76 protein-coding genes, 5 pseudogenes and 1 CRISPR repeat array are annotated in these 92,905 nt (G+C 61.3%); of the genes and pseudogenes, 37 read left to right on the top strand and 44 right to left on the bottom strand.

The features are described 5' to 3' along the window. Positions 1-254: pseudogene (locus ACM6UT_RS19790) on the top strand (carbamate kinase); the annotation flags it as partial. A gap of 389 nt (positions 255-643) precedes the next feature. Then, entirely contained in the window at positions 644-1,381 is a 738-nt protein-coding gene (locus ACM6UT_RS19785) for an SDR family oxidoreductase (RefSeq protein WP_416799065.1), read from the top strand. On the opposite strand, the gene ACM6UT_RS19780 is transcribed toward ACM6UT_RS19785, so the two are convergent. The 5 genes from ACM6UT_RS19780 to ACM6UT_RS19760 form a co-directional block, all read right to left on the bottom strand. Continuing rightward, positions 1,344-2,267 (bottom strand): LysR family transcriptional regulator, encoded by a 924-nt coding sequence (locus ACM6UT_RS19780; protein WP_416799064.1) that lies wholly within the window; start codon positions 2,265-2,267, stop codon positions 1,344-1,346. The two genes, ACM6UT_RS19785 and ACM6UT_RS19780, sit on opposite strands and share 38 nt — an antisense overlap. A gap of 187 nt (positions 2,268-2,454) precedes the next feature. Further along, complete coding sequence (locus tag ACM6UT_RS19775; protein WP_416799067.1) at positions 2,455-3,042, bottom strand: class I SAM-dependent methyltransferase; 588 nt, start codon at positions 3,040-3,042, stop codon at positions 2,455-2,457. A gap of 119 nt (positions 3,043-3,161) precedes the next feature. Beyond that, complete coding sequence (locus ACM6UT_RS19770) at positions 3,162-3,935, bottom strand: DUF2066 domain-containing protein (RefSeq protein WP_416799063.1); 774 nt, start codon at positions 3,933-3,935, stop codon at positions 3,162-3,164. Positions 3,936-4,094: 159 nt separating this feature from the next. Further along, positions 4,095-4,943: an EamA family transporter gene (locus ACM6UT_RS19765; protein ID WP_416799062.1), complete on the bottom strand. Its 849-nt coding sequence runs from the start codon at positions 4,941-4,943 to the stop codon at positions 4,095-4,097. Then, a complete protein-coding gene (locus ACM6UT_RS19760) occupies positions 4,940-5,554 on the bottom strand; it encodes a nitroreductase family protein (RefSeq protein ID WP_416799061.1) in 615 nt (204 codons plus the stop codon). Before ACM6UT_RS19760 ends, ACM6UT_RS19765 begins: the two co-directional genes overlap by 4 nt. Positions 5,555-5,658: 104 nt before the next feature. Between ACM6UT_RS19760 and ACM6UT_RS19755 the strand changes: the two genes are divergently transcribed. Both ACM6UT_RS19755 and ACM6UT_RS19750 read left to right on the top strand, forming a co-directional pair. Next, positions 5,659-6,564 carry a LysR family transcriptional regulator gene (locus ACM6UT_RS19755; RefSeq protein ID WP_416799060.1) on the top strand — a complete coding sequence of 302 codons (906 nt, stop codon included), beginning with the start codon at positions 5,659-5,661 and terminating at the stop codon, positions 6,562-6,564. A 1,029-nt stretch (positions 6,565-7,593) separates the two neighbouring features. Continuing rightward, entirely contained in the window at positions 7,594-7,827 is a 234-nt protein-coding gene (locus tag ACM6UT_RS19750) for a hypothetical protein (RefSeq protein WP_416799059.1), read from the top strand. A gap of 376 nt (positions 7,828-8,203) precedes the next feature. On the opposite strand, the gene ACM6UT_RS19745 is transcribed toward ACM6UT_RS19750, so the two are convergent. Beyond that, positions 8,204-8,740 carry an SRPBCC family protein gene (locus ACM6UT_RS19745; protein WP_416799058.1) on the bottom strand — a complete coding sequence of 179 codons (537 nt, stop codon included), beginning with the start codon at positions 8,738-8,740 and terminating at the stop codon, positions 8,204-8,206. Next, positions 8,724-9,083, bottom strand: coding sequence for an ArsR/SmtB family transcription factor (locus tag ACM6UT_RS19740; protein WP_416799057.1), 360 nt, complete (start codon positions 9,081-9,083; stop codon positions 8,724-8,726). Before ACM6UT_RS19740 ends, ACM6UT_RS19745 begins: the two co-directional genes overlap by 17 nt. An 84-nt stretch (positions 9,084-9,167) precedes the next feature. On the opposite strand from ACM6UT_RS19740, the pseudogene ACM6UT_RS19735 reads away from it, so the two are divergent. The 3 genes and pseudogenes from ACM6UT_RS19735 to ACM6UT_RS19725 form a co-directional block, all read left to right on the top strand. Continuing rightward, positions 9,168-9,853 (top strand): annotated as a pseudogene (locus ACM6UT_RS19735) (IS256 family transposase); the annotation flags it as partial. Positions 9,854-10,035: 182 nt separating this feature from the next. After that, positions 10,036-10,347, top strand: coding sequence for an ArsR/SmtB family transcription factor (locus ACM6UT_RS19730; protein ID WP_416799056.1), 312 nt, complete (start codon positions 10,036-10,038; stop codon positions 10,345-10,347). Continuing rightward, entirely contained in the window at positions 10,344-10,742 is a 399-nt protein-coding gene (locus ACM6UT_RS19725; protein WP_416799055.1) for an SRPBCC family protein, read from the top strand. The genes ACM6UT_RS19730 and ACM6UT_RS19725 overlap by 4 nt, the downstream gene beginning before the upstream one ends. 140 nt (positions 10,743-10,882) lie before the next feature. On the opposite strand, the gene ACM6UT_RS19720 is transcribed toward ACM6UT_RS19725, so the two are convergent. The 3 genes from ACM6UT_RS19720 to ACM6UT_RS19710 form a co-directional block, all read right to left on the bottom strand. Further along, a complete protein-coding gene (locus tag ACM6UT_RS19720; protein ID WP_416799054.1) occupies positions 10,883-11,851 on the bottom strand; it encodes a hypothetical protein in 969 nt (322 codons plus the stop codon). 256 nt (positions 11,852-12,107) lie between these two features. Further along, positions 12,108-12,623 (bottom strand): GNAT family N-acetyltransferase, encoded by a 516-nt coding sequence (locus ACM6UT_RS19715; protein ID WP_416799053.1) that lies wholly within the window; start codon positions 12,621-12,623, stop codon positions 12,108-12,110. A gap of 11 nt (positions 12,624-12,634) precedes the next feature. After that, the gene (locus ACM6UT_RS19710; RefSeq protein WP_416799052.1) at positions 12,635-13,264 is read right to left on the bottom strand and encodes a CGNR zinc finger domain-containing protein; all 630 of its coding nucleotides are present in this window, start codon (positions 13,262-13,264) and stop codon (positions 12,635-12,637) included. A gap of 190 nt (positions 13,265-13,454) precedes the next feature. Between ACM6UT_RS19710 and ACM6UT_RS19705 the strand changes: the two genes are divergently transcribed. Together ACM6UT_RS19705 and ACM6UT_RS19700 are read left to right on the top strand one after the other, a co-directional pair. Beyond that, positions 13,455-14,429 carry an arginase family protein gene (locus ACM6UT_RS19705; RefSeq protein ID WP_416799051.1) on the top strand — a complete coding sequence of 325 codons (975 nt, stop codon included), beginning with the start codon at positions 13,455-13,457 and terminating at the stop codon, positions 14,427-14,429. 30 nt (positions 14,430-14,459) lie between these two features. Continuing rightward, positions 14,460-15,008, top strand: coding sequence for a hypothetical protein (locus tag ACM6UT_RS19700; RefSeq protein WP_416799050.1), 549 nt, complete (start codon positions 14,460-14,462; stop codon positions 15,006-15,008). 182 nt (positions 15,009-15,190) lie between these two features. Here the strand turns inward: ACM6UT_RS19700 and ACM6UT_RS19695 are convergent, their stop codons facing one another. Then, on the bottom strand, positions 15,191-15,952 hold the full coding sequence (locus ACM6UT_RS19695; protein ID WP_416799049.1) for a helix-turn-helix transcriptional regulator: 762 nt from the start codon (positions 15,950-15,952) through the stop codon (positions 15,191-15,193). A 107-nt stretch (positions 15,953-16,059) separates the two neighbouring features. Here ACM6UT_RS19695 and ACM6UT_RS19690 point away from each other — a divergent pair, with 107 nt between their 5' ends. Next, positions 16,060-16,596 (top strand): peroxiredoxin-like family protein, encoded by a 537-nt coding sequence (locus ACM6UT_RS19690; RefSeq protein WP_416799048.1) that lies wholly within the window; start codon positions 16,060-16,062, stop codon positions 16,594-16,596. A gap of 165 nt (positions 16,597-16,761) precedes the next feature. Here ACM6UT_RS19690 and ACM6UT_RS19685 read toward each other — a convergent pair whose 3' ends face one another. From ACM6UT_RS19685 to ACM6UT_RS19675, 3 genes are all read right to left on the bottom strand, one after another. Then, positions 16,762-16,989 carry a SelT/SelW/SelH family protein gene (locus tag ACM6UT_RS19685; protein WP_416799047.1) on the bottom strand — a complete coding sequence of 76 codons (228 nt, stop codon included), beginning with the start codon at positions 16,987-16,989 and terminating at the stop codon, positions 16,762-16,764. Positions 16,990-17,033: 44 nt separating this feature from the next. Then, positions 17,034-17,924 (bottom strand): haloalkane dehalogenase, encoded by an 891-nt coding sequence (locus ACM6UT_RS19680; protein WP_416799046.1) that lies wholly within the window; start codon positions 17,922-17,924, stop codon positions 17,034-17,036. Between the two features lie 358 nt (positions 17,925-18,282). After that, on the bottom strand, positions 18,283-18,873 hold the full coding sequence (locus ACM6UT_RS19675) for a TetR/AcrR family transcriptional regulator (RefSeq protein ID WP_416799045.1): 591 nt from the start codon (positions 18,871-18,873) through the stop codon (positions 18,283-18,285). A gap of 416 nt (positions 18,874-19,289) precedes the next feature. Here ACM6UT_RS19675 and ACM6UT_RS19670 point away from each other — a divergent pair, with 416 nt between their 5' ends. The 3 genes from ACM6UT_RS19670 (at position 19,290) to ACM6UT_RS19660 (ending at position 20,901) form a co-directional block, all read left to right on the top strand. After that, positions 19,290-19,610 carry a DMT family transporter gene (locus ACM6UT_RS19670; RefSeq protein ID WP_416799044.1) on the top strand — a complete coding sequence of 107 codons (321 nt, stop codon included), beginning with the start codon at positions 19,290-19,292 and terminating at the stop codon, positions 19,608-19,610. A 41-nt stretch (positions 19,611-19,651) separates the two neighbouring features. Further along, positions 19,652-20,020, top strand: coding sequence for a DMT family transporter (locus ACM6UT_RS19665; protein ID WP_416799043.1), 369 nt, complete (start codon positions 19,652-19,654; stop codon positions 20,018-20,020). 458 nt (positions 20,021-20,478) lie between these two features. Beyond that, positions 20,479-20,901 (top strand): MarR family winged helix-turn-helix transcriptional regulator, encoded by a 423-nt coding sequence (locus ACM6UT_RS19660; protein ID WP_416799042.1) that lies wholly within the window; start codon positions 20,479-20,481, stop codon positions 20,899-20,901. Positions 20,902-21,107: 206 nt separating this feature from the next. On the opposite strand, the gene ACM6UT_RS19655 is transcribed toward ACM6UT_RS19660, so the two are convergent. From ACM6UT_RS19655 to ACM6UT_RS19645, 3 genes are all read right to left on the bottom strand, one after another. Next, positions 21,108-21,443: a hypothetical protein gene (locus tag ACM6UT_RS19655; RefSeq protein ID WP_416799041.1), complete on the bottom strand. Its 336-nt coding sequence runs from the start codon at positions 21,441-21,443 to the stop codon at positions 21,108-21,110. A 62-nt stretch (positions 21,444-21,505) separates the two neighbouring features. Continuing rightward, a complete protein-coding gene (locus tag ACM6UT_RS19650; protein ID WP_416799040.1) occupies positions 21,506-21,895 on the bottom strand; it encodes a hypothetical protein in 390 nt (129 codons plus the stop codon). 231 nt (positions 21,896-22,126) lie between these two features. After that, positions 22,127-23,035 carry a LysR family transcriptional regulator gene (locus tag ACM6UT_RS19645; RefSeq protein ID WP_416799039.1) on the bottom strand — a complete coding sequence of 303 codons (909 nt, stop codon included), beginning with the start codon at positions 23,033-23,035 and terminating at the stop codon, positions 22,127-22,129. A 128-nt stretch (positions 23,036-23,163) separates the two neighbouring features. Here ACM6UT_RS19645 and ACM6UT_RS19640 point away from each other — a divergent pair, with 128 nt between their 5' ends. Continuing rightward, positions 23,164-23,847 carry a type 1 glutamine amidotransferase domain-containing protein gene (locus tag ACM6UT_RS19640; RefSeq protein ID WP_416799038.1) on the top strand — a complete coding sequence of 228 codons (684 nt, stop codon included), beginning with the start codon at positions 23,164-23,166 and terminating at the stop codon, positions 23,845-23,847. Between the two features lie 1,159 nt (positions 23,848-25,006). On the opposite strand, the gene ACM6UT_RS19635 is transcribed toward ACM6UT_RS19640, so the two are convergent. From ACM6UT_RS19635 to ACM6UT_RS19615, 5 genes are all read right to left on the bottom strand, one after another. Next, positions 25,007-26,539 (bottom strand): malonate--CoA ligase, encoded by a 1,533-nt coding sequence (locus ACM6UT_RS19635; RefSeq protein WP_416799037.1) that lies wholly within the window; start codon positions 26,537-26,539, stop codon positions 25,007-25,009. Then, positions 26,536-27,969 (bottom strand): malonyl-CoA decarboxylase, encoded by a 1,434-nt coding sequence (locus ACM6UT_RS19630; RefSeq protein ID WP_416799036.1) that lies wholly within the window; start codon positions 27,967-27,969, stop codon positions 26,536-26,538. Before ACM6UT_RS19630 ends, ACM6UT_RS19635 begins: the two co-directional genes overlap by 4 nt. Next, positions 27,966-29,282 (bottom strand): TRAP transporter large permease, encoded by a 1,317-nt coding sequence (locus ACM6UT_RS19625; protein WP_416799035.1) that lies wholly within the window; start codon positions 29,280-29,282, stop codon positions 27,966-27,968. Before ACM6UT_RS19625 ends, ACM6UT_RS19630 begins: the two co-directional genes overlap by 4 nt. After that, on the bottom strand, positions 29,279-29,842 hold the full coding sequence (locus ACM6UT_RS19620) for a TRAP transporter small permease subunit (RefSeq protein WP_416799034.1): 564 nt from the start codon (positions 29,840-29,842) through the stop codon (positions 29,279-29,281). Before ACM6UT_RS19620 ends, ACM6UT_RS19625 begins: the two co-directional genes overlap by 4 nt. A 62-nt stretch (positions 29,843-29,904) precedes the next feature. Further along, positions 29,905-30,909: a TRAP transporter substrate-binding protein gene (locus ACM6UT_RS19615; protein ID WP_416799033.1), complete on the bottom strand. Its 1,005-nt coding sequence runs from the start codon at positions 30,907-30,909 to the stop codon at positions 29,905-29,907. A 125-nt stretch (positions 30,910-31,034) separates the two neighbouring features. Here ACM6UT_RS19615 and ACM6UT_RS19610 point away from each other — a divergent pair, with 125 nt between their 5' ends. Continuing rightward, the gene (locus ACM6UT_RS19610) at positions 31,035-31,709 is read left to right on the top strand and encodes a GntR family transcriptional regulator (RefSeq protein WP_416799032.1); all 675 of its coding nucleotides are present in this window, start codon (positions 31,035-31,037) and stop codon (positions 31,707-31,709) included. 46 nt (positions 31,710-31,755) lie between these two features. Here ACM6UT_RS19610 and ACM6UT_RS19605 read toward each other — a convergent pair whose 3' ends face one another. Together ACM6UT_RS19605 and ACM6UT_RS23495 are read right to left on the bottom strand one after the other, a co-directional pair. Then, positions 31,756-31,977, bottom strand: a complete 222-nt coding sequence (locus tag ACM6UT_RS19605; protein ID WP_416799031.1) for a F0F1 ATP synthase subunit gamma — start codon at positions 31,975-31,977, stop codon at positions 31,756-31,758. Between the two features lie 44 nt (positions 31,978-32,021). Then, a pseudogene (locus ACM6UT_RS23495) lies at positions 32,022-32,153 on the bottom strand (IS110 family transposase); the annotation flags it as partial. A gap of 91 nt (positions 32,154-32,244) precedes the next feature. Here ACM6UT_RS23495 and ACM6UT_RS19600 point away from each other — a divergent pair. From ACM6UT_RS19600 to ACM6UT_RS19565, 8 genes and pseudogenes are all read left to right on the top strand, one after another. Then, positions 32,245-34,785, top strand: coding sequence for a cation-translocating P-type ATPase (locus ACM6UT_RS19600; RefSeq protein ID WP_416799030.1), 2,541 nt, complete (start codon positions 32,245-32,247; stop codon positions 34,783-34,785). 94 nt (positions 34,786-34,879) lie between these two features. Beyond that, complete coding sequence (locus tag ACM6UT_RS19595; RefSeq protein WP_416799029.1) at positions 34,880-36,949, top strand: O-linked N-acetylglucosamine transferase, SPINDLY family protein; 2,070 nt, start codon at positions 34,880-34,882, stop codon at positions 36,947-36,949. After that, entirely contained in the window at positions 36,946-38,196 is a 1,251-nt protein-coding gene (locus ACM6UT_RS19590; protein WP_416799028.1) for a UDP-galactopyranose/dTDP-fucopyranose mutase family protein, read from the top strand. Before ACM6UT_RS19595 ends, ACM6UT_RS19590 begins: the two co-directional genes overlap by 4 nt. Before the next feature lie 292 nt (positions 38,197-38,488). Further along, positions 38,489-44,752, top strand: a complete 6,264-nt coding sequence (locus ACM6UT_RS19585; RefSeq protein ID WP_416799027.1) for a beta strand repeat-containing protein — start codon at positions 38,489-38,491, stop codon at positions 44,750-44,752. 135 nt (positions 44,753-44,887) lie between these two features. Beyond that, the gene (locus ACM6UT_RS19580; protein WP_416799068.1) at positions 44,888-45,169 is read left to right on the top strand and encodes a hypothetical protein; all 282 of its coding nucleotides are present in this window, start codon (positions 44,888-44,890) and stop codon (positions 45,167-45,169) included. 256 nt (positions 45,170-45,425) lie between these two features. Continuing rightward, positions 45,426-45,832 (top strand): annotated as a pseudogene (locus ACM6UT_RS19575) (MaoC/PaaZ C-terminal domain-containing protein); the annotation flags it as partial. A 685-nt stretch (positions 45,833-46,517) separates the two neighbouring features. Further along, positions 46,518-47,483, top strand: coding sequence for a Gfo/Idh/MocA family protein (locus tag ACM6UT_RS19570; RefSeq protein WP_416799026.1), 966 nt, complete (start codon positions 46,518-46,520; stop codon positions 47,481-47,483). 1 nt (position 47,484) lies between these two features. Beyond that, complete coding sequence (locus ACM6UT_RS19565; RefSeq protein ID WP_416799025.1) at positions 47,485-48,474, top strand: Gfo/Idh/MocA family protein; 990 nt, start codon at positions 47,485-47,487, stop codon at positions 48,472-48,474. A 132-nt stretch (positions 48,475-48,606) separates the two neighbouring features. Here the strand turns inward: ACM6UT_RS19565 and nagA are convergent, their stop codons facing one another. The 9 genes from nagA to ACM6UT_RS19520 all read right to left on the bottom strand — a co-directional run bounded on the left by nagA (position 48,607) and on the right by ACM6UT_RS19520 (position 57,950). Further along, complete coding sequence (gene nagA / locus ACM6UT_RS19560) at positions 48,607-49,737, bottom strand: N-acetylglucosamine-6-phosphate deacetylase (protein WP_416799024.1); 1,131 nt, start codon at positions 49,735-49,737, stop codon at positions 48,607-48,609. Beyond that, complete coding sequence (locus ACM6UT_RS19555) at positions 49,737-50,768, bottom strand: SIS domain-containing protein (protein ID WP_416799023.1); 1,032 nt, start codon at positions 50,766-50,768, stop codon at positions 49,737-49,739. Before ACM6UT_RS19555 ends, nagA begins: the two co-directional genes overlap by 1 nt. A gap of 22 nt (positions 50,769-50,790) precedes the next feature. Continuing rightward, positions 50,791-51,750 (bottom strand): ABC transporter ATP-binding protein, encoded by a 960-nt coding sequence (locus ACM6UT_RS19550; RefSeq protein WP_416799022.1) that lies wholly within the window; start codon positions 51,748-51,750, stop codon positions 50,791-50,793. Beyond that, complete coding sequence (locus tag ACM6UT_RS19545; RefSeq protein ID WP_416799021.1) at positions 51,747-52,763, bottom strand: ABC transporter ATP-binding protein; 1,017 nt, start codon at positions 52,761-52,763, stop codon at positions 51,747-51,749. The genes ACM6UT_RS19550 and ACM6UT_RS19545 overlap by 4 nt, the downstream gene beginning before the upstream one ends. Before the next feature lie 10 nt (positions 52,764-52,773). Next, positions 52,774-53,691 carry a dihydrodipicolinate synthase family protein gene (locus tag ACM6UT_RS19540; RefSeq protein ID WP_416799020.1) on the bottom strand — a complete coding sequence of 306 codons (918 nt, stop codon included), beginning with the start codon at positions 53,689-53,691 and terminating at the stop codon, positions 52,774-52,776. Between the two features lie 20 nt (positions 53,692-53,711). After that, positions 53,712-54,620, bottom strand: coding sequence for an ABC transporter permease (locus ACM6UT_RS19535; RefSeq protein WP_416799019.1), 909 nt, complete (start codon positions 54,618-54,620; stop codon positions 53,712-53,714). Next, the gene (locus ACM6UT_RS19530; RefSeq protein WP_416799018.1) at positions 54,586-55,545 is read right to left on the bottom strand and encodes an ABC transporter permease; all 960 of its coding nucleotides are present in this window, start codon (positions 55,543-55,545) and stop codon (positions 54,586-54,588) included. The genes ACM6UT_RS19535 and ACM6UT_RS19530 overlap by 35 nt, the downstream gene beginning before the upstream one ends. A 90-nt stretch (positions 55,546-55,635) precedes the next feature. Next, positions 55,636-57,222, bottom strand: coding sequence for an ABC transporter substrate-binding protein (locus ACM6UT_RS19525; protein WP_416799017.1), 1,587 nt, complete (start codon positions 57,220-57,222; stop codon positions 55,636-55,638). Continuing rightward, positions 57,219-57,950: a FadR/GntR family transcriptional regulator gene (locus ACM6UT_RS19520; protein ID WP_416799016.1), complete on the bottom strand. Its 732-nt coding sequence runs from the start codon at positions 57,948-57,950 to the stop codon at positions 57,219-57,221. Before ACM6UT_RS19520 ends, ACM6UT_RS19525 begins: the two co-directional genes overlap by 4 nt. A 241-nt stretch (positions 57,951-58,191) precedes the next feature. On the opposite strand from ACM6UT_RS19520, the gene ACM6UT_RS19515 reads away from it, so the two are divergent. Together ACM6UT_RS19515 and ACM6UT_RS19510 are read left to right on the top strand one after the other, a co-directional pair. After that, on the top strand, positions 58,192-59,727 hold the full coding sequence (locus ACM6UT_RS19515; RefSeq protein ID WP_416799015.1) for a putative N-acetylmannosamine-6-phosphate 2-epimerase: 1,536 nt from the start codon (positions 58,192-58,194) through the stop codon (positions 59,725-59,727). A 69-nt stretch (positions 59,728-59,796) separates the two neighbouring features. Then, positions 59,797-60,954, top strand: coding sequence for an N-acetylneuraminate epimerase (locus tag ACM6UT_RS19510; protein WP_465245564.1), 1,158 nt, complete (start codon positions 59,797-59,799; stop codon positions 60,952-60,954). Between the two features lie 1,076 nt (positions 60,955-62,030). Here ACM6UT_RS19510 and ACM6UT_RS19505 read toward each other — a convergent pair. The 6 genes from ACM6UT_RS19505 to ACM6UT_RS19480 form a co-directional block, all read right to left on the bottom strand. After that, the gene (locus ACM6UT_RS19505) at positions 62,031-63,107 is read right to left on the bottom strand and encodes an ABC transporter ATP-binding protein (protein ID WP_416799014.1); all 1,077 of its coding nucleotides are present in this window, start codon (positions 63,105-63,107) and stop codon (positions 62,031-62,033) included. Further along, positions 63,104-64,033, bottom strand: coding sequence for a PfkB family carbohydrate kinase (locus tag ACM6UT_RS19500; protein ID WP_416799013.1), 930 nt, complete (start codon positions 64,031-64,033; stop codon positions 63,104-63,106). Before ACM6UT_RS19500 ends, ACM6UT_RS19505 begins: the two co-directional genes overlap by 4 nt. Beyond that, positions 64,034-65,053 (bottom strand): SIS domain-containing protein, encoded by a 1,020-nt coding sequence (locus ACM6UT_RS19495; RefSeq protein WP_416799012.1) that lies wholly within the window; start codon positions 65,051-65,053, stop codon positions 64,034-64,036. It lies immediately after the preceding gene. Then, entirely contained in the window at positions 65,050-65,895 is an 846-nt protein-coding gene (locus ACM6UT_RS19490; protein ID WP_416799011.1) for a carbohydrate ABC transporter permease, read from the bottom strand. Before ACM6UT_RS19490 ends, ACM6UT_RS19495 begins: the two co-directional genes overlap by 4 nt. Next, positions 65,895-66,779, bottom strand: coding sequence for a carbohydrate ABC transporter permease (locus tag ACM6UT_RS19485; protein WP_416799010.1), 885 nt, complete (start codon positions 66,777-66,779; stop codon positions 65,895-65,897). Before ACM6UT_RS19485 ends, ACM6UT_RS19490 begins: the two co-directional genes overlap by 1 nt. Positions 66,780-66,856: 77 nt before the next feature. Continuing rightward, positions 66,857-68,095, bottom strand: a complete 1,239-nt coding sequence (locus ACM6UT_RS19480) for an extracellular solute-binding protein (protein ID WP_416799009.1) — start codon at positions 68,093-68,095, stop codon at positions 66,857-66,859. A gap of 211 nt (positions 68,096-68,306) precedes the next feature. On the opposite strand from ACM6UT_RS19480, the gene ACM6UT_RS19475 reads away from it, so the two are divergent. Together ACM6UT_RS19475 and ACM6UT_RS19470 are read left to right on the top strand one after the other, a co-directional pair. After that, the gene (locus ACM6UT_RS19475) at positions 68,307-69,515 is read left to right on the top strand and encodes an ROK family transcriptional regulator (protein ID WP_416799008.1); all 1,209 of its coding nucleotides are present in this window, start codon (positions 68,307-68,309) and stop codon (positions 69,513-69,515) included. Positions 69,516-69,953: 438 nt separating this feature from the next. Then, entirely contained in the window at positions 69,954-70,862 is a 909-nt protein-coding gene (locus ACM6UT_RS19470; protein ID WP_416799007.1) for a nucleotidyltransferase and HEPN domain-containing protein, read from the top strand. A gap of 435 nt (positions 70,863-71,297) precedes the next feature. Here ACM6UT_RS19470 and ACM6UT_RS19465 read toward each other — a convergent pair whose 3' ends face one another. Together ACM6UT_RS19465 and ACM6UT_RS19460 are read right to left on the bottom strand one after the other, a co-directional pair. After that, positions 71,298-71,552: a type II toxin-antitoxin system prevent-host-death family antitoxin gene (locus ACM6UT_RS19465; protein ID WP_416799006.1), complete on the bottom strand. Its 255-nt coding sequence runs from the start codon at positions 71,550-71,552 to the stop codon at positions 71,298-71,300. Between the two features lie 294 nt (positions 71,553-71,846). Further along, positions 71,847-71,957: pseudogene (locus tag ACM6UT_RS19460) on the bottom strand (helix-turn-helix domain-containing protein); the annotation flags it as partial. A 176-nt stretch (positions 71,958-72,133) separates the two neighbouring features. Between ACM6UT_RS19460 and cas3 the strand changes: the two are divergent. The 7 genes from cas3 to cas2 are packed head-to-tail and all read left to right on the top strand — an operon-like array spanning position 72,134 to position 79,841. Further along, positions 72,134-74,380 carry a CRISPR-associated helicase Cas3' gene (gene cas3 / locus ACM6UT_RS19455; RefSeq protein WP_416799005.1) on the top strand — a complete coding sequence of 749 codons (2,247 nt, stop codon included), beginning with the start codon at positions 72,134-72,136 and terminating at the stop codon, positions 74,378-74,380. 43 nt (positions 74,381-74,423) lie between these two features. Further along, positions 74,424-75,122 carry a type I-C CRISPR-associated protein Cas5c gene (gene cas5c, locus ACM6UT_RS19450; RefSeq protein WP_416799004.1) on the top strand — a complete coding sequence of 233 codons (699 nt, stop codon included), beginning with the start codon at positions 74,424-74,426 and terminating at the stop codon, positions 75,120-75,122. Beyond that, positions 75,119-76,882, top strand: coding sequence for a type I-C CRISPR-associated protein Cas8c/Csd1 (gene cas8c, locus ACM6UT_RS19445; protein ID WP_416799003.1), 1,764 nt, complete (start codon positions 75,119-75,121; stop codon positions 76,880-76,882). The genes cas5c and cas8c overlap by 4 nt, the downstream gene beginning before the upstream one ends. Continuing rightward, positions 76,879-77,829 carry a type I-C CRISPR-associated protein Cas7/Csd2 gene (gene cas7c / locus ACM6UT_RS19440; protein WP_416799002.1) on the top strand — a complete coding sequence of 317 codons (951 nt, stop codon included), beginning with the start codon at positions 76,879-76,881 and terminating at the stop codon, positions 77,827-77,829. The genes cas8c and cas7c overlap by 4 nt, the downstream gene beginning before the upstream one ends. Before the next feature lie 24 nt (positions 77,830-77,853). Further along, positions 77,854-78,507 carry a CRISPR-associated protein Cas4 gene (gene cas4 / locus ACM6UT_RS19435; protein WP_416799001.1) on the top strand — a complete coding sequence of 218 codons (654 nt, stop codon included), beginning with the start codon at positions 77,854-77,856 and terminating at the stop codon, positions 78,505-78,507. Continuing rightward, on the top strand, positions 78,504-79,538 hold the full coding sequence (gene cas1c, locus ACM6UT_RS19430) for a type I-C CRISPR-associated endonuclease Cas1c (protein ID WP_416799000.1): 1,035 nt from the start codon (positions 78,504-78,506) through the stop codon (positions 79,536-79,538). Before cas4 ends, cas1c begins: the two co-directional genes overlap by 4 nt. A 12-nt stretch (positions 79,539-79,550) precedes the next feature. Beyond that, a complete protein-coding gene (gene cas2 / locus ACM6UT_RS19425; protein WP_416798999.1) occupies positions 79,551-79,841 on the top strand; it encodes a CRISPR-associated endonuclease Cas2 in 291 nt (96 codons plus the stop codon). Between the two features lie 286 nt (positions 79,842-80,127). Continuing rightward, a CRISPR array of direct repeats spans positions 80,128-86,707; the repeat unit is 32 nt; unit sequence GTCGCCTCCCTCGCGGAGGCGTGGATCGAAAC. A gap of 409 nt (positions 86,708-87,116) precedes the next feature. Here cas2 and ACM6UT_RS19420 read toward each other — a convergent pair. Continuing rightward, a complete protein-coding gene (locus tag ACM6UT_RS19420; protein WP_416798998.1) occupies positions 87,117-87,812 on the bottom strand; it encodes a nucleotidyl transferase AbiEii/AbiGii toxin family protein in 696 nt (231 codons plus the stop codon). A 155-nt stretch (positions 87,813-87,967) separates the two neighbouring features. Continuing rightward, a complete protein-coding gene (locus ACM6UT_RS19415; protein WP_416798997.1) occupies positions 87,968-89,035 on the bottom strand; it encodes a type IV toxin-antitoxin system AbiEi family antitoxin in 1,068 nt (355 codons plus the stop codon). A gap of 498 nt (positions 89,036-89,533) precedes the next feature. Between ACM6UT_RS19415 and ACM6UT_RS19410 the strand changes: the two genes are divergently transcribed. The 3 genes from ACM6UT_RS19410 to ACM6UT_RS19400 all read left to right on the top strand — a co-directional run bounded on the left by ACM6UT_RS19410 (position 89,534) and on the right by ACM6UT_RS19400 (position 92,678). After that, positions 89,534-91,039: an ATP-binding protein gene (locus ACM6UT_RS19410; protein WP_416798996.1), complete on the top strand. Its 1,506-nt coding sequence runs from the start codon at positions 89,534-89,536 to the stop codon at positions 91,037-91,039. 372 nt (positions 91,040-91,411) lie between these two features. Continuing rightward, entirely contained in the window at positions 91,412-91,894 is a 483-nt protein-coding gene (locus ACM6UT_RS19405) for a helix-turn-helix domain-containing protein (protein WP_416798995.1), read from the top strand. Between the two features lie 88 nt (positions 91,895-91,982). Further along, the gene (locus ACM6UT_RS19400; RefSeq protein WP_416798994.1) at positions 91,983-92,678 is read left to right on the top strand and encodes a hypothetical protein; all 696 of its coding nucleotides are present in this window, start codon (positions 91,983-91,985) and stop codon (positions 92,676-92,678) included. On the opposite strand, the gene ACM6UT_RS19395 is transcribed toward ACM6UT_RS19400, so the two are convergent. Beyond that, positions 92,642-92,905: hypothetical protein (locus ACM6UT_RS19395; protein ID WP_416798993.1), on the bottom strand; the 264-nt coding region annotated here is incomplete at its 5' end. The two genes, ACM6UT_RS19400 and ACM6UT_RS19395, sit on opposite strands and share 37 nt — an antisense overlap.

Below are 92,905 nucleotides of genomic sequence, written 5' to 3'. Positions count from 1 at the left end.
TGTTGTTGCTGACCGATGTGGACGCGGTCTACCGCGGCTTTGGCAGCGCGAGCGCCGAGCCGATTGTCCATATGTCCCCGGACGAAGCCCGCGCCTTTGGCGCGCCCGCAGGCTCAATGGGCCCGAAGATCTTCGCTGCCGGTGATTTCGCCGACACCGGCGGCTTCACCGGAATTGGCCGGCTGGAGGATGCCATCGCCATCCTGGACGGTCGCGCCGGCACGCGGATCGACAAGGCCATAGGGGCAATTTGATCCGTCGGTCCGGCGATGATCTGGAGTCAAGCGTTGGATCCCGATCGCCCCTGCGGTTTGCCTGGTATGAAAGCCAAGCTCGCGAGGGCGACGGTAAGCAGTGAGCAGGCAACGGCGCAAAGCCACGCCGTCTTCACTCGATTGGAAAGTCGTCCGGAAACAGGCACAATCACAGTCACTGCCGCCGGGATCTGCTATTCGAGGTTCTTCGGTCGTCAGACCGCAAGCGACGTCGCGTTAGGCGCATCACGCAAAACCTCGTCGGAGCCGACACATTCGGAGTCATGACCGCGCTGTCATCGGAGAATCCGAAGGCATGATCGGATACTTCCGTTTTCCTTGCCGCACGGCACAAGGCATCTGCTCTCCGTCGAAAACGGGAGATGCACATGACAGATACCAGGATCGAAGGCGCGGAAATCGTTATCGTTGGCGGGAGCTCCGGCATGGGATTGGCGCTTGCGCGGCGGCTGCTTTCCGAGGGAGCGCATGTCACCATCGCGAGTCGTACAGCGGCGAAGCTTGAAGCCGCCCGCGAGGCGCTCGACGACCATCCGGCATTGCGTACCGCAGTCCTTGATCTGACACGCGAAGGTGAGGTTGCCGCCTTCTTCGCCGATCATCCTCGGCTCGATCATATCGTCAGCACGGCGGCCGATATTGATGGGGCTTATCAGCTGTTGCCGGATCTCCAGATATCCGCGGCGCAGCGGGTGGTGGAAAGCAAGTTCTACGGGCCATTGCTGCTTGCCAAACACGGTGCAGCTCGTCTGCCGCCCTCAGGCTCGATCACTTATACATCGGGGGTGGCGGCCTACCGGCCTGCAGCGCGCGGCTCGGTCGTCGCAGCCGTGAACGCCGCACTAGAGGGGCTGGTGCGAGCTCTTGCCGTGGAACTCGCGCCCCTTCGCATCAATGCCGTCTCGCCAGGATGGGTAGCAACCCCTATCTGGAAATTTGTCGCGGGCGATGCCGCGAAGGCGAGGCTTGGCGAGATGGCCGAACGCCTGCCGGTCGGTCGGGTCGGCCAGCCCGAAGACATTGCCGATGCGATCCGCTTCCTGATCGGTAACGGTTTTGCCACCGGTACTATTCTTCACGTCGAAGGCGGACATCGGCTGGTCTGACCGGTCGCAACTCGCTTTGCGCTGCTGTGAGCAGCAGCGAAAGCGCCGGTGGTTGTATTCGCCGCCGGCGCCAGACCATGATCAGCGAAGCCGTCGGTACCTTGCCCGGCCAGGGCAGTTCGCAGATGTCGTTGTGTTTCGCGTAGGCGCCGATCGCAAGACGTGGCACCAGGCCGTAGCCCGCGCGGGCCGCGACAAGCCTGATGATCGTCGCGATGCTGTCGACCTCGGTCGCTACCCGTGGTGCTTCAACGCCCGCGTCGGCAAAGGCGGCATCGAAGAGGCGGCGGTAGACACAGCCGTCCTGGGTTGCGATGAAGGGCAACTGGTTCAGGTCGGCGAGGGTTGCGGAGCACGGAGCATCGGCGTTGCCGCCCGAAATGAGCGCAAGCGGTTCGTGCGATACCAGACGGGTGACGAAGCGCCCGTCTTGCTGGCCGCGATCGAAGGTGATCGCGAGGTCGATCGAACTGTCGTCCAGCCAGCGCTGCAGTTCGGCGCTGCCGCCGATCCGCAGTGTCAGGCCGATCTCAGGATGTGCCTCCCGGAAGCGCAGGAGAAAGGCTGCGAGTTTTTCGGCCGCGATGGTTTCAAGCGTCCCGATCGCAAGGGTCCGCTCGCTCTGACAGGCAGCGGCGCGGACGGCAATATGTGCCTCGTCGTTCAGCGCCAAAATCTCCTCCGCATAGGTCTTCATCGCCTGCCCGGCCGGCGTCAGCGTCACGCCATGGCGACTGCGCTCTAGGAGCTGGACGCCCAGCTCCTGCTCGAGAGACTGCATCTGGTCGCTCAAGCTCGACTGGGCAAGGTTCGCTTCCGCGGCGGCCCGAGTGACATTGCCGAGTCGTGCGACGATGAGGAAGGTTTTCAACTGTCGTGGGTTCACTTCAAGCCTCCGCGCTCACAGTCCCGCGATCGTCCATGTATCACATCGCGGCGGTTTGAGCTGCGGTTCGAGCGCAGTTACCGCTGCTCCAAGCGATGTGCGTGGACAAATGGGAGGTGGAAGGGAGTTTATCTTTAGCGTGGTTGAGACACGCGGAAAGCGCCTCCGTCAAAGTAGCGCTTGCCCATCACGGGTTGGGCGCGTCACGCTCAAACAGGAAGACGGAATTGGTACTGCCCTGGTCGAGCGTCAACGTGGAAAAATCCGGGCCGGGATATTCGGCGAGAAGTCTGAGCCGCGACCTTGGCAGATAAGCCCGGCAGGGATCGCCGATCAGGGAGAGCACGCCCGAAGCCAGGCATCGGTCAAGAAAAGCCGTGATCCTCGCGGCAAGCACTTCGTCATAGAAGAGATCGCCGACCAGCACGATATCGAAGTCGAGCAGGGGCTCGGTCGAAAGATCGCCGAGCCGAGTCTCGACCGAGACTGCGTTGGCCTCGGCGTTGAGTTCGATCGCGACCATTGCATAGGGATCGACGTCAGCCGAGACGACCGCCGATGCCCCCGCCTTCGCCGCCGCGATACCGACAATGCCGGAACCGGCGCCCAGATCGAGCACCCGCCGGCCCGATACCAATGTCGGATTGTCGAGGACATGCCGTGCCAGTGCCAATCCCCCGCCCCATAGATGGGCCCAATAGGGTGCGCCGAACGCGTCGTCGTGCTCGGCGAGGCGCCAGAGCCCGCTTCTCGGGCCGGCAGTATAAAGCGAGATCTCCGGGACAGTCGCTGCGGGGCCGAGCGAGAAATTGCCGCGGATGAACCGATGCAGATCGATGGATTGATTGGAGGTGATGAGAGCGTCTCTCCTGTTGGAAATCGCCTTGCCGGGCCTTACGGAGAGCCGTTGCCGGAAAGGATCTGTGCCGCGCCGCGCACGGCGACGCGGAAGGCTTCGTCGAAATTGACGCCGCGAACTGTCCAGAGGTGTTCCTGTTTTCCTGCGGCCAGGCGCCATGTCCCGGTCCAGCCGAGATCGGCATCGCTCCACATGAGCTTGCCCACCAGGGCGAGGTCCGCGCCGGCTGCCTTTGCGGCGCGGGCGAGTTCCGGTGCGCCAGGTCCCAACGCCCAGGGTTCGCCATCGGCGCTTGAGACAAACGAGACCTGCATGGCCATTGGCTCGGCACCCAGCGCGAAGGACTCACGCATTGCGGCATCGCGTGGGTCGTTAGGCGAAACGCTGTACAGGGAGTCTCCTCGCTGGACATCGAGGAATACGGCGAGAGACGGCCGCGCGTCGCGCCAGGGACGACTGCCAAGACTGGTGAGCAATTCGTCGATGACACCCGGATCATAGCGACACGTCAGATCGTGCGGGCGGTCGTAGGTGCCCTGCTCGTCACGGATTGGTCTCCCGGCCAGGCGGTCACGATAGGAGAAGGATCGAACAAAGGTGCCGGCGCGTTCCCGCAGCGCCTTCATCTCGGGACGGTGGGTGAGGCGCTGGTCGCCCGACACCCGGACAAGCACACGATCGAGACAATCCCGGAAGCCCGTCTCCAGGTTCTTTTCGCCCTGCCCGGTGACGATCGTCCTGGCGCTATAGAGTTCATCGAACCCGTCCGCCGACGTGGTGCCGGGGGACGCTGCCAAAACGAGCAGCATGGCCATTTTCGCGAAGCAATGCATGTGTTCCCAGCGCTTCCCGGCAGATGTCAGCTCTGTAAACTTCCACAGCGACCTCGATCGTGCAAACGCTTTTCCTCCGGCTTCCTCGCCGATGACATGGTAGAAAACGTGTCGTGTCGTGAATGTGCGGCAAGTTCAGGTCTTCGTGCGCTGGCTGAGCCAGATACTGCCGATGACCAATGCGATGCCGACAATCTGAAGCACGGTCAGCGTCTGTCCGAGCAGGCTCCATCCTAACAGCACCGCGGTCAGCGGGCTGAGGAACAAGAGGGACGATACGACCGAGGGAGGCAATCGTCCGATCCCTCGGAACCAGAGGGCATAGGTGAGAGCCGCCCCGATGAGACCGAGCCATGCCAGACCCAGAACGTTGGCGATTGTCGGAACAGGAATGGGTTGTCCGGTGAGCAGAACTGCGGGAAGCAAAAGCAGCCCGCCCGCAGTCAGTTGCCAGGCGGTGAAGATGAGCGGCGACACCGGAGGCCGCCACTTGCGAGCAAGGACGCTTCCAAGCGCCATGGATGTCGCGCCGGCGAGACCGGCGGCAACGCCGATCGCATCGAGCGCGGCGCTCGGCGTCAGGACGAGCAGGGCGACGCCGCCCATCCCGACGAGCGCGCCGATGATGTTCGACGGCCGCACCGGGCTGGAAAGCAGGAAGGAACTCAGAAAAACGACGATAAGAGGTTGCGACGAGAGGACGGTGCCGGCAACCCCTCCGGGAAGCCGGTAGGCGGCGACGAACAGCATACCGAGAAAGATCGAGATGTTGAGGGCGCCGAGCACCGACGCGCGCAGCCACCAGATCCCGCTCGGCAATTTCCGTACGATCATCATCAGGATCAGGCCTGCGGGCAAGGCCCGCAGCATGGCGACGGTGATCGGGGAGAAACCCGTCAGGAATTCGGTCGTGACGAGATAGGTGCTGCCCCAGATGACGGGTGCGATCGCCGTCGTGGCAAGGTCGGAAGCATTGGTCTTCATGATAGCAGCAGAACCTCCGAAAGCGGCCGGCGCGGCTTCTGTGGCCAGTTGCCCGGTGCGGCGCGCCCGACCGCAAGAAGCACTACGGGCGTCTCATTCTGGGCGAGGCAGAATTCACGTGCCACTGCCTCGGCGTCGAAGCCGCCCATGAGGCTCGATGCGAGGTCCATCGCGGTGGCGGCATACATGAGCGTCGCCGCGCCAAGGGTAGCCGAACGTATCGCCTCGTCGCGGGCGGCACGGGGCTCGGAATACTGGGCCCTGACATTCTCCTGCCAACCGAAAGCCATGCCCTGCGGCATGTGTCCTGCGTCGACGAATGGGCGCAGCCGGTCGGCAAGGGCGGTGTGGTCGGGCGCCTGACCGCAGATGATGAATGTGACGGCGGCGTCGGAAACCTTGGCTTGGCCGTAGGCCTGCTTGCGCAGTCGTGCTTTCGCATCTGCTGTGCGGACTGCAATGAACCGCCAGTTCTGCAGATTGTAGGCCGTTGGTGCGCGCGTGGCGAGCCGAACGAGCTCGCCGATCTCGGCGTCCGTGAGGCTGTGAGACACGTCAAAATGATTGGCCGAAACGCGCTGCTCGATAAGAGGGATCATTGGATGGGGCATTGTGAGAAATTCCCTGACACTGTTGCAGCAGAGGTAGAGAATTCACGTTCGGGATAGAATACGTTGATGGGAAAAGAGACTCTTATCTGACAGGGAATAATCAATTGGACCGCTTCACGGCATTGCAGGTCTTTCGACAGGTGGCAGAACTGGGCAGCTTTGCAGGTGCAGCCCGCAAGCTCGGCCTTTCGCCGCCCGCCATCAGCAAAAATCTGGCGGAACTCGAAGCCCATCTGGGGGTGCGCCTGATCAACCGGACGACGCGGCGCATGGCGCTGACCGAGGAAGGCAAGACCTATCTCGATCACGTCACCCGCGGCCTTGACGCGCTGACCCAAGCGGAAGAGGCGCTCTCGCTTGTCAGGACGTCGCCATCCGGCACGCTGCGCGTGAGTGCGCCCATGACGGTCGCGCTCGTTCGGTTCTCCGAAGCGATTCCGGAGTTCCTCTCGCGTTACCCGGACCTGAAGCTCGAACTGCATCTCGATGACCGCCGCGTCGACATCGTTCGTGAAGGATTCGATCTTGCAATACGCGGCAGCAGCAATCTCGAAGACTCAAGCCTCGTTGCCAGAAAGCTGGCGGTCATGCCGCATGTGCTCTGCGCCGCTCCGGATTATTTCAGGCGGCATGGAAAGCCACAAACACCGTCCGACCTGAGGAGGCTGGACCACATCCGATTCCCATTTGGCGCGAATGCCGACACCTGGGAATTCAGAAAGGATGGCCGCACCGAAAGGATCGCGGTCCAGGCGCGCTACTCGGTAACGTCGAGCCTCGCCGTCCGGGACGCACTGCGCGGCGGTTTCGGCGCCAGCCTTATACCGCTTCCCTATGTTGCGAAGGACCTGCAAGACGGACGGCTCCAGTCTGCCCTCGATGATTGGAAGACCGCGGAGGTCACACACTACGCGGTCTATCCCTCGCGTCAGCACCTTGCGCCGAAGATCCGCGTCTTCGTCGACTTCCTGGTCGAGCAGTTCGGTCGTGTCCCGTCCGGCTTCGACTGAGCGCCGATGATCGCGCCATCTGAACTTGCACATTGGTGGATTGACGAACCAATGACCCTTTGCCCGAAGTTGTTGAGGGAAGCCGCCGAGATGGCCGTGCGTCGTCGTCGCAACTCTTCGCCCCTGTTCCAGGCAGGTGATCAGATCCATTTCGGCGACGTAACCTGAGAGAAAACCGGCAATGAAGCTGTCGCCCCTTTAAGCCGCGCGTGACGACGGCGAGACGTGCTCTCTCGCCGACGAGGCGTGCAAGCATGGCCTCGGTGGCTGCATCATCCTCGCCGGCCGAGCCAAAAGCGATGGAAAGCTCCCGGCGATCAGGGTGGGCTTTGCCGCGTCTCGAAAAAACCTCCCCAATCCCTTGAACAGAGAGTGCATGATGCTTTCCGTATGCACAGTGCGTGTCAGTCAGCGTCTCGCAACTTCCGTCGGCTCGGTTCACATGTAGTCGCAGGGTTGAGAAGGGCTAAAACCCTTGAAACCCGCGCGCGGACAGTCGCAACGCTCATCGAATTGGGAAGGTGGCTTGGTTCGCTTGCAATTGGGATCAGTTTTATACGCATGACCGGGCACGTTCACGTACTTCTCGTTGGTGCTACTGATGCACCCTGCAAGAATAACGAGCATAGAAAAAATTATAACGCGTTTCATAGGAACACTCCTCCGCATCTTTAAATTAGTATATGCGCACATATTGCTTTACTCTGCCTTGATCAAGATCAAGTCCATTTGGAGAACCAGCGAGCCGCGCATGCTTTGGCGATCCTGACGCGAGCGATACGCACGTCCACGTTGCCGCCAAGTAAGACGGCTGCATTTCGAGAGGATCTTCCAAATTGCGTTGGCGATACACGCTTGGCCACGAGCACGGGAGGTCGTGAACTTGCGGCCGAATATGGGAATGCTTGATCCGGGCGCCTGGTTCGCGTCGGAAACATTGCCCCAATCGTAGGGCATGAGTTCACTATGGACATGGAGAAATGGGGGATAATTCCCTGCCGTGTCGTCGCTGTCGAGGAGGGGTGAAGATTGGCATACGCCTTTGGTGATTTCGAACTGCACTGGGAGATCGTTCCTCAGGAGGATGCTACGATCCTCAGGCTTGAGCATCGCGGTTTCGATCTTGAGAATCCCCGGCACCGCTTCGCATTCGAGAACACGGGGCCGGCTTGGCGCGACGTCGTGCTGCCGAGGCTGGCCGAAGGGCTGCTCGAAGCTGCCTCACAAACTACTACGGACGGGGTCGTGGAGCGGGGCGCATGATCTGGCGCCCCGGCTTGCGCATCCGCTGTCGCCGGTATTCGTCTCCGTTCAAAGTTCCGGCCGCGTTCCTTCGTAGTTTTTCCTTCCTTCATCGCCAATCGAACGTATGATCCGTGTCGGATTTCCTCCGACAAGGATATTCGCGGGGACGTCTCTGGCAACGACCTAACCCGCGGGCACAACCGAGTTTTCGCCTATGGCCACCCCACCGATAATCGTCGTACCGGCTGCAATCCATACGCTTCTCATAATCACGATGGCCTTTCGGGTTGTCAGCCAAACGGCCGGCCTGCGCCGGGCACCTGTATTTCGACACCCAGGATATTTCCGTGAATGTCTAATGCTTGGGACGTGACGGATATCGGATGCCGCCAAGCTAAAGATCCGATGACCGACCCATGCCCGGATCCCGCGCAATGAGAAGATCATCGAGTTGTTCGAACGACTCGCCGAACCCGCTCGTGCTCCCGGAGTCGATGGCACCGTCGAGCGCTTGTTTCGAGGGATAGAGGTCGAGCATGACGACCAAGGTCTGTGCGCCTTGTTCTTCGAACGTCACCGTGGTGACGGGCCCGTCTTCGGCACCTTCCTCATTCGTCCAGACGAGGCGGGAATGCGGTGACACGTCGATGTAGCGGCCAAAGAACGTCATGGGTTGGTCAAAATCAGGGTGGCCGAACACGAAACTGTAGCCGGCTCCCGTCCGCGCATCGAGCTCGCAGGAGATAAAGGTCAGTCCGAACGATTTGGGCGTCCACCAGCGCATGAGCAACTCGGGCGTGGTCCATGCCTCGAAAACGAGGCGCGCCGGGCCGTTGAAGCTCCGCCTGACGATGAGTTCGCGCTCGGACGTTCGTTCCACCACGGTGCGGTTCGCCGCAGCGTTCGGGCCACTTTCATTTTTCGCGGTCATCAACCATCTCCCTCTGTTTCAATTCCTCGACGATCTCGTCCAACGCGTCAAAACGTGCCGCCCAAAGTTGTCGGTATCTTTCGATCCATGCCGCCTCTTCCGCCAGCCGACGCGGACCGAGGCTGCAGGTCCGCACGCGCCCGATCTTCTCCGTGGTGACGAGCCCAGCCCGCTCCAAGACGGCGATGTGCTTCTTCATGCCGGTGAGCGTCATGTGGAACTTGTCGGCAAGCTCCGTGATCGACGCGTCCTCGCGAGCAAGCTGTTCCAGAACGCCGCGTCGGCTGGCGTCCGACAGCGCCGCGAAAGTGGCATCAAAGCGGGCTTGAGAATACTGAACCATCAGGTTCAGTATCTACCATGTGGGTTTCGTGAGGGCAAGAGCGGGCCGAGCGCTCGTCGCCTTTCCAAACGATGGCGTCATCCGGGTGGGCGCATGGTCTCCGTCGCCGTCATCATCGTGGTGGGTGTCAACACCGACGGACGCCGAGAGGTATTGGGCATGGAGATCGGCACATCCGAGGCAGAGCCGATCTGGACGGAAATTCTGCGCAAGCTGACCAGGCGGGGACTGCGCGGCGTCAAGCTCGTCATCTCCGATGCGAATGAGGGATCAAGGCCGCCGTCTCGAAGGTGCTCTCTACCACGTGGCAGCGCTGCAGGGTCCACTTCATGCGCATGCCTTGGCACATGCCGGAGAGAGCGGACGGAGTGTCGTCTCCGCTTTCATCGCCACCGCCTTTGCCCAGGACACGCCGGAGGCCGCAAGCACCCAATGGCGCAATGTCGCTGACCAAATCAGGCCGAAGGTGCCGAAACTCGCAACCCCTATGGACAGCGCCGAGCAGGACGTGCTCGCCTACATGACATTTCCCAGGCAGCACTGGACCAAGCATCACAGCACTAACCTATCGAGCGATTGAATGGCGAGATCAAGCGCTGAACGGAGGTCGTCGGCATCTTTCCCAATGATGATGCCATCGTGCACCTGGTCGGTGCGCTATTGCTTGAACAAAATGACGAATGGGCCGTCCAGCGTCCCGCTACATCGCACTTGAGACCATCGCCACGATGAGCGATGATCCGCTCATCCACCTGCCAGTGGCAAGCTGACACGTTACCGGCTCTGTCCGGAGAGCACGGCGAGCGCCGAAGCTGCACCACGCCATGGGACACGATCGAGGACTTCGTCGTCATCTCCTTCATTGCAGTCGTACTGAGGCCTCGATGAAAGAGTCGCGGAATATGTCGGAACATGTTGACATGTCGGAAATTTCCGACATGTTAGAGTCATGATGAACGAAGCAGTCTTCTCCGCGCTCGCCAATCCTGTCCGCCGGGAGGTGGTGATGCTCCTGCTTTCACAGGAAAGAAGTGCCGGATCGATCGCGGAGGCTTTCGACATCAGCCGTTCAGCCGTGTCCGAGCATTTGGGCGTCCTGCGTCAGGCGCAGCTTGTCCGAGAAACCAGGGCTGGGAGGGAACGGATCTATTCGCTCAACGCCGAACCGCTGGTCGCGCTTCGCGATTGGCTTGCTCCTTACGAAGACTATTGGAAGGCGCGCCTCGCGAACCTGGCGAGGGACCTCGAGGAGACGAACGAATGAAATTGAGAACCGTGACCGTGGAACAGGTCATCAAGGCGTCACCGGCGCGCGTATGGGAACGGATTTCAACGCCGGGCGGCATCGCGCGCTGGTGGCGGCCCGGAAACATTGCGCCGGTTGAAGGCCACGAATTCACGATGGATATGGAAAAATGGGGGATGATCCCGTGCCGTGTCATCGCCGTCGAGGAGGGGCGCAGACTGGCCTACACCTTCGGCGATTTCGAACTGCACTGGGAGGTCGTTCCTCAGGGCGAGGCGACGATCCTCAGGCTCGAACATCGCGGTTTCGACCTTGAGAATCCTCGGCACCGCTTTGCATTCGAGAACATGGGGCCGGGCTGGCGCGACGTCGTGCTGCCGAGGCTTGCCGAAGGGCTGCTCGAAGCTGCCTGACACGACTTAACGCGGGAGCGGGTGGAATACTGCACTCTGCTTCCGGATAGGGGTCTCTGTTCGCCAGATCGGACCCGGCACTCACAATGGCGATGCGTCGCGATCGACTCGACCCATGTCGGCGTTCACCGACATGCGGCCTAATCCGCCCTCAGCAGAAATTGGTCACTCGCCACTCCTTCTATCGCGTCAGAAATCCGGTAGCCCGCGGCGCTAACCAGCGACTCGAGGTTGCGAAGACCGCGCGCCTTCAGCGGGAAAGGGCTTCGAGCGGCCATTGCCTGCCCGGTGGCATCGTCCCGAATAACGCTGCCGGCAATTGGGATCGCACCAGCCTCGCGCAAAAGCGATAGATTAGCGATCACCGCTCTGTCAGAACCGTATTCGAACAGGGCGCCTTCGGATGAAGCCAAGACATATTCTCCTCCGATCTTCCGGTCGTGCAGTGCAGATGCCAAGGAAGAAGGCTGGTCCCATGAATAGGGAACGAAGGTCATAGTCGCGGCAATTCCGACCAGAGGCCCTTTCGTTTCGCATAATGCGGCGAGAACCGCTTTGCCGAGGAGTATCCCTGTATCCTCGATATCCAGCACGTCGACTGCGACATTAGGAATCGTGGTCCCAGCATCGCCCTTGAGAATGATCAACGCATTCAAGGCTTCGACTGCCGTGCCGCCTCCGATTGCAAGGAGGCGTAGCGACGCGGAAGGTGGAGCATTTCTTAGCGCTCTTGCCATGAGACGGGACACCTGCTGCAAGCGAATCCGCAGCGCCAAGGCATTCGGGGAGGAAGCTAGGCGGCGTTCGATTTCGGTATCGAACTGCGCGGGGAGATTGTCTGCGCCGATTTTGAGGAGGTAGGTCGCCAACCCGTCCAGATATTGCGCCTGCGGGGCGAACATCCGCAGCAGAAGTTCGGGCATTGGCCCAGGCGTGGCCGCACGCTCGGCAGCGGGCCGACTGACCGAAGCCACAATTGATGCGCGCAGCCTATCGAGACTAGCCGGGCTTTCGTCGATCCGGAATACGGGGTTTGTCACATCCACCACGGGCAGTGTCATTCCATTGTGTAATCGCGCATGGATGATTGATCCGGCATCGTTCGTCATGTCGATTCCCATTTGTGTTCGTCAGATTGGGCTGTGAGGAATCGCGTACCCTTGACAATCCGACACGGTTTGCTGCGACCGGTAAGCATCTGGCCGCGACGGTGGCGGTTACCCGAGTGCTTGCCATCGCAATTCTTGTCTGCGGTCGACAGGTTCAGTGCGGCAGTCTCAACTTTGCGCTTTGCGCGCGTCGTTATTCGGATTCCTGCAGCCGTTAGTCGGCAATAGTGGGTCTACTTCAATCCCGAGCAAGTTCTCAGCAGGAAGCATTATGATGTGGAAATATGTGCCGGTACACTCCGCAGCGGCTGCCGTCGATATCGGTGTAGCGTTCGACCGAGCCTCCGAGTTTCCTCGCGACCGCACGAGAGGCTAGGTTGTCGTCGGCAATGAGGCTTATCGCCGTCGTCCAGCCAAGTTCGCTGAATGCAAAGCCGAGGACGGCGTGCATGGCTTCGGTCGCAAAGCCCCGCCCCTGGGATTGTGGGAGAATGCCCCAGCCCAACTCAGGTTCAAGCTTGTCGACCGGGCGCTGAGCTCCGCAGTAGCCCACCAATTCCCCGGTCGTATTGTCCTCGACGACGAAGAAGCCGAATCCGCGTAGCTGCCAATGACCGATGAAATACAGCATCCTGCGCCATGCGTCTTGACGCGGGATAGGGCCGCCGACGAAGGTCATGATGTCGGGGTCGGCCCAGAACCGGGCGAAGGTCCCGAAATCCTTCTCCCGCCACTGACGCAATAACAGCCGCTTCGTTCGGATCGTTTTCATATTGCCCTCGTTCACGCGGAATGATGTTTGCGATGGCGGGCATATTTCGCCGCATTGCCACACGTGGCCATGTCGCACCAGCGGCGGCGACCCGGCTTTGACCTGTCGAAGAAGAACCAGCCGCAATTGACGCCTGCACAGCGCTTGAGGCGGGGTGAGATAAAATCCTCGCCGAGCCGGACAAAGGTGTCGGTCAACGCCATGGATATGACGTCGAGCCCGGTATCTCCTGCCCGGATTTGGATTCCTGTCAACGGGTCGATCGCCAACTCGCAACGGCTGTTGAAGCCTCGCCACATCCGCTCGACCACAGCGAGATCGTCCGTTCGGGGGACTGTGCCGTCGGCCCGCGCCGTCAAGAGCCCGTGCATGGCCAGACGTAGTTCCTTGGCCTTCATCAGGGCAGTTACCGCTGCGCGCGGCGACGCGTTGGCGAGTTCCTGAAGGTGAGCCGCATCTGCCTCGGTGACGATGCCCCTGATCCGGGCCCAGTCCACGAGCGCGGCGTAATCCGGGATCCAGTCTCTGGGTTGCGCGTCCCATCCGGTGACCGTGTTGACAAAATCGATGGCCGGATGATCGCCGACGAAATCGCCTTCGCGGAACTGGTGCTGTTCGATCAGTAGGTGTCTTCCGGTCATGCAGATCGCCCCGTTCTTGGTCTGGATTCGCGGACACGAGCTTGACCGAAGATGCCCCTTCATTCAACCGGTAAATGATCCATTAACGGTTGACAGTGTGTTGTAACCGACTAAACTCATCATACCGGTTACGATGAAACTCGGGAGCAGGCGGTGTGGCGCGGAGCGCCCGGCGAGGAGTCATTCCGAAATGATGGGAAGCAAGATGATCATCTGCGCTCCGAGCAACCTTGGCCTGCGCCCCGAGGCAGGCGGCAGGGAGCCTGGAACCTGGGAATCGCCGCTCGTCCTGCTGTCGGAGGGGCTGCAGGCCGCCATCGAGGCAGCGGAGGTCGAGTGGCTGCCGCGTCCCGCATATCGGTTCAATGCGGAGGAAAATACGCGCATCCGCAATGGTCATGCGATTCGCAACTACAGTCTCGACCTGGCGCATCTCGTCCAGGCGCGCCTCTCCGACGGCAAATTCCCGGTCGTCATCGGCGGAGACTGCAGCATCCTGCTCGGCTGCCTTGCAGGCGCCAGAGCCCAGGACCGTGTCGGCCTGCTTCATGTCGATGGCCATAGCGACTTCTTCCATCCTGGAAACTACGATGTGCGGAGCCGCCTCGGGACCGCGGCAGGAATGGACCTCGCGCTCGTAACAGGACGTGGGGAGAAGTTACTCACCGAATGGCCCGGTATCGACGGACCTCTCGTTCGCGACGAGGACGTGACGCAGATGGGTGAACGCGAGGCTCTCTCTCCGGATTACGCCCGGCACTACGGGGACATCCGCGAGACAGCGATCAATCGGATCATCGTTCAGGACATGCTTCGAGAGGGAATGCAGTCGACCGCAAAAGGCGTCGCGGCATGGGCATCGCGTCGTGACCTTTCGCGCTACTGGCTGCATCTCGACGTGGACGTCCTTGCCGAAACCGTCATGCCCGCCGTGGATTCGCCGGGGGAACCGGGGCTGGATTTCGAACAGGTGGCCCGGCTCGTGTCCCTCCTGATACGCCATGTTCCGGTCATCGGCGTCGACGTCACGATATACGATCCCGACAAGGATCCTGACCGGCGCCACGCGAAGGCGATCGTGGAATGCCTCGGCAACGCATTGGGTTACCGGGCCACCGGCCCCGAAAATGGCTTTGCCTTCCGACGAAGGCGGAAGATCACGTGAGATCAGTTTGCGCAGAAAAGTGGTGAGCCGATGGAGACAGCGATCAACTCAACCCCCCGCAGCTTTCTCGAAGGCCTCGCGGCGAGTGGGCCGGCCGCCGAACATGCCGAACAACTTATGCTCTACGGACAGTTCGTTGGCGACTGGTTGGCGGAAACAGATGAATTCGCGGCGGACGGCACCGTAACCCATTCCCGATGGGATATTCGTTTCGACTGGGTGCTCGAAGGGCGCGCAATCCAGGATCTCTGGATCACACCAGTGAGGAAGGGTACCGAGGTCCGTTGGTCCGAAGCCGGGAACCGTTATTCGACGACCTTACGGGTCTACGATCCGAAGATCGACGCCTGGCACATCATCTGGATCAACCCTCCGGGCGGATACATTACCCGGCAGCTTGCTCGCAAGGTCGGCGACGAGATCATACAACTGGCCGATGTCGATGCCTCCGGGTCGCTGACCCGGTGGGTCTACCGGGACATAACGCCAGACAGCTTTCGTTGGTGCAATGAGCGTTCGGTCGACCAGGGGAAAAACTGGCGGCTGGTGCAGGAAATGCGGGCGAAGCGGCAACGCTAACACGCGGCACGCAGCGGTGTGGGCGTCTTTCCAGCGAGCGGAGGCCTGCAAGCGCGCCATGTCAAAATGACAAGCCGCGAAGAAATGAGCTTCCAGGGCGGACGATCGACGACTGATCGTGACCTGCCCGTCGACTGGCGTCCTCGAGCTCAGCTCTAGGTCGATGTGCGCCGCCGCGGCGCTTACGAGCCTTGTTGCTCCGTTGTACGTGCGGCAGCTGGAGGAAAGCCGAACCTTCGCGAATAGGCACGGGAGAAGGCTTCGGCGCTGCTGAAGCCCACGCGCCGGGCCACGGCCTTGACGCGGTCGCCCCGCATCAATTGCCGCTGACCAAGCGCCAGGCGCCAGGCAGTCAGATAGGCGAGCGGCGTCAGCCCCACGACCTTGGGAAAGAGCGCCATGAAGCGGCTTCGTGACAAACCGCTTATCACAGCCAGATCGCCGACGCGCCAGGACCTGGCGGGCGCATCGTGTATCGCTGTGAGCGCACGCTGCAGGGTCGGATGTGCAAGGCCCGCAAGAAGGCCCGGCGCCGTGGCGCCTCGATCGATCGCCTCGCGTAGCACCAGGAGGACGACGAGTTCACAGAGGCGGTCCAGCGCGGCTTGCCGCCCGCAGCGACTGTCTTGCGCCTCGCGAACGAAGGCCTCGACAAGTGGCAGGAGTGTCGATCCTTCCCCGAGCGCGATCTCGATCTGCTCCGGTAGGGCACTTACCAGCGGATTTGCGACTCCACCGAAGTCGATGACTGCCGCCGCCAGCGGCTCGTCGGGAAGGGACGCCAGGACATTGCTTTGCGCGCAAAGGATCACCCGCTCCGCGACACCGTCGCGACCGGTGACAGCGAGATTGGCCGACACCTTCCGTGCGTCGAAAGGCACGATCACGGCCGTCAACTCATAGGCTTCGAAGAAGGCGGCGAGCCGATCGCGTTTGGCGAACATGGGACTTTCAATCATGTTATTCGGATTTGTCATGTCAAATAATATCGGAAAAGGGGAACGCCCTGCAATGGGCCGATGAACGTCCCTGACACAAGAAAGGACCACGCATGCTTGTTCCCCGTCAGAAAGCTCCCGAACTCGTCGTCGACATGATCGACGGCGGTCGGTTCGATCTCGCAGCAGACAATCCTCAGCGCTTCTCTCTCGTCTGTTTCTATCGCGGCCTGCACTGCCCGATCTGCACCAATTATCTGACGGATCTGGAGCGGCAGACTCCGGCCTTTGCCGAGCGCGGTGTCACCACGATAGCGATCAGTTCTGACGGAGAGCAGCGGGCGCGCCGGATGGCCGAGAAGGTCGGCGCAGAAAACCTTCGCTTCGGCTACGGCCTCGACCTGTCCGTCGCACGTCAATGGGGGCTCTACATCTCCGCCTCACGCGGCACGACGTCGATCGGTATCGAGGAGCCGGCGCTGTTCTCGGAGCCCGGCGTCTTCCTGATACGGCCCGACGGTTCGATCTATTATCTGTCGGTGCAGTCGATGCCCTTCGCCCGCCCGAACTTCCGCGAAATGGTTCAGGCTGTCGATTTCGTCGTCAAGAACGACTATCCGGCGCGGGGCGAACACACCGGCGAAATATAGCCGACCTGCTGACGCGGTCACGTTCGGCTGATCGCGTCACCTGTTGCCGGCACCTGAAAAGTCATCTTCCGACGAAGCCGTGAGCACCTTTGACTGCCCGCTTACGGCCGCCAATGATTCTTCCTTGGCGCCGGGCGTCCGGACGGCCGTTCCTCGCATGCCCGGCTATTTCAGCGCCGCCGAGACGGATGCGACGATTTCGGCGGCATCCGGAAAGTGCCCCTTGATGCGCTTGGCCACGACCTCGCCGTTGACGCGCACTTCGAAGATGCCGCCCTTTCCGGCTACGAGATTCGCGGTGACGGACAGGTCGCGTCGGAGTGCATCGGCCGCTTCGACTGCTCGCTTTCCGTATCCGCACGGATTGCAGTAGGTGATCGTGACCTCGGTCATTGTTTCCGTCCCTTTCTTCGATGTCGGACTGAGCTGCAGCGGTCCTAGGCGGCGCTGCGCGCCTCGTTGCTGGCAATCCATTCGGCAACGGAGCGGCCGATGGTTTCGGGGTGGTCTTCCTGCAGGTAGTGCGCGCCCGCCCCGAGTTGCACGAGCCGGCAATCGTGCAGCTTTGCAGCAAATGCTTCGGCGAAGGCCGGAGAAACCAGAGCGCCCGGGTTCCCGGCGAAGAGCAGTTTGGGATAGCGTGAGTGTGCGAGGGCGAGATGTGCTTCCGACAGCATTTCATGCACGTCCGCAGGCTCGCCGGCGATCGGCAGCTCGTTGGGAAAGCGCCAGGTGGGCTTTCGCGATTCCGGGGTGGCGAACGGTGCGCGATAAACCGCCATCTCCTCGTCGGTGAGCTTCCTGATGACCGAACCCGGCAATACACGCTCGACGAATGCATTTCCCTCAATGATCATCCGTTCGCCTTCGCCCGGCGTACGGAACTTGCGGAACGTCTCACGTGCCGCTTCCACCTGATGGAAGTCATCCCAGCTCGCCATCGGCCGGATGAACTCCATGAAGGCGAGGCCACGGACAAAATCCGGTCTGCGAGCCGCCAGATGAAAGGCGAGCGCCGTTCCCCAATCCTGAGCGACGAGATAGGCCGAACCGATTCCCTGGGCTTCGATGAAGGCATCGAGATAGCGGGCGTGATCCACGAAGCGGTAGTCGATGTCGGGCTTGCCCGATTGGCCGAAGCCGATGAGGTCGGGAGCGATGCATCTGGCTGCCGGCGCCACGTGCGGGAGGATGTTCCGCCAGATATAGGATGAGGTCGGGTTACCGTGCAGGAAGAGAGCGACAGGCCCGTTCTCTGAACCCGCTTCCCGATAGGCCATATGGGAGCCCAATACTGCGCAATGAGGGAGATCGATGTCGAATGTCATGCGTTTGACCTTTGCTAACTGGCAACCGTTTGTAGGGCAGGTGCCGGACGGACGTTCGGCTCCCCCTCCCTCGGGTTTGATATAATACGGTCGTACGTATTGCGTCAAGCTACAGAGGTCCAACCGGCGGATGCACGCCTCAAATGGTGCGTGTGCACCACGTGCCCTCCAGCAGGCGAACCATCGAAAATGCGTGTAGTTCGGGCGTCGGTCCTTGCGCGTGGTGACGATGCGGGTTCCCAGTCGGGCGACAATCGTCACCCCCTCGCAAACGTGCGCGCAACAGGCAGCTGGCCGAGATTAGGACTGAGATACTACCGACGAACCGGGAAGATCGACGCGACAAACCTGACGGACGTCATGAGTAATCCCTAAAGACCGTGGAAAATGCGATCTTCTTGAATCGCTCGAGCGCCGCCTCGCTGCGCTCGACCTTCATGCGCATGATGGCGCCTTCCCACGAAAACAGGAGAAAGTCTGCGAGGTCTTCCGGAGCAAAGGTGGAATCGATTTCGCCCGCCGATTGCGCTTGCCTGATGCAATCAGCGAAACGGTCGCGCCATTCCAGAAAAATTTCCGACAGGCGCAGGCGCAGCATCTCGCTGAGCGGTGCCGCCTCCAGACTGAAGTCCCCGATCAGACAACCACGCGAAAACCCGTCCGCCTTCAGCTGACCGGTGATGATGTCGAGATAGCGTTTCAGCCGCGCGCGCGGTGTCAGGCTCTCGTCGTCGAGTGCCGAAGAAACAAGGGTCCGCACATGCTCGAAATAGGCATCCAGGACATCACGGCTGAATGCTTCCTTTGACCGGAAGTGGTTTGTGAACGATCCCTGAGGGACGCCCGCCTCTGCAACGACATCGCGCACGCTGGTGGCGGCGTAGCCCTTACGCAGCATGACACGAAGCCCGGCTTCGAGGATATTCTCTTTGAGCGACTTTCTGGCCATGGCGAAATAATGCGGGCGTCCGTATTAGATGTCAACGTAGCAAATGAGGCGAGGGAGCCCGGGTATACTTGCCCGCATCGTCTCCGGCGCGTTGTGGCGATCTGCCCCCAGGTTGCGACCAATGAAAGCGCCCGCCGAATCCAGCCCGGACCCCGCCTTTCCATGCCCGGACAGGGCCGATCGGGCGAAGTGATCGGAAAACGATGCATGCACATACAAAAAGATTGACAATCAGGGCCGACCCTTTATTAATGCATGCGCATGCATAGATATTCCAGCCGATACAGGCGTAGGGGCTCGTTATCGCCGAACTCGTTCGCGGAAAGCTTCCCCGGCCGGATGGCTGCACCGGGCAATCCACAAAGCCGACAGTAGATACTGCGTTCGGCAGATCGTTCACGAAAGGAGTAAAGGAAATGAGCTGGCTATATCTAGGAGTCGCCGTGATCTTCGAGATCACGGTTGCGATCAGTGCGGGCAATGCAAAGGGATTCACGCATCCATGGTGGACCATAGCGACGCTCGTTAGCGGTGCCATCGCCACCTTCTTCTTAAGCCTCGCGCTGCTCACCTTCCGTGTTGGCGTGGGCTACGCGATCTGGACTTCCGTCGCGGGCGTCGGGATCGTCGTTCTCGGAGCGCTCTTCTTCGAGCAGCCATTGAGCTGGAGAAAGGTTCTCGGGATCGTTCTGGTCATCGGAGGCGTCGTCGGCCTGCGCCTCAGCGGCGGCGCATAAAGACCACGCCGATCAACTTCATCAATCTGAAAGGAAAAGAAATGACCGCTGCCCGTGAAACGAACAGAAGCAACGGACGCGCCTGGATCATGTTGTTATTCGCCGGGGTTTTCGAGATCGGCTACGCACTCAGCGTAGGGGGGAGTCAGGCATTCACTGTGCCAAGTTGGTCGGTCGCCGCTTTCGGCTTCTTCCTCCTCACGCTCTATTTCCTGAGTGTTGCCTTGAGGACCATCGACGTCGGCATCGGTTACGCAGTCTGGGCAGGTACCGGCTCCGTCGGTGCGGCAGTGCTCGGGAGCATTCTGCTCGACCAGCCGCTTACTCTGAATCAGACCTTCTGGCTTGCAGTCATTATCGCCGGTGTCGTGTGGCTGAAGCTTGCCGACAGCGCAAAGCTCCGAGGGTAAGACCTGTGTTTCCCGATTGTGCAATTCCCGCTTGCTCGATCCGAGGGGAGGGGCGTCGCCTTCTCCGTGAAACGTGTCGACGAAGGCTGAATTTCGTTCGCCGCCTGCGTCATAGATCGGAATGGCGGCATCCTTGGGCGCGGCGTCAACCGCGTCCGGAAGCACTATGGCCTGAATACTGATGGCGCAGGCGAGGCCATACGTAATGCCTGCCATGCGAATGGCACCACCGCGCGTCCATTGGGCATGGCGCACGGGGTCTTGACGTTTGATGGCGACTAGGCTGCCGCGCGGGGTTTTGATTATCGCAGTACCATGGTGTGTTCGCTCACGATCCACTGACGTGGCGGGTGCATGCAATGCGCGCGACATAGAGTGGACAGGGACTTGAGCCTGCACTTGCATGGGCATACATCATAGAAAGATCTTGTCTGTGCCGCAGGGAGCCCGGATTGTTCATGTCCAAGGAAAGTGATTTGTGGCTCAGATTGGTCCATGAGATCGCGAGCGTTGAAGCCGATCTCGAGAGGATCATGCAGGTGCGCCACGGGCTTGGTCTCTCGGAGTATCGAGCACTTCAGATATTATCGCGTTCGCCGGGATCCGAGCTGCGTATGCAGGCGCTGGCGGCGCACCTCCGCTTGAACCAGAGCTCGGTGTCGCGGATGGTCGAACGTCTGGAACGTGCCGGACTCGCGATCCGCGATCTCTGTCCTGACGACAAACGCGGCGTTTATGCGGTTCTCAGCGACAGGGGACGCGCGTGTGTTGAGGATGCAGAGCGCGGTTACGAGGCGGCGTTGAGGGAGGCCCTCAAGAAGCACAGGTGTGGAGGACTGCTCGCGGCAAGACAGGCGGAGTTGAGCAACGCCGAGACCTAGAGTTTCTGACGCAAATGTATGGTCGCGCCAGTGTCGAACTGTGTTGCGCGAGGATGCTACCGCTTCACCAAACGAATTGAAGCAGAACTCACTCAAATGCCAGGTGACATCGCGGCCGCCGCGCAGAAGATTTTAGCGAAGCGCCGCTCACACGAAACGCTTTCTCGACGTGCTCACGAGAGAGGTCGGCCTGTTTCTGGGCGTGATCACTCGAGACAATTGTCGGCATCCATGAGAGCCGCCTGTCGGGAGCCCAACTCGTCTAAAAAGATCGAATATGTCTTGCCTACCGGCATCCAGTTGTCTGTAATTGTTACGCCGCCATCTGCGGCCGCCTCGCGGCGAGGCCGGTTCACTTCGACATCACCGATATACGCGTCGCCGGTACCTCCGCAGATGGAGGCGTTCTTTTCCAACCGGAATACGATCCGGAAGTCCTTGTTGAGCTGGCGCTCGGCCAATTGCGCAAGCCGCGGCTCGGCGCCATCGGCTGCTTCGGCGCAGAGGGTCGACAGCAAAAGGGAAAGGCAAATCTTGCTCATGACAATACCCCATGAAACCAGAGCCTCCCACGATAGCAAATCGTGGCCGCGATCGTGACGGGTTAATTACCCGCTTGAAGAGTTTTGAATCGGTCTGCTGGATCTTTGCGACAACTGATCAGGAGGCCGTCCACTTCATCATCCCGGTCCGATTGATCGGCTCGACGTAGCCATTGGGCTTCAGCAAAAATGCGTAAAAGCCAGCCTATACACGGTACTGCGGTCAACACGGCCCGCTTCTGCCCGCAATCATGCGAGCGGTCGCTCGAAATATTGCGGATGAAGCTGATCACGGCGGTGACCCGGTTCGGATGCTGCAGGGTATCTGCGATGCAAGCAATCCGTCCCAGGCGCGGCCCATGAAGAGCCTTTTCGATGTGGAACTCATCCAGGAGACCAACCAGGTTTTCTGTTAGATGGTCTATATCGTAGTCTTCGACAGCGGCAGGCACATCGCTTTGCCCACAGCCGCGTAGGCCGTTACATCCAGGCCGTCGAGACGGTAGGCCCGACACGCGGCGACTTAATTATGCATCTGATCCCGCTGTTTGGGGTAGTCCTCGCGGCCCTTGCGGTTGGAGAACCACTCGCATCCGATCCTTGCCCTTGGCGTGATGTTTGGTGGAATCGCTGTTGTGGAAGCAAGTCGGCGGAGGAATGACGCTTGCCCGAGTACCGCGAGGTTATTGTGTATTCGTCAAATCTTTCGCGACGTCACCAATCAAAGCCCGCAGCCATCGATGGGCGGGGTCGTGGCGATATCGGACGTGCCATCCCAACTGGACCGGGAAGGTGCCGAGGTCCACGGGTGCAGGGAGAACTTTGAGACGGGGGTCTCTCGCGAGGTTGCGGCAGATGAGCCCGGGAAGCGTCGCGCAGTAATCCGTCACGGCAACAATTTCCGGCACAGCCAGGAAATGCGTGACGGACACGGCCACCTCACGCTTGAGCCCCTTCTGTTCCAAGGCTTGGAACAGCCCTACCCGCATTCGACCTGGAGGAATGACATTAACGTGCTTGAGGCGCTCATACTCGTTCTTGGAGAGCCGGTTGCCGATTTGCGGATGATCAGCCCGGACAACACAGGCAAGGCCGTCGTCCATAAGGTGCTGAACAACCAAATTGTCGGGTGGATCGACGATCCGGCCAAGAACGACATCCGTCGTCCCCGACATAGCGCCGGTCTCAATGATATCATTGCCAAACGGAATTAGCCGGAGCTTGATTCCCTCGGCTTCTGCGCGCAATCGGGTGACGATCGCCGGCATCAAGACGAATTCGACATAGCTGTTCGGTGCGATCGTGAAGAGCCTCGTCGTTTCTGCCGGAATGAAGTCCTGCTGTCTGAGGATCAGATCATCGATGCTTGCCAAGGCAGCGCCGATCACCGGGGCAAGATCCTCTGCCATCTGAGTGGGTTTCATCCCGTAACGCTCACGAATGAACAGCGGGTCGCGCAACATTTCACGAAGACGGTTCAAGGCGTTCGACAGGGCAGGCTGGGTGATTCCGAGCCGCTCGGCGGCGCGCGTCACGTTGCGTTCTTCCATCAGCGCCACAAAGACCGGCAGCAGGTTCAGATCATATTTCATCCAATTATAATGATGGATGAATATCTAAAATAGAAGAAATAAATTTCCGGAATAGATTCAGGGGGAGCATGATCGGCTCATCGGATGACAGGCCGATAGCACTCAAGCAACGCAAAAGGATCTGTACAATGAAAATCCTTATGGTTCTCACCTCGCATGATGAACTCGGCAATACCGGCCGCAAGACCGGCTTCTGGCTTGAGGAGTTCGCCGCTCCCTATTATGCATTCCTCGAAGCTGGCGCAGAGATCACGGTCGCCTCCCCGAAGGGTGGCAAGCCGCCGCTCGATCCGAAGAGCGACGAACCCGGTTTCCAGACGGATGTGACACGCCGCTTGAATGCGGATCCAAAAGCCCAGGCCGTGCTCGCCTCGACGATCAGGCTCTCCTCCGCTACATCGGAAGACTACGCCGCCATCTTTTATCCGGGCGGCCATGGACCGCTGTGGGATCTCGCGGAAGACAGGGACTCGATAAACCTCATCGAAGCCACCTATCGCGCCGGAAAACCCGTCGCGCTCGTCTGCCACGCGCCAGGTGTCCTGCGCCATGTCCGGGCTGTGGACGGCACGCCACTCGTACGCGGCAAGAAGGTCACCGGCTTCAAGAACTCGGAAGAAGACGGCGTCGGCTTGACCGACGTGGTGCCCTTCCTTGTCGAAGACATGCTGAAGCAGAGCGGCGGCATCTATTCGAGCGGTGAAGACTGGAAGTCCTATGCTGTCCAGGATGGCCTGCTGATCACAGGGCAGAATCCCAGTTCCTCTACGGAGACGGCCCGCATCCTGCTCGCCAGCCTCAGGGCCGTCTGACCGAACGCAAGCCCAATTGGAAGCGCCGCAGCATTTGCATGGCTGCATTGCACAAAAAATGTTTCCCATCTGATAAAAAAATGGGCATATGGAACACAGCTGATGCATATGACGGTTTTCCTCCCAGTGCCGTCGCACCAGCTGTTCCCCTCTGGAGATTATAGATCTCCACACCTCATGGGCCGCGGTTTCCGCCGGCCCATTTTTTTTGGATTCCATCCGGCGGTCCGTCGCGTTAGCCGCAGCTAGCGCGTTGGTGGGATTTGTCTTGCTTGACGCCCGCTATGCCGCCGCCTGGCGGTCAAAATGCTGCAGTGCTGATCGTAAAAAGCAAATCGCCTGAAAGTCGTACCGACCTCTATCAAGGCCGATCACTCGCGATACCGATTTTGGGCCATTTGGCGTGCTCTAAGGCACCCCGAAAGGTACTGACACTCTTCTATCGCAGAGTTCACGCTCAATCGAGTTCCTGCCCGTAGCTCTTGGTCGCTTCAGGCGGTGCTAGCTCATTCCAGTACGGTGCCGCGCTTCAAGTGGATCTCGGCTCGCTCGACCGCCCCTACGCTTCGCCGCTGGTCTTCTGGCCCAACCCTCCAATTCCCGCCGCCGATAAACACCGGGCCGGCTCCGCTTAGCTAGAAGAATGTCATCTTCGTGCTACATATTGCGACGAACTGTAGTGCGAAGGTGCCATATGCCGAATCCACATGATCCTCCAGCGGCCGTGCGGCGCGCCCTGCGTAAGCACCACGACCTCAAGCGGGCGCTGTGACAAGAACACTCCCGCCATACCATTGATCCGGCTGCAGCCAGGCCTGTAGGTAACGTCGTACGATTGCGGGGGTTTGGATACCCTCGGATGAGCAAAAACAGTTTCCCGCCATCACATGGCGGGAACAATGTGCCACATGCTAACATCACTCCTCTCGAGGCGATTGCAGGTCGGCGGGCGAGATAGTCGTCCTGGTTGTCATGCATTCTCGTCGGCCGTCTGCTCTCAACACCCCGTCCGAACTTCGTTCTCGAAACGCTTAGGCTCCGGCGGTGTTCTTTGCGCCGACGGTCGCGACCACGTCGTGCGACGCGAAAAAAGCCGTGCCGCACCTGAGAGCAATAGACCAACTCGGGTGAGAATGGTGATGATGCTGCTTGTTGGTGCCTACGCTTCTGCCGATGCGTCCGACGGAACGTAAAGGCCAGCATATCTCTCACGAAGCATGTTCTTCTGGACCTTTCCCATCGTGTTGCGCGGGAGGTCGTCGACAAAGATCACCCGTTTCGGCTGCTTGTAGCGTGCCAGGCGGTCTTTTAGCCCATCGAGGATGGCGCCTTCGTCGATTGTTGCGCCCGCCTTCCGCACGACGACAGCTGTGACACCTTCACCGAAATCCGGGTGTGGCACACCGATCACGGCAGTCTCGACCACGCCCGGCATCTGGTCGATTTCGGCCTCGACCTCTTTCGGATAGATGTTGTAGCCGCCGGAGATCACGAGATCCTTGCCGCGGCCGACGATATGCACGTAGCCTCGGTCGTCGATCTTGCCGAGGTCGCCGGTAATGAAGAAGCCGTCGGTGCGGAACTCGGCCTGCGTCTTTTCGGGCATTCGCCAGTAACCCTTGAAGACGTTGGGTCCTTTTACTTCGATCATACCGGTCTCACCGACGGGAAGCGGCGTCCCGCTTTCAGGGTCGGTCACGCGCAGCGAAACGCCGGGGAGGGGAAAGCCCACCGTCCCGGCGATCCGCTCGCCCTCGTACGGGTTCGACGTATTCATGTTGGTTTCGGTCATGCCGTATCGCTCCAGGATGGCATGGCCGGTCATTTCCTTGAACGTTCTATGGGTCTCGGCAAGAAGGGGGGCCGAACCGGACACGAAAAGTCGCATGTTGGCCGTCGCCTCGTGGGTCAGTCCCGGGTGCTGCACCAGGCGCACGTAGAAGGTCGGAACACCCATCATCGCCGTGGCCTGAGGCATCAGCCGCAGAACCTCGTCCGCATCGAACTTCGGCAGGAAGTACATCGAGGCGCCGGCGAGAAGGGTGATATTGGAGGCGACGAAAAGACCATGCGTGTGGAAGATCGGCAGGGCATGAATGAGCCGGTCTTCGGGGGTAAAGCGCCAATAGTCGCGAAGGGTGAGGGCGTTGGACAGGAGATTGTCGTGCGTCAGCATGGCGCCCTTGGAGCGCCCCGTCGTGCCAGACGTATAGAGGATGGCGGCAAGATCGTCGGCCCCGCGATGCGCATCGGTGAAACTGGATGGTTCCTTGTCGGCAAGCTCCATCAGCGAGCCGCCACCGTCCCCGTCCAGCGTTTCCACATGGGCGCCGTGGTCGGCGGCGAGCTTCGCGATGCTCTCCTTCGCCGCCGTTGCGCAGACCACCACCCGCGGCTCGGCGTCGCCGACAAAATAGTCGAGTTCCGCAAGCGTGTAGGCAGTGTTGAGAGGAAGGTAGACCGCGCCGGCGCGAAGGCAGGCGAGATAGAGCATTAGCGCTTCCGGGCTCTTCTCCACCTGAACGGCCACCCGGTCGCCCGCCCGCACGCCAAGGGCCGCGAGCGCGGACGCGATGCGGCCTGATTGCGCCAGCATATCGCCGTAGGTCCAGGATCGGCCGTCTGTCATCAGAATGAAGACGGAGTCCGGGCGCGCGGCATGGCGGATCGCGTCGAACAGGTGATTGCTCATGTGCTGAACTCCTTGCTGCCTTGCTTTCTTGCCGCGTCGCCGGATTGATCCTTCGCCGCAGGTCTGCCTGCGATCGGCGTTCGGGGTGCCCTGTCGGCCGGGACCAGGCGTCGCACGGCGGGCGCGGCAACGACCTCGCTGCGGCTCGCGAAGGCCTCGTGATTGGTTTCGATGTCTTCGAGCTTGTAGAGATAGTTGACCATGAGGCCATGGGCCTGCCGCATCGCCCGCCCGGAACGATCGGCGAGGAAATTGATGCGCTCCAGCCGGGCGCCATTGCCGAGGTGGAAGCGCGCGACGGGATCGAGCGGTCTGCCGTTGTGGTTGCGGGCCCTGAGGAAATACCACGCCGCCGCCGCGGTCACGGCGGAGCGGACACCTGCCGTCGCCTCCGGCCGATCCGCCCAGTTGGGCTCGTCGAGCACGGCAAGTTCGGCACGGTCGGTAGGCGTGAGTGCGTCGGAGGTCTCGGCGTCGCGTTCGCGCGACAGCCAGTCGGCAAAACCGGGCACCGGCGAAAGCGTCGCGAAGGTGTCGAGGCGCGGAAGCTCGCGTCGCAGATCCTCCACCACCTGTTTGATGAGGAAGTTGCCGAACGAGATGCCCCTCAGCCCTTCCTGGCAGTTCGAGATGGAATAGAAAACGGCCGTCGTCGCCTCTGCAGCGCGGATCGTCGCGCGATCCTCGCTCAGCAGTTCGGAGATGGTCGAGGGCATTTCGCGTGTCAGCGCCACCTCCACGAAGATCAGCGGATCGTCGATCAGTTGCGGATGGAAGAAGGCGAAGCAGCGTCGGTCCTCCGGCGCCAGACGTCGGCGCAACTCATCCCAGCCGCTGATGTGGTGGACGGCCTCGTAGTGAATGATCTTTTCCAGGATATCGGCCGGCGTCGACCAGCTGATCGGCCGCAGCACCAGGAAGCCGCGATTGAACCATGATCCGAAGAGATGGGCAAAGTCCGCGTCAACCGCCTCGAGGTCGGGGTTTTCGTTCTTGAGTGCAAGCAGGACCTCCCGCATTCCCACGAGCGTGGCCGTGCCGTTCGGTGCAAGATTGAGCCTGCGGATGAGTTCCTGCCGACGCGGCTCCGCCGCCTCGCTCAGTTCGAGCAGCGCCTTGGGGCTTGGGTCGGTGCGATAGGCCTCGATCGCCCGCTCGAGCCGCTCTATGTTCGGTCCGAATCGGGTGAGCAGCGCGACCATGAACTCGCGCCGCCTCTGCTGGTCGAAGGCCTTCCAGCGGTCGAGGATATTCTTCGCGAGCGCCATGCCGGAGGCCTCGCCACGACTGGACAGGAGGGTCTCACAGAGCTCCTCCATGGTCCCGACTGCATCAACATCAGCGTCCTCAACGGAACCGAGCGAAAGAAGCCGCCGACCACGCTCGGTAATACTCTGCAACATGTCGCTGAAGAACGAGGTCGTGTTCATTGGATCGTCCCCAGCATGTGGTTCGGCAGCCAAGTCGCGATTCCCGGGAAGATGCAGAGGATGAGGATCGCCAGGAACATGACGAGCACATAAGGCAGCGAGCCCCAGAGGATGTCCCGTGTCCGGATATCAGGCGCAATCGCATTGATGACGAACAGGTTGAGGCCGATCGGCGGGGTAATCAGCCCGACCTCCATGTTGATCGTCAGCACGATCGCGAACCAATACGGGTCGAACCCTGCCTGGGTGACGATCGGGAAGAGCATCGGTGCGGTCATCACGATGACGGCGACCGGAGGCAGGAACATGCCGCAGATCAACAGGAAGACATTGATGACCAGCATCAGCACCCAGCGGTTCACGTCCATGTCTGCGATGGCGGCGGCGACGGTCTGGGTGATGAAGAGCGATGAGAGCGCAAAGGCGAAGAGCTCGGCGGCGGCCATGATCATCATGATCATGACGCTTTCCTTCATCGCAGAGCCGAAGATGTCGGCGACGGAGCGGAAACGGAAGAGGCGGTAGGCGACGATCACCACCAACAATGTCAGGAGCGCGCCAGCACCGGCAGCTTCCGACGGTGTCGCGATCCCGCCGTAGAGCACGTAGAGCGTTCCGGCGATAATCAGCAGGAATGGCAGGATGCGCGGGAGGCCGGCGAGCCGCTCCCGCATCGAATAGTGCACGAGGCGTGCGCTGAATTCGTAGCCCTTGCGTTTGCAGTCGATGACCGCCCAGACCATGAACATGAAGGTCAGCAGGACGCCCGGCACCACGCCCGCCATGAACAGACGGCCGATGGAAGTCTCGGTCGCAATCCCGTAGACGATCAGCGTCACCGAGGGGGGAATGAGGATCCCGAGTGTGCCGCCGGCAGCAATGGAACCGCTGGCGACCGAACTTGGGTATCCTCGCCGCAGCATTTCCGGAATGCCCATCTTGCCGATTGCGGCGCAGGTCGCCGGCGAAGAGCCCGTCATGCCGGAAAAAATGGCACAGGCTCCGATATTCGAAAGGATGAGTCCGCCCGGGATGCGGTTCAGCCATCGGTCGAGCGAGGTGTATAGGTCCGAACCGGCCGGAGACGAGGCGACCGCCGCGCCCATGAGAACGAACATTGGAATGGATACGTAGGCGAGATTGGCTATGCCGGAAAACATCGTATCGCCCAGCACGTAGAAGATCGCGCCGCCACTTTGCGCAAAGAGCGCCGTGAAGGCCGCGAGCCCGAGAGCGAATGCGATCGGCATGCCTGTCGCCAGCAGCGCGAAGAGGCAGCCGACCATCATCAGTCCAGACACGGTCGGGCTCATGGGGTGATCTCCCGTGAATGAGGATTGGCGTCGGATGTCCGGCCCGCGCCGTCTTGAGCGGCGGTCAGAGGCGCGCGCAGAGCGGCGAGGAGTGTTAGGACTTGCGCGACATATTGCAGACACAGCATCGCAAAGCTCACCGGCAGGGATGAAAGCGGCACCCAGAGCGGTGGCGCCCAGACGCTCGAGTGTTTCCAGTTGCCCGCCCATGCGTCGTGGAACTGGATCCAGGTCGCGATCAGCATGATGACGCAGAAGAGAAGACCGAGCAGGCTCGCCACAACCCGCAACATCGCTCGGGTGCGATCGCCGACGATCAACTCGACAACATCGACACCGACATGCCCGCCTTTCAGCAAAACATAAGGCGCGCCGAGAAACATCGCCGCCGTCGCGGAGAAGATTACGAAATCCGTCTGCCAGATCGTCGGTTGGCGAAGCAGGTAGCGCATCGCGATCATCTGGCAGATCACCAGCATGGATGCGATGACCAGAGCCGTCGCAAAGATCGCGAGCCCGCGCGAGGCATTGCCGACACCCGTTACATAGGCCTTGAACATGCGGTTATCCTCGATGTGCGAGAAGGAGAAGGCGCACCGGAGCGCCTCCTCGGTCACTGTTCTCACTTCACGGCAAGGGCCTTTTCGATGAGCTTCTCGCCGCCGGGCACGTTGGCGGCGAAGTTCTTGTAGGAGGACGCCTTGGCAACTTCGAGCCAGGCATCGAAGTCCTCCTTCGACATCTGGACGACTTCGACGCCTGCCTTCTTGTAGGTGTCGATCATGACCTGGTCGCCCTTGCGGACCTCTTCGTTGAAGTAGGTCTCGGCCCTTTCTCCAGCGGCGAGGATCGCCTTCTGCTGCTCTTCCGTCAGGCCTTCGAAGACTCGCTTTGACATCAGCACCGGCTCGTACATGAACCAGAGTGCGTTCTCGCCGGGCGCGGTGAGGCATTTGGCCTGCTCGAAGAGCCGATAGGAGACGAAGCTCGCCGAAGATGTGTTGGCAGCGTCGAGCACGCCGGTCTGCATGCCCGTGTAGATTTCCGAAGAGGGCATGGAAGAGATCGACGCGCCTGCTGCCACCAGCATCTCTTCGAAGGCCGGTCCCGCCGCGCGGATCACCTGTCCCTTGATCGTGTCGGGCGAGGTGATGCAACTCTTCTTCGACGCGAATGCACCGGAGAGCCAGGCGTCCGAGATCACGATTGCGCCGGCGTCCTCTATGACCTTCTTGATGTCCTGCATGAATTCTGAATCGTTGAGCCGGGCCGCGCGGTCGAAGTTTCCGACGAGCCCGGGCATCAGCGTTGCGGAGAATTCCGGATGGCGACCCGAGGCATAGTCCAGCGGGAAAGATGTCATGTCGAGAAGACCGCGCGTGACGGCGTTCCACTGGTCGTTCGGCTTGTAGAGCGATGATCCCGGAAATACCTGGATTTCGAGGCCGACATTGGCTGCTGCCACTTCCCTTGCGATCAGCTGCACCATTTCGTCGCGGATGTCGCCCTTTCCTCCCGGGAACTGGTGCGAGGCCTTCAGTACGGTTTGGGCATCGGCTGCGGTCACGGCGAGGCTGCCGATTACGGCGACTGCGGATGCCATCAGCGTCCGTCGAAAAATACTCATCGTTTCCTCCCTGGTGTTCCGGCCCTCCCGCCGGTGGTATAAGGATGCAGTCATCTTGCGCACAAAGTCAATAATCTTGTATACAAGAATTGAGGTGACGCATATCTGGGGCGAGTTGGGCAGGAATGAGCGAGAATATCTTCTATAAGCTGCGAGACAGCATCGAGAACGGCATTGTGACGGGCGAGTTCGCGCCGGGGGAGCGCCTTGATGAAACCCAGCTTGCAACCCGCTTCGGGGTTTCCCGTACCCCCATCCGTGAAGCTCTGATGCAGCTGAGTGCGATCGGCCTCATCGAGATCAGGCCACGAAGGGGGGCCGTCGTGGTCGATCCGGCCCCCCAGCGCGTCTTCGAAATGTTTGAGGTGATGGCGGAGCTCGAAGGCATGGCAGGATCCCTTGCCGCGCGTCGGCATACGAACGAGGACAGCGCCGCGCTTCTCGCCGCTCACGAAAAGTGCAAGGAGGCTGCGGCAAGCGAGGATCCGGACCGCTATTACTATGAGAACGAGAGCTTCCATCAGGCGATCTATGCGGCGAGCCACAGTGGCTTCCTGGAGGAGCAGTGCACCGCGCTGCATCGCCGCCTTCGTCCTTATCGTCGTCTCCAGCTCAGGGTCCGCAACCGCATGAGGACCTCGTTCAGTGAACATGGGCAAATCGTCGAGGCCATTCTTGCCGGCGACGCGATCGCTGCGCGCGAGCGTTTGCGCAGTCACGTGGCGGTTCAAGGTGACCGTTTCGGTGATCTGGTCGCCAATCTGGCCAGTCGAGACCGGCGCGCCGGCCGGTCGGGATAGGACCGTGGAGCCGGCTGCGTTCGGATGACGGCGCTTCGGCGCGATGCTACGGCTTATTCCGGCTGCGTCCCGATGCGTTCCGCGTACCGGACGGGCCGGCGGGATCGTCCACCTGGTCGGCCAGTTCGATGACCTCGTTGGTGATCTCCTCCTGGCGGAGTTGCCGGGCAAGCGCGGTCAGGTCTTCGAGCTTCCTCGAGACGTTGTCCTTTGCCGCGATCATGGCCCGTGCCCGCGCCTCGTTCTCCGCCGCAAACGAGATGATCACCGCCTCGCACAGCTCGGCGAAAACGTATTCCTGGACGAGCCCCTCAATACCTCTATCCGATTGACGTGGAAGACAGGCTCCGCAATCAACGTTTTTAGTTCCCGCCCGATTCGATGGTTGTCATCCTCCTCGGGAGTGAGAAGTTTGACCACGGAGCACGCGGGCGGCTCGCCGCGTCCAGGAACGCACCCCATTGCCTGTCGGGCACAGGCGCGAGGTCCAGCGGTATGCGACAACGACCGACCAGGAGAGGGATGGGTAGAAAGCATGAACGACGAGAGCCTATCGACATCCCAACCGACCGGCCTCAGCGAAAGTGAAGCACAAGCCCGCCTGGCGTCCGAAGGATTTAACGAACTTCCGCGCGGCGACCGGCGCACGGCACTGCGCATTGTTCTTGAAGTCATGCGCGAACCGATGCTGGCGCTGCTGCTCGGCGGCGGCGTCATCTATCTTGCACTGGGAGATCTTAAGGAGGCTCTGATCCTTCTGGCCTTTGCCCTGGCGTCGATTGTGATCACCGTCGTGCAGGAAACACGCACAGAGCGTGTGCTGGAAGCACTGCGTGATCTCACCAGTCCGCGCGCCCTTGTGGTCCGGGATGGCGCGCGCAAACGCATTGCCGGGCGGGAGGTTGTGCGCGGCGACATTGTGATCCTCTCGGAAGGCGACCGTGTTCCCGCCGATGCTCTGCTTCGGGATTGCCAAGATTTGCAGGCTGATGAATCGCTGCTCACTGGCGAGGCCGTGCCGGTGCGCAAGCGGGCATGTACGCTTGCCGTTTCCGACGCTGTGGGGCGGCCGGGCGGCGATGATCTTCCGCAGGTGTTTTCTGGGACATTGATCGTTCGCGGCACGGGCATTGCGGAAGTGACAGCGACGGGTGCACGCAGCGAAATTGGCAAGATCGGTCAATCCCTGAGCACCCTTGAACCCGAACCGCCCCGTCTGCAGATCCAGATGCGGCGCCTCGTTCGCCTGTTTGGACTTGTCGGCGGCGCAGTAAGCGTTCTGGCGGTCGTGCTATACGGACTGTTTCGCGGGGCATGGCTCGATGCTGTGCTCGCAGGCATTGCGCTGGGCATGTCCATGCTGCCCGAAGAGTTTCCGGTGGTGCTGACCGTATTCATGGCGATGGGCGCATGGCGGATTTCCCGGGCGCGCGTGCTTACGCGGCGGGCATCGGCTATCGAGACGCTCGGTTCGGCGACCGTTCTCTGCAGCGACAAGACAGGAACGTTGACCGAAAACCGCATGTCGGTTGCCGAACTGCGACTGAAGGACGGAACCGCGATCGCGGTGAAGGCGGCGGGAGACCAGCTTCCGCCCGCCTTTCATGACCTTGTCCGGTCCGGCGTCCTCGCGAGCGCGCCGGAGCCCTTCGATCCCATGGAAAGGGCGTTCCATGAACTTGGCCATCATACGTTTGAAGGCAAGCCTCGGGAACGCCGGTCGCTTGTGCGGGTCTATGGATTGACGCCTGAATTGCTGGCGGTGACCCATGTCTGGCGAGACGATGGCAAACTCATCGTTGCGGCCAAGGGCGCACCCGAGGCGATTGCGGATCTGTGCAATGCTTCGTCCGCTGGGCGGGCTGCCATGAAATCCTCGATGGACGCCATGGCCGCCGAGGGTCGGCGGGTTCTGGGTGTCGCCCAGGCGCAAGTCGGCAACGAGAGCCTGCCGGAAGATCCGCGTGGCTTTGCCTTCGAGTATCTGGGACTGGTGGGACTGGCCGATCCCCTGCGGGCGGGCGTGCGTGATGCCGTGGCCGAGTGCCGTTCGGCCGGCATCCGTCTTGTGATGATAACCGGCGATTACTCCACGACAGCCGGCGCAATCGCCAAGCAAGCGGGGCTGGAGTCGCGGCGCATCATGACCGGGGAGGAACTGGGGCGCTACACCGATACGGAACTGGCGCAGCATGTCGGCACGGTAACGGTCTTCGCCCGCATCATGCCCGAGCAGAAACTCCGGATTGTCAATGCGCTCAAGGCCGATGGCGAGATTGTCGCGATGACCGGCGACGGCGTCAATGATGCGCCTTCATTGAAGGCGGCCCATATCGGAATCGCGATGGGGGAACGCGGGACTGACGTGGCCCGCGAGGCGTCCTCTATTGTGCTGCTCGATGATGATTTCGGGTCGGTGGTAAAGGCCGTCCGTTTGGGTCGGCGCATTTATGACAACCTGCGCAAGGCGATGGGTTTCATCGTCGCCGTGCATGTGCCGATCGCAGGTCTTGGGCTGCTTCCGCTGATCTTTGGACTGCCGATCATTTTCAGTCCGATCCATATTGCGTTTCTGGAAATGGTGATTGATCCAGTGTGTACACTTGCCTTCGAGGCGGAGACCGAAGAGGACGATATCATGCGACGTCCCCCGCGAACGCCGGATGAGCCCCTGTTTTCGCCGCGATTGATCGTCTGGAGCCTTTTGCAAGGGCTATTAGCTTTTGCCCTTGTGGCGGCGATCTACATCATTGCCTACCGGCGCGGCTTGCCGGAAGACGAGGCGCGGGCACTCGCCTTCTTTGCGTTGGTAACGACGATCGTTGCGCTGATCTTCGTGAATCGCAGCTTCAGTGCCTCGATATGGTCGGCCTTGCGGCGGCCCAACCGGGCTCTAAAATTCGTGCTTTCTGGTGTGGCAGGCATTCTCGGGCTTTCGCTCGCATGGCCGGTAGCCAGCGACCTGTTTCACTTCGGAACGCTGCACGGAGACGATCTCGCACTGTCGGTTGGAGCCGGAATAGCGGTGCTTGTTATCCTCGAGCTCCTGAAACCGCTCTGGCGCCCGCGATTTTAGCTCTGTGCGCGACAGACCAATTGTCGGAAAATTAAGCCGGGGAAATCCGCAGCCGACGCTTGCAACGCCATCGGCCAGATCATCAATTCGACGGATGACCAACGACGACACATCCGCGCGGACGTCCGCTCCGCGATTTGCCGGAATCTCGGTTGCTGCCGGCATTCACGGTCTGCCCCTGGCGGACCTGCTCATGCTCGCGGAAGGTCGGAGTGCCGCCGGGAAAGGCGCAGATGCGGCCGAGATCTACAAGGTCTGGATTGCGTTCAACGAAGGTCATCCCTTTCTTCATCTCGTCTATTTCAACTATTCGGTGACGCTGCGCCAGCTTGGCGATATCGCGGGATCGATCCACGCCTTGCGCGCCTGCCTGAAACTCGACCCGCAGTTCGGGCCGGCCCACATCAATCTCGGTCGCGCCTTCGAGGATGGCGGTGCCGCCACGCAGGCCATCGGGCAGTGGCGAAGTTTCGTGGAGATGACGGCCGACAGTACGGCCGACCGGCTCGCACATCGCCTCATGGCGCTTCAGCATATCGGCCGGGTGATGGAAAATGCAGGCCTGCTGGACGAGGCGGAAACCGCCCTGTGGCAGGCCATCGAATTGCGCCCCGACAAGACGGAGGCAGGCCAGCACTGGAGTGCGCTCAGGCAGCGCCAGTGCAAGTGGCCGGTGCTCGTATCGTCTGACCATGTCTCCACGCGACAGCTGCTCGACGCGATGTCGCCCTTGACGCTTGCCTGCTATTCGGACGATCCGCTGTTCCAGCTCGCCAAGGCCTATCGTTACAACAAGTCCTTTGTCGGGCGTCCCGACGTCAGCGGGTTTGCGCGCGGTAATCCCAGGCGGAAGTCGGGAACCGGCGAGCGGCTTCGAGTGGGCTATGTCTCGTCGGACCTGCGTGATCACGCCGTCGGTTTTGCGCTTCGCGAGGTGCTGGAACTGCACGACAAGGAAAGCGTTGAGGTCTATGCCTACTATTGCGGCGAGCCGGCCGGCGACGATGCAACGCAGGCAAGAATGAAGGCGGCGGTCGACTGCTGGCGCGACATCGCGGCAGTGAGCGACGTGGAGGCTGCGCGGCAGATTGCTGCAGACGAGATCGACATCCTCGTCGATGTCAACGGTTACACCAGAGGCGCCAGAACCAGGATCTTCGCCTACCGGCCCGCACCGGTTATCGTCAACTTCTGCGGTTACCCGGGCTCGATGGGCAGCCCCTTCCATCAATACATGATTACCGACGATCACATCGTCCCGCCGGAAAACGAGATCTACTATTCGGAAAAGGTGCTGCGAATTGCCTGCAGCCAACCGCTGGACCGCAAGCGCGTCATTGCTGAAAAACCAGGTCGCGCGGGAGTGGGGCTTCCGGAAGAGGCTTTTGTCTTCGCCTGCTTCAATGGCATGCAGAAGGTGACTGAAGGCACCTTCGCGCAGTGGATGAAGATTCTTGCCGCGACGCCCGGCAGCGTGCTCTGGCTCCTGAGTGGCGGTGACGGCACCGACCAGCGTCTGCGCAAGGCGGCCGAGAGCGCCGGCGTGACGCCGGAAAGGCTGATCTTTGCGCCGAAGGCAGCGAATGCCAAGCATCTCGCGCGCATTGCTGCCGCCGATCTCTTCCTCGACACCTTCCCCTATGGCGCCCACTCGACGGCGGCTGACGCGCTGACCGTCGGACTGCCGGTGCTTACCGTCCCCGGCAAGAGTTTTGCCGCCCGCTTCTGCCACAGCATCGTCGCCGCAGCGGGTATTGCGGACACCATTTGCGCGGATCCGGACCATTACGTCGAAACGGCAATCGCCCTTGCGAAAGACCGGGACAGGCTCGCCGGCATCAGGCAGGCTCTGGCGGCGGCGAGGGAAGCCAGCGTGCTGCGCGATATTCCGGCCCTCGCCCGGCGGCTCGAGGAGCTCTTCTGGCAGATGCAGGGGGAATGCGAGCGCGGCGAGACGCCCGTGCCGGACCTGCGCAATCTCGACGTCTACTATGAGATCGGGACGGAACTCGTACAGGAGAACACGGCGTTTTCACAGGACGCCGCCTACCGTCGGCGCTACCTCGAAAAGCTGGCCGAATGGCACGATTTCTCGCCTCTCCAGCACGACGGCCGGCTGTGGACGGAAGCGACCGCGCACAGACATGCGCGAGGGCAGGCATGAGCGGCAAGAGCCGGTTTACGCCGCGCGTTGAAAGGATCGCTGTCGTCGGCGCGGGTCTCTCCGGAGCGGTCATCGCGCGCGAGCTGGCAGAAGCCGGGCATGAAGTCGACGTCTTCGACATACGCACCCACGTCGCCGGCAATTGTCATACCGAGCGCGATCGGGAAACCGGTGTCATGGTCCACGTTTATGGACCGCACATCTTTCACACGGATGACCGCGAGGTCTGGGATTACGTCAACCGTTTCCAGACGTTCATGCCGTACAGGAACCGGGTCAAGACGACGGTGAAGGGTGAGGTCTATTCCCTTCCGATCAACCTTCATACGATCAATCAGTTCTTCGGCAAGGCGTTCAGGCCGGAGGAGGCGCGAGCCTTCATCGCCGATCTCGCCGACCGGAGCATATCGAACCCGCAGACCTTCGAGGAACAGGCACTGCGTTTCGTCGGCCGCGAACTCTACGAAGCCTTCCTTAAGGGCTACACACAGAAGCAATGGGGGTGCTCGCCGGCCCAGCTGCCGTCCTCCATTTTGAAGCGGCTCCCGCTGCGGTTCAATTACGACGACAACTACTTCTTCCACAAACACCAGGGCATGCCGCAACACGGTTATACCGACATGGTCAGCAGGATCCTCGATCACGCGAATGTCGCGGTCCACCTTGAGACGCGCTTCCTTCGCGGCCGGCAGGGCGACTTCGATCACGTGTTCTATTCCGGTCCTCTGGACGGCTATTTCGATTACGAATTCGGCCGCCTCGGTTATCGCACACTGGATTTCGAACGCTTCACCTATGACGGTGATTATCAGGGCTGCGCCGTGATGAACTACGCCGACGTGTCGGTGCCCTATACGCGGGTGACCGAACACAAGCATTTCTCGCCGTGGGAAGACCGTACCGGGTCGGTCTGCTATCGCGAGTTTTCGCGTGCCTGTGGCGTGGATGACGTTCCCTACTATCCGATCCGGCTGGTGGAGGACACAGAGCAACTCGCCCGATACGCTGCGCGTGCGGTTGAGGAGCATTCCGTGACCTTCGTCGGCCGACTCGGGACCTATCGCTATCTCGATATGGACGTCACCGTGCGCGAGGCGCTGGATACCGCGCGGCGCTACCTTTCCGCCCGCGCCGGAGGGGAGCGAATGCCGGCGTTCCTGCATCCGCCGGTCCGGCCACACGACGTTCCTTCGGAACAGGTGGACCTTTTGCCTTTGCGGACCGAAGGCTTGCGGGCATCGCTGTGATCGCCCGGGCGCGAGCTCTGCAGGGAGGGCTCGCCCGGCGAGATATTCACCGGGAAATCGTCGACCGCGGCCACAACCAACAGGTTCGGGCAAGCCGGGTGAACCAATAAGGTTTCTTGCTGGGCGGTGGATCCGGGTGAACGACTGCAATCTGGGCGCGTGACCGGGCGGGTGGCAAGCGCCGCGGGAGCTGGTGCCCGGGACTCTCTCGAGGGCGATTGCACACGTTCCCCGACGCTGCTGTCAAAGTGAATTGTTTCAGACGCCGGGCAATATCAGGGGGCCTTCACGCATGACCTCGACAATACCTTCGCTGAGCACGAGCCAGATCAGGTCTCTCTCGACGGCCGAGGTCAAGGCCTGGACCACCGAAGACGTGGGATTGCTGTCGACGCAGCAGATCAGCGTGCTGTCCGCTGCACAGGTCGCCGCCCTGGACGCGGAGGACGTCGACGTCCTCAATGCGCGGCAGTTGAACGCCATTTCCGTCGGTGCGATCGTCGGCCTGACGCTGGAGCAGCTGGCTGTCCTGGATCAGCTCGACATCAAGAGCCTGAGTACCGGCCAGGTGGCCGCCCTCACCGGTGCGCAGATCGGCGCGCTCACCACCGTGCAGGCGGAAGCCTTGACGTCGTCTCAAGTCGGCGCCCTCGGCGCATCACAGCTTTCAACGCTGAGTGCCGAGGACCTTGCGACGTTTTCGCTTGCCGATATCACGGCGATCACGAGCAGGGCGATCTCCGGCCTGACGACGGATGTCCTTGCGTCGCTCTCAACCGACCAGATTGCCGCCCTGAACACGGGTGCCGTGGCGGGTCTGACGACCGCGCAGCTTGCCAGCCTCTCGACTGCCCAGGCCGAGGCGTTATCCGTTGTACAGGTGAGGGCACTCAGCGCGGCGCAGCTCTCAGCCCTCGGGGCACAGCGGGTCGCGACGTTCTCGACGGCCGAGATTGCCGCAATCACCAACAAGACAGTTGGGGGACTGACGGCCGGCATCCTCGCGGCGCTGTCAACCGGTCAGATAGCCGCCCTGAGCACGAGCGCTGTCGGGGGGCTGATGACGGGCCAGGTCGCCGCTTTGTCGCCTGAACAGGCGGCGGCGCTCACCGTCACGCAAGTCAGAGCATTGCTCGCAAGGCAAGTCTCGGCCCTGACCACACAAGCCGTCGCGGCGCTGTCCGCCGACCAGATTGCCGCGTTGAACACGAGTTCGGTGTCCGGCCTGACGGCTCTGCAGCTCGGCACCTTGTCGACGGCGCAGGCCGAGGCACTGTCCGTCGCACAGGTGAGAGCATTGAGCGCGGCGCAGCTTACGGCGCTCGGAGCCCAGGGACTTGCGACGTTCTCGACCGCCGACATAGCCGCGATCACCAACAAGGCGGTCGGCGGCCTGACGACAGGAATTCTCTCGGCGCTTTCCACCGACCAGATTGCGGCCCTGAGCATGAGCGCGATCGGAGGTCTGACGACCAATCAGATCGCCGCCTTGTCGCCCGATCAGGCCGGGGCGCTCTCGACCACGCAGATCAGAGCCTTGCTGTCGAGACAGGTCTCGGCCCTGACCACACAAGCCGTCGCGGCACTCTCCACCGACCAGATTGCTGCATTTGCCACGAATGCGATCGGGGGCCTGACGAGCGCTCAGATTGGCGCCCTCTCGACAGCGCAGGCCGAGGCGCTGAACATGACCCAGGTTAGGGCACTCAGCGGGGCGCAGCTCACCGCCCTCGGGGCGCAGGGGCTCGCGACATTCTCGACGGCCGAGATTGCTGCGATCACCAGCAATGCGATCAGTGGCCTGACGACCGGCGTGCTCGCGGCACTGTCCACCGATCAGATCGCGGCCTTGAGCACGGGTGCGATCGGTGGTCTGACGACCGCCCAGATCGACGCGCTGAGCGCCACCCAGATCGCGGGGCTGAACGCCCGGCAGGTCGCGGTCCTGAGCCCGGCGCAGCTTGCGACCCTCGGAGCGGACGACATAGCGACGTTTTCGACCGCCGAGATCGCGGCGATCACCGGCAAGGCGATCGGAAGCATGACGACAGCAGCTCTCTCGGCGCTTTCCGCCGAGCAGATCGCAGCCTTGAGTACGAGTGCGATCGGGGGTCTGACCGCGGCTCAGTTCGACGCCCTGAGCCAGAGCCAGATTGCCGCGCTGGGAACGAAGCAGGTGGCGGCACTGAATTCGACCCAGATTGCGGGCCTCGAGCCCGAAAACCTCGCGGCATTTTCGTCAGCTCAGATCGCCGCCTTGAATGCCGGCGCCATTGGCGCCTTGAGCAGCCTTCAACTGGAAGCCCTGTCGACCGGACAGGTGGCCGCCTTGACCCCTGCACAGGTTCGCGCCCTCAGTTCCTCCCAGCTTGCAGCTCTGACCGCGGAGGACCTGGCGACCTTTTCGACCGACGACATTGCAGCGATCGGCTCGGCCGCCATAGCCGGCCTGTCTACGAGCGTCATCGCCGCGCTCTCGACCGACCAGATCGCCGCATTGAGCGCCAGGTCCGTGAGGGGCCTGACCGCCAACCAGATCGACGCGCTCAGTACTGCGCAGGTCGAGGCGCTGTCTTCCGTCCAGGTCGCGGTCCTGACGTCGGCGCAGCTCGCAGCCCTGGCGGCGGACGGCATCGCGACATTTACCACCGCCGAGATCGCCGCGCTCAGCGCGAGTGCCATATCCGGTCTTTCCACAGACGCCGTGGCAGCGCTCACCACGGGTCAGATCGCCGCCTTGGGCAGCGGCGCGCTTGCGGGGTTGACGACGGCTCAGGTCGCGGCCTTGGCCACCGACCAGATCGCCGCCCTGGGTACGGACCAGCTTGCGGCGCTGAATGCAGCCCAGGCGGGTGCGTTGGGGACCGACGACATCGCGGCTCTCTCGACAGACCAGCTAGCGGCCCTTGGCACGGCCGGCATCCGGGGACTAACCGCAGGCCAGATCGCCGCGCTCAGCAGCGCGCAGATCGCCTCCCTGAGCACCAGACAGGTCGCCGTCTTGAGCGCGGCCCAGGTGGCTGCGCTGGGCACCGACGGCATCGCGGCCCTTTCGACCGACCATATCGCCGCTCTGAGCGCGGCCGGCATTTCGGGCCTGTCGACGAGACAGGTCAATGCGCTCGGCAACAGCCAGATCGAGGCCTTGACGCCTGCCCAGGTCGCCGCCCTGACTTCCGCGCAGCTCGCCGTCCTTGATGCGGATGACATCGCGACGTTTTCGAGCAGCGATATCGCAGCCCTCTCCCGGGATGCGATCTCCGGTCTTGCAACATCCGCTGTCGCTTCTCTCTCGGCCGCGCAAATCGCGGCTTTGAGCGTGAGCGGCGTATCGGGCCTTACGACCAGCCAGATCACCGCCCTGAGTTCGGCGCAAATCGGCACCTTGAACACCAGGCAGGTCGCAGCGCTGACTTCCGATCAGGTCGCCGCTCTGGGAACGGCGAACATGGCGGTGCTGTCGGCCACCCAGATCGCCGCTCTGGGCACGGCCGGCATATCCGGTCTGTCCACCGGCCAGATCGCGGCGATGAGCATCGACCGCATCGGGGCTCTCACCCCCGCGCAGGTCGCGGCCCTGAGCTCTGCTCAACTCGCCGCCCTCGATGCGGACGACATTGCCGCCTTCTCCACCAAAGACATGGCCGCCATCGGGTCGAGCGCAATACCGGGCCTCTCAACGGCCGTCGTGGCCGCCCTCTCGACAGCGCAGATAGCCGCCTTGAGCACGGCCGGAATTTCGGGCCTGTCGACGGCCCAGATGATAGCGCTCGGCAGCGGCCAGCTGGAGGCGCTGACCCCTGTCCAGGTTCTCGCCCTCAGCGCTGCACAGCTCGCCGTCCTCGATGCGAACGACATCGCCGCGTTCTCGACCAGGGACATCGCGACGATCGCTCCGGATGCCATAGCGGGCCTGTCTGCGAGCATGATTGCGGCCCTTTCGACGAGCCAGATCGCGGCGCTGAGCACCGCTAGCATTTCGAGCCTCTCCGCCGCGCAAATCGCCGGACTGACGACGAGCCAGATTGAAGCCCTCACCACCGAACAGATCGCTGCGCTGAACTCGAGGCAGGTCGCTGCTCTGGGGACTGGCGGCGTTGGGAGCCTCTCGACCGACCAGATTGCCGCCCTAAAGCCGGGCAGTGTTGCAGGCCTCTCCACAAGCCAGATCGCCGCTCTCAGCCTTGCCCAGGCGGAGGCTCTGAGCCCGTCTCAGGTTGCAGCATTGAGTTCGGTGCAGATCGCGGCCCTCAGCATCGATGATCTCGGGGTATTTTCGACAGCCGACATTGCTGCGATCACAGCGAGCGCAATCGCAGGTCTGTCGACAAGCACGCTCGCTGCGCTCTCCATGGGCCAGATCGCGGCGCTCGGCACCGCCGGCATAGCGGGTCTTTCCACCGCCCAGATCGCCGGACTGGGTACGGACCAGATCAAGGCGCTGACGACCACCCAGATTGCCGCGCTGAGTTCGAGGCAGCTGGCCGCTCTCGGCACGGGCGGTATAGCGGCATTGTCGACGGCCCAGGTCGCCGCCCTGAATGCAAACGGTGTCGGTGGCCTCACCACGGATCAGATGGCCGCCCTGAGCCCCGGTCAGGTCGAGGCTCTCTCCCCCACCCAGATCGCCGCCTTCAGCTCGGTGCAGCTTGCCGCGTTCGATGCGAACGACATTGCCGCATTCTCCACAAAGGATATCGCCGCCATCGGCTCGAGCGCGATATCGGGCCTCTCCACGAGCGTGATCGCGGCACTTTCGACGGCGCAGGTCGCCGCGCTCAGCGCCGCCGGCGTTTCGGGCCTGTCCTCCGCGCAGGTCGCCGGGTTGACCAGAGACCAGATCGAAGCCCTGACGACCGTCCAGGTCGCCGCCTTGAACTCGAAGCAGGTCGCCGCTCTCGGCGTGGACGGCATAACTGCCTTTTCGACCGCCCAGATCGCCGCGCTCGCCGCAAGCGGTGTCGCGGGATTGTCGAGCAGCCAGATAGCGGCCCTCGGCAACGAGCAGGTAACGGCACTCGGTCCTGTCCAGATCGCTGCGATGAGCGCGGCGCAGATCGCAGCCCTCAGTCCGGATGGTCTTGCGAGATTCTCGACTGCGGATATTGCCGCAATCAGTTCGAGAGCCATGTCCGGTCTGTCCACGAGCATGATCGCAGCGCTCTCCACGAGCCAGATTGCGGCCCTCAGCGCTGCCGGGGTCCCGGGCCTCTCCACCGATCAGATCGCCGCCCTTAACATCGACCAGATCGAAGCGCTGGGGTCCGCCCAGATCGCCGCGTTGAGTTCGGCACAGATTGCCGTTCTGAGCACGGAGGAACTGGAGGTGTTCTCGACCGCGGATATAGCCGCGATCGGTGCCAGCGCGATCGCGGGGCTGTCCACTGGTACGATCGCCGCGCTTTCGACGAGCCAGATCGCGGCACTCGGTACGGCCGGCATATCGGGCCTGACGACCGCCCAGGTCGCAGCCCTCGGCCTCGGGCAGATCGAAGCGTTGCGCCCGGCCCAGGTTGCCGCAATGACGTCGACGCAGGTTGCCGCTCTCGGCGCAGATGGGATCGCGGCATTCTCGACGGCGCAGATTGCGGCCCTGAGCACAATCGGCGTTTCCGGCCTGACCGGCGCCCAGCTCGGGGTGTTCAATGTCGAGCAGCTCGAGACGCTCTCCACCAGTCAGATCGCCGCCTTGACTGCGGAAGGGGTCGCGGGTCTGACTCCGGAATCTCTGGGAATCCTTTCCAACGGGCAACTCGCCGCGATCAACTCTTCCGCCATCAAGGGTCTGTCCACGGAATTCATCGCCGCTCTTTCCGCAGACGAAATCGCCGCCCTCGGCACCTCCGCCGTCGCCGGGCTGAGCAGCGCGCAGGTTGGCGCCCTCAGTGCCGAACAGATCGACAGGCTCTCGACGGCGCAGATTGCCTCCCTCAGCGCAGACGGACTGGCCGGGCTGACCATCGAAGACCTTGCGACCTTCTCGACCGCGGAACTCGCCGCGATCAGCACGTCCGCCATCAAGGGCCTGTCAACGGGCGTCGTCGCCGCTCTGTCCACCTCCCAGATCCAGACACTGACAGCAAGCCAGATTGGCGCGCTGAACTACAATCAGGTGGCTGCGATGAGTGCCGGACAGGTCGCAGCATTGTCGACCGCGCAGATCGGCGCGTTGAACGCCGTACAAGCCGCAGCCCTCGGGGCCGACGACATTGCGGGTCTCTCGACTGCCCAGATTGCCGCCCTGAGCACGGGCGCGGTTCCGGGCCTGACGACCGGGGTCATCGCCGCGCTGACGACCGCACAGGCGGAAGCCCTTTCGCCCAGCCAGGTCAATGCACTGACGGCCGCGCAGGTGAATGCCCTGACTTCGGAGGGATTGGCGACCTTCTCGACCGCCGACGTTGAGTCGTTCAGTTCATCCGGAATCGCGGGCTTGTCCACGGAAGACATTACGAACCTTTCCAGGGAACAGCTGGACGCCTTGATGGGCTCACAAATGGGGGCGCTGAACCCGGATCAGATCGCTGCTGTCATTTCCGCCTATCTGACGGCATAGGTTGCGTCGGGACCGTGGAGCCGAGTCCGCGCTGTTCTAGTCCCTTCATGGATTCGATCCCGGCGTCATTTCTCCATAACGGGGTTGCTCCCTGCCATGTCGGCGAACCCTACCTGACCATGGCAGCGGCGCCCGATGGGCGTAGCGATCGAGACTCTTGAATTCCTGCTCGATCTCGACGGGACCGGCGTCATGGTCTTCGATGGCGGGGCTATCCTCGAGGTAGTGGCGCTCATTCGTATGCGAAAATCACGGCAGTCGGCGCGGGATGATCTCGCTGGCGATCTTAGACGTCTCCTTGATCTTGCTCATCACGACGGTCGAGTCCGTCTTGCCGATGAAGCCCAGCCGGATCATGCCTTTCTGGGGAAATCGAAATGGCTTCTCATATCGGCGGCCACGACCTTCAGCGCGTAGTCGTATGACCCGGTTCCCAAATAGCATTCGAGCGCCTGGGGTGAATTTCGCACGAAATCCGCAAAGGCCGCCGTCGTTTCCGGGGTATGTCGGTCAAGGCTGACATTAACCAGGATGATCTCGCGCAGACCCAGCGTTTCTTCATCGACCGTGAGGGAAATCGCTGATCACTTCGGCATCTTCCATCGCACAAAATGCGACGCTAGACCGACCACGGCGAACTGTAGACCCGTCTGGCGATCTGCTGGCTCGAGAGGCGGGCGTCGTTCTGCAGGACGTCGAGGCATCCGGTCCGGTTTCCACCGTGATGCCCTATGGCGACATCGAGGAAGCGTTTGCACTCGCTCACAAGGGCAAGGGCTCGCTTGTAGCTTCCGAGTTCACCAATGATCCCAAAGTCGCCGAGGAGCTCGGCGGCATGTGGGGCGTCAAGCGCTACATGCAGCGCACGTGACGGCCACGCGGGCGGTGACGCTCGACGACATTGAGCACTTTGCCCGCTTCGCCGGAGACAACTGCTACGCCCACATCGACGAGGCAGCGGCCAGGGCGAACCCCTTCTTCGACGTGCGCGTGGCGCACGGCTACCTCATCGTTTCGTTCGCGGCCGGCATTTTCGTTGATGCGGATCCGGGTCCAGTTCTTGCAAATTACGGTGTCGACAGAAGCCTGATGATCCTGAAGTCGGGGATGTCGACCGGCTTGGGCGATGCCACGACCCGGCGCCATTTGTCGCCATCGGCGGCGATAGTCCATCCCGCCGCCTTGGCCCGCGCATCCGATTCGCTCCGCTCATAGACCGGCCCGACGAACTTGCTCGGCTTTTTGAAGGCGGGATCGCGCCCATCCACCACCACCTGGGTCGGGAGCGTTGCGACGGAGCTTTATCAAGTATTGAGATTAGGCAGCTCCGGTTCGGGGTTTCGCCCGCTTGGATATTTGATGGGCGGGTCTTCCTTGTGAAATCCCGGGGCTCCGCGCCGTGGTTATTGGAGGTCGGCGTTGTGATCCAGCTTGGCTGCGGTGCGTCCATAGATGTGAGCGCGATACGAGGCATGCTGCTATTCAAGGAAACGTTGGACTTCGTCCAGGAAGGCCCGGCGATGCCACAAGGCTGCCGCTGGGCTCCTGGTCAGGGCCGGCACGACCGTGCTGTGCTGGGCGGTAATCGGAGACCGGTCGATGTGCTCCGACGCCGCTTTGGGCGCCCAACAGGTGCCCACGCAAGCAGATAACCCGATGCAGGGTGTGGACGTGGCACGGATTCTTCGCTTGCAAGCTGCTGAGAGGCATGAAATAGTAACTGTTAACTTATAGGATATCCTTTAATCGTATATGTGGAGCAGGGATGAGAATCGCCTTCTTAGGTGTGAGCCACTGGCATTCGTATATGCATGCCAATGCTGCATTGACGACAGGAGCAGTGATCGGAGCAGCGTGGGACCCCGAGCCCGAGGCGGTGCAGACGTTCGCCGCCAAGTTCAGCTGTTTGCCCGCTGCTAGCCTCCGGGAGGCGCTGGCGGCCGCAGACTTCGCCGTGGTTATGGGGCGGCCTTTCGAGATTGCTGAACGCGGCCTCGCGGTCATAGACGCAGGCGTGCCAATGCTGATCGAAAAGCCGATCGGCACCTCTGCCGCCGGGGTCAAGCCACTGATCGCCGCGGCTGGACGAAACAAGGCCTTTGTCGCGATGGCACTGCCGCATGGGCTCGGAATGATGGCCGCGATACGCAGCCTTGATGGGGCCGCGCGACTCGGAGCGATTTCGCATTCGTATTTCCGCCTCATCAATGGCCCGCCGCAACGTTATGTGAACGATGGAGTTTCCTGGGTACTCGATCGCGAAGTCGGTGGGGGAGGGGCGCTGCGCAACCTAGGTATCCACGGCATTAGCGCGTTCCTCACTCTTGCCGGTGACCAGCCGGTCGCGGTAACCAGCGCATCGCTCGGCCGTCCGCTTCACGGCACAGAAGTTGAGGATTATGCGGTCGTCGTGTTGCGCGCCGCAGACGGCATGATCGGCTTGATCGAGGCCGGCTACACTTTCGCCTCCATGACGCGCGGCATCTTCGAGTGGCGCGTTTCCGCAAGAAACGCGACGTTAAGCGATCTCGGTGATCGGCTGACACTCACGACGCTCGACGACGAGGATGAGCGCGACCTGCCAGTAACGCCGCCAGCCCGACGCTACGATGACGTCATGGCTGATGCACTGCGGCGTCTTCAGGATGGCCGTCCACCGGCCGTATCGCTGGCTGATCACCAACGCGCAATGGAAATCATCGATCGCTGTTATGCGCTCAGAGGAGTCTAGGATGCTCAATATTGGCATTATCGGTGCCGGCCACTTCGGCGCCGCACATGCAAAGGCGCTGCAGTCCGTCACCAACGCCGAACTCGTCGCCGCCTGTCGCAATGACCCCGAGGGCCTCAAGACCTTCACCGATCAGTTTGGCGGCAAGGGTTACCTCGACTATCACGATCTGCTCGCCGATCCCGGCGTTGAGGCGGTCGTCGTGGCACTCCCGCACCACCTGCACACCGATGTGGCGATAGCCTGCGCCGAGGCGGGAAAGCACATCATGATAGAAAAGCCCTTGGCACCGACAGTCGCCGAGTGTCGCCGGGTACTCGCGGCCGCCGAAAAGGCGGGTGTGATGCTCATGCCCGGACATACGATGCGCTTCTCGTTACCCTTCATCGCCGCGAAGCGGATCATTGACACGGGCGAACTGGGTCGCATGCGCTATGGCTCGAGCCGCATGATCAAGCTGTGGATGGAGGGAAATCGTCGCGACTGGCACCTCGATCCGGCGACCGGTGGCGGTATGCTGTTCACCGCCGGTATCCATGCGCTCGACCGCCTGCTCGCCTTCGCCGGTCGCCGCGCCACACATGTTAGTGCCGTAACCGCTGCGACATTCCATCGGCAAAAGGCCGATGATGCGGCCCTGTTGCTCCTTCGCTTCGGTGACGAGGCCGCAGGCCAAGTCGCCAGCATTGGCTATGCTGACGGGGCCTTCATTTCCGGCGATGAGCTGATCTTCGACAAGGGTGCGCTGACCGTCGACTTCTTCAGCGGTGTCACACTCGGCCGCAATATGAAGTGGCAGCCGGTCGAGCAGTCGATCGAGCAGGATGTTGCCGGCCGCGGTCTCGTGCGCCAGTGGCAGGCCTTCGCCGATGCGATCGTCAAGGGCACCACCCCGGCGGTCACGGGTGCGGATGGCATGCATGTGGTCGCCTGTATCGAAGCGGCTTTCAAGGCTGCGCGCGAACGGCGCGAGGTCGCCATCGAGGTCTAACTTCAAGAATGTTTGGCTTCAGCCAATGCGGTCCGAATTCACGGGATCGACGCGGACTGGCTTGGTCCTTTGCCGGGACTATCCTTAGCCCCTGACGTCGCTGCATACCTTTGGGTGAACGCGTTGGTATGATCAGAAGCACATGACCTCAAGGACCCGGCAGTCGTCATCGACGTGCACGAACTCCGCCTTCGCACCGCGGCCGATCCGGCCGCGCGATTCATCGCCGATGAGCTGAGCGGGATAGAGCGAGGCCATCCGAAGCGCCTCCTCAAGGCCGAGCCCCAGCGTGTTGGCAGCGTAGCGAACACAGGACGCCATATCGACGTCCGCGCCGGCGAGTGTTCCGTCGTCCAATATCAGCCGGCCATCCTGGCGAAAGACGGTGCGGCCGTTAAGCGGGAAACTGTCCCCCTGCGTGCCAACGCAGGCCATTGCATCCGTGACGAGATAGAGTCTGCCGGGTCCGCGCTTCGCGGAATGGGCGATCCGAAGCGTCTCGGGATGAACGTGGTGACCGTCGGCAATGACGCCTGCCGATACGCCTGGCGCGGTCAGCACCGCACCAACGACACCTGGATCGCGATTGCCGAGCTGGCTCATGGCGTTGAACAGGTGGGTAGCTGACCTTGCGCCGGCGTCAAACGCTGCGCGGGCTTCGTCGTATCCAGCGTCCGTGTGGCCAAGGCTGACGACGATTCCGGCGTCGGAGAGGCGGCGGATCAGCTTCGTCGACACCTGTTCGACGGCCACAGTGACAAGAAGCGTCTTCACGCGATCTCGCGCGGCTATCAGGAGTTCGGCATCCTGATCAGTCATCGGCCGCATCAGTTCGGCCAAGTGGGCTCCCCTGCGCCGTGGAGCAAGGTGGGGTCCTTCGAGATGCAGGCCGAGGACACCCGGTACTGTCCCGGCGGCCTCGGCAGCGGCTGCGATGGCTGACTCGGTGACCGACGCCGTGTCGGTAATGAGTGTCGGAAGCAGTCCGGTCGTACCGAAATGGCGGTGCGCCTGTGCAATCGACGCCATCCGCGCGGCACTCGGTCCGTCATTCAGCATGACGCCACCGCCGCCATTGACCTGAAGGTCGATGAAGCCCGGCACCAACACTCCGCCGGAAAGGTCGCGTTTCCGCGCATCACTCGGAATTGCGTCATCGCCAATGACGTCGATAACCGTGTCGCCTGCTACGAGAACCGCGGCGCGTTCCCGGACAAGGGCACCGTCAAAAACGCGCGCACCAAAAAGAGCGAGTACATCCATTACACGGTCTCTGTGACTTTGCGCAAGTTGACGGGTCTATCGGGATCATTGCCACGCTCGCGACATACCTGTTCGATCAGGCAGTAGAAAGACAGGATCATCGACAGTGGATCGAGCGCGCTGTGACCTGTCGAAGCGAAAGGAAGATGTATGCCCGCCGCCGGCTGCTCCGACGCTGAAAACACGTTCCCGCCAGCAGCTACAAGGCGCTCCAGTGCCTCACGTCCGGCTCGAGCTGCGCGATCTTCCGGGAGCAAGGCAAGCACTGGGAAGCTGTCTCGGACCAGTGCCAGCGGGCCATGCATGACCTCGGCCAGCGAGAAGGCCTCGGCATGAAGAGCGGCCGTCTCCTTGCTTTTGAGCGCAGCCTCCTGGGCAATCGGAAACGTCGGGCCGCGCGCCACCACATAGAACGAGTTGCGTTTCATCAGCGCTGGGGTTAGTGCGGACCAGTCGACGCGCAAGGCTGCGTCAAGAGCTTCGGGAAGCCCGATCAATGCCCGGGTCAAGGCTGCGTCAGAAGTCCAGCCGGCAACAATGCCAGCGACGGCGACCGCAGAACTGACGAACGACTTGGTCGCGGCCACGCTTCGTTCCGGCCCTGCATCCAGCGAAATCACAATGTCAGCTTCGCGCGCAACCGGACTGTCTTCGGTATTGACCACCGCGATCGTCAATGCCCCCGATGCCTTTGCCGAAGCCTGAAGCGCCAGAAGGTCGGGGCTCTGTCCCGATTGCGAAATCGTCACCAGCGGAACATCAGACAAGCGCAATGGGGCCTCGTAGATCGATGCGATCGATGGTCCAATCGAGACGACGGGCGTCCCGGTGGCGATCTCCAGCGCGTATTTGAGGTAGGCGGCGGCGTGATCGGAGGAACCGCGCGCACAAGTTGCCACGAACGGCGGAGCCATGCCGGCGATGCGCTGTCCGACCTCGAGAATGCCCTGCATACTGCGCTCGATTAGCCGTCCTACAGCAGCCGGCGTCTCGTTCGTTTCGTGGGCCATGTCGGTTTGGAATTTGTTCAACGCTCAGTCTCCAACTGCAAATTTAGTCTGTCAGGTCGTCACGGATGCAGGCTTTGAAGTGACCCGGCGCTACCTCGCGCAGCTGTGGTACGGCGGCGGCGCATGCGTCGATCGCCTTCGGACAGCGGGTGCGGAAGACACAGCCGCTCGGCGGGTTGGCTGAGCTCGGAATGTCCCCCTTCAGGATCTGGCGCGCCTTCTTGGTAGCGGGATCGGGCGAGGGAACCGCCGACATCAGTGCCCGCGTGTAGGGGTGCTGCGGACGGGCGTAGAGGTCTTCGGCGGTGGCGATCTCCATGACGCGGCCGAGGTAGAGCACAATGACGCGGTCACAGATGTACTCAACCACCGCCAGATCGTGCGAGATGAATAGCATGGTGAGGCCGAGCCGCTGCTGCAGGTCGCGCAGCAGGTTGACCACTTGCGCCTGGATCGACACGTCGAGGGCCGAGACTGGCTCGTCGGCGACAATGAAATCAGGGGAAAGTGTCAGCGCCCGGGCGATCCCGATGCGCTGGCGCTGGCCGCCGGAGAACTCGTGGGCGTAGCGGTTGATGGCGTCCGCCGGCAACTCGACCTGCTCAAGCGCCTTCTTCGCCCGTTCGAGCCGTTCCGCCTTGCTGCCGATGCCCTGTATCTTCAGGCCCTCGGTGAGGATCTCGCCGATGGTCATGCGCGGCGACAGCGAGGCATAGGGGTCCTGGAAGATGTATTGCATGCGCGGGCGTTGGCGCCGCATCTCGCTGGAGGAAAGCCGGGTGAGGTCGGTGCCGTCGAACACGACCTCCCCCGACGTCGGCTCGATCAGCCTCAGCACCGAGCGGCCGATCGTGGTCTTGCCGCTGCCGGATTCGCCGACGAGCCCGACCACCTCGCCTTTGGCGATATCGAAGGAGATATTTTCCAGGATCTTCAGCGCGGCGCCGGGCGTCTGGTAATGCTTGGCGAGGCCACGGACGGAGAGGAGGGGGGCAGCGGTCATGCGGTGATCTCCTGCCAGCGGATACAGCGGCTGACGTGGGTTTCGTCGACCGCAGCGAGTTCGGGCATGGCTGTGCGGCATGCATCGACGGCGTGGGTGCAACGCGGCGCAAAGGCGCAGCCCGTCGGCATGTTGGCGAGACTTGGCACCATGCCGGGGATCGCGGCCAGCTTCTCGCCATTGCGCTTCATCTCGGTGGCGGCGCCGAGCCGCGGCATCGATTTGAGCAAGCCGACGGTGTACGGGTGACGCGGATTACGGAAGACCTCGGCGACCGGGCCGGCCTCAACGATGCGGCCCGCATACATGACCGCGACCCGGTGGGCAATCTCGGCGACGACGCCGAGATTGTGGGTGACGAACAGCATACCCATGCCGCGCTCGCGCTGCAGCTTCTGCATCAGGTCGAGGATCTGCGCCTGGATGGTGACGTCGAGCGCGGTGGTGGGCTCGTCGGCGATGAGCAGCGTCGGGTCGCAAGCAAGCGCCATGGCGATAGTCGCGCGCTGGCGCATGCCACCGGACATCTCATGCGGATATTGGCTGGCGCGGCGACGGGCGTCGGGAATGCCGACCTTGTCGAGCAGGCTGACCGCGGCTTCCAAGGCCTCGCGCCTGCCGATGCCGCGGTGGACGCGCAGCGATTCCGAGATCTGATCGCCGATCGTGTAGACCGGGTTGAGGCTGGTCATCGGCTCCTGGAAGACCATACCGATGTCGTTACCGCGGACGTGGCGCATCTCTCCCTCGCTAAGGTTGACAAGGTCCTTGACCTTGCCATCCTTGCCGCGGAATATGATCGAACCGGCGTCGATTACGCCGACCTTGCGGGCCAACAGCCGCATCACCGACAGGCTGGTCACCGACTTGCCCGAACCCGACTCGCCTACCAGAGCCACTGTCTCGCCGGGACGGATGACAAGATCGATGCCATTGACGGCGGCAATCTCCCTGTCGCGCAGCCGGAAAACGGTTTTCAGGCCCCTGATATCGAGGATGGATTCGGGGGTCATCGTCACCCTCCTAATTCAGAAGGCCGACCGAGCGCAGAATCTCGTCGATCTTGGCTGCCTCGGTGTCGTTGAGCGGCGCGCGCGGGCGGGCCATGACGTTCGTGGCGATGACACCCAGGCTGCGCATCGCGGTCTTGAACCCGCCGACACCGGTGGCGCCGCCGCTGACGCGGCTGGATGCCACCCAGACAATCTCGAACAGGCGGCACAGCCGCTCCTGTTCCTTGCGGGCGGCTTGCCAGTCGCCCTCCTGGGCATGGTTCCAGAGGCGGACGTAGCCGGCCGGGTCGACATTGGCGAGGCCGGGGACGACGCCGTGCGCGCCCATCATCAGGGCACTGTCGACGACGATCTCCGAGCCGGTCATCAGGAACACGTCCTTGTTGTCGGTGAGGTCGCTGAGCGCATAGCGGAAATTCCCGTCGTCGCCGGACGAATCCTTCAGCCCGATGATGGTGCCTTCCTTGGCCAACGTCACCACCGTCTGACGGGCGAGCTTGGTGTGGACGCAGACCGGAATATCATAGGCGATGAGCGGAATGTCGACGGCATCCCGGATCATGCGGAAATGGTCGAGCGTCTCGGCCTGGCTCGTGAGGGTGTAGAAGGGCGCGGTGACCACTACCGCGTCGGCGCCAACCGACTTGGCCGTCTGCGCGTGGCGGATCACCCTGTCTGTCGTAGGGTCGATGACGCCGGCGATGACCGGGACGCGGCCGTTGGCGACCTTGACGGTGTGCTCGAGGATCTTGCGGCGCTCGGCGTCGTCATAGAACACCACCTCGCTGGTTGAGCCGAGTGCGAACAGGCCATGGCAGCCGTTGTCGATCAGATACTCAAGCACGCGCGTGTAGGAGACGTAATCGACCGAAAAATCTTCGTTGAGGGGCGTGACGACGGGAGGAACGACACCGTAAAACTTAGACATTCTTGCTTCTCTTCCAGGGGTTAATTGAGTTCGGAGCGGGGGTCGAAGGCATCCCTCAGACCATCGCCGATGAAGTTGATCGCCAGGACGGCCAGAACGAGCGCCCCGCCGGGGAACAGCCATTGCCAGGAGAACTGCTCGAGCACCGCCGTCGAGCGCGCCGCGTTCAGCATGTTGCCCCAGCTTGCGGCCGGCGGCGGTACGCCGAGACCGAGGAAGGACAGGCCCGCTTCCAGCAGGATTGCGTTGGCGACCTGCAATGTCGCGTAGACGACCAGAATGTCGATCGAGTTGGGCAGGCCGTGACGGAACAGCAGATGGCCGACACCGGCACCCATGCCGTGTGAGGCCATCACGAATTCACGTTCGCGCAGTTCGAGCAGGCGGGCGCGGATCATGCGCGACAGCACCGGCCATGACAGAAGCGCGATGACAAAGACGGTCGACCAGATGCCGGAGCCGATAATCGAGGCGAGCACCAGCAGAAAGATGACCGGTGGCAGCGTCATGGCGAGATCGACCGAGCGCATGGTAAGGGCATCGGCCCATCTGCCACCGAAGGCGGAGAACGCGCCGACGAGGAAGCCGATGGCCGTCGACAGGACGACCGAGGAGACTGCGACCAAAAGCGAGATGCGGCCGCCTTCAAGGGTTCGGGCGAGCACATCGCGGCCGACCCCGTCGGTGCCGAACCAGTGCTTCCAGGACGGCCCAGTGTTCATCGCCAGTAGGTCGATATCGTTGGGCTTGTAGGGCAGCCAGAGCGGATAAGTCAGGACCGCGACGAGCAGCGGGAGCAGCAGCACGATCCCGAACAATGCCGCACCGTTCTGGGTGAAGCGATTCGTGGCACGGGCGAGTGGGCCAGACGAAGAGAGGACGAACAGACTCATATCAGGCCACCTTGATGCGCGGATCGATGACTGCATAGACAAGGTCGGTCACGATGTTGACGAGGATGACGCACGCGCCGATCACCAATGTCGCGCCCATGATGACGGGATAGTCGCGGGTCTCGACGGCGCTGATGAGCAGCAGGCCCATGCCCGGCCAGTTGAAGACGCTTTCGATGAAGATGGCGCCACCAACGGCAAGCCCGATGGTCGAGCCGATGAGTGTGACGACCGGCAGCAGCGCGTTGCGCAATGCATGCTTGGTCACGACCCAGAATTCCTTGACGCCCTTCGCACGCGCAGTGCGAACATAGTCCTGGTTGAGTACCTCGAGCATAGAGGCGCGCATATAGCGCATGATCAGCGCGGCATGGCCGATAGAGAGGACGACCGCCGGCAGGATCAGGTGGTGCAGTAGATCGCCGACGGAGAAAACAGTGGCCGGCGTCAACATTCCGCCCGAGGGCGTCCATTTCAGTCGCACGGAAAAGACGTAGAGACCGAGCAAGGCCGTCAGAAATGCCGGGCTGGAGATGCCAAGCAGCGCCAGCACCGAAAAGGAGTAGTCGGGTAAGGAGTCCCGGCGGACGGCGCTGAAGATGCCGCCAGCGATGCCCAAGACAATCGCTAAGGCCAGCCCTGCTCCCATCAGCAGCAGCGTGGGGCCGATGCGCGCGATGATCAGTTCGGCGACGGTCTCGTTGAAACGCTGCAATGAATGGCCGAGATTGCCTTGGACGGCCTGCGAGAGCCAGGCGAGATACTGGACGGGTAGCGGCTTGTCGAGGCCGAGCTGAGCGCGCAAGGCGTCCATCGCCTCTTGCGACATAGCAACGTTGGGGTCGATGTAGGCATCGACCGGGTCGCCGGGCGTCAACTGTAACAGCACGAAGATCAGCACGGTCAGTGTGAGCACCATGCCGAGCCCGATGAGCAGGCGATGTAGGCAATAGCGAAGCATAGGAGACTTACGCCCTTTCCAGGGAGATCCAGAACACATCCTCAAAAAATGGGGTGGCGATGAAACGGCCACCCCGGGGAGGAAATTGGCCTACTCGGCAATCGCCCACTTCTCAGGATGGGCCTGGTAGGGGCCGCCTGCAGGTGCAGGCGTCCATATGAAATCCTTGAGTTTCACGGAAGCCACGCCGTAACGGTTGGCAACCCACATCGTACCCCAGGGCAGATTGGCACTGGTTGCCTTGCAGACGTCCTGATACCGGGCATCGCGCTTGGCAGCATCGGTCTCTGCCAACGCCAAGTCGAGCGCATTTGTCACTTCCGGCATACGGATTCGCATCAGGTTCGCGCCGGCGGGCGGGATTTGCTTCTCATTGAGGCCGATATTGATGGTGGATGCATCTGGACCATTCTGCAGACCGGCATAGATTAGCGGGAACTCCCCCGCATTGCCCGACTGCTGATAAACAATGGAGTTATATGTCGGGGTATCGACGGCACGTGGCACGATATTGATCCCGACCTGGGCTAACATCGCCTGCATTGCAGCAAGCACGTTGGCCGCGAGGGGTGAGGTATAGTAGGTTAGGATTGTAATCGGCTTGTCACCATTGATCTTGTCCCAGCCGGCTTCCGCCAACAATTGTTTGGCTTTCTCAGGATCATAGTCGTAAGGTTCGATGCCCTGCGGCACGAGGTGCTCCGCGACATAGACGCAGTTGGCCGCCTTGGCGGCGCCGCCATAGAGACTATTGATGATGGCGTTGCGGTCGATCGCATGCATGAAGGCCTGGCGGACCTTCAGATCCTTCCATAGCGGCACTTCCTGGTTGAAGCCGACATAATTGACGACGTAAGAATCGCCCTCTATGACGTGGAAGGCACTGTCGTTGTTGAACGTGGAAACATCGTTGGAATCCACATACGTGAACTGGATTTCGCCCGAACGCAAAGCGGCAATTGCAGCGGACGGGTCGGCGAAATAGCGATTAATGAGTTTCTCTACAGCCGGCTTGCCACCGCGATAGTCCGGATTTGCCGCGAGTTCGACGTACTGGTCGGTGACGTACTTGGTAAACTTGAACGGACCAGTGCCGATCGGCGAAGTCGACCACCACGCGTTCTTGGAGATCTGTTCGGCGGGGATCGATACCAGTGCATGTTCCGGCAGCAGCATCAGCTTGGTGAGCGTGTCAAGCATGCTCGGCGTCGCGTTGCGGAGCTTGACGACGACAGTGTGATCGTCAGTCGCTTCGACGGATTCGATGGCGCCAAGACGGGCGGCGAATACCGAGCCCGTCTTTTCGTTCTTGGCCAAATCGATGGTGAATTTGACGTCCTTGGAGGTGAAGGGCGTGCCGTCGTGCCACTTGGTGTCGGCGAGCTTAAAGGTATAGGCTTTCTGATCGGCGCTGACCTCGTACGATTCTGCGAGCGCGCCAATAACCTTTTCGAGCTTGTCGTCATAAATCACCAGTGGTTCGAAATAGGTGACGAGCCAGGTGAAGCCGCCGGTCGCAGCGAGCGGGTTGAAATTGCCTTGAAAGCCGCCCGGCCCGACATCGAAGCCGCCTGAGATAGTCCCGCCATCCGCGAGAACTGGCGCTGTCGTCGCGATGAGGCTGCCGAAGAGCGCTGCCGACAGGGCGAGCGCCGAAATGGTGGTCTTCAAGCTCATGTAGTCCTCCCTACTGGTGTGGTGTTCTTGTTCTCGGCGATCACTCGATTGATGCCGGCATAGTGCCGGTCGAGTTGGTCCTTGGCGGCGGCGAGATCTCTGGCCTCGACCGCATCGACGATCGCAGCATGGTCGCGCCAGGTTTGTAGTGGGTCGACATTCTCGAGGTTGACGAAGTCGGACGCCTTGTAGAAGGCAAGCCAGAAGACCTCTAGCAGGCGGGTCAGCACCTCGTTCTCCTGGCAGCGGAAGAGTAACTGGTGGAAACGCCGGTCCTCATCGGGGAAACTCTCGCCGCGTTCGGCACGTTTCTTCATCTGGTCGCAGGTTTCGCGCAGTTCGAGGATGTCATCCGGCCCAATAAGCGCAAGCGTCTGGTCGATCAGCCCGACCTCCAGCGTCCGGCGGATGGTGATAACTTCCTCGATCTGCTTCAGCGCACCGCCCAGTCCGTAGGCCAGGTTCTCCAGCAACGGTTCGAACGAAAATGCCTTCACGAAGACGCCGATGCCGCGGCGCGACTCCAGGACGCCGACGGATTCCAAGGCTTTGATGCCCTCGCGTACCGAGTTGCGGCTAACTCCCAATTGGTTGGCAAGTTCACCTTCAGGCGGCAGAGGGGAGCCTGCATCAAGATGGTTGTCCTCAATATAGGCGCGCAGGCTTTCTTGCACTGATACGTGCAGGAGCGGGGCTCGTTTCAAGGGTTTTATCGATTTTACGTTCATCATCGTCTCCGGTTGCCTTCAGGGACTCCGAAAAGACAGCGAACCTAGGATTATCCACTTGTAGGATATCTGTCAATCGGATATTCAAGATGCCAATAAGGTCTCCGTTCGGAGATATCCTAAATCTTCGTCTCCGCGAATGGGAAAGGCCATGCAAAGCGGTTGCAAGCGTCCGCTTAGCTGCGATTAGGATAAGTAGAAAGCCGCGATTGACCGCGACATGGAACATTGGAGGTCCGCCGTGAGCGGCACACGACATATCATAAACAGCATGCGAGGAAGGCTCATCGTTTCATGTCAGCCGGTTCCTGGCGGGCCCTTCGACACCGTGGCGTCAATTGTCGCCTACGCACGTGTCGCTGAAGCCTCGAGGGCAGCTGGTCTTCGCATCGAAGGTGGCGCTAACGTAGCCGCAGTCGCGCAGGCTAGCCCGCTTCCCATCATCGGTCTTACCAAGCGAGACCTTGATGACAGCCCTGTGCGCATCACTCCTCTTCTCTGCGACGTCATTGACCTTTGCGAGGCTGGCGCTACCGTCATTGCGGTCGATGCAACCGATAGGCCGAGGCCGGTTCCTGTCTGCGAACTGATTGCCGAGATCAAGCGCCACGGTCGTCTCGCGATGGCGGACATTTCGACGGAAAGCGAGGCCAGAAAGGCAATCGCGGCCGGGGCCGATATCATCGGAACCACCATGTCTGGCTACGTCGGGGACGCGCCGACGCCCAAGGAACCAGATCTCGAACTGGTGCGGGTGTGCGCCCAACTGGGCGCACCAGTGTTCGCGGAAGGGCGTTATAACAGCCCCGAATTGGCAAGGGCGGCGATCCGGGCAGGCGCGGACGCAGTGGTTGTCGGTTCGGCAATCACACGACCGGAACATGTCACAGACTGGTTTCGGCAGGCGGTGGAGACCGCGGCACGGCCGACTACCCCCGTGCTCGCCTTTGACATCGGCGGCACCAAGACTCTCGCAGCACTGGTACACGGAAACGACGTCCTTGAGCGTCGCGTCATCCCGACGCCGACGGATGTGGGCAGTGACGTCTGGCTGGCTACCGTTGCCGACCTCGCTAAGGGCTGGGACGGTCGGTACAAATGCGCCGCTGCGGCGGTGACCGGTCGCGTCGACGGTGACCTTTGGTCCGCACTCAATCCTGGCACTCTTGCCATACCGGAAGGGTTTTCACTCGCCAAGCGATTCACTGCCGTGCTCGGCACCCGGGTTCTTGCGGTCAATGATGCGCAGGCGGCCGCTTGGGGCGAGTATCGCTTCGGTGCTGGGCGAGGACGCGATATGGCGTTTCTGACCGTATCGAGCGGCATCGGCGGAGGTCTTGTCCTTGGTGGCCGTCTTCTTCGCGGCGTGCGAGGCATGGCAGGCAGCCTCGGTCAGATTCCTCTTTGCGGGCCGGGCGGCTCCGTCCGTCTTGAAACGCTGGCATCCGGATTCGGAATTGCGAACGCTGCCCGCTGCCATGGCCATGATGGTGACGCCCGCGCGGTGTTTGCAGCTGCTAGCGCCGGTGAAACTTGGGCGCAAGATATCTTGCGCGACGCCGCGACTCGACTCGCGGCCGCAATTGCCGGACTGCAGGCCGTCGTGGACCCTGAATGCATCGTGATCGGTGGTGGCGTCGGCTTGGCTGAGGGCTTCATCGCACTGCTGCGGGAGGCGCTCGCAACCTATCCGGAAGCCGTCGTGCCCGATCTTGCTGCCGCCGAACTTGGTGCCGATGCCGGCATCATTGGTGTCGCCGACATGGTTGCTTCGTGATGATGATCGTGGATCACGACGTATCTCAAACAGTAAGAATGAACGGAGAGGAAACTATGAACGCCAGGATTGATCCTCGCAAAACGGTTCGCGCTCAGCCTCGCAGCGATCGTGCTATCGACTGGTGCGGTCATGGCTTTTGAAACCTGGCCGGATTTACCCGTCGCCATCAAGAATGGGATAGCGGCCCGTGCCGGCGACACGGCCTATGTCGGGCTCGGTTCTGCCGGAACGGATTTCTATGCGCTCGACCTGGCGAATCCGGGCAGAGGCTGGGTCCAGTGTGCCACCTTTACCGGGCCGCCGACAAACGGGGCCGCTGCGGCCGTCTCCGACAAGCGGATCCTGGTCTTCAGTGGCAATGGAAAAGCAAATGCGGACGACAGTTCACCAGTCATCTTCGATACGGTCTATGCATACGACACAGACGCTGACAGATGGTCGAAACTGGACACGCAGACGCCCGTTGGCCTCTCGGGTGCGAAGGCCGTAACACTCAACGATGGACGCATCTTAATCATCGGCGGCTACAACAAGTGGCTGTTCGACAGATATGCCGCGGACGTGAATGCCATCGACAAGGGCAAGGATCCCGAAAGCTTCAAGAAGCTCGTCGATTCCTACATGGGCATGCAACCGAAAGATTACCGTTGGAATGACAAGATACTGATCTACGATCCCGCCGGAAATAGCTGGCACATGCTCGCCGACAACCCCTTCCTACCCAACTGCGACCCTGCGGTGGTTGCCAGGGGCGAGGATCGCTTCATGCTCGTCAGTGGTGAGATCAAGCCCGGATTGCGCACTCCCGAAGTCAAATCGCTTCAGTTCAAGGACCAGGAAGCATCCTGGCTAAGGCTTGCCGATTTGCCGTCCGTTTCGGGCTCCGAACCGCAGGAAGGCGTGGCGGGAGCATTTGCCGCTGCCGCCGGCGACGATGTCCTCGTCGCCGGCGGCACGAACTTCAAGGGCGCGCAGGCTAACGCCAAAGCGGGCAAATGGTTCGCTCATGACGGCCTGAAGAAGTGCTGGCGCGACGAAGTGTACGCATTCGACGTCAACGGCTGGAGGCAGGTGGGAAAACTGCCGCGTGGGATTGCTTATGGAGCGTCTTTCTCGGTCCCTGACGGCCTGCTGATCGCTGGTGGCGAAGATGGTGACGGCGAACCGCGAGCTGAGGTGTTTCTGTTAAGATGGGATGGTGAGAAGATATCGATCGAAAAATAGACGGGCTTCCTCGATCATCAGAAGCAAGCCGCTCACAATAAGCGCTATCGAGAAATCTTGCTCTCGCTTTTGAACGCAAGAACCAAAAGCAAACCCACTCCGCTGGGCATTTTGTTGATGCCTTTCGACCGGGCACAGGTTTTGCGAAGCCGTAGTCAGTCCACTATCGCGATTGCCTTACAATGGTTTGGCATTTCGCCTCGGGATTGGTGCGCTTCATGCCAGAGCACACATGGATTCTCCCGTAGGAGTGAGTGCTGCGAGCAGAATCGACTTTGAGCGCGATCTTGATCATCGTCTTGGACGTCGGTTGGACCAGCAGCGCCTACTTGTTTGTCCGCCTGTCGTGTTGTGTGGACCAGGGCACGTCCATGGAGCAAATCCTTAAACCGGACGAGTTGCTGAACCGCATAGAAGTCTGGTGTAACGGGGAGGCCCAAATGCAACGGCTTCCGAAAGGGAGCCGGTCTTTGTTACGTGAAGCCGTCCTCGGTGGTGAATTTTCGCGGTCTCAAGTTCAGACGCTGACGGGATATCAAGAGCACCAGGCACGCACAGTGTTATCGAGTTTGCTAAGCTGCGGTGTCCCCACTCGGACACTGCGAAGGGAAGATTCGCCTCGGCTTGCACGTCTTTATCCCGCGGTACGTTGACGTCAGTGTTTTGATTGCAGAACCACGAATTCCGTCCGTTCATCGCACTTCCATAAGTTCGTCGAAGACACACCGGATCAGGACGCCTCGACGGTCTACCGCGCTTGGGAGCACGTAGCGATCATGCCCCCTTTCTCCCCGCGACCAAAGCGGCACGCCGATCGCCGATGCCCAAATCATCAGAAAATCGGCAGTGGTGCTGGTGCCGGCGGGACCCCTAAAGGCGTGTGTGTGAATAGGATACCCAGGTCGTCCCTCTGCGGTTCCGTCTCTGTGTGTTCTGAGATCAGCTGCGACTGCCGATCCATTCTGTGCCGGTGCCCTTCTTTCCGGCACCGGTCTGTGTCGGGAGCGGGGCGCGCTGGGCGGGGACCTCCGGATCGTCCAATACGCACTTCTTGGCATGACAGCCAGGCCTGGGGCTCAGGTCGCGATCCGCTTGCCGCTTGTGGCATCGAAGAGATGCATGGCCGCATTATCGAAATGGAGCCTTAGAATGTCGCCAGGGCCGACACGCGACTGGGGCGGCAACGAGGCAACGACCCGCTGGCCCTGCATGTCGGCCATCATGATCAGTTCCGGACCCGTGAGTTCGGCAAGCTCGCAGCGTGCGGAGATCGAAAGACCTTCCCCATCGTCTAGCCTGAAGGCTTCGGGGCGGATACCGACAATCACGTCCTGTCCTTCCCTCAGGCTTGCGCGCAAGCTTTGCGGGATCGGCAGTGAACTCTCTCCACCCGTCACGGCCAAAGTTCCTTCCCGGACTTCGGTCTTCAGCAGGTTCATCGGAGGAGCGCCGACAAAGGTCGCGACGTACAGCGTCGCCGGGTGATTGTAGATCTCCTCCGGGGTTCCGAGCTGTTCGATCCGGCCGTCGCGCATGACGGCGATCTGGCTTGCGAGCGTCATTGCTTCGATCTGGTCGTGGGTAACGTAGACGACTGTCGTTCTCAGCAGCCGGTGCAGTCGCTTGAGTTCAGCGCGCATCTCCATCCGGAGCTTGGCGTCGAGGTTCGATAGCGGCTCGTCGAAGAGGAAGATCTTCGGCTGCCGCACCAGCGCCCGGCCGATTGCGACCCGCTGGCGCTGGCCGCCGGAAAGCTGGCTCGGCTTCCGGTCCAGCAAGCTTTCGATCTGGAGAAGCCTGGCCGTTTCCCTGACCGCCCTCTCGCGATCGTCCGCGCGAACTCCGCGCATCTCCAGACCGAAGCCGATGTTCCGGTGGACGGTCAGGTTCGGATAGAGCGCATAGGACTGGAACACCATGGCAATGTCGCGGTCCTTGGGATGCACGCCCAGCATCGATCGGCCGTCGATGCGGATGTCGCCTCCGGACGCCTCCGTGAGGCCCGCGATGATGTTGAGGAGCGTCGATTTCCCGCAGCCGGACGAACCGAGCAGAACCAGGAACTCGCCGCTATCGAGCGAGATGTCTATATCCTTCAGTATCTCGGTTTTGCCATAGGTCTTGCGGATATTCTCGATCTCGAGCGCGCTCATCGCACGATCTCCCTGAAAGGTTCCGGTCCGCCATAACTGCGGGGAAGCGTGGAAATGGCACGCGACGCAACGGTCGTGCCGGCGGCGAGGCAGGCTTCGAGCGGCTCCTGCCGCGCCAGCGATGCGAGGAATGCGGCATTGAACACGTCGCCGGCGCCGATCGTGTCGACGACCGTTACAGAGGGTGCGGCCACCGAGACAAGGTCACCTCCGGTGCCGATCGCGATTGCTCCCTCGGGTCCACGCTTGACGACGACGATGGAGCCATCCGGCATTTGCGAGAGGAGGTTTCGCGCCGCATCTGCCGGGTCTCCAAGCCCGGCAAGCGTCGTGGTCTCGATTTCATTGAGCAGAGCGATCCGGGAGCGCGAGAGCCATTGCCGCACGGCGTCGCAGTTGCGCGCCGTCCAGCCGTCGAGCGGCCATCCGGTGTCGAGCGCGACCGCGATACCATGCCGGTCCGCCCAGTCGAACAGCGCGGGATAGTCCTTCGTGAGGTCGTCGGTAAGGAACGCTGCCGTCAGCAGCGCATAGCCGCCGGAAAGCGCCTCGCCGTCCAGCACCGCCAGGACGTCGGAAAGGTTCAGCCTCGGTAGATGTCCCCGTGTGGTGAAAAAGGTGCGTTCGCCATCCGGATGGGTAATGCCCACCGACAGCGTCGTGCCGACTGGAGTGACCGGCCACCGCCTGCCGCGCTCGCCGAAGGTCTCCGAGAGCCAGCGGCCGAACTGATCGTCGCCGACATTGGCGGCGATTGCATACTCCACGCCGAGCCCCTCCCAGGCGAGTGCGGTATTGCCCGCCTGGCCGCCGACACGAAGCTCGTTATGATCGACGATGACTTCCGTGCCCGCCTTTGGCCATGGCTCGGCGGGCCCCAGAATGAGGTCGACGTTGACATTGCCGATGACTGCAAGCGGCTGCATTCACTCGCTCCGGGTGATCTTCGTGGAGCGCAGCGGCGTACCGGCATTCTCAACCCGTTCGTCGGCGAAGGCGACCATCAGCCGCTGCGCCGTCGGCAGCATGGCGAGGATTGCGGCCATTCCGGATGCCGGCCGGAAGGCGATCGTGACAGCGCCCTCGACAGGTTCGAGACCGGAAGAATCGAAAACGATCACCGGCGATCCGGTCGCGACTGCGGATTTGGCCATCGCGGTCACGAGCGTGGCCGTCCTGTGTCCGTCGCGGAACAGCACGATGCCGACCTGCGGGTCGAGCATCTCCATCGGGCCGTGGCGCAACTGCCCGCCTTCGAGCGAGAAGCACGGGTACCGCGAAAGCTCCGTGAGCCCCAGAGCAAGCGCCTCGGCTACGCCCTGAAGCCGTCGTCCGGAGGTCACGACCGTTACGACCTTTCGCAGCGCGGAAAGCGCCTCGCCGATGTCAGGCGCTTCCGGTGATCGAAGCACCGCGAGAGCCGGCGACACGTCCCCGCCCAATGCCTCGAGGACCGCCAGATGCAAGCCCAACGTCACGGTCAGGCTCCGCGTTGCCGCAAACGCGAGTTCGGTTCCGCCAGCGCCGATGAAAGACGGCGTGGCCCGAGCGAGGAACGATCCTGCTTCCAGCGTCAGGCCGAATGTGTCCGGCGTGCCGCCCGTTTCCTCGAACCAGCGGAGAACCTCCGCGCTTTCCCCGGATTGCGAGGTGACGAAGATGGTCTTGTCGGTGAGCCTCAGCGGCTGGCCGAGTTGCTCGGACAACGGGATCGCGATCGCCTCGACGCCCAAGTCGCGATAGAGCGGCTCGACGGCGCGGTTGACGGCATGGGAGCCGCCCATGCCAAGCAGGAGCAGTCTGCCGGTCCGCATCAGCGAGGCCGCGGCCTTGCCGGCCATGTCCCGTGCGCCTTTGTAGGAGGTCATGGCGTCGGCTTGCTGGCGCGCCATTTCGCGATCGATGGCGAGAAGCCCCGCCGGACGCTTGTCGTTCAAATCCGTCATCCCTTGACGCCGCCGCTGGTAAGCCCCGAAATCAGGCTCCGTTGGGTCAGAAGTCCAATCAGCACCGGTGGCAGGGCGGCAAGGACGCCCGCGGTGGCAATCAACCCGTAATCGGAGACGCGGCCGCCGGCCAGATCGGCGATCGCGACCGTCAGTGTCTTGGCGCGCTGGTCGGAGGTGAACAGGAGCGCATAAAAGAATTCGTCCCAGGCGAGCAGGAAGGCGAACAGCGCCGACGTCGAGATCACAGGCGCGGCCAGCGGCAGCATGATGATCCGGAGCGTCTGGAACAGACCTGCACCATCGATCATCGCCGCCGCTTCGATCTCCTTCGGTATGGAATCGAAGCCGGACTTCATCAGCCAGGTCGTGAAGGGCGCCAGGATCGTCAGGTAGACCAGCGCCAGTCCGAAGACGTTGTTGAGCATGCCGAAATGGGCGAGCGCAAAGTAGAGGGGCACGGCGAGCGCAACCGGCGGCAACATGTAGGTGGCGATGACGAGCGACAGCGACCAGCTTACAGATGGCGTGCGCGACACTGCCCAACCGGCCGGGATGGCGAGCGCGATGGCTGCGACCGTCGCCATGCCGGCGACCACGATACTGTTGCGCAGCGACGCCAGGAATGCCGCGCCGGCGCTGTTTTCGACCGTCGACAACAGTGTCCGGTAGCGCGAGAAATCCATCTGTTGCGGCCACCAGCGCAGCGGCTTCGCGGCGAGATCCGCCGCCGGCGATATACTCATGACGAAGAGCCAGAGAATCGGCGCGAGAATGAGTGCCGCAAGCAACAATGCCGAGATGTATATGAAGACGCTGAAAAGCGGGCTTTTTCGTTCCATCACATATTGCTCCCTGCGACTTTTCGCACAAGTGCGGCATAGCCGACGGCGAGCACCGTCACCAGCAGCGTGACGATGAGCGCGAGTGACGCGCCCGAGCCGGCCCGCTGGAATGAAAAAGCTTCTTGATAAACGAGGATCGAGAGTGTGCGCGTGCTGTTGGCCGGACCGCCGCGCGTCATCACCCATATGATGTCGAACACCTTGAACGCTTCGATCGTCCTTAACACGAGGGCCACGAGCAGAGGTCCGGCGATGTAGGGCATGATGACGTAACGGAAACGGTTGAATGCGCCGGCGCCGTCCACCAGTGATGCGGCTATCACATCGCGGGGCACCGCCTGCAAGGCCGCGAGCCCGATCAATGCCACGAGCGGGAAGTTCTTCCAGCAGTCGGCAACGATGAGAGCGGCGAGCGCCGTGCCCGGTTCGCCCAGCCAGGAACGGTATGCGTCGAGGAGGCCGATCTGGGTTAGAGCCGCGTTCAGGGCGCCATATTCGGGATTGTAAATCAGCCGCCACAATGTCGCGTTGACCACCGTCGGCAGCGCCCATGGCAGGATCATCAGCGCGCGCAGCAAGAACCGGCCGCGGAACTCCTGATTGAGGAGAAGCGCGGCGAGCACGCCAATGACCAGTTCGGCCGCCACCGAGATGATGGCGAACAGGGCCGTCGTGACCAGCGTGCGCTCGAAAGTCGAACTCGAAAGCATGCGGACATAGTTGGAGGTACCGACATAATTGCCTTCGGTGCCGACGAGCCTGGCATCGGTGAATGACAGGCGCGCGGTGTCGAACAGGGGCCACCCGATCACAGCAATCATGACCACGAGGAGCGGCAGCATCAGGAGCCAGGCGCGAAGGGTCATGGAGGTGCCCGACATGCGGCGGTCCTTCCTGGGTTTTCGACATCGAGTTGAAGGACCGGGCGGCTCGAGGTCGCCCGGCGATCATCGGAGGGTCAGAGGCCGCTGTTTTCAGCGGCGGACGTCAGCGCGTCTTCCGGTGTCGATTGACCGAGCAGCGCTTCCTGGATTGCCTGCTGCAGGGCAGTCGACAGCTCCTGGTACTTGGGCGTGGTCGGCCGGGCGTACATGGCGGCCAATCCCTTCTTTGCCGTGGCGACGAGCTCTTCCTGACCCGCGGTCACTGCGGGGTCCTCGTAGGACGAGGACCAGATCGGAAGGCTGAGCTTGGCATAGGCGTTCTGCGTCGCCTGCGAGGTCATAAAGGTGATGTATTTCCAGGATTCTTCGGGATGTTTGCTCACCGTGGTAATGCCGAGGCCCATCGAACCGTTGACGGCCGAAACCTCACTCTTACCCTCGACACCGGGAGCGGGAACCACGCCGACCTTGCCGGCGACCTTGCTCTCCTTGGGGTCGTTGGCCATGTTGTACATATAGGTCCAGTTCAGTGCGAAGGCCGCGTCGCCGTTCTGGAACACCTTTCGGACGTCCTCTTCGAGGAATTCCTTGGAATTCGGATTGGTCAGGCCCGACTTGTAGCTGTCGACCATGTATTTAAGAGCGTCGAGCCCGCCGTCAGTCTGAAACACCGGCTTGCCGTCCTTGAGAAAATCGCCACCATAGGCGCTGACCAGCGTCGTGTAATCGCAGATCACGGCTTCGGCCTGCGCCCAGCTCCATGCGATCGGCGTCTTGAGCAGGCCCTTCTCCTGGATGATCCTGGCCTGTTCAGTGAGTTCGGCCCAGGTCTTCGGAGGGTTTGCGATTCCGGCTTTCTGAAGGATTTCCTTGTTGTAAAACAGGTATTTGGTGTCGAGGATCCAGGGCATGCCATAGTATTTGCCGTCATACTGGACCGTGGTCCAGGCTCCCGGAAGCACGCCCTTCTTCATGTCGTCGGTGATCTTGTCTGAGACGTCGACCAGCACCTTGTTCGCAGCGTATTCTGCCGGCCAGATCACGTCGAAGAGCACGACATCGTAGCCGCCCCCCGAGCCCTGCGCGAGCACCGTCTTGTCGTGGAGACCTTCGTAGGGCACGAATTCGAGATTGACCGTGATATCGGGATTGGCCTTGGTGAATGCCTCCGTCATGGCGCGGACGTCGGCTTCACTATAGGCCGCCTGTGCCATGAACAGCGCGTTGATCTTGGTCTCGGCCATGGCATGCGACGCGAACGCCACGCTTGCAAGCGCCGCGGCGAGCAGTGTGGTTTTTCGAGATTTCAACATTGATGCCTCCAGTTTTTCCATTGCGCAGATCCGCAGGCGTCGCTCCGTTGCCTGTAGAATGAACCGGACACGAGGGTCATCCCCGTGCCGCATTGCTGAGGGTGTCCGCACTGCGGGCGCCTTGTTCCCGGAACTCTTCGGCTCCTAATAAGTCAAATTTCTTGACTTATTAGTTCTCCAATACTCTAGTGGAGTCAAGAGGTAGCCCTGCATGAATGAACGCCGGCCGATCCGCGCCAAGAGCGGCACGAATTACGAGGGCACCAGCACGCATAACCGCCGGGTGATGATCGACGCGCTGCGCATCAACGGCGCGTTGTCGCGGGCGGACCTGGCGCGTGCGACGCGGCTCACCAAGCAGGCGGTTTCGAACATCATCGAGGAACTGGAGCGGGACGGGTTGGTAACCGCCGGGGAAACGGTCCGCCGGGGCAGGGGGCAACCCTCGACGCCCTATCGCCTCGTACCGGAAGGCGCCTTCGCCATCGGTCTGCAGATCGACCGGCATGTGACGCGGGCGCTCGCCGTGGATCTGATGGGTAACATACTGGCGCGCGCGCAAGCCACCCTGCCGCCCGGTGGACCGGCTGCCGGCGCCAGGGTGGTCCTGGCACTGATCGCCGAGGTTCGGAGCGCGTTGGCGAAGGTCGCAAGTCAGTCCGAGAGGCGGCTAATCGGCCTTGGTACCGCTATGCCGGGCCCCTTCGGCGCCGGCGTCGGCAGTTCTGGCGACGACCCTTGGATGATGGAGGCGTGGCAGAGATACCCGCTGCTGGAGACACTAAGGTCGGGCACCGGTCTGGATGTCGGCCTGCAGAACGATGCGACGGCATGCGCTACGGCTGAGCGGATGGTGGGCGCCGCCCATGGCCTCGACCACGTCATTTGCCTCTATCTCGGTTACGGCATCGGCGCGGGCCTCATCTTGGGAGGCGAACTCTATAACGGTGCGGGTGGAAATGCCGGCGAGATCGGCATGGCCCTGCTGCGCAACGGCAGTGGCGTGCGCACCCCGCTTGAGCATCGAGCCTCGCTTGCCTCGCTCTATCAGCATCTGGAAATCGATCCAGCCGCCAAAGATGCTCATGAAAAGATCGCGCAGTTGGCCTCGTCAGACGATCCGAGGATGGGAACCTGGATAGAGGCCGCAGCCGCGGATCTGCGCTGGAGCGTGCATCTGATTGAAACGATCTTCGACCCGCAGACGGTGGTCCTCTGTGGCGGTACGCCGGCAGCACTGGCCGGTCGGCTGGTCGAGGCGATGCAGCCCCTCCTGCCGTCGATTGCGGACAGGCGTGAACGGACGCTGCCGCGTCTGCAACTCGGGCTGACGGATCCCTGGGCCGTGGCATTGGGCGCGGCCGCCGGACCGATAAGCCGCGCCTTCGACCCTCGGTTCTCCGCGATCCTGAAAGACTGAGACTGTCCGCTTTCAGTCGCGAGAGGCGCGGGTGCTCCTGGTCAGCAACTCGCCCGCGCGCCAGATCGGCTGCTTGATTATCCTGGAATCGGGAAAAGCTCCAAGCCTATGAGCCGTGCGAGGACCGACGGATCATGCTTGGCAATTGTGAGATGCGCTACGAGATCGCGACCGGGACCATCATCATTCTGCGCCTCTGGCATTGCCGCGAGAACCGTGTCTTCGGGTCGGATGAATAGCGGTGAAGAAGCGGGCGAGCATAGTCGATGGTCCAGTAAAGCTGCTTGACTGCTGCCCGGAACCTGCGCTGTGCAAAACCAATGTGAAAGCGATTTTGCAAACCCTTCGTTGAAAGGTGCGGAGGGTTTTGGCACTGTGGCTTGCCGCGCAAGCCGGAAAAGCCATTCGAATCAGGGACGGAAGGGGTGTTGATTGCCGATGAAGACAAGCATCGACCACCTGCCTCCGGTCAAACAGCGCGAACTTGCCCGTGTGGTCGAGATCATTCTCGAGGAGTTCGAGGACGCGCTGAAGGGAGCGGTTTCCGAGGCGAAGAAGCGCGGACGCGTCCTGAAGATCATTCTCTTCGGTTCCTATGCCCGCGGTACGTTCGTCGATGAACCGCATACCAGGAAAGGCTATCGATCGGATTTCGATCTTCTCGTCGTCGTGAACAATCGCAAGTTCACCGACTTTGCTGCCTATTGGAACAAGGCAGCAGATCGGCTGATGCGGGATCCTGCGATTAAAACGCCCGTCAGCTTCATCGTTCATTCGCGCAGGGAGGTGAATACCTACCTGAGAGAGGGGCAGTATTTCTTCTCAGACATCCGCAAGGAAGGCATCGCTCTCTATGAGCTCGACGACGAGCCGCTTGCCGAACCCAAGCCGCTGAAGCCGGCTGATCGCCTGCGGGTAGCAAGGGAGCATTTCGGCGAACGGTCGTTATTGTCGGAGACCTTCTTGAAGGGTGCCCGTTTCTATTTTGGCGAAGGGCACGTGCGCGTGGCCGCGTTTGAACTCCACCAGGCGCTCGAACAAGCTTACTCCTGCGTGCTCCTGACCCTCACCAATTACGGCCCACCGTCGCACAACATCAAATTCCTCCGCTCACTTGGCGAGGATCAGGACCAGCGTCTGGCGGACGCCTTCCCACGCGATCAGCATCGGGAGCGTGCCTGGTTCAACACACTTAATGAAGCCTATGTGAAGGCCCGCTATTCCAAGCATTACGAGATCAGCGCAGAGGCACTTACCTGGCTCCTGGAGCGGACGTCGATCTTGCTCGACCTCGTCCGGGCAGTCTGTTCCGAACACTTGGAAAGGCTGGAGCGGGAGGTCAAGTAGCCAGGTGTTGCCAGGTTTACGAAGGAGGTCTGGCCGCTCCGTGGATGATGTAAAGACAGTCCGAGGTGCGTCCTCCTTAACATCAAATTTGGTTCTTTCCTTGATGACGCGACGCGCTCTCCAGCCGGAGCAAAAATGAGCGCCAAGGCAATCTTATCAGTCGTTATGCGATGAAGACAGCCTGTGCGGTTTGCGTCCGAAATCCAAATAAAAGCGCTCCCCTTAGAGTCAGGCCAGCCAGGGATCAACGACAATTACGCCGGCCCCTTGAAGTCCTTCACGTTGCGCGCAACGGCCGCGAGGTTGCGAGCCAGAGCCGTGGCGGCAATCAGCGCGTCGGCTTCAACAAGACGCGCGGGAACGAGTCACTGGGATCGCCTTTGCCATCTTCGATCTTGCGAAGCTCGGAGACGACATTGGTGTCCAGCAGATAGTTTATGACAGGTCGACTTCGCGACGTTTGACGAGGCTCCGTGTGGGCGCGAACTCGATGTCGCTCAAACCCGGCATGGAGAGAGCAGAGACAAGGCTGCGACGCGTTCGGCAAAGGCGCTCGAACTCCTCATAGGTCATCAGAACATGCGAGGGCCTACCGGGATCCGTAATGATCACGGGCCCGTTCTGCGCGGCCTTCTTGGCGCTGCTGACATCGCGGTCGAGCTCACGGCTCGAAAGGGTCGTGACGGTCATCGCTCACTCCAATGTAGGTACGTACCGCGTATCGCGCATTTGCCTGCCATGAGCAGTTCGAGGAAAGAGATTATTGATATTCGCGTTTGCTGTCGCCGGAATCGAGGCGTTCACTCCTATGGCATCGTCAGGGTCATCAACACCGCTCCAGCCGGCTCCCAATCCTACCGGCAAAGTGGTTGCTGCAATCGGCACCTGTCATTTTGTTCAATATGGGAAATGTGCCTGCAACGGGACCAGAAAATTGTGCTCATGCTTCAAGCTTTTCAAACGCCGCGCGAGGAGACCTCGCCACGCCAGCATCTGCAGCCCGCACTTTACAAGCGACAGGAGCTTGAGTGCCGGCCCGCTCGGCCGTTTAGCATCTGTTCCCCACTTCCGGACCGTCGACTCGCTGGTGTTTATCGCACCAGCTCGCTTTCGAATCGATCTACCATGATTTCAGGATGCTATAGCTCGATCGCCATATCCGTGGAGAAGCTCCATGGGGACGATTTCGGCCGTCCGAACCGGTTGCCTTCTTAGCCCATACCCGCTTGATTGACATGGCACCTTCTGCAGTCTTGAGAAGTGGTGGAGAGATGAGCTGGTATGCGCATAGCGGGCACGAACGGAACAAGGCCGATTGGCAGCGACTCGCTGATCATCTGACTGCAGTGGCGGAACTCGCCGGACGTATGGCGAAGAGCTTAGGCCTCGAGCGCGCCGGGCATGTCGCCGGGCTGTTTCACGATCTGGGCAAATATAACCGCGCCTTTCAGTTGAAGCTGGAAGGGCGAGAAGGCCGTGTCGATCATTCCACCGCCGGTGCGAAGGTGCTGCTGGATCTTGTCGAGCCCAAAGACAAGTTGATGGCGGAATTGATTGCCTATGCCATTCTCGGTCATCATGCCGGCTTGCCCGACCGAACGAACGAGACGGACGCCTGCTTCAATCAGCGTATGGAGCGTTCTGCACCGATTGACGGGGCGTGGCGGGATGAATTGCGGTTCGATCTTTCGGGTCTGATTCCGCATGCGCTGATGAACCGCGCGAGGTTCAAGAATGAAACACAGGGCTTTGCTGTCTCCTTCATAGGCCGCATGATCTTTTCCTGCCTGGTGGATGCCGACTTTAAGGATACGGAAGCCTATTATGCAAGCATCGGTCAGGCCGGGGCGGACCGCGACTGGACGACGTTTGGCGACCTGATCGATCACTTCATCGCGCGCTTCGACGCGCATATGGCCAGGTTCTCGGCATCGTCTGGCAAGCTCAACCGCTTGCGATCCGATGTCCTTTCCCACGTCCGAGCCAAGGCAGTCGAGGCTCCTGGTCTTTTTACGCTGACCGTCCCGACCGGCGGCGGGAAGACGTTGGCCTCGTTGGGCTTCGCGCTTGATCACGCCAAACGCCACGGCCACAGCCGCATCATCTATGCCATCCCCTTTACCTCGATCATCGACCAGACGGCGGCAATCTTTCGCCAAGTGCTGGGAGGCGATCACGTGCTCGAGCACCATTCCTCGGTCGATGAGGAAAAGTTCGACGGGAGGGCGCGCGAGCAGAAGGACAAGCTGAAAGTCGCCACCGAAGACTGGGCAGCCCCAATCGTAGTGACGACGAATGTGCAGCTTTTCGAAAGTCTATTTTCAGCCCGCACCTCGCGGGCGCGCAAGCTGCATAATATTGCCAACTCGGTCATTGTGCTCGATGAGGCGCAGACGCTGCCGCGCGGTCTGCTCATCCCGACGATGCGGGTGCTGGAAGAGCTTGCAGCCCGCTACGGCTGCTCCATCGTGCTCTGCACGGCAACACAGCCGGCGCTGCGCGTCCGGCCCGATTTTCCGTATGGCCTACCGCTGGAAGGGCGCGAGCTTGCCCCCGATCCCCTCAATCTCCAGTACAGACTTGCGCGAACCCATATCCGCCACGCGGGCGAAATGGACAATGCGGCGCTCATCGCTGCGCTTTCGGATCGCGAACAGGCGCTCGTCATCGTCAACAGCCGACGGCATGCGTTGGAGCTTTTCCGGGAGGCCGAGGCCGCCGGTCTCGAAGGTCTCGTCCATCTGACAACGCGGCTGTACCCGGCCCATCGCAAGCGTGTCCTGGCAGATGTGCGCAATCGCCTCACAAAGGGCCTGCCATGCCGGCTCATTGCAACCAGCCTGATCGAGGCGGGCGTCGATGTCGATTTTCCCGTTGCCTGGCGTGCGGAAGCGGGCCTCGATCAGATCGTGCAGGCAGCGGGTCGCGTAAATCGCGAAGGAAAACGTGCGCGGGACCAGAGCGTCGTCACGGTCTTCACGCCTGTCGGTTACAATCCGCCAAGGGAGATCAAGGGGTTGATCGGCGACATGAAGCGGATCATCGGCCGCCACGAGGATCTGACGGCGCTCACCGCCGTTGAGGATTATTTCGGCGAAGTCTATTGGCGCGTCGGCCAGAAGGGACTTGATGCGAAGAACATCCTCGACCGTCTCATCGTGACCAGGCAGGAAACCAACTTCGCCTATCGCGCGATCAGCGAGGATTTCCGCATGATCGAAAGCGGGCTTGCGCCCGTGATTATCGCCATCGAAGAAGATGCGAAGAAAATAGTGGATCAACTAAGGATTGAGAACGTATCGTCTGGAAGGCTGGCCCGTGATCTGCAACCTTACATCGTACAAGTGCCGCCGAAGGCGAGGGAGATGCTGATCCGGAACGGCCATGCCTTGTATGTGGCCCCGGAGTTGAGGGGAGATCAGTTCGTTCTTCTCCTGAAGGATGATTTCTACACGGACGAGACCGGGCTGTTTTGGGAGGACGCAGATCGGTTGTCGGAGTCGGACATGATTATCTGACGAACATGTGAATTGTGGTCTGCTTTTGGGGGAGGTGAAGCGTTTGACCTACGGAATTAGGCTAAAAGTCTGGGGCGATTATGCCTGTTTCACTCGCCCGGAAATGAAGGTCGAGCGCGTCTCTTATGATGCCATGACCCCCTCGGCCGCGCGCGGCATACTCGAGGCCATCCACTGGAAGCCGGCAATCCGCTGGATCGTCGATGCTGTCCATGTGCTGGAGCCGATCCGGTTCCAGTCGATCCGCCGCAACGAGGTGGGCCACAAGGCCCCGGCCGGCAAGATCAAGTCGGCGATGAGGCGCGGCGATCTGGAAGGGCTCAACCTGCTCGTCGATGAGGACCGGCAACAGCGGGCGGCTACCGTTCTCGTGCGCCCCGCCTATGTCATCGAAGCGCATTTCGAATTGACCGCGAAGGCAGGGGCGGACGACAACGAGGGCAAGCATCTCGACACGTTCAACCGCCGCGCGGCGAGGGGACAATGCTTCCACCAGCCCTGTCTCGGAACGCGAGAATTCGCCGCGGATTTTGAGCTCTTGTCGCATGACGCGCCCTTGCCCCAAGCCGAACCGGAGGCGCGAACGCCGGAGCTTGGCTTCGGCACGACGCGCGATCTCGGTTTCATGCTTCATGACATCGATCATCAGGCTCCCGGCCGCCCATCGATGTTCTTTCGGGCGAAGCTCGATCAGGGTGTGATCAAGGTTCCGCATCCGTCTTCGCCGGAGGTGCTGCGATGAGCATTCTGACGTCGCTGGTGAATGCGTATGATCGGCTGCCCGATGCGCCTCCATTCGGCTATTCGAACGAGAAGATCGGTTTTGTCATTTCTCTGAACGAGGACGGCAGCGTCTTCGATGTCATCGACTGGCGGGACGGCGAGGGGAAGAAGGCGCGGCCGCGGCAAACGCTGGTGCCGCAGCCCGTCAAGCGGACTGTTGCCATTGCGCCAAACTTCCTTTGGGACAAGACCTCGTATGTGCTTGGCATTACTGCGGGTGAGGGCAAGCGCACCTCCGAGGAGCACAAGGCCTTCATCGAGAAACATCTGGAAGCCATCGGCGAGTCCGATGACGCGGGCTTGCGCGCCCTGTCGCTGTTCCTGACGAACTGGTCGCCAGACCAATTCGTGCTGCCCCAATGGACGGAGGAAATGAAGGACCAGAATGTCGTTTTCGCTCTGGAGTCGGAACGCCGCAGCCGCTTCTTGCATGATCGCCCGGCCGCAAAGGTGCTTTGGGCGCGCGTTTCCGCCTCCGCCGGGGACGCAGCCTCGATCTGTCTGGCGACCGGAAATCCCGGAATTGTGGCGCGGCTTCATCCGTCCATCAAGGGCGTCTGGGGCGCACAATCGTCCGGCGCGGCGCTGATCTCCTTCAATCTGGACGCCTTTGAGTCCTATGGCCATACCCAGGGCGAGAACGCCCCCGTTTCGGAGGCTGCGGCCTTCGCCTACACGACGGCCCTCAACCGCTTCCTCGAACGCGACAGCGGCCATCGCATCCAGATCGGTGACGCCTCGACGGTGTTCTGGGCCGATGCAAAGGATATGGAGGCGGCGGAAGAGGCGGAAGACATGCTCGCCTTGTATCTGGATTCCGACCCGGAAGAGGCGAAATCGGATGAGGAGAAGAATGCCGCCAGCAAGATCAAGGAAAAGCTTGCGGCGATCCGTGAGGGCCGCGCCTTGCGCGAGGTGGAGCCGCGTCTGGCGGATGGCGTCCGATTTTACGTCCTGGGGCTCGCACCGAACGCAGCGCGGCTTTCCGTTCGCTTCTTCTATCAGGGGGATTTCGGCAGCCTGACGGCGAACTATCAGCGCTTCATGGCCGACATGCGCATCGAGCCGCCGCCGCGCGACGGCTATCCACCGCTCTGGCGCTATCTGCGCGAGACTGCTGTGCTTGGCAAAAGTGAAAACGTGACGCCGAACCTGGCTGGTGAATGGATGCGCGCGATCCTTGCCGGAACATCCTATCCCCTCACACTCATGTCTTCCGTGCTCACGCGCATCCGCGCCGATGGAGACATCAACGCCTTGCGCGCCGGGATTTTGAAGGCGCTGCTTGTCCGAAATTTTGATAGGGAGAATACGCCTGTGGCACTCGACCCCTCGTTCTCGAACAAAGGCTATCTGCTAGGACGACTTTTTGCCGTCTACGAGCAAATCCAGTCGGCGGCGCTTGGCACCAAGGTCAACGCGACGATCAAGGACAAGTTCTACGGCTCAGCGTCTGCCCAGCCGCGCAAGGTTTTCCACCTGTTGGACACAGGATCTGCCAACCATCTGTCGAAAGTGGGAAAGCAGAAGCCCGGCTACCGGGTCGTCCTTGAGAAGCAGGTAGCCGCGATCATGGAGATGATGGAGCCGGGCAACGATCCCTATCCGGCCTCGCTCTCAGCCGAAGATCAGGCACTTTTCGGTCTCGGCTATTATCACCAGCGCAACGAAGCCTTCAAAAAGACCGCACAGACGATTTCCGAGGGAGAAACGGCATGACCACCATCAGTAACCGCTATGATTTCGCGCTCATTTTCGAAGTCGTCAACGGCAATCCCAACGGCGATCCGGATGCCGGCAATCTGCCACGCCTTGACCCGGAGACCAATCGCGGGCTGGTGACGGATGTCAGCCTCAAGCGCAAGATCAGAAATTATGTCGATCTGGCGCGCCATGGCGAGGACGGTCTGCACATCTATGTGGAGGAGGGCGCGATCCTGAACGACAAGCACCGTCAGGCCTATCGCGCCGTCCGCAAGGACGACCCGAAGGTGGACAAGGACGCGAAGCTGAACCCGAAGGACGATGCGGAAGCCAAGGTGCTGACGCGCTTCATGTGTGACAACTTTTTCGACGTCCGCACCTTCGGCGCGGTCATGTCGACCGGCGTCAATTGCGGTCAGGTCAAGGGGCCGGTGCAGGTGAGCTTTGCCCGCTCCGTCGAACCGATCCTGCCGCTTGAAATTTCCATCACCCGAATGGCCGCCACCAACGAGGCGGAGAAGAAGCAGAAGGCCGAAGGCGACGATTCCTCCGATCGGACGGACAATCGTACGATGGGCCGCAAGCATATCGTCCCTTACGGGCTCTATCTCGCGCATGGCTTCATTTCTGCCAAGTTTGCCGAGCGGACCGGCTTTTCCGACGCCGATCTCAGGCTGCTCTTCGAGGCGCTGACCAGCATGTTCGAGCATGACAGGTCGGCTGCGCGCGGCGAGATGGCGACCCGGAAACTGGTGGTCTTCAAGCATGAGAACGCATTGGGCAATGCGCCGGCGCACACGCTTTTCGACCGCGTGAAGATCGGTCGCAACATCGATGGCACGTTCCACGCCATTGATGGCCGCCTCGACAATTTCCCGCCGGCCCGCACCTTCTCCGACTATATCGTCACCATCGACCGCGACAATCTTCCTGCGGGCGTCGAGATCATCGAGAAGCTTTGAGCCATGGCGGGCGCGGAGGAGGGGATGGCTGCCGGTTTCGACGGAGAGCCTATTCCGCTCTCCGCCCTCCAGCATGCCGTCTACTGTCTGCGACAGGCTGCGCTCATTCATATTGAGCGGCTGTGGGCGGATAATCGGTTCACCGCCGAGGGCCATGTGATGCACGTCGTCGCCGACAAAGGCGGCGGTCGCAAGGTGAGGGGCATTCGCCGCGTCATGGCGCTGCCGCTCGCGAATCGACGCCTGAACCTTTCCGGTGTCGCGGATGTGGTGGAATTTCTCGACGGCCGAGATGGCGAGACACCCTTTCCTATTGAATACAAACGCGGGAAGCCAAAGCTGCACAGAGCCGACGAGGTTCAGCTGTGCGCGCAAGGGCTCTGTCTTGAGGAAATGACGGGGCGTTCGGTTCCGGAGGGCGCGTTGTTTTACGGCGAAACCCGCCGTCGCGTTGTGGTGCCGTTCGATGATGAGTTGCGGAATCAGACGGAGGAGACGGTCGCCGCACTTGCCGAGGTTTTCGCCTCGGGGCGAACGCCGCCGCCTACGACGCGCCGCGAGCGCTGCCGTGCCTGTTCTCTGCTCGAACTCTGCCGTCCGGATGCCGTTGGACGATCTGTCCGCGCATGGCGCGCGCGAATGGTGGAACAAAGTCTTGCCGGGGTGGGGAATGCATGAAGAAGCTGTTGAACACCGTCTATGTCACCACGGAAGGCGCGGTTCTGCGCAAGGATGGCGAAAACATCGTCGCCGAAATCGAAGGCGTGGAGCGTAGCCGGGTTCCGTTGCACATGCTATCCGCAGTGGTCGCCTTCGGCGCGATCCACGTCTCGCCACCGCTCATGGGCGCGCTCGCGGCGGCCGGCATCACTCTGACCTTTCTCGATCGCAACGGCCGTTTCCAGGCGCGGCTCGAGGGGCCGATCAGCGGCAATGTGCTGTTGCGTCGCGCGCAGTATCGCGTCTGCGACCAGCCAGAGGAGGTGGTCGGCTCCTTTCTCATTGGCAAGATCGCCAATCAGCGCGCCGTGCTCATGCGCTCCTTGCGCGATTATGGCGAGGACTATCTCCCCGAGCAGCGCCAGGCGCTTGACCATGTCTGCGACCGCCTTGCCCATATCCTGCGCCGCGTTGAGCGCGCCGACGACACACTGGAGCGCCTGCGCGGCTCGGAAGGCGAGGCGGCCAACTTGTATTTCTCGGTCTTCGACCACCTGATCCGCTCGCCGGACGAAGCCATGCGTTGGCAGGGCCGCTCGCGCCGTCCGCCGCTCGATCCCGTCAACGCGCTCCTCTCGTTTCTCTATACGCTTCTCACGCATGATTGCCGCTCGGCGCTGGAAAGCGTCGGACTGGACCCGGCGGCTGGTTTTCTGCATCGCGATCGGCCAGGTCGACCCTCGCTCGCGCTTGACCTGATGGAAGAGCTTCGGCCCGTGCTGGCTGACCGCCTTGCGCTCTCCCTGATCAACCGCCGACAACTGCGTGCAGGCGATTTCGAGTTTCGGGAAAGCGGAGCGGTGCTGATGTCCGACGAGGCGCGCAAGACAGTGCTGACCGCCTGGCAGGACCGAAAGCGCGAGGAACGGCAGCATCCCTTTCTCGGCGAGAAGGCGCCGCTCGGGCTTGTACCCTATCTCCAGGCGCAGATGTTAGCGCGCCATCTGCGCGGCGACCTCGACGCCTATCCGCCCTGGTTCTGGAAGTGAGTCTGCCGAATTATGCTGGTTCTTGTCACCTATGACGTCAATACCACGGAGGGGAAAGGCGCCGCCCGACTTCGCGGGGTTGCCAAGGCATGCCGCGATTACGGCCAGCGCGTTCAATATTCGGTCTTCGAAATAGAGCTTGATCCGGCACAATGGACCCGACTGAAGGCTCGGCTTGAGAGCATCATCAACCCAGAAGTTGATAGCCTGCGCTACTACTATCTAGGCGCAAACTGGCAAAGGCGAGTGGAACATGTTGGTGCCAAGCCCGCAACGGACCTCGGCGGCACGCTGATGGTGTAGGATGACTGAGAGGTGGGGCTGCGGCGCATTGACACCCTCATTCCATGGTCTGCGACCAGCGCTCGCTATGCTCGGTAACGCCGATTGACTCCACCATAAGTCGATGTCGCGCGAACCGCCAGCGTGCTGGCTTTTATCGAGACGTTCGCACACTTTCTTGTTCTTTGAAATCGTGAAGGAAGCTTGCAGGCGCTAATGGCGGATGATTTCGTCGTTGTCGCTAACGAGCGTAGTGCGCACCACGAGTGCTTTTAGCAAAGCGAAATCTGTGATTTACCGTAAGCCAGTCGCCTCCCTCGCGGAGGCGTGGATCGAAACTTGTTGTTGCCGTTCACATAGGAAAACAGTGCCGTGTCGCCTCCCTCGCGGAGGCGTGGATCGAAACTTCTTCATGCGGTTGAGAAGCGCGTTGTGCTTCGGTCGCCTCCCTCGCGGAGGCGTGGATCGAAACATTCGCGCCATTTTCGACTGCCTGAGCGCCTTCGTCGCCTCCCTCGCGGAGGCGTGGATCGAAACTTCCTCAAGTCGGGGTCGGCATTGATGGCCATGTGTCGCCTCCCTCGCGGAGGCGTGGATCGAAACATCTGGTTTGCGTAGTCCTGCTGGACGAGGCCGGCGTCGCCTCCCTCGCGGAGGCGTGGATCGAAACAATGCGGATTATGGCGCAAGGCCTAGAATGTTTGGTCGCCTCCCTCGCGGAGGCGTGGATCGAAACACATTGCCGGCGACAGTGGCGCGGAAGCCTCTGTGTCGCCTCCCTCGCGGAGGCGTGGATCGAAACTTCGGCGTATCGATCTTTGGACGCATCATCGTCACGTCGCCTCCCTCGCGGAGGCGTGGATCGAAACTAGAACTCGGCATAATCTACCATTGGAAGAAGGACGTCGCCTCCCTCGCGGAGGCGTGGATCGAAACCATGTCGTCAATGGTGATTTCGGCAAGCGGCTCGTCGCCTCCCTCGCGGAGGCGTGGATCGAAACGAGAACGCTATGGCGAAGGCGAATTCCGCCGCCGTCGCCTCCCTCGCGGAGGCGTGGATCGAAACCGTGCCGACGTCCACGAAACAACGTCATTGGGTTGTCGCCTCCCTCGCGGAGGCGTGGATCGAAACCTCCAAGGTCAGGCGGGCCAGTGCTGGTCGGCCGTGTCGCCTCCCTCGCGGAGGCGTGGATCGAAACGCCGTCATGGCGCTCTGCCCGCAGCATACGTTCCGTCGCCTCCCTCGCGGAGGCGTGGATCGAAACTCTGTAAGCGGGGTATGACAGATGCGCTCCTATAGTCGCCTCCCTCGCGGAGGCGTGGATCGAAACCTTGTTTCGAATGATATGTGGCTAACGCGCCTGGGGTCGCCTCCCTCGCGGAGGCGTGGATCGAAACGACTGCGGATGCACCACACACTGCACCAAGACGGTCGCCTCCCTCGCGGAGGCGTGGATCGAAACTGCGGCTGAAATCCGCAAGCTCAAGGAGACATGGGTCGCCTCCCTCGCGGAGGCGTGGATCGAAACTCCTGCAGCCGCACAAGCTGGTGCAGGACACGAACGTCGCCTCCCTCGCGGAGGCGTGGATCGAAACCATGGTCAGCGCAGGGAACCTTCGCTCACAGCCTGTCGCCTCCCTCGCGGAGGCGTGGATCGAAACTCGTCCGACCCGGAGACGGAAACGACCGCATCCTGTCGCCTCCCTCGCGGAGGCGTGGATCGAAACTGCCGCGACAACGTCTACGACCACGAGACGCATGTGTCGCCTCCCTCGCGGAGGCGTGGATCGAAACCGGCATTCAGGACGGGGCGACGGCCAATGCTACGGGTCGCCTCCCTCGCGGAGGCGTGGATCGAAACTTCACAAGACGTGCGGCCTTGCGTCCATCCTTGGTCGCCTCCCTCGCGGAGGCGTGGATCGAAACAACAAGACCCCGTTCTACACACCCGAGAACTATGGTCGCCTCCCTCGCGGAGGCGTGGATCGAAACTACCTCATCGTCATGGAGCCAGTAGCGATTGACGGTCGCCTCCCTCGCGGAGGCGTGGATCGAAACAACGAACATACCGAGTGAGGACAGGCCACCGGTCGTCGCCTCCCTCGCGGAGGCGTGGATCGAAACTCCATGACGTAGTGGTTCTTGCAGAAGACCGTAGGTCGCCTCCCTCGCGGAGGCGTGGATCGAAACACGCTGCGTGGCCACGATGTGGAAGAGTTCGTCGGGTCGCCTCCCTCGCGGAGGCGTGGATCGAAACCCTACGATCGCCAGCGCGAAGCCATATGCGAGAAAGTCGCCTCCCTCGCGGAGGCGTGGATCGAAACCCGCGAGGACTGGCTCGCTGCATTGGCGCCGTCCGTCGCCTCCCTCGCGGAGGCGTGGATCGAAACATCGATCGGAAGACCGGGTTCGTCGGGATCGGCGTCGCCTCCCTCGCGGAGGCGTGGATCGAAACGGAAAGCAGGTGCAGCGGCTGATGCGCGCTGCCCGGTCGCCTCCCTCGCGGAGGCGTGGATCGAAACCGAAAGGGGATGAATGCCCGACTGGTCGACAGCGGTCGCCTCCCTCGCGGAGGCGTGGATCGAAACTCTCTACATTTGGGGCGGTCAACTGACCGTAAACAGTCGCCTCCCTCGCGGAGGCGTGGATCGAAACATGCGTGATGCCCGATCTGTGGCGGACCGCATGAGTCGCCTCCCTCGCGGAGGCGTGGATCGAAACCTTGCCCTCCGCTTTCAATTGCAGTGGTTGGGCGTCGCCTCCCTCGCGGAGGCGTGGATCGAAACCCGGAAGTTGCGCAGCAGGCTCCAGCAGCACCGCGTCGCCTCCCTCGCGGAGGCGTGGATCGAAACATCCTTGTAGCCAAACCATGTAACGATGTTGTCGTCGCCTCCCTCGCGGAGGCGTGGATCGAAACCTTGACAAGTCCTTGCATCACGCCACCTGCCTTTGTCGCCTCCCTCGCGGAGGCGTGGATCGAAACGGTCTAAAAAGCGCGCAAATTGGCGGCGCGCGGCGGTCGCCTCCCTCGCGGAGGCGTGGATCGAAACCGTTCGCCAGCCATCCCTTTGTCGGGGCCGGGAAGTCGCCTCCCTCGCGGAGGCGTGGATCGAAACCTCGCAGCGCGCGACATCTCGGAAAGAGCGCCGAGTCGCCTCCCTCGCGGAGGCGTGGATCGAAACCCGGCACCGCCCACGACCGTTACGGCCGAAGGAATGTCGCCTCCCTCGCGGAGGCGTGGATCGAAACGACGCCCGTCGCTTCGAGATCGCGATGGAGCAGGGTCGCCTCCCTCGCGGAGGCGTGGATCGAAACGGCAACTTCCAGCGCGGCTATCTGATCATCGACCGTCGCCTCCCTCGCGGAGGCGTGGATCGAAACCATGGACATGATCGCAACCTCTTCGCCCGGCTCTGTCGCCTCCCTCGCGGAGGCGTGGATCGAAACTTGAGCCAGTCGCCAATGCGAACGCTTTTGGCAGTCGCCTCCCTCGCGGAGGCGTGGATCGAAACCCCTTGTAACGGACCAGGCGGACACCAAGGCGGCGTCGCCTCCCTCGCGGAGGCGTGGATCGAAACCATGTCAGTGAGTACAAGGTCGAGCCAAGCAAGGGTCGCCTCCCTCGCGGAGGCGTGGATCGAAACAGAAGCTTGATCGCTTCGAAGTTGGTGATGCCGCGTCGCCTCCCTCGCGGAGGCGTGGATCGAAACTTGGCCATAACACCTCACTCCTGCACCGCGAAGCAAGTCGCCTCCCTCGCGGAGGCGTGGATCGAAACCTAGCGGCATCTGGGCGATCAGAAGATCGCGCACGTGTCGCCTCCCTCGCGGAGGCGTGGATCGAAACGAATCCTTGTAGCGCGAAAGCACAATGCCTTCGTGGTCGCCTCCCTCGCGGAGGCGTGGATCGAAACAGCAGCATCAAGGGCTGCGACGGCTTCCGCCTCGGTCGCCTCCCTCGCGGAGGCGTGGATCGAAACCGTTCAAGGATAACTCCTTCGATGCGGTTATTTCGTCGCCTCCCTCGCGGAGGCGTGGATCGAAACCAGTGTCAATATAGAATGCTTGACCAACTCCATTGTCGCCTCCCTCGCGGAGGCGTGGATCGAAACAACTTCCCGCCGTGGAATGAGGTGACACCCTCCAAGTCGCCTCCCTCGCGGAGGCGTGGATCGAAACTGCGCATCACCAGCGGAACCGTAGGGGTTGGCGGGGTCGCCTCCCTCGCGGAGGCGTGGATCGAAACACGGCCGGCTATGCCAGCGTGCCGATGCCGATCGGTCGCCTCCCTCGCGGAGGCGTGGATCGAAACCATCAGTAGAGGCTCCCGCCATAGCCGGAAACATGTCGCCTCCCTCGCGGAGGCGTGGATCGAAACTCGACCCGAACAAGGGTGACATCGTCGGACCTGGTCGCCTCCCTCGCGGAGGCGTGGATCGAAACACGTATACGGGAGGCATTCTCTATCTCGACCAGGGTCGCCTCCCTCGCGGAGGCGTGGATCGAAACACCGGTGAAGGGACGGCAGGGCTCGCGGCGCTGAGTCGCCTCCCTCGCGGAGGCGTGGATCGAAACGCCGGCAAGTATCCCGGCACGCTTGCGAACGTGAGTCGCCTCCCTCGCGGAGGCGTGGATCGAAACGCATTAAAATGCGTGACATGGTGCAAAATGGTACGTCGCCTCCCTCGCGGAGGCGTGGATCGAAACTCGGATAGCGGCGTTGAAATGGTGATCGCCGGAACGGTCGCCTCCCTCGCGGAGGCGTGGATCGAAACTCCCATGGCAAAGCGCCCCGCCGAGGCAGGGTGAGTCGCCTCCCTCGCGGAGGCGTGGATCGAAACGCCCATACCGTCGCCTGACTGTAGCCAGACCCATGTCGCCTCCCTCGCGGAGGCGTGGATCGAAACGGAGAAGACATGAGCGCTTCCGCACTCTGCTTGTGTCGCCTCCCTCGCGGAGGCGTGGATCGAAACGATGCTGATACCCTGCCCCGTGCCGCCAACACCGGTCGCCTCCCTCGCGGAGGCGTGGATCGAAACTTCCTTATGGCTGCATCATGGCGGGAGATTGGGAGTCGCCTCCCTCGCGGAGGCGTGGATCGAAACCTCATGTCGTCCTGACCTCCGTCGTTTCGTTTCGGTCGCCTCCCTCGCGGAGGCGTGGATCGAAACGTCATGGTCCGCTCGAAGCGAAGCGTGGCGTTCGTCGCCTCCCTCGCGGAGGCGTGGATCGAAACATGATCCGGTCGGAAAAGCCGGTCGGCGCGGACGGTCGCCTCCCTCGCGGAGGCGTGGATCGAAACGTTCCGGTGACCGGCGACGTCGCGACCGCGAGCAAGTCGCCTCCCTCGCGGAGGCGTGGATCGAAACGTCATGACGAGATCACGATCGTTGCTGCAGTCCAGTCGCCTCCCTCGCGGAGGCGTGGATCGAAACATCGTCATCAAGAACGACGATGCGTCGGCGAAGCAGGTCGCCTCCCTCGCGGAGGCGTGGATCGAAACTGGACGTAAGCCATTTCATCACGTATCGCCGCCGGTCGCCTCCCTCGCGGAGGCGTGGATCGAAACTCCTTGACCCGTTCGAACAGGCCGATTTTCTCGTGTCGCCTCCCTCGCGGAGGCGTGGATCGAAACTCCATCACGCCGCCCTCGTCTTCGAAAGCCGAACGTCGCCTCCCTCGCGGAGGCGTGGATCGAAACAATTGCCACAGATAGAGCGAGCCCTGCGCAACCCGTCGCCTCCCTCGCGGAGGCGTGGATCGAAACGTCGAGGATGTCGGCAAGGGATCGTTCGCCGAGTGTCGCCTCCCTCGCGGAGGCGTGGATCGAAACCGCAACCCTGTTCTGATCGCTCGACGGATCACTGGTCGCCTCCCTCGCGGAGGCGTGGATCGAAACTATGCCATTGAAATATTTGGTGATCCCGGCGCGGTCGCCTCCCTCGCGGAGGCGTGGATCGAAACGCCAACGGGGGCGTGGCACGGTTCGGAAAGCCGCGTCGCCTCCCTCGCGGAGGCGTGGATCGAAACCTCGTTTATGCGGCCGATGATGCGGGACCGACCAGTCGCCTCCCTCGCGGAGGCGTGGATCGAAACATGTTCTGCCAGCCGACATTGTAGACCGCACACGTCGCCTCCCTCGCGGAGGCGTGGATCGAAACCAGCCGCCTGGAACGGGGTTATTTCCGGGACCAAGGTCGCCTCCCTCGCGGAGGCGTGGATCGAAACCGCGCTCGCGGCTTCAATACCGACGGCCCGCACCGTCGCCTCCCTCGCGGAGGCGTGGATCGAAACCACGTCTCTGGCGGAACCACTGATAGAGTGTAATGTCGCCTCCCTCGCGGAGGCGTGGATCGAAACGGGTGATCAAATGCAAGATACATTCGACCGTCTGGTCGCCTCCCTCGCGGAGGCGTGGATCGAGACTCGTTTAGAATGCTCACGCTACTCTCCCCCCAAGTCGCCTCCCTCGCGGAGGCGTGGATCGAAACGAACGGTAGCTGCGTTCATCGAAGGAGTCCCACAGTCGCCTCCCTCGCGGAGGCGTGGATCGAAACTGTTCGAAAGTGCCCGTTGCGAGATCGACGCGCATGTCGCCTCCCTCGCGGAGGCGTGGATCGAAACTTATGGGCAACAACAACCCGAATGCCGGGACAGGTCGCCTCCCTCGCGGAGGCGTGGATCGAAACACGATGAATTTCGTGATGATGCCGACGGGCGCGGTCGCCTCCCTCGCGGAGGCGCGGATCGAAACTCCCGCTACCCACCCGACATATCCTGCTGATCGATGTCGCTTCCCTCGCGGAGGCGTGGATCGAAACGAGCCAGATGTAATGGACGCCCTGCGCCAGGCAGGTCACCTCACTCGCGGAGGCATGGACCGAAACACCGGCGCATCTGCTCCGGAGAGGGTTACGAAGTCGAAGCAAGCGCTATTTTTCAATAGCATCGCCGGCGCTAACAGCGGGTCGCAGGTTCACATCCCTTCAAGAGCATAGTCAGCAGCGAGGTCATGATATGCGACGCTCGTATCTCGCTGCGCACCAGGTGACGATGCTCAACGGCACGGCGGTGGATCTGGCGGTGACCTTCACCTGCGATCCTGAGGGTACCATGTGAAGGACGTCGATGGCGGGCACGGCGTTGTCTTCGGACGCTTCTGTCAACCATGTGTTGATCATAGGCGGGGACTGACCCAGTTTGTAACTTCTCCATACCAACGTTCAGCCGAAAAAATTGCTTTATGTCGAAATTCTTATCGCAGCTTAGCCGGGGCAGCGCCAAGTGGGGAATGAGTTAAAACCCTAAAGCGGCAAGCCAGGTCCGCACTTGTCCGTAAGCGTCTTGCTGCCATTCATCGCCTGTACGACCGTCCAAGATGTCTTCCTTCTCTACGAAGGTTCGCACGCAGACCGGACCAAAATCGTCGACTTCCCTGAATTTCTCAGCAATTTTTTGGTAGCCTTCAGTAGCGCTCTTCGCGCCCATAAGCGGTCCGCAAGCTTCCACAAGAGCGTCCAGTCCGCCTGGGAAATTTCGGACCGAATAATAGATGTCATAGGCGTCTTTAGGTTTGTTCCGTCCTTCGATCGCATGGCCCTTCATCGCAAGCAGAGCCGGAATCGAAGCGACTGCAATCATCACGCGGTTCTTGCCACCGTTGGGCATCTTACCTTCGATTGCGACCATTTCATAAAAACGGGTGGCCAGGTCCGCACCAAATGCACGCTGAGTTGCGAAATCGGCAGTCAGGGGAGGACGGTTTTTTTTGATCACTGCGTCAAACGGCCTAAGGAAATCAATCAGGACCTCAATGTCCTCTCCGCCATCTCCGGGGCTGACCGTGCGGACCATCTGGAAATTTCTCAGGTGTTCGCGCGGAGCGTAACCCTGCGCTCGGAGGGAATCGACGAGTCCCTTGTATTGCGCATCGTCGGCCAATGCCTCAGCGTCGAGGCTGAGATCAACATCGCCCGTGCCGACATGCTTCATCTCAGCGTCCTCTAGGAGAAGCCAAGGTACTGCGCCACCGACGACTGCGAATTGGCCACGATAACTGCCAAGGGTTTGTCCGATTTCGACAAGAACAGACCGAACGGCGGTGCTCAAGCGATCGGAATATTCGGGAGCGTATCTAGGTTCTTCTATCATGTCCGCCAGTCTATCAGTTTTGAGCGAAGGAATTGGGCCCCCTCCTTCCCGCGGTCTCCCGAGTTAGAGAGATCGAGATATGTTTGGACCGCGCTGGTGGCACGCAACCCTTCGGAGACCTGTATTGCATCATCTAAGACGCCATCTTCATCCGGAAGGACGACAACGATGTTGCCACCCTTAGAGACGGGTTTTAAATTGATTGCCTCTGTCAGCGATACGAAGCCTGGCTCATCGGCATAGATATAATTGTTCGGATGGCGCACGAACGGAGCGAGCCATTCGGCCGCAGAAAAGGACGCCAGAACGACCTGCCCATGTCCAGCTGCAGCCCGAACGCGGTCGGTGAGTTGTCGACCGTGATAGGGTGTATAGCAATGGTACACTTCGCCTTTGGGCGGTTGGTAATTTTCAGCCCAACTGTCCAGCAGATCATCTGGAGATACGAGCACGAGCCCATCATCGGTTAATTCGGCCCAGCCAAACTCACGAATGCGGGCGCCAACATTGCTCGCCAAGCCAGCACTTACCTTCGCCGCCTCCGCCAAGTCAGAAATACGCCAATGGCGGCCTGGGTGGTGGAGCAAGCATCGTAGAACGCGCGCCGCTTTGGGCTTGTACATGGATCTGAGGCTGCGTCGTTCTGACTCTGGCCGGCCTGGAACAGATCGCTCTATGTAGATCCCGTCGGACGTAATCAGAGCATTGCCGAAATAATCGAGATAGCCAACATTTTCTTCTCGACACACTGCACGCGCTTGCGGCGACAAGTATGGCGCCATGACCACCGGTACATAGTCTTTTTGCACATTCTGTAAGTGCCGCTGCAGGGTCTCAGCAGCATTCCTCACCATTTGCGGCTGCCCAGAGGCTTTAACTTCGATTACGAGGTTAAGGGGTTTGCCTGCAAATTGCGCTTTTACCTTGATATCGGCGCTCCAGCGACCGGAATCGATGGACTCCCGTTCAATGCTGTTGATCTGCAGGTTGGGCACGCCGGTCAGGAAATCCTCGATCACCTGAGGTGCAGATCGTTCGATGTTCACTGAATTTACTGGTTTCATCGTTCTGTTGAATCGCCTAAAACGGTGAACAAGTCAAGAGGCGTTCATCAGAATTGGTTATTCAACTGGACGCTGAACACGGGAGATCGGTGAACGACGTAAATTTCTACCTTGCTTTGACGGCGCCTGAATTCGCTGAATCGAAAGTCGCAAAGTACGTGCTATCAAGCGCTTAACCAGCCGAGTAAGTACCGCTGGTTCAAATCCCTTCAAGGCGAGTTTATCTACGATCCCGTCTTGTCCGTACCCTCTCGACGGTTATACTGTTTTTGAGGAACAGTATAACGCCGGAGCCGAACCGTTCTGCAGGAAAGTACGGTTTCCGCAGAGAACAATCGGGCTGAAGCGATAAAGCGCCGCCGAGAGACGGCTGACGCTATCGAAAAGGCACGGGAGGACGTTGAGCTTGCGGAGGCTCAGGAGCAGGAGCTCCGAGATCGGCTTGCCCGCTTCGACACGGCAACAAAGGCACGTGAGGCGTTTGAGCGCCTGGATGACTTGAAGCAACGCTTGGCCGAGGCGGAGAAGATCCGCCAAGGCATTGAAGAGGGCGAGGCGCAACTCGCCTTCCTGAAAATTCCGGCAAAGGCTATCGATGAGCTGCAAACCCGCGAAGTCGAGATTGCTAAGCTCCGTGCCATCGATGAGGCCGCTCGCCCCTCACTTTCAATTCACTACGAGGCCGATGCGGTCGCAACGGTGACCCTGGACGGCAAGCCTCTGGCAGACGGGGAAGACCAAACCTACGAGGGGCAGGCTCGGCTTGCTGTTCCAGGAATTGGAACAATCACGCTGCGATCGAACCGCGCCGGTCGGAATGACGGTCAACTGGTGCAGGCAGAAGCGGCACGAAGCGCGCTCCTTGCCTCAATGGGCGTAGACAGCCTCTCTGCGGCACGGGATCGGCAGGAGAGGGTACAGCAGGCCGAAGCTGACCTGAACCAGTTACGGGGCCGGCTATCCTTCATCGCTCCGGAGGGCTTGGCGACGTTGAGAGAGGCTGTCGCCGCGGCTGACACGATCAGCCTTGAAGTTGTCGACCCGACTGAGGATCCGACGCTGCTCCGGACAGCGCTGGCGCAAGCCGAAGAACGCCGAAAGCAGGCGCGCCTCGCTCTGCGCGAGGTAGTGCCAGAACAGCCCCGTGCTGACGAAGCCTTCGTCGCTGCTGAAACGGCGTTGGCGTCTCTCATGTCCGATCGGGCGCAGTTGGCTGCGATCCTGGGGCCAGAAGAAGCGCGCGCAGAGCGCGAACGCGCATTGTCGTCCACGCTGACCGATCTAGACCAATCGCTTTCTGAGGCGGAGGCACTTGCGCTGAGAGTAGGAGCAGACGCTGGTGATCTCGCGTCGATCGAGGCGGCATTGACGCGCGCTCGCTCTATCGAGGCAGCGGTCGACAAGGAGATCAATTCGCTGCGGGAGACCATGGCCGGGCTGAACGCAGAGATCCGGGCGCAATCCGACGAGGCGGTGGAAGAGAAATGGCGGGAGACCTGGGATGCGCTCACTGCCGCGACCGCGCGGGTGGCTGCATTCGAGAAGGAGGTGGCTGTCCTGCAGCGTGTTGCTGCCGCCTTGGAAACTGCCAGGACAGAGGCTCGCGAACTTTACCTCAAACCTGTCATGGCTGAACTGGGGCCGCTGCTCAGACTGCTCTTCGACGATGTTTCGATCACCTTCGATGACAAGACGCTTCTACCCCAGACCATTCTGCGCAACGGACAGGAAGAAGATGTCGATCGCCTGAGCGGCGGAATGCGGGAGCAGCTGTCCGCGCTGACGCGCCTCGCCTTTGCAAAGCTTCTGGCGCGTGACGGTAGGCCAGCGCCCGTCATCCTCGATGATGCGCTGGTCTACTCCGACGACGATCGCATCGAGAAGATGTTCGACGCACTCCACAGGCAGTCTCGCGAGCAGCAGATTATCGTTTTTTCCTGTCGCCAGCGTGCGTTTCAGAAGCTTGGAGGAAATGTGTTACACATGACAGATTGGCAGCCGTAGAGCCAAGCTCGACCAACAATTTGTCCAGAGCGATCACCGCGTGGGCGCCTTCAGAAGACGGGGCACGGGCCGTGTGAGGGCGCGTTCGCCCTTCCTAGCCTGACTTCGGCATGCTACGACCTCTCTACAACAAGAAAATCGCAGCTTTGGTATGGAAAGTACCAATCCCACCCGTATGGAAGCTGACTACCCGAGGTGGGGGCGAAAGCCATCCACTAAAACAGCGTGAACCTTATAGCACTACAAGTGGACACAGCACAATCAACGCAGATTAGGGTACCCCCTCAGTTTTCCATACCCTCGACTGTCCCATTCATTGAAAGCCGGTATGCGCCCACGTATCTTCTTTGCAACCGAAGGAGATTTAAAACCATGAGCGCAACGCCTACCGATGCAGAAGTCATCAACTTCCCTAAGCCCGCAGCTAAGAAGCCGTCCTCAACCGAGCGCATCTGGGGCAAGGCCGTCTATAGCCATGGCTATGCCGGCATTCCCTCCATCCTGATCCAGGCGCAACGCCGCCTTGGCATCAACGCGATGCAGATGAACATCATCATCCAGCTCCTGGATTACTGGCATGAGCCGACGCGCAAGCCGTTTCCGGCCAAGAAGGAACTGGCGAAACGCATGGATGTCACGGAAAAGACCATCCAGAACAATATGCGCGCTCTGGAGAAGGCTGGCTATATCAAGCGCGAAATGCGCAAGACCGCCGCTGGGGACTGGAACAGCAATATCTACCACCTAGACGGCCTGGTGGCCAAGATTCAGGCGCTTGAGCCGGAATTTACTGCTGAAAAGAAGCAGCGGAAGGAAGCCAAGGCGGCCTTGCAAACCCCGAAGCATCTCAAGTGATTAGGGCAAAAAATTACCCCGGCCGCATGCCTAGGGCAGAGACGGTACCGGGGTGTACGATTACCCATATAGAGGGGGTGGGGAAAAAATGCAAGAGGAAGTAGGGAAGCCAGTTTCCTATGAAGCGCTGGAAATGGCGCTTTCCCTGGAGCGGTTTGGCCGTTACCTCGACTGGGCGAATGGCGACCGGGACCGTGCTATCGAGCTGTATACGCTCAATACCCTGATTTCGGAAAGTCTTTATACGCCGCTGCAGATGCTGGAGGTGGCACTGCGCAATCGCATCCATGCCGTCATGACCGAAGCAGTCAATGAAAGCTGGTTTCACGAACCGGGATTGCTGCTCGGCGAATGGCAGCCCGAACAGCTCGCCAAGGCGATTCAGGACATTCAGGAAGCCAAGAAGGAGCCGACGCCCGGCCGGGTCGTCGCGGCGCTGACGTTCAGCTTCTGGACCGCCATGTTCGGCAAGGACTATGAAACTCTGTGGCAGACGACCCTGCACAAGATCGCCCGCAAGGCGGACGGAAAGGGCTTGCGAAGGAAGGATTTCTCTGGCCCACTGGCACAGACCCGCAGCCTGCGCAACCGCATTGCCCATCACGAGCCGGTCATCATGTGGAACTTGCCGAAGCGCTACGACAGCATGGTGGAAATGACCGGCTGGTTGTCCCCGTCGGCGGCCGCCTGGTGCCAGGCACACTCCCGGTTCCAGGAGATCTATCCGCCCGAGCCAATTAAGTTACATCAGTCGCCCAACGAAGCGAACGGCGAGAAAGCCTGATCGAATGACCAATCCCACGCTTCTTCTCCTGCGGTAGAAAAAGCGGTGGCGAGCGCACAATCAGCTGTTTTTTCAGAGCCTTGAGAAAGGCAGATGCGGGCTGCGGGTTCGAATCCGTTCAAGGCGAGGCTACGGCAGCTTTGCGCCAAGAGGAGACATTCGAGGACTGGATGGACTAACCATGAACTGCCGCCCACATCACGGATGCGCTCATGCCGACCTTGGTT

The sequence above is a fragment of the Ciceribacter azotifigens genome (assembly GCF_048159625.1).
In the GTDB taxonomy this organism is placed as follows: Bacteria; Pseudomonadota; Alphaproteobacteria; order Rhizobiales; family Rhizobiaceae; genus Allorhizobium; species Allorhizobium azotifigens.
The sequence above is the reverse complement of the archived record's forward strand: the minus strand, read 5'-3'. Positions and strand labels throughout refer to the sequence as shown.

Coding starts and splice junctions, on each gene's coding strand:
- ACM6UT_RS19490 (WP_416799011.1), bottom strand. CDS start 65,895: ATGGAACGAAAAAGCCCGCTTTTCAGCGTCTTCATATACATCTCGGCA.
- ACM6UT_RS19720 (WP_416799054.1), bottom strand. CDS start 11,851: ATGACGAACGATGCCGGATCAATCATCCATGCGCGATTACACAATGGA.
- ACM6UT_RS19715 (WP_416799053.1), bottom strand. CDS start 12,623: ATGAAAACGATCCGAACGAAGCGGCTGTTATTGCGTCAGTGGCGGGAG.
- nagA (WP_416799024.1), bottom strand. CDS start 49,737: ATGGATGTACTCGCTCTTTTTGGTGCGCGCGTTTTTGACGGTGCCCTT.
- ACM6UT_RS19405 (WP_416798995.1), top strand. CDS start 91,412: ATGAGCGCAACGCCTACCGATGCAGAAGTCATCAACTTCCCTAAGCCC.
- cas4 (WP_416799001.1), top strand. CDS start 77,854: ATGGCTGCCGGTTTCGACGGAGAGCCTATTCCGCTCTCCGCCCTCCAG.
- ACM6UT_RS19500 (WP_416799013.1), bottom strand. CDS start 64,033: ATGCAGCCGCTTGCAGTCATCGGCAATGTCAACGTCGACCTCATTCTG.
- ACM6UT_RS19495 (WP_416799012.1), bottom strand. CDS start 65,053: ATGACGGATTTGAACGACAAGCGTCCGGCGGGGCTTCTCGCCATCGAT.
- ACM6UT_RS19655 (WP_416799041.1), bottom strand. CDS start 21,443: ATGAGCAAGATTTGCCTTTCCCTTTTGCTGTCGACCCTCTGCGCCGAA.
- ACM6UT_RS19710 (WP_416799052.1), bottom strand. CDS start 13,264: ATGACCGGAAGACACCTACTGATCGAACAGCACCAGTTCCGCGAAGGC.
- ACM6UT_RS19620 (WP_416799034.1), bottom strand. CDS start 29,842: ATGTTCAAGGCCTATGTAACGGGTGTCGGCAATGCCTCGCGCGGGCTC.
- ACM6UT_RS19590 (WP_416799028.1), top strand. CDS start 36,946: ATGAGCGGCAAGAGCCGGTTTACGCCGCGCGTTGAAAGGATCGCTGTC.
- ACM6UT_RS19535 (WP_416799019.1), bottom strand. CDS start 54,620: ATGCAGTCATCGATCCGCGCATCAAGGTGGCCTGATATGAGTCTGTTC.
- cas7c (WP_416799002.1), top strand. CDS start 76,879: ATGACCACCATCAGTAACCGCTATGATTTCGCGCTCATTTTCGAAGTC.
- ACM6UT_RS19670 (WP_416799044.1), top strand. CDS start 19,290: ATGAGCTGGCTATATCTAGGAGTCGCCGTGATCTTCGAGATCACGGTT.
- ACM6UT_RS19595 (WP_416799029.1), top strand. CDS start 34,880: ATGACCAACGACGACACATCCGCGCGGACGTCCGCTCCGCGATTTGCC.
- ACM6UT_RS19785 (WP_416799065.1), top strand. CDS start 644: ATGACAGATACCAGGATCGAAGGCGCGGAAATCGTTATCGTTGGCGGG.
- ACM6UT_RS19565 (WP_416799025.1), top strand. CDS start 47,485: ATGCTCAATATTGGCATTATCGGTGCCGGCCACTTCGGCGCCGCACAT.
- ACM6UT_RS19695 (WP_416799049.1), bottom strand. CDS start 15,952: ATGTTCGCCAAACGCGATCGGCTCGCCGCCTTCTTCGAAGCCTATGAG.
- cas1c (WP_416799000.1), top strand. CDS start 78,504: ATGAAGAAGCTGTTGAACACCGTCTATGTCACCACGGAAGGCGCGGTT.
- ACM6UT_RS19635 (WP_416799037.1), bottom strand. CDS start 26,539: ATGAGCAATCACCTGTTCGACGCGATCCGCCATGCCGCGCGCCCGGAC.
- ACM6UT_RS19745 (WP_416799058.1), bottom strand. CDS start 8,740: ATGACCGCGAAAAATGAAAGTGGCCCGAACGCTGCGGCGAACCGCACC.
- ACM6UT_RS19525 (WP_416799017.1), bottom strand. CDS start 57,222: ATGAGCTTGAAGACCACCATTTCGGCGCTCGCCCTGTCGGCAGCGCTC.
- ACM6UT_RS19675 (WP_416799045.1), bottom strand. CDS start 18,873: ATGGCCAGAAAGTCGCTCAAAGAGAATATCCTCGAAGCCGGGCTTCGT.
- cas3 (WP_416799005.1), top strand. CDS start 72,134: ATGAGCTGGTATGCGCATAGCGGGCACGAACGGAACAAGGCCGATTGG.
- ACM6UT_RS19665 (WP_416799043.1), top strand. CDS start 19,652: ATGACCGCTGCCCGTGAAACGAACAGAAGCAACGGACGCGCCTGGATC.
- ACM6UT_RS19685 (WP_416799047.1), bottom strand. CDS start 16,989: ATGACCGAGGTCACGATCACCTACTGCAATCCGTGCGGATACGGAAAG.
- ACM6UT_RS19485 (WP_416799010.1), bottom strand. CDS start 66,779: ATGTCGGGCACCTCCATGACCCTTCGCGCCTGGCTCCTGATGCTGCCG.
- ACM6UT_RS19610 (WP_416799032.1), top strand. CDS start 31,035: ATGAGCGAGAATATCTTCTATAAGCTGCGAGACAGCATCGAGAACGGC.
- ACM6UT_RS19480 (WP_416799009.1), bottom strand. CDS start 68,095: ATGTTGAAATCTCGAAAAACCACACTGCTCGCCGCGGCGCTTGCAAGC.
- ACM6UT_RS19690 (WP_416799048.1), top strand. CDS start 16,060: ATGCTTGTTCCCCGTCAGAAAGCTCCCGAACTCGTCGTCGACATGATC.
- ACM6UT_RS19700 (WP_416799050.1), top strand. CDS start 14,460: ATGGAGACAGCGATCAACTCAACCCCCCGCAGCTTTCTCGAAGGCCTC.
- ACM6UT_RS19630 (WP_416799036.1), bottom strand. CDS start 27,969: ATGAACACGACCTCGTTCTTCAGCGACATGTTGCAGAGTATTACCGAG.
- ACM6UT_RS19765 (WP_416799062.1), bottom strand. CDS start 4,943: ATGAAGACCAATGCTTCCGACCTTGCCACGACGGCGATCGCACCCGTC.
- ACM6UT_RS19520 (WP_416799016.1), bottom strand. CDS start 57,950: ATGAACGTAAAATCGATAAAACCCTTGAAACGAGCCCCGCTCCTGCAC.
- ACM6UT_RS19415 (WP_416798997.1), bottom strand. CDS start 89,035: ATGAAACCAGTAAATTCAGTGAACATCGAACGATCTGCACCTCAGGTG.
- ACM6UT_RS19550 (WP_416799022.1), bottom strand. CDS start 51,750: ATGACCGCTGCCCCCCTCCTCTCCGTCCGTGGCCTCGCCAAGCATTAC.
- ACM6UT_RS19660 (WP_416799042.1), top strand. CDS start 20,479: ATGTCCAAGGAAAGTGATTTGTGGCTCAGATTGGTCCATGAGATCGCG.
- ACM6UT_RS19580 (WP_416799068.1), top strand. CDS start 44,888: ATGGGCGTAGCGATCGAGACTCTTGAATTCCTGCTCGATCTCGACGGG.
- cas2 (WP_416798999.1), top strand. CDS start 79,551: ATGCTGGTTCTTGTCACCTATGACGTCAATACCACGGAGGGGAAAGGC.
- ACM6UT_RS19705 (WP_416799051.1), top strand. CDS start 13,455: ATGATGGGAAGCAAGATGATCATCTGCGCTCCGAGCAACCTTGGCCTG.
- ACM6UT_RS19530 (WP_416799018.1), bottom strand. CDS start 55,545: ATGCTTCGCTATTGCCTACATCGCCTGCTCATCGGGCTCGGCATGGTG.
- ACM6UT_RS19505 (WP_416799014.1), bottom strand. CDS start 63,107: ATGAGCGCGCTCGAGATCGAGAATATCCGCAAGACCTATGGCAAAACC.
- ACM6UT_RS19640 (WP_416799038.1), top strand. CDS start 23,164: ATGAAAATCCTTATGGTTCTCACCTCGCATGATGAACTCGGCAATACC.
- cas8c (WP_416799003.1), top strand. CDS start 75,119: ATGAGCATTCTGACGTCGCTGGTGAATGCGTATGATCGGCTGCCCGAT.
- ACM6UT_RS19725 (WP_416799055.1), top strand. CDS start 10,344: ATGAAATTGAGAACCGTGACCGTGGAACAGGTCATCAAGGCGTCACCG.
- ACM6UT_RS19730 (WP_416799056.1), top strand. CDS start 10,036: ATGAACGAAGCAGTCTTCTCCGCGCTCGCCAATCCTGTCCGCCGGGAG.
- ACM6UT_RS19680 (WP_416799046.1), bottom strand. CDS start 17,924: ATGACATTCGACATCGATCTCCCTCATTGCGCAGTATTGGGCTCCCAT.
- ACM6UT_RS19475 (WP_416799008.1), top strand. CDS start 68,307: ATGAATGAACGCCGGCCGATCCGCGCCAAGAGCGGCACGAATTACGAG.
- ACM6UT_RS19470 (WP_416799007.1), top strand. CDS start 69,954: ATGAAGACAAGCATCGACCACCTGCCTCCGGTCAAACAGCGCGAACTT.
- ACM6UT_RS19465 (WP_416799006.1), bottom strand. CDS start 71,552: ATGACCGTCACGACCCTTTCGAGCCGTGAGCTCGACCGCGATGTCAGC.
- ACM6UT_RS19615 (WP_416799033.1), bottom strand. CDS start 30,909: ATGAGTATTTTTCGACGGACGCTGATGGCATCCGCAGTCGCCGTAATC.
- ACM6UT_RS19770 (WP_416799063.1), bottom strand. CDS start 3,935: ATGCTGCTCGTTTTGGCAGCGTCCCCCGGCACCACGTCGGCGGACGGG.
- ACM6UT_RS19645 (WP_416799039.1), bottom strand. CDS start 23,035: ATGAAATATGATCTGAACCTGCTGCCGGTCTTTGTGGCGCTGATGGAA.
- ACM6UT_RS19545 (WP_416799021.1), bottom strand. CDS start 52,763: ATGACCCCCGAATCCATCCTCGATATCAGGGGCCTGAAAACCGTTTTC.
- ACM6UT_RS19570 (WP_416799026.1), top strand. CDS start 46,518: ATGAGAATCGCCTTCTTAGGTGTGAGCCACTGGCATTCGTATATGCAT.
- ACM6UT_RS19740 (WP_416799057.1), bottom strand. CDS start 9,083: ATGGTTCAGTATTCTCAAGCCCGCTTTGATGCCACTTTCGCGGCGCTG.
- ACM6UT_RS19585 (WP_416799027.1), top strand. CDS start 38,489: ATGACCTCGACAATACCTTCGCTGAGCACGAGCCAGATCAGGTCTCTC.
- ACM6UT_RS19540 (WP_416799020.1), bottom strand. CDS start 53,691: ATGTCTAAGTTTTACGGTGTCGTTCCTCCCGTCGTCACGCCCCTCAAC.
- ACM6UT_RS19400 (WP_416798994.1), top strand. CDS start 91,983: ATGCAAGAGGAAGTAGGGAAGCCAGTTTCCTATGAAGCGCTGGAAATG.
- ACM6UT_RS19420 (WP_416798998.1), bottom strand. CDS start 87,812: ATGAAGCATGTCGGCACGGGCGATGTTGATCTCAGCCTCGACGCTGAG.
- ACM6UT_RS19600 (WP_416799030.1), top strand. CDS start 32,245: ATGAACGACGAGAGCCTATCGACATCCCAACCGACCGGCCTCAGCGAA.
- ACM6UT_RS19625 (WP_416799035.1), bottom strand. CDS start 29,282: ATGAGCCCGACCGTGTCTGGACTGATGATGGTCGGCTGCCTCTTCGCG.
- ACM6UT_RS19760 (WP_416799061.1), bottom strand. CDS start 5,554: ATGCCCCATCCAATGATCCCTCTTATCGAGCAGCGCGTTTCGGCCAAT.